The 83,032-nt window shown below is 36.4% G+C and carries 78 protein-coding genes (1 of these 78 running past the window's edge); 37 read left to right on the plus strand and 41 right to left on the minus strand.

Annotated features, from left to right (window positions below; all coding sequences use genetic code 11):
• The 22 genes from ACSHW7_RS11225 to ACSHW7_RS11330 all read right to left on the minus strand — a co-directional run.
• Positions 1-1,002, minus strand: the 5' portion of a protein-coding gene (locus tag ACSHW7_RS11225; protein ID WP_435679440.1) for a tetratricopeptide repeat-containing sensor histidine kinase. It extends 987 nt beyond the left edge of the window; only the first 1,002 of its 1,989 coding nucleotides appear in the window; its start codon is at positions 1,000-1,002; its stop codon lies beyond the left edge, outside the window.
• 51 nt (positions 1,003-1,053) lie between these two features.
• The gene (locus ACSHW7_RS11230; protein ID WP_435679441.1) at positions 1,054-1,968 is read right to left on the minus strand and encodes an LPXTG cell wall anchor domain-containing protein; all 915 of its coding nucleotides are present in this window, start codon (positions 1,966-1,968) and stop codon (positions 1,054-1,056) included.
• Positions 1,969-2,199: 231 nt separating this feature from the next.
• Positions 2,200-2,526 (minus strand): thermonuclease family protein, encoded by a 327-nt coding sequence (locus ACSHW7_RS11235; RefSeq protein ID WP_435679442.1) that lies wholly within the window; start codon positions 2,524-2,526, stop codon positions 2,200-2,202.
• Between the two features lie 44 nt (positions 2,527-2,570).
• Positions 2,571-4,640 carry an alpha-ketoacid dehydrogenase subunit alpha/beta gene (locus ACSHW7_RS11240; RefSeq protein ID WP_435679443.1) on the minus strand — a complete coding sequence of 690 codons (2,070 nt, stop codon included), beginning with the start codon at positions 4,638-4,640 and terminating at the stop codon, positions 2,571-2,573.
• 91 nt (positions 4,641-4,731) lie between these two features.
• Positions 4,732-6,030 (minus strand): dihydrolipoamide acetyltransferase family protein, encoded by a 1,299-nt coding sequence (locus tag ACSHW7_RS11245; protein WP_435679444.1) that lies wholly within the window; start codon positions 6,028-6,030, stop codon positions 4,732-4,734.
• Between the two features lie 6 nt (positions 6,031-6,036).
• Entirely contained in the window at positions 6,037-6,642 is a 606-nt protein-coding gene (locus tag ACSHW7_RS11250; protein WP_435679445.1) for a transferase hexapeptide repeat family protein, read from the minus strand.
• 49 nt (positions 6,643-6,691) lie between these two features.
• Positions 6,692-7,060 (minus strand): four helix bundle protein, encoded by a 369-nt coding sequence (locus ACSHW7_RS11255; RefSeq protein ID WP_435679446.1) that lies wholly within the window; start codon positions 7,058-7,060, stop codon positions 6,692-6,694.
• Positions 7,061-7,130: 70 nt separating this feature from the next.
• Positions 7,131-7,883 carry an enoyl-CoA hydratase/isomerase family protein gene (locus ACSHW7_RS11260; RefSeq protein ID WP_435679447.1) on the minus strand — a complete coding sequence of 251 codons (753 nt, stop codon included), beginning with the start codon at positions 7,881-7,883 and terminating at the stop codon, positions 7,131-7,133.
• Positions 7,884-7,958: 75 nt separating this feature from the next.
• A complete protein-coding gene (gene paaZ / locus ACSHW7_RS11265; RefSeq protein ID WP_435679448.1) occupies positions 7,959-10,499 on the minus strand; it encodes a phenylacetic acid degradation bifunctional protein PaaZ in 2,541 nt (846 codons plus the stop codon).
• Between the two features lie 3 nt (positions 10,500-10,502).
• Positions 10,503-10,835, minus strand: a complete 333-nt coding sequence (locus ACSHW7_RS11270; protein ID WP_435679449.1) for a type II toxin-antitoxin system PemK/MazF family toxin — start codon at positions 10,833-10,835, stop codon at positions 10,503-10,505.
• On the minus strand, positions 10,832-11,077 hold the full coding sequence (locus ACSHW7_RS11275) for a ribbon-helix-helix domain-containing protein (protein ID WP_435679450.1): 246 nt from the start codon (positions 11,075-11,077) through the stop codon (positions 10,832-10,834). Before ACSHW7_RS11275 ends, ACSHW7_RS11270 begins: the two co-directional genes overlap by 4 nt.
• A gap of 94 nt (positions 11,078-11,171) precedes the next feature.
• The gene (locus ACSHW7_RS11280) at positions 11,172-12,386 is read right to left on the minus strand and encodes an acetyl-CoA C-acyltransferase (RefSeq protein ID WP_435679451.1); all 1,215 of its coding nucleotides are present in this window, start codon (positions 12,384-12,386) and stop codon (positions 11,172-11,174) included.
• A gap of 13 nt (positions 12,387-12,399) precedes the next feature.
• A complete protein-coding gene (ypfJ, locus tag ACSHW7_RS11285) occupies positions 12,400-13,260 on the minus strand; it encodes a KPN_02809 family neutral zinc metallopeptidase (RefSeq protein ID WP_435679452.1) in 861 nt (286 codons plus the stop codon).
• Between the two features lie 28 nt (positions 13,261-13,288).
• Entirely contained in the window at positions 13,289-13,693 is a 405-nt protein-coding gene (locus ACSHW7_RS11290; protein ID WP_435679453.1) for a PaaI family thioesterase, read from the minus strand.
• Positions 13,693-14,868, minus strand: coding sequence for a 3-hydroxyacyl-CoA dehydrogenase NAD-binding domain-containing protein (locus ACSHW7_RS11295; RefSeq protein WP_435679454.1), 1,176 nt, complete (start codon positions 14,866-14,868; stop codon positions 13,693-13,695). The genes ACSHW7_RS11290 and ACSHW7_RS11295 overlap by 1 nt, the downstream gene beginning before the upstream one ends.
• Positions 14,869-14,923: 55 nt before the next feature.
• On the minus strand, positions 14,924-15,700 hold the full coding sequence (locus ACSHW7_RS11300) for an enoyl-CoA hydratase-related protein (RefSeq protein ID WP_435679455.1): 777 nt from the start codon (positions 15,698-15,700) through the stop codon (positions 14,924-14,926).
• 7 nt (positions 15,701-15,707) lie between these two features.
• The gene (paaD, locus tag ACSHW7_RS11305; protein WP_435679456.1) at positions 15,708-16,211 is read right to left on the minus strand and encodes a 1,2-phenylacetyl-CoA epoxidase subunit PaaD; all 504 of its coding nucleotides are present in this window, start codon (positions 16,209-16,211) and stop codon (positions 15,708-15,710) included.
• A gap of 89 nt (positions 16,212-16,300) precedes the next feature.
• Positions 16,301-17,056 (minus strand): 1,2-phenylacetyl-CoA epoxidase subunit PaaC, encoded by a 756-nt coding sequence (paaC, locus tag ACSHW7_RS11310; protein ID WP_435679457.1) that lies wholly within the window; start codon positions 17,054-17,056, stop codon positions 16,301-16,303.
• Positions 17,057-17,114: 58 nt separating this feature from the next.
• Complete coding sequence (paaB, locus tag ACSHW7_RS11315; protein ID WP_435679458.1) at positions 17,115-17,405, minus strand: 1,2-phenylacetyl-CoA epoxidase subunit PaaB; 291 nt, start codon at positions 17,403-17,405, stop codon at positions 17,115-17,117.
• Entirely contained in the window at positions 17,405-18,361 is a 957-nt protein-coding gene (gene paaA, locus ACSHW7_RS11320) for a 1,2-phenylacetyl-CoA epoxidase subunit PaaA (RefSeq protein ID WP_435679459.1), read from the minus strand. Before paaA ends, paaB begins: the two co-directional genes overlap by 1 nt.
• A gap of 87 nt (positions 18,362-18,448) precedes the next feature.
• Positions 18,449-19,522, minus strand: a complete 1,074-nt coding sequence (locus ACSHW7_RS11325) for a 2Fe-2S iron-sulfur cluster-binding protein (protein WP_435679460.1) — start codon at positions 19,520-19,522, stop codon at positions 18,449-18,451.
• Positions 19,523-19,590: 68 nt separating this feature from the next.
• On the minus strand, positions 19,591-20,154 hold the full coding sequence (locus tag ACSHW7_RS11330) for a TetR/AcrR family transcriptional regulator (RefSeq protein WP_435679461.1): 564 nt from the start codon (positions 20,152-20,154) through the stop codon (positions 19,591-19,593).
• Between the two features lie 75 nt (positions 20,155-20,229).
• Here ACSHW7_RS11330 and ACSHW7_RS11335 point away from each other — a divergent pair, with 75 nt between their 5' ends.
• Both ACSHW7_RS11335 and ACSHW7_RS11340 read left to right on the plus strand, forming a co-directional pair.
• Positions 20,230-21,984, plus strand: a complete 1,755-nt coding sequence (locus ACSHW7_RS11335; RefSeq protein WP_435679462.1) for an aromatic amino acid hydroxylase — start codon at positions 20,230-20,232, stop codon at positions 21,982-21,984.
• Between the two features lie 107 nt (positions 21,985-22,091).
• Positions 22,092-22,397, plus strand: a complete 306-nt coding sequence (locus ACSHW7_RS11340; RefSeq protein WP_435679463.1) for a rhodanese-like domain-containing protein — start codon at positions 22,092-22,094, stop codon at positions 22,395-22,397.
• 144 nt (positions 22,398-22,541) lie between these two features.
• Here ACSHW7_RS11340 and ACSHW7_RS11345 read toward each other — a convergent pair whose 3' ends face one another.
• From ACSHW7_RS11345 to ACSHW7_RS11365, 5 genes are all read right to left on the minus strand, one after another.
• Positions 22,542-27,398 carry an HYR domain-containing protein gene (locus tag ACSHW7_RS11345; RefSeq protein WP_435679464.1) on the minus strand — a complete coding sequence of 1,619 codons (4,857 nt, stop codon included), beginning with the start codon at positions 27,396-27,398 and terminating at the stop codon, positions 22,542-22,544.
• A gap of 457 nt (positions 27,399-27,855) precedes the next feature.
• Positions 27,856-28,476: a DUF4230 domain-containing protein gene (locus ACSHW7_RS11350; protein WP_435679465.1), complete on the minus strand. Its 621-nt coding sequence runs from the start codon at positions 28,474-28,476 to the stop codon at positions 27,856-27,858.
• A 183-nt stretch (positions 28,477-28,659) separates the two neighbouring features.
• Positions 28,660-31,413: a carboxypeptidase regulatory-like domain-containing protein gene (locus ACSHW7_RS11355; RefSeq protein ID WP_435679466.1), complete on the minus strand. Its 2,754-nt coding sequence runs from the start codon at positions 31,411-31,413 to the stop codon at positions 28,660-28,662.
• 85 nt (positions 31,414-31,498) lie between these two features.
• Positions 31,499-32,437 carry a GLPGLI family protein gene (locus tag ACSHW7_RS11360; protein WP_435679467.1) on the minus strand — a complete coding sequence of 313 codons (939 nt, stop codon included), beginning with the start codon at positions 32,435-32,437 and terminating at the stop codon, positions 31,499-31,501.
• A gap of 154 nt (positions 32,438-32,591) precedes the next feature.
• Positions 32,592-33,422 carry a GLPGLI family protein gene (locus tag ACSHW7_RS11365; RefSeq protein ID WP_435679468.1) on the minus strand — a complete coding sequence of 277 codons (831 nt, stop codon included), beginning with the start codon at positions 33,420-33,422 and terminating at the stop codon, positions 32,592-32,594.
• 118 nt (positions 33,423-33,540) lie between these two features.
• Here ACSHW7_RS11365 and ACSHW7_RS11370 point away from each other — a divergent pair, with 118 nt between their 5' ends.
• From ACSHW7_RS11370 to ppk1, 3 genes are all read left to right on the plus strand, one after another.
• Positions 33,541-34,317, plus strand: coding sequence for a hypothetical protein (locus tag ACSHW7_RS11370; protein ID WP_435679469.1), 777 nt, complete (start codon positions 33,541-33,543; stop codon positions 34,315-34,317).
• 4 nt (positions 34,318-34,321) lie between these two features.
• Positions 34,322-34,936 (plus strand): deoxynucleoside kinase, encoded by a 615-nt coding sequence (locus ACSHW7_RS11375; protein ID WP_435679470.1) that lies wholly within the window; start codon positions 34,322-34,324, stop codon positions 34,934-34,936.
• A gap of 187 nt (positions 34,937-35,123) precedes the next feature.
• Positions 35,124-37,163, plus strand: a complete 2,040-nt coding sequence (ppk1, locus tag ACSHW7_RS11380; protein ID WP_435679471.1) for a polyphosphate kinase 1 — start codon at positions 35,124-35,126, stop codon at positions 37,161-37,163.
• Between the two features lie 14 nt (positions 37,164-37,177).
• On the opposite strand, the gene ACSHW7_RS11385 is transcribed toward ppk1, so the two are convergent.
• The 5 genes from ACSHW7_RS11385 to ACSHW7_RS11405 all read right to left on the minus strand — a co-directional run bounded on the left by ACSHW7_RS11385 (position 37,178) and on the right by ACSHW7_RS11405 (position 45,307).
• Complete coding sequence (locus ACSHW7_RS11385; RefSeq protein ID WP_435679472.1) at positions 37,178-38,182, minus strand: App1 family protein; 1,005 nt, start codon at positions 38,180-38,182, stop codon at positions 37,178-37,180.
• A 95-nt stretch (positions 38,183-38,277) separates the two neighbouring features.
• A complete protein-coding gene (locus ACSHW7_RS11390) occupies positions 38,278-40,734 on the minus strand; it encodes a sodium-translocating pyrophosphatase (RefSeq protein WP_435679473.1) in 2,457 nt (818 codons plus the stop codon).
• Between the two features lie 113 nt (positions 40,735-40,847).
• Positions 40,848-41,375 carry an inorganic diphosphatase gene (locus tag ACSHW7_RS11395; protein ID WP_435679474.1) on the minus strand — a complete coding sequence of 176 codons (528 nt, stop codon included), beginning with the start codon at positions 41,373-41,375 and terminating at the stop codon, positions 40,848-40,850.
• A gap of 358 nt (positions 41,376-41,733) precedes the next feature.
• Positions 41,734-44,220: a DUF5686 family protein gene (locus tag ACSHW7_RS11400; RefSeq protein ID WP_435679475.1), complete on the minus strand. Its 2,487-nt coding sequence runs from the start codon at positions 44,218-44,220 to the stop codon at positions 41,734-41,736.
• Positions 44,221-44,326: 106 nt separating this feature from the next.
• The gene (locus ACSHW7_RS11405; RefSeq protein WP_435679476.1) at positions 44,327-45,307 is read right to left on the minus strand and encodes a pyruvate dehydrogenase complex E1 component subunit beta; all 981 of its coding nucleotides are present in this window, start codon (positions 45,305-45,307) and stop codon (positions 44,327-44,329) included.
• A gap of 348 nt (positions 45,308-45,655) precedes the next feature.
• On the opposite strand from ACSHW7_RS11405, the gene ACSHW7_RS11410 reads away from it, so the two are divergent.
• The 4 genes from ACSHW7_RS11410 to ACSHW7_RS11425 all read left to right on the plus strand — a co-directional run bounded on the left by ACSHW7_RS11410 (position 45,656) and on the right by ACSHW7_RS11425 (position 49,964).
• On the plus strand, positions 45,656-46,396 hold the full coding sequence (locus tag ACSHW7_RS11410; protein WP_435679477.1) for an electron transfer flavoprotein subunit beta/FixA family protein: 741 nt from the start codon (positions 45,656-45,658) through the stop codon (positions 46,394-46,396).
• A gap of 94 nt (positions 46,397-46,490) precedes the next feature.
• Positions 46,491-47,459 carry an electron transfer flavoprotein subunit alpha/FixB family protein gene (locus ACSHW7_RS11415; protein ID WP_435679478.1) on the plus strand — a complete coding sequence of 323 codons (969 nt, stop codon included), beginning with the start codon at positions 46,491-46,493 and terminating at the stop codon, positions 47,457-47,459.
• 117 nt (positions 47,460-47,576) lie between these two features.
• Entirely contained in the window at positions 47,577-48,200 is a 624-nt protein-coding gene (locus tag ACSHW7_RS11420; protein WP_435679479.1) for a bifunctional nuclease domain-containing protein, read from the plus strand.
• Positions 48,201-48,221: 21 nt separating this feature from the next.
• Positions 48,222-49,964 carry a NupC/NupG family nucleoside CNT transporter gene (locus tag ACSHW7_RS11425; RefSeq protein ID WP_435679480.1) on the plus strand — a complete coding sequence of 581 codons (1,743 nt, stop codon included), beginning with the start codon at positions 48,222-48,224 and terminating at the stop codon, positions 49,962-49,964.
• Between the two features lie 90 nt (positions 49,965-50,054).
• Here the strand turns inward: ACSHW7_RS11425 and ACSHW7_RS11430 are convergent, their stop codons facing one another.
• The gene (locus ACSHW7_RS11430) at positions 50,055-50,426 is read right to left on the minus strand and encodes a thymidylate synthase (protein ID WP_435679481.1); all 372 of its coding nucleotides are present in this window, start codon (positions 50,424-50,426) and stop codon (positions 50,055-50,057) included.
• 127 nt (positions 50,427-50,553) lie between these two features.
• Between ACSHW7_RS11430 and ACSHW7_RS11435 the strand changes: the two genes are divergently transcribed.
• The 9 genes from ACSHW7_RS11435 to ACSHW7_RS11475 all read left to right on the plus strand — a co-directional run bounded on the left by ACSHW7_RS11435 (position 50,554) and on the right by ACSHW7_RS11475 (position 56,761).
• Positions 50,554-51,378 (plus strand): thymidylate synthase, encoded by an 825-nt coding sequence (locus tag ACSHW7_RS11435; RefSeq protein WP_435679482.1) that lies wholly within the window; start codon positions 50,554-50,556, stop codon positions 51,376-51,378.
• A gap of 15 nt (positions 51,379-51,393) precedes the next feature.
• Entirely contained in the window at positions 51,394-51,828 is a 435-nt protein-coding gene (locus tag ACSHW7_RS11440; protein WP_435679483.1) for an energy transducer TonB, read from the plus strand.
• Between the two features lie 75 nt (positions 51,829-51,903).
• Positions 51,904-52,212, plus strand: coding sequence for a hypothetical protein (locus tag ACSHW7_RS11445; protein ID WP_435679484.1), 309 nt, complete (start codon positions 51,904-51,906; stop codon positions 52,210-52,212).
• On the plus strand, positions 52,194-52,418 hold the full coding sequence (locus tag ACSHW7_RS11450; protein ID WP_435679485.1) for a hypothetical protein: 225 nt from the start codon (positions 52,194-52,196) through the stop codon (positions 52,416-52,418). Before ACSHW7_RS11445 ends, ACSHW7_RS11450 begins: the two co-directional genes overlap by 19 nt.
• Before the next feature lie 83 nt (positions 52,419-52,501).
• The gene (gene egtB, locus ACSHW7_RS11455; protein ID WP_435679486.1) at positions 52,502-53,665 is read left to right on the plus strand and encodes an ergothioneine biosynthesis protein EgtB; all 1,164 of its coding nucleotides are present in this window, start codon (positions 52,502-52,504) and stop codon (positions 53,663-53,665) included.
• Between the two features lie 10 nt (positions 53,666-53,675).
• Positions 53,676-54,647: an L-histidine N(alpha)-methyltransferase gene (gene egtD, locus ACSHW7_RS11460; RefSeq protein WP_435679487.1), complete on the plus strand. Its 972-nt coding sequence runs from the start codon at positions 53,676-53,678 to the stop codon at positions 54,645-54,647.
• 65 nt (positions 54,648-54,712) lie between these two features.
• A complete protein-coding gene (locus ACSHW7_RS11465) occupies positions 54,713-54,994 on the plus strand; it encodes a DUF427 domain-containing protein (protein ID WP_435679488.1) in 282 nt (93 codons plus the stop codon).
• Positions 54,995-55,004: 10 nt separating this feature from the next.
• A complete protein-coding gene (gene mqo, locus ACSHW7_RS11470; protein WP_435679489.1) occupies positions 55,005-56,489 on the plus strand; it encodes a malate dehydrogenase (quinone) in 1,485 nt (494 codons plus the stop codon).
• Positions 56,490-56,578: 89 nt separating this feature from the next.
• Positions 56,579-56,761 carry a hypothetical protein gene (locus ACSHW7_RS11475; protein ID WP_435679490.1) on the plus strand — a complete coding sequence of 61 codons (183 nt, stop codon included), beginning with the start codon at positions 56,579-56,581 and terminating at the stop codon, positions 56,759-56,761.
• Between the two features lie 87 nt (positions 56,762-56,848).
• On the opposite strand, the gene ACSHW7_RS11480 is transcribed toward ACSHW7_RS11475, so the two are convergent.
• The 3 genes from ACSHW7_RS11480 to ACSHW7_RS11490 form a co-directional block, all read right to left on the minus strand.
• Positions 56,849-57,310 (minus strand): RNA methyltransferase, encoded by a 462-nt coding sequence (locus ACSHW7_RS11480; protein ID WP_435679491.1) that lies wholly within the window; start codon positions 57,308-57,310, stop codon positions 56,849-56,851.
• A gap of 30 nt (positions 57,311-57,340) precedes the next feature.
• Positions 57,341-57,571 carry a hypothetical protein gene (locus ACSHW7_RS11485; protein ID WP_435679492.1) on the minus strand — a complete coding sequence of 77 codons (231 nt, stop codon included), beginning with the start codon at positions 57,569-57,571 and terminating at the stop codon, positions 57,341-57,343.
• A gap of 109 nt (positions 57,572-57,680) precedes the next feature.
• On the minus strand, positions 57,681-58,337 hold the full coding sequence (locus ACSHW7_RS11490; RefSeq protein ID WP_435679493.1) for an HAD family hydrolase: 657 nt from the start codon (positions 58,335-58,337) through the stop codon (positions 57,681-57,683).
• A 132-nt stretch (positions 58,338-58,469) separates the two neighbouring features.
• On the opposite strand from ACSHW7_RS11490, the gene acs reads away from it, so the two are divergent.
• The 7 genes from acs to ACSHW7_RS11525 all read left to right on the plus strand — a co-directional run bounded on the left by acs (position 58,470) and on the right by ACSHW7_RS11525 (position 65,843).
• Positions 58,470-60,380, plus strand: coding sequence for an acetate--CoA ligase (gene acs, locus ACSHW7_RS11495; protein WP_435679494.1), 1,911 nt, complete (start codon positions 58,470-58,472; stop codon positions 60,378-60,380).
• Positions 60,381-60,541: 161 nt separating this feature from the next.
• Complete coding sequence (locus tag ACSHW7_RS11500; RefSeq protein WP_435679495.1) at positions 60,542-60,844, plus strand: hypothetical protein; 303 nt, start codon at positions 60,542-60,544, stop codon at positions 60,842-60,844.
• 157 nt (positions 60,845-61,001) lie between these two features.
• On the plus strand, positions 61,002-62,024 hold the full coding sequence (locus ACSHW7_RS11505) for a helix-turn-helix transcriptional regulator (RefSeq protein WP_435679496.1): 1,023 nt from the start codon (positions 61,002-61,004) through the stop codon (positions 62,022-62,024).
• A gap of 71 nt (positions 62,025-62,095) precedes the next feature.
• Complete coding sequence (gntA, locus tag ACSHW7_RS11510; protein WP_435679497.1) at positions 62,096-62,758, plus strand: guanitoxin biosynthesis heme-dependent pre-guanitoxin N-hydroxylase GntA; 663 nt, start codon at positions 62,096-62,098, stop codon at positions 62,756-62,758.
• Positions 62,755-63,345, plus strand: a complete 591-nt coding sequence (locus tag ACSHW7_RS11515) for a DUF1989 domain-containing protein (protein WP_435679498.1) — start codon at positions 62,755-62,757, stop codon at positions 63,343-63,345. Before gntA ends, ACSHW7_RS11515 begins: the two co-directional genes overlap by 4 nt.
• A gap of 90 nt (positions 63,346-63,435) precedes the next feature.
• Positions 63,436-65,580, plus strand: a complete 2,145-nt coding sequence (locus tag ACSHW7_RS11520; protein WP_435679499.1) for a catalase — start codon at positions 63,436-63,438, stop codon at positions 65,578-65,580.
• Between the two features lie 14 nt (positions 65,581-65,594).
• Positions 65,595-65,843, plus strand: coding sequence for a DUF3253 domain-containing protein (locus tag ACSHW7_RS11525; protein ID WP_435679500.1), 249 nt, complete (start codon positions 65,595-65,597; stop codon positions 65,841-65,843).
• Between the two features lie 20 nt (positions 65,844-65,863).
• Here ACSHW7_RS11525 and ACSHW7_RS11530 read toward each other — a convergent pair whose 3' ends face one another.
• From ACSHW7_RS11530 to ACSHW7_RS11540, 3 genes are all read right to left on the minus strand, one after another.
• Positions 65,864-66,403 carry a hypothetical protein gene (locus ACSHW7_RS11530; RefSeq protein ID WP_435679501.1) on the minus strand — a complete coding sequence of 180 codons (540 nt, stop codon included), beginning with the start codon at positions 66,401-66,403 and terminating at the stop codon, positions 65,864-65,866.
• 543 nt (positions 66,404-66,946) lie between these two features.
• Complete coding sequence (locus tag ACSHW7_RS11535) at positions 66,947-67,405, minus strand: ferritin-like domain-containing protein (RefSeq protein ID WP_435679502.1); 459 nt, start codon at positions 67,403-67,405, stop codon at positions 66,947-66,949.
• Between the two features lie 353 nt (positions 67,406-67,758).
• Positions 67,759-69,069, minus strand: a complete 1,311-nt coding sequence (locus ACSHW7_RS11540) for a GIY-YIG nuclease family protein (protein WP_435679503.1) — start codon at positions 69,067-69,069, stop codon at positions 67,759-67,761.
• Between the two features lie 80 nt (positions 69,070-69,149).
• Here ACSHW7_RS11540 and ACSHW7_RS11545 point away from each other — a divergent pair, with 80 nt between their 5' ends.
• The 8 genes from ACSHW7_RS11545 (at position 69,150) to ACSHW7_RS11580 (ending at position 77,732) form a co-directional block, all read left to right on the plus strand.
• The gene (locus tag ACSHW7_RS11545; RefSeq protein ID WP_435679504.1) at positions 69,150-71,186 is read left to right on the plus strand and encodes an ATP-dependent helicase; all 2,037 of its coding nucleotides are present in this window, start codon (positions 69,150-69,152) and stop codon (positions 71,184-71,186) included.
• Positions 71,187-72,234: 1,048 nt separating this feature from the next.
• Complete coding sequence (gene xerA / locus ACSHW7_RS11550) at positions 72,235-73,224, plus strand: site-specific tyrosine recombinase/integron integrase (protein ID WP_435679505.1); 990 nt, start codon at positions 72,235-72,237, stop codon at positions 73,222-73,224.
• Between the two features lie 62 nt (positions 73,225-73,286).
• Complete coding sequence (locus ACSHW7_RS11555; protein WP_435679506.1) at positions 73,287-73,763, plus strand: SRPBCC family protein; 477 nt, start codon at positions 73,287-73,289, stop codon at positions 73,761-73,763.
• A gap of 171 nt (positions 73,764-73,934) precedes the next feature.
• On the plus strand, positions 73,935-74,573 hold the full coding sequence (locus ACSHW7_RS11560) for a hypothetical protein (RefSeq protein ID WP_435679507.1): 639 nt from the start codon (positions 73,935-73,937) through the stop codon (positions 74,571-74,573).
• A gap of 890 nt (positions 74,574-75,463) precedes the next feature.
• The gene (locus ACSHW7_RS11565; protein ID WP_435679508.1) at positions 75,464-76,192 is read left to right on the plus strand and encodes an HNH endonuclease; all 729 of its coding nucleotides are present in this window, start codon (positions 75,464-75,466) and stop codon (positions 76,190-76,192) included.
• Positions 76,193-76,359: 167 nt separating this feature from the next.
• Positions 76,360-76,587, plus strand: coding sequence for a DUF7660 family protein (locus ACSHW7_RS11570; RefSeq protein ID WP_435679509.1), 228 nt, complete (start codon positions 76,360-76,362; stop codon positions 76,585-76,587).
• A gap of 6 nt (positions 76,588-76,593) precedes the next feature.
• A complete protein-coding gene (locus tag ACSHW7_RS11575) occupies positions 76,594-77,034 on the plus strand; it encodes a hypothetical protein (protein ID WP_435679510.1) in 441 nt (146 codons plus the stop codon).
• Between the two features lie 134 nt (positions 77,035-77,168).
• On the plus strand, positions 77,169-77,732 hold the full coding sequence (locus ACSHW7_RS11580) for a hypothetical protein (protein WP_435679511.1): 564 nt from the start codon (positions 77,169-77,171) through the stop codon (positions 77,730-77,732).
• Between the two features lie 86 nt (positions 77,733-77,818).
• On the opposite strand, the gene ACSHW7_RS11585 is transcribed toward ACSHW7_RS11580, so the two are convergent.
• Complete coding sequence (locus ACSHW7_RS11585) at positions 77,819-77,977, minus strand: hypothetical protein (RefSeq protein WP_435679512.1); 159 nt, start codon at positions 77,975-77,977, stop codon at positions 77,819-77,821.
• Between the two features lie 31 nt (positions 77,978-78,008).
• Here ACSHW7_RS11585 and ACSHW7_RS11590 point away from each other — a divergent pair, with 31 nt between their 5' ends.
• Genes ACSHW7_RS11590 through ACSHW7_RS11600 form a run of 3 tightly spaced genes read left to right on the plus strand, consistent with a single transcriptional unit; the run spans position 78,009 to position 80,662 of the window.
• A complete protein-coding gene (locus tag ACSHW7_RS11590; protein WP_435679513.1) occupies positions 78,009-78,347 on the plus strand; it encodes a helix-turn-helix domain-containing protein in 339 nt (112 codons plus the stop codon).
• Positions 78,340-79,584: a DNA cytosine methyltransferase gene (locus tag ACSHW7_RS11595; RefSeq protein WP_435679514.1), complete on the plus strand. Its 1,245-nt coding sequence runs from the start codon at positions 78,340-78,342 to the stop codon at positions 79,582-79,584. Before ACSHW7_RS11590 ends, ACSHW7_RS11595 begins: the two co-directional genes overlap by 8 nt.
• A gap of 19 nt (positions 79,585-79,603) precedes the next feature.
• Entirely contained in the window at positions 79,604-80,662 is a 1,059-nt protein-coding gene (locus ACSHW7_RS11600; protein ID WP_435679515.1) for a hypothetical protein, read from the plus strand.
• 272 nt (positions 80,663-80,934) lie between these two features.
• On the opposite strand, the gene ACSHW7_RS11605 is transcribed toward ACSHW7_RS11600, so the two are convergent.
• Positions 80,935-81,927, minus strand: a complete 993-nt coding sequence (locus ACSHW7_RS11605) for an IS110 family transposase (protein WP_435679516.1) — start codon at positions 81,925-81,927, stop codon at positions 80,935-80,937.
• Between the two features lie 301 nt (positions 81,928-82,228).
• On the opposite strand from ACSHW7_RS11605, the gene ACSHW7_RS11610 reads away from it, so the two are divergent.
• Positions 82,229-82,849: a hypothetical protein gene (locus tag ACSHW7_RS11610; protein ID WP_435679517.1), complete on the plus strand. Its 621-nt coding sequence runs from the start codon at positions 82,229-82,231 to the stop codon at positions 82,847-82,849.
• Positions 82,850-83,032: the final 183 nt, after the last annotated feature.

An 83,032-nucleotide genomic window follows, 5' to 3' on the forward strand; every position in this document is an offset into this window, starting at 1 on the left:
ATCAATGGACAAAATAGCTTTTTCTATAAAGCTTTTAGCTTCCTTCTGTTCGCCCAACATATAATATGTTTTGGCTAATTTGTAGTAGCACGATGTTACAATCCTAGATTCACCAATGGGCTTTTCTCCTGTGGTCGCTGCTAAAATTTCATCTTTATAAAGCTGCAGTGCTTCATTATAATTTCCTTCCTCAAATTTAAGGTCACCAATACTTCCTTTTATCACTTTTTCAAAATAGTAATTATAGCCATCTTCTTTAGGAAATAATAAATCCACCTTTGAAGGCTTACTAATCTCGTCGAGAGCAATATTGTAATATACAGAGGCACTGTCAAATTTTTTTAATTTGAAATATGAAAGACCCACATTATGAAACATGCTGGATTTCATGAGTTGATTACCTAAAGTATCATAAACGAATGCCTGCTTTTCAAAATTTTCGATCGCTCTTTCAAAATTTCCTAATTTATAATAAGCCATCCCCAAAGTCTGAAAGTCGGTATATCCTTTTTCCACATAGCCAGGATGATTTTTAAAAAATTCCTTTTTTAATTTTTCGATACGTAATGCATCATCGTACGCTTCAATTTTATTGTAGACTTCAATAAGGTGATCAATAATTTTCGCAACATTTTCAAGCGGAAGATTTTCACGTTCCAGTAAAAGTCTCTCTCCTAATTTGATTACCGAGAAATCATGCTTAAGAATATCCTCTATCTCCAAAAGCCTGAATTTGATTTCAAGTACTTGATCTCTTGTTCCATTTTCCTCCGCCCATTCTAACGCACTCTGCTCGTAGTTCAATAGAAACGAGAACTTATCCTGTATTCTCTTTTCTTCAAAATTGGAGATAATGTATGTGTGCAGTTTATTTAAATTCTGAAATTGGCGTTCCGTCTCTATAGGATACCCCACCAATTGACTAAGCTCGTTTAGCTTTTGGTCTTGGGCGTTTACTTTAATCAAGCAAAACAGAAAAAGTATATAAATATGTTTTTTCAATAAGGGAATTTAATGTCAAAAAAAGATAACGATTATGTATAAAAACGTAATTTATTTTTTTCTTTTATAAAATAGAAAAAGTAGCCCGCAGAGGATTAACAAAAAGATACCAGAAATAATGAGTATTGTATTTTGCTGAGAGTTACTTTTATATTTTGCTTCATTGAGTTGGTTCTCTAATTTTAATCTTTCTGCTTCAGCTTTATATTTTTGGGTGTCATATTTAGCCGTTGCATCATTAATCATTTTTAGCTTTTCCTTTTTATAAATTTCGGCTTTGATACTGTCATACTTTTTTAATGTGAGATAAGCATCGTTCGTACGTCCGGAGGCGTAAAGTGCTTCACTATATCTTTGATACGTTTCAGCAAAAACGTCATCTATATATTCCCCAGCTTCTGAAAACGCAATCGCTTTTTCAAAATTAACAATGGCTCCTTGAGGATTGTTTTTAGCCATTTTTAGCCTTCCTTCTAGTAAGTTAAATTCTGTGGTAAGCCCTATAAAATTGTCCATAGAATTGATTGTTGCGGCCGTGCTATCAAAATATTTTTGCGCTGCTGAAATGTTATCCATCAACAAACTCGTCTCAGATAAATTATAATATGAAATCGCAATTTGTAAAGTATCTTTCAAACCTTTTAATAAAGGGAGGGCCTTTTTAAGCATAGGGATTGCTTTTGAATATTCTTTTCTAGAAGTATATACACTTCCCTCAACATTGTACGCCCTTGCCATTTTAATAGTGTCCTTAGTTTTGATACCATAAGCTTTGTAATCATCTATAATCTCTAAACATTTATCGTAGTCCTCTAAATATAAATGAGTAGCAGCAAGCACATAACGCGAATAATAGGCCGCAGAGGTGTCTCCTATTTTTTCGGCAAATTCAATATTTTTAAGACTTAAATCTACGACCTCAGCATACTTTCCGGCAAATAGCCCAAAGTCCGCCGAATCTTGCATTTTCAATAAAGAATCCTGAAATATTTTTTGTGATTGAGAAACAGCTTTTTCTTGAGCGTGAAAAAAAAAGGTTCCTATCAAAAAAAAGACCCAAAAAAAACAGCGAGTTGTTTTGAAAGAAAAAAAAGGTACATCCATCTTACAAATATCTAAATTAGTAACAAATACAGAATACTCTTGGGATGTAAATCTATTAATTAGTGAAATAAGGAAGTATAGATTTTATATAAACTACAACAAATAAGGGACAGCGTGGCCATTATCCATAAGCCATTGATTGAGGTTAATATCACCAATCTTAATAGTTGCTAAGTATCGCCCAAATTTACCCTGTTTATCTTTATAACTATCTATTTCAACCTCTTTATCGAGTATCATTTCTCGAACGATATCTCCAACAACAAGACCTCGTTCACGTTCTTCACCTCTTAATTCGGGCGTATCAATTCCATAAAGACGCAACTTCATTATTTGAAAATGTAGAAATCCTAAATCCACTTGAGCCGTTACAGTATTGCCATCATAAACAGCAATAATTTTTGCTTTGTAGTTGTACATAATTGAATTTTAGCTAATTGAAAACTAAAAGTACAAACAAAAAATCAATAATTTAAAATAGCCTCAATCTTCGCTTTCACTTTTTCAGTGGAAGGAATCATCGTCTCTTCCAACACAGAATTTAACGGAATCGCAGGCATATTTTCACTACCAATTATCATCACCGGCGCATCCAAATGTTGAAAACACTCTTCTTGAATGCGACCCTGTAAAGCACGGGAAAAACTATTATCAGAAGGTTCTTCAGTAACAACTAAACATTTTCCACATTTTTTTACACTCTTAAAAACAGTATCGTAATCTAAAGGATGTAAGGTTCTTAAATCAATCACCTCAATTTGTTGTTGTAGTCCCATTTCCGCGGAAGCGTTCATCGCCCAATGTACACCCATTCCGTAGGTGATGATTGACAACGTTTCTTCGTCATCCTGTGGCCAAATTTCCTGCAATACCCAAGCCTTGCCAAAGGGCAACATATAATCTTCACTAGGCTCAATGCTTGTTGCTCCCTTTGTGCCCTTTACCTTACTCCAATACAGTCCTTTGTGCTCAAAAATAACTACAGGATTGGGGTCGTAATAGGCGGCTTTCATCAATCCTTTTAAATCAGCTCCATTGCTCGGATACGCAATCTTAAGTCCGCGAATGTTGCTCACCACACTTTCCATTGAGGACGAATGATAAGGCCCACCGCTACCGTACGCACCAATGGGAACGCGCAATATCATTGACACCGGCCATTTTCCGTTGGACAAATAACAGCTTCGGGAAACTTCTGTAAATAATTGATTGAGTCCCGGCCAAATATAATCTGCAAACTGAACCTCAACAATAGGTTTTAATCCCACAGCACTCATTCCAACCGTAGAACCTACGATAAATGCTTCTTGAATAGGCGTATTAAAAACGCGGTTATCGCCAAATTTTTGCGCCAACGTTGCCGCTTCCCTAAACACGCCACCCAATCGTCCTCCTACATCTTGACCATATAGTAAACATTCGGGATGCTTTGCCATTAATTCCTCAATCGCAAACAGCGCACAATCCACCATTACCACTTTCTCACCGCCCTTGGGAGAGCGCTCTCCCACTTCTTCGGTCACAGGAGTAGGCGCAAAATCGTGCGTAAATAAATCTTCAGGTTTTGGGTCTTCTGAGCTTAAAGCTTCCTTTAATGCCTTTCCAACTTCAGCTTCGATTTCAGTTTCGATTTCTTTGATTTCTTCTTCGGAAATATTAAAACTTGAAAGTAATCTAAGCATTTTGGGATGTGGGTCTCGCGATTTTGCTTCGTCCAAATCGTCGCGATAAAACTCCATCCGCACTCCAGAAGTATGGTGATTTAACAACGGTACTTTTGCGTGCACCAAGAACGGACGGCGCTCTGTTCGTATTTTTGAAATTACATCGTTAATCGTTTTAAAGCTCTCCTCAAAATTAGTTCCGTCTATTGAAATTGCTTCCAACCCGTGAAATCCAGCGGCATATTCAGCAGCATTTTGGGCACGTGTCTCGGCCTCATTTGCTGAAATATCCCAACCATTATCCTGTACCAGATACAGAATTGGCAGTTGTTTTAACGCCGCCATTTGAAAAGCTTCGGCAATCTCCCCTTCCGTTATGCTTGCGTCTCCTAAAGAACAAACAACAACGGGCTGTTCATTGCGCACTTGTTGCGCAATCGCTTCGTCCTTCCCTAAACTTTCTTTGTACGCAAAACCCAAAGCAACGCCGGTAGCCGGAATGGCCTGCATACCGGTAGCACTACTCTGGTGCGGAATTTTAGGTTTATCATCATCCTTTAAACTAGGATGCGAATAATACGTACGTCCAGCAGAAAAAGGATCGTCCTTTTTTGCCAATACCTGCAGCATTAATTCATAGGGAGTCATACCAATAGCCAGCAACATAGAGTCATCCCTGTAATACGGAAACATATAATCCTGTGGTTGCAATTGCATCCCTACAGCAGTTTGTATCACCTCGTGCCCTCGCGAAGTCGCGTGCACATATTTTGAAACCACTTTAAAATTTTCCTCATAAATCTCCGTCATCGCTTTTGCAGTGACAAGGTTTTTAAAGGCTTTTACTACTATATCTTTTGTAATTTTCATATTATGTCAATGCGGACTCATTCCGCATTCGGTTTAATGATTATTATGTAGACTATTTATAAAAGTCTCGACTGCGTTCGACCAGACATCTTCAGTATTTTCTATCCGTGTCAAAATTCTCCATATTGTCTGCTATGCGTTTTAAAAAACTCCCTGCCAAATAACCATCTACAATTCTATGGTCAAACGAAAGCGACAAATACATCATACTTCTAATTTCAATAGTGTCGCCATCCTCTTGCTCAATGACTTCAGCACGTTTTTTGATGATTCCCGTTGCAAGAATGGCTGCTTCGGGTTGGTTGATAATAGGCGTTCCCATTAAACTTCCAAACGTCCCCACATTACTAATGGTAAATGTGCTACCCTTCATATCATCGCCTTTCAAATTTCCGGAGCGAGATTTACCTACTAACTCGTTGGTGGATGCGGCTAGTTCTTTTAAGTTTTTCTTATCGGCATTTTTAACTACGGGAACGATTAAATTTCCCGAAGGCAAAGCGGTTGCCATCCCAATATTTATCTCTTCTTTTACAATGATATTCTTTCCATCCAAAGACGAATTTATCATCGGGAAATCCTTAATCGCATTCGCTACGGCTTCAATAAAAAGCGGTGTAAAGGTTAACTTTTCGCCGTGTTTTTCTTGAAATTTCAATTTGTTGGCATTGCGCCAATTCACCATATTTGTAAGGTCTGCTTCTACATATGCTGTCACGTGTGGCGACGTGTGCTTGCTATACACCATATGGTCTGCAATCATCTCCCGCATACGGTCCATTTCAACAATTTTTCCTGTGCCTTTGTCAAATTTCAAATCTGGAATCGAATAGGATGGATTCCCGCCTTCGCGGGAACTTTGCACAAATTGGAAAGGTCTTCCTTCCGCCAAGTATTCTGAAACATCGCTTTTTCGCAATCTTCCATCTTTTCCTGTTCCGGTAATGCGGGACAATTCTTCATACGAAATATGATTTTTTCGCGCCATTGCATCCACTAAAGGAGAAATGAAGAGGTTTTCATTCACCTTAAATGCTTTTAAATTCGAACTCGGAGATGAAGGTTTTGAAATCTTTTTCTTTGAAGAAGTCTCTTTCTGTTTTTCTGAAATTGTCTCTTCTTCGGAAATTTCAGAAACTGAAACACCTTCTTTTAATTCTAAAATAGCAATCACATCACCAACTGGCACAACATCTTTGGTTGAAGCTTTGTGCGAAACCATTTTACCATCACTGGGTGCGGGGACTTCATTATCCACCTTATCGGTAGCCACCTCAACAAGAATATCTCCCTCTTTAAAGGTATCTCCTTCTTGCACGAGCCAATTAAGTATTGTTCCTTCTGTGATACTCTCGCCCATTTTGGGCATTTTGAATTCTGTTTTTGACATTTCGTCTTATTCTTTATTTTTCAACTTCATCTCTTGAAGCGTTTTATAAAAATCTTCTTGCTTAGGTCTATCCTTCGGAATCTCTCTTAACGGTTTTACTTCACAAAGGGTATCGTGACAATCTGCAGGTAATTGCTGGTATAATTTTGTTCCCGCTGTTTTCCAAGCAATCATTTCTTCTGACACTTCTTTGATTGCTTTTGCTGGATTCCCGACTATTAATTGCCGTTTTTTAAACCTAGTTTCTGCCTTTACAAATGCCATCGCACCAACAATACATTCATCTCCGATTTCCGCATCGTCCATAATAACGCTGTTCATACCTATGAGGCAGTTACGGCCTAAATTGGCGCCGTGAATTACTGCTCCGTGACCCACGTGTGCCCCTTCTTTGAGTACAATACTCTTTCCAGGAAACATATGTACCGTGCAATTTTCCTGCACATTTACGCCATCTTCCAGAATAATCTCCCCCCAATCCCCGCGTATCGCTGCTCCGGGACCTATATAACAATTCCTGCCAATAATCACATTGCCCGTAACAGCCGCGAGCGGATGCACAAAACTGGATTCGTGAATTACGGGTATATGTCCTTTGAAGCTGTAAATCATATTAAAGAGATGAGTGTTGAGTACGCTTTGCTTTGAGAGGTGAAAATCATTATTTGTTTTTCAAATGTCTTCTTAATGATGAAATCATTCTTCCTATTTCAGTTAATCGCTTTCTATTTTCTTCATCAATTTCAAACGTTATATACCCTCTCAACCTTGCTTTTGTTGAAGCCGCAACGCATTCGTGAGAACTATCCCAAGCCATTTTTAAATACCTATCAAAGTTAACATCTGTACTTCCGGAACCTTCAGCTATATTGAAGGCAATAGAATCAGCCGCTCGAATAAATTGTGACGATAATTCATATATTTCGTGCTTTGGAAATTTTTCAGCTTGTTGATTTACAAATTCTCCAAAATCTATAGCTTTTTGATAGATCTGTAAATCCTCAAACTTAAAATGATAACTACTTTCCATAGATAATATATTAATTACAAAACTCACCACTCACAGAAAACTTGATTTTTATCCTCACCTCTCATCACTATTATTTAAATCGTTTCAGAGTCTCTTTCGTAAACTCACTCAACACCAATCTTCCCGAGATAACCGCTCTTTCTGCAAGTAGCTCATCCCAATTTTCGGTACCTGTCCACATAATTTTTTTCATTTCTTTCATTGCTTCGGGATTATAATTACAAAGGTTCTCTGCGAAGGCCTGTACTGCTTCATCGAGTGCCTCGGTACTTTCGTGCACGCTAGCAAATAAACCTTTTTGTCTTGCCCATTCGGCGTCGTAAAAACTGTTTGCGTCTATGGCTATTTGACTCATTCCGCTCAATCCTAATTTTCTTTCTACTGCAGGACCGACTACGAAAGGACCTATCCCAATATTTAATTCACTGAGTTTAATGCTGGCGAATTTGGTTGCCATACAATAATCTGTAGCACTGGCTACGCCTACTCCACCCCCAACAGTTTTTCCTTGAACTCTACCGATAATAAATTTTGGACATTTCCGCATTGCGTTAATCACGTTTGCGAATCCGCTAAAAAACACCTTTCCCGTTTCAGCATCGTTGATATTGATGAGTTCCTTGAAACTAGCACCGGCACAAAAAGTTCTATCGCCTCCACTTTTCAGGATAATAACTTTTACTTCGTCATTTTCTCCAGCCTCTTTTATTGTTTTTCTCAACTTTTCAAGAATATCTCCAGGCAGACTATTGTGTGCTGGATGGAAAAATTCTATGGTTGAAATTCCGTTTTTAATATCTTCTGTTACGTAAGGTGTAATCATATTTATTAGTCTATCGTTTAATTGAATTAGTAAAAAGTAGGTCTCGACTGCGCTCGACCAGACATATAGATTAAATTACAGCAAACCAAACTGCTCAAAATGATGATTCAAGTGCTTTCTTTCGAGTAAATATGATTCGTATTTATTTAATTCTCCAAACACCAAATTCTTTAAAACTGCGTCTGGATTTTCTTTAAAAAACTGCAAATATTTGAAACGCTGCTCCAAAAATTTTGCTTTTGCTGTCTCTAAATCAGGATGAATTAATGATGCTAATGTGTCTTTTTCCAATTGCGGAAATTGAGAGTTCTGCGGAAATTTCTCAAAATTATACAAACTGTCGTGAACTACATCTAAATACTTTTCGGGCGTAGCAATCTCAAAATCCTGAAGCTCTCCCGAAGCTATTTTATAGGTGTATTCTAAATGTTCCAACATATGTTGCGGTGTCATTATTCCCCACTTAGGCTTTGTGTCTTCGGAAAGTTTTGATAAACATTCTTCTATTTTTTCTGAAGTCATTTCAGCAAACACCTCTTGTTTCTTTTCAACCATTGTTAAAATAGTTGCAATACAAACCAACGGATCTTCTTTTTCAACATCTGCAGGTAATGTAGCATTAGCCGCATCTACATTAGAGTCAAAAATTTCTACATACCATTTTACAATACCGCTGGGGTGTTCTTGACCTCTGCTATCTCTATCTACTTTTTGTTTACAGGTTAATCGTACGTACAACGTATCATTGTGATAAATAGGACGTAAAAAACGGATTTCCTCCAACCCATAATTAGCAGCAACCGGGCCTTTATTCGGATATACAAACAATCCTGCTGCCATCGAAATAATGAAATATCCGTGGGCGGTTCGTTTTTCAAAAATGCTTCCGTCTAAACTCGTGATATCTGTATGTGCGTAAAAATGATCCCACGTTAAATTTCCGAAGTTTACAATATCTGTATCGGTAATCGTTCGGTTGTGGGTCTTAAGTGACATTCCCGGCTTGATATCATCCCAATGGTAGGCAAATGGGTGTTTGGGCGACTCTTTATAATCGGATTTAGCCTGATAAATCCCTGTAACCTCGGTCAATGTTGTTGGACTTCCCTGAATGGCGCAACGTTGCAAATAATGCTTAATACCGCGCATTCCACCCATTTCTTCTCCACCGCCGGCGCGTCCAGGGCCTCCATGAATTAATCCCGGTAATGGCGAACCGTGGCCCGTGCTTTGCTTGGCACTTTCTCTATTTAATATTAAAATTCGACCGTGATGACTTGCGGCATTAACGGCATATTCCTTTGCAATTGTATTGTCATTTGTCACAATGGAACTTACCAGAGACCCCTTCCCCATCTTTGCTAATTTGATAGCATCTTCCAACGTATCGTAAGGCATTAACGTACTCACGGGACCAAACGCTTCGGTAATATGAGCGGCTTCATTTTGTAACGGATGGTCTTCGCGCATTAAAATAGGTTTCATAAATGCTCCTTTTTTTGAATCTGCGCCAACCGCTTTAAAGTCGTCGTAATTTCCGTAGACTATTTCAGCAGTTTCGGCGATTTTTGCGACTTGTTCTTTTACTGAAATTCGCTGTGCATCACTTACCAAACTTCCCATTCTAACTTCTTTGAGTCGAGGGTCACCGATGGTTACTTTATCCAACTGATTTGCCAACGCAATTTGCACGTCTTCCAACAAGTTCTGCGGAACGATAATGCGACGGATTGCGGTACATTTTTGCCCACATTTTGTGGTCATTTCGTTTCGGACTTCCTTAACGAATAAATCAAATTCTGGTGTTCCCGGTAAGGCATCTTTTCCTAAAATAGCTGCATTTAAACTATCTGCCTCCATTGTAAATGGCACCGATTCTTCTATTAATTGTGGATGATTTTTAAGCTGGCGACCAATCTTTGCTGAACCCGTAAACGTAACCACATCCTGGGATTGCACAGTGTCTAGAATATTTTTAGCGGTCCCTGCAATGAGTTGTAAAGCGCCTTCCGGTAAAATTCCCGAAGCTATGATTTCTCTAACTACGGCCTCAGTTAAATAAGCTGTTTGAGGTGCGGGCAACACAACTGCTGGCATTCCTGCCATCCAATTGACCGCACATTTTTCAAGCATTCCCCAGACCGGGAAATTGAAGGCATTTATATGTACTGCAACACCTTCTCTTGGCACCATAATGTGATGCGCCATAAAACGTCCACCACGAGACAAATCAATCGGGTCGCCCTCAACGTGGTATGTTTGATTGGGGAATAATTTCCGAAGAGAAGCATTGGCAAATAGATTTCCGAAGCCTCCTTCAATGTCCACCCAACTGTCACGTTTTGTGGCTCCAGTTCGGTAGCTTATTTCGTAGAATTGTTGTTTTCTTTTTGTGAGATACAATGCAAGACTCTTCAACACATTTCCGCGTTGCTGAAACGTCATTTTTCGTAAGGTTTTGCCTTTATCCCTTCCATATTGCAAAATAGACGGCACGTCCAAACCTTCCACCGTGGTGCTTGTAAAATGTTCGCCAGTAATGGAATCAAATACAGGAATACCTTCTCCGTTTCCAGATTGCCATTGGCCTTGAATGTAGTGTTGTGTTTTTTGCATATTTTAATACTTCAAAATTCTATCTAAGCTTCCTTTGAGCGTAGCTATTTCAGAAACTGAAATGGCACCCAATTTCTTTTTCAATCTCTTTTTATCAATAGCCCTTATATGAATAGGAAGTGCTTCCGAAACTTTGGACAAACCATTTTCATTTGTTGGTTTCAAGATTAGATTTTCGTGATAATTTTTAAGGCTTGTTGTTAGCGGCACCACAATAACCGTGTGCATAAATAAATTAATTGCTGTTCCCGAAAGAATTATTGCTGGCCTTATCCCGCGCTGTTCGCTCCCTTGCGTTGGGTCAAAATAAACATCATAAATATCTCCTTGCTTCATTCCTTGTCAAGTTCATCAAGCGTTCTAAACCATTCTTCAATATCCTCTTCCGCAAGCAACGCCAATTCTGGGTCATCTGCTGTCATTTTATAACTTTTTAAAAAAGCTGCTTTGTCTAGTTTTTCCAGGTAGAATTCCAACGCCTTTTGAATCAATTTGTTCTTAGGCACTTTTAAGCTTTTTGCCTCTTTTGAAAGCTTTTCCAAAAGTTCATCCGGTAATGATGATGTAAATGTTGCCATAATATATTTATCAAACGTAAATATAAAATATAATTATAAAACTTTAAATAATTTCTTCGGAAATTTTAAGATATTGAAAATCAGTTTATTTTGATTATAAATTGACATTTTCAATAATCGCAGCATATCCTTGCCCAACGCCTATACACATTGTAATTAATGCGTATCGTTTTCCTTTTTCTTTTAATTCCAACGCTGCTGAATAGGCAATTCTTGTACCTGTTACACCAAGAGGATGACCAATAGCAATAGAGCCACCATTAGGGTTTATACGCGAGTCGTCATCTTTTAATCCCCATTCGCGGATGCAAGCTAAGGCTTGTGACGCAAAAGCTTCGTTAAGCTCAATCACATCCATATCTTCCATTTTTAACCCTGCTTTTTTGAGAGCTTTGTTGGAAGCTTCCACAGGGCCAATTCCCATAATTCTTGGCTCAACCCCAACTACTGCAGAAGAAACGATTCTTGCTAATGGTTTTAAATTATATTTTTTTACGGCATCTTCAGAGGCTATAATGGTTGCTGCGGCGCCATCATTTAATCCCGAAGCATTTCCCGCAGTTACACTTCCTCCTTCTTTTTTGAATGCCGGACGTAATTTCGCTAAAATCTCTTTTGTAGTATCAGGACGGATAAATTCGTCTTCTTTAAATATAATAGGTTCTTTTTTTCGCTGCGGAATTTCAACAGCAACAATTTCTTTTGCAAGCCTTCCGCTGTTTTGAGCTTTGGCTGCTTTCATTTGGCTGTGGTAAGAAAATGCATCCTGGTCTTCTCTTGAAATACTATGTTTCGCTACTAAATTTTCAGCGGTAACACCCATTCCGTCGGTGCCGTACATTTCAGCCATTTTCGGATTTACAAATCGCCAACCAAATGACGAATCGTACATTTTATTATCATTTCCGAAGGGAGAAGCACTTTTAGAGATTACCCAGGGACCACGCGTCATATTCTCCACACCCCCCGAAATAAACACATCGCCATCACCCGACTTAATCGCACGATTTGCGTGAATGATTGCAGATAACCCCGAACTACAAAGTCTGTTTACCGTTTCGCCAGGGACTGTGTATGGCAATCCCGCTAAGAGCAAACTCATTCTCGCAACGTTCCGGTTGTCTTCGCCTGCTTGATTTGCACAACCCATTATGACATCGTCATAAGCGTCTGTGGGGATGTTAGGATTTCTCTTTACGATTTCGGCAATTACTTTGGCTCCCAAATCATCTGTCCGCACAGCGCCGAGTGTACCTTTATAATTACCAATAGCAGTTCTTATTCCGTCTATGATATATGCTTCCTTCATTGTCTATATTGTTCTAATTTAATATTTCAGAAAAAGTATCACCTTGTCTTATGTCACCCGTTTTATAGCCTCTCATAAACCATTGCTTCCTTTGTTCTGAAGTTCCGTGGGTAAAACTATCTGGCCTTACCGTGCCTTGTGTTCTTTTTTGAATGGCATCATCGCCCACTGCATTTGCAGCGCTCAATGCCTCATCGATATCGCCTTCTTCTAAATATTCTCGGTTATAATGTGACCAAACGCCTGCATAGAAATCGGCTTGCAACTCTTGCGCAACAGACAGCCTATTGGCCTCAGTAGCGTTTGTCTGACTCTGTGCCTGCCTCACTTTTTGGCTTGTGCCCAGTAGCGTTTGAATATGATGACCAATCTCATGTGCCGTAACATAGGCCATCGCAAAATCACCACCTTTGGCGCCAAAGCGTGATTTTAATTCGTCAAAAAACGCCAAATCCATATATAGTTTTTGGTCTGCTGGGCAATAGAATGGGCCAGAGGCAGAAGTAGCATTACCGCAGGCTGTGCTTACGGCATCTGTAAACAATACCATATTGGGTTCTTTATATTGCCCTAGATTATTGTCTCTAAAGACTTTTGTCCAGACATTTTCGGTATCTGCCAAAACAGTCGCCATAAAATCACCTATTTGTTTTTCTTGTGCAGTAAGCTCTCTTTGTTCGGTTTGTTGAGTTGTTTGGGTGTTTCCTATTTGCTCCACTAATGGCGCAAGTTGCTGACCGGTTTCGCCTCCAAATATCTGTAATGCTATTACAATTAATGCCACTACACCACCACCTGCAGCCAGTTTACCTTTGGAACTCATCCCCCGACGGTCTTCCATATTATCGCTTTGTCTTCTACCTTGCCATTTCATAAGATTGTTTTGTTAAGTTGTTTTTTTGTTATTCCCAGTCTTTGTTTGTTCTATAAACTACACCTTTAAACAAAGCTACTAAATCATCGCCTCTTTTAACTTCAACGATATTAAAACCCACTTTTGTTTTCTGAAGATTTACTGTTGCTTCTGCCGTAATAAAATCTCCTTCTTCGAGAGCTTCAATGTGGTTAATGCTTGTTTCAATGGAAACTGCATATTTGCCGTGGGTGTTTGCTGTAAAACCGAAAGCCGTATCTGCCAATGAATAACTTATCCCGCCATGTGCTTTTTCCATACTGTTGAGCATTTCTTTACGAATGGTCATCCCCACTTTTACGTAGCCAATTTTAGACTCAACAATCTCAATTCCGAGCCACTTTGAAAAAGCATCTTGACTCAGCATTTTGTGGGGAATAGTAGCACCTTCCATTAAAAAAATGTTTTGTTTTCACGATTCATCTTCCTTAACAATGGACTACAGCGATATCTATCTTCTCTATATTCGTTATATAATTTGTCCATTTCTTCTACACACCAATTGATGCCTTTTTCATCTGCCCAAGCCAATAATCCTTTTGGGTAATTGACTCCCTTGGTCATCGCGTTGTCTATATCTTTTGCTGAAGCGATGTTCCAAAAAAGCGCATCGGCAGCTTCGTTTATGAGCATGACGAGTATTCTTTCAAAAATTTGTTGATGCAATTTTGTATCCTCAGACCTCTCGACTCCGCTCGAAGAGACATTGCCTTTTTCATCATATTTATAATAACCTCTTCCCGATTTTCCGCCTAAATAACCAGCTTCAGCAAAGCGTTTTTGGGTAAAGGCTGGTTTGTATCTTGGGTCGTAATAAAAGGCTTCAAAAACAGTTTCGGTTACGGTATAATTAACATCATTACCAATAAAATCCATTAATTCAAAAGGGCCCATTCTGAATCCGCCCTCCGATTTCATCGCATGGTCTATGGTGGCAAAGTCTGCAATTCCTTCTTCGTAAATTCTCAAAGCTTCACCATAAAAAGGTCTTGCTACCCTGTTGACGATAAAACCGGGTGTGTCTTTTGCAATAGCAACTACTTTGCCCCAATTTGCTATAGTTTCTTCGGAAATTTTAAGGGTTTCAGCACTTGTTTGAATAGCCGGAATTACCTCCACCAATTTCATCAAAGGAGCTGGGTTGAAAAAATGTATTCCTACGCAGCGTTCTGGTTTTTTGAGAGAAGACGCTATAGATGCAATTGAAAGTGATGAAGTGTTTGAAGCAATAATACATTCGTCTGAAACGTAACTTTCTAATTCCTGAAACACTTTCTTTTTAATATCCAGGTTTTCAACAATAGCTTCTATAGTCGTATCACTATCAGCCAATTCTTTTAAAGAATTTACATAGCTGATGTTGTCTTGAATTCGGTTTTTTTCTTCGGAAGTGATTCGTTCTTTTTCGACCAGTCGCGTCATTATTTTTTCAAGACTTGCTTTTGCTTTGTCAAGCGCATCTTGATTTAAATCAAATAATTTAACGGTGCAACCTGCTGTGGAAGCCACTTGCGCTATTCCAGAACCCATTGTTCCTGCTCCGATGATTCCTACTTTGCTTATTTTCATTTAAATTTCAACTTTTACACAAACCTCTCGACTACACTAGAGGGGATAACGTAAATTATTTACCTTTAAAATTAGGTTTTCTTTTTTCTACAAATGCGGCGACTCCTTCGGCATAATCTTCGGTCGAGGCTGATTCTATTTGCAATTTGCTTTCTAGTTTTAACTGCGAATCTAAATCGTTATTCATCGATTCATTTAACAATCGTTTTGTCAACCCGAGTGCTTTTGTGGGCATATTTGCGAGTGTTAAAGCAGTGGCATTCACTTCATCCATTAACATTTCCGAAGCAACAACACTGTAAATCATTCCCATTTGTTCTGCTTTTTCTGCGGAAATTTTATCTCCCAACATCATTATTGCCGAAGCTTTTCCGAAGCCAATTAATCGAGGCAAAAAGAATGTTCCCGCACTATCTGGAATCAAACCAATTTTACTAAATGCCTGTATAAAACTTGCTTTGTCGCTGGCAATTACCACATCGCACGCCAAAGCGATGTTTGCTCCTGCTCCCGCTGCTACACCATTTACACCACAGATAATGGGTTTTTCAATACTTCTAATTCTGTTAATTATTGGATTATAATGGTCATCTAATATTTTTTTGAAACCGGGATTTAAATCTGGATTTGTGATTTCTCCAATGTCCTGACCTGCACAAAAAGCTTTTCCATTTCCAGTTAAAATGATAGCTCTAACGGTTTTATCTTTTTCGCAGGCGTCGAGTTCATTTTGCAACAAAAAAGCCATTTCTTTATTAAAGCTGTTGAAAACTTCGGGGCGATTTAAGGTGAGGGTTGCTACTCCGTTTTCTATTTTTTTTATGATTGTCATTTAAATATTATTTAAGGCATTTAAAATAGTCAAAAGGCTCTTGGCAGTCGTCACATTTGAATAATGCCTTGCACGCCGTGGAACCAAACTGACTTACTAAATGTGTATTTGTGCTACCGCAATTGGTGCATTTTACTTTTTTCGCATTTCCGAGGAGAACATCTTTATCTGCTGTTTCAGACAATGGTCTTGCGATGCCATATTCCTCCATTTTTTGAAGACCTTCTTCGCTTATCCAATCGGTACTCCAGGCTGGACTCAACACTAATTCTACGATTACTTTTTTATCCAATTTTGCAAAGGCGATTTTCAAATCGTCACCAATGACATCCATCGCTGGACAACCGCTATACGTGGGCGTTAATTTTACTTTAATTATACCGCCAACTTCAATAGCTTCTCGAATCACGCCCAAGTCTAAAACCGTCAAAACTGGAATTTCGGGATCGCTTACCTGTTCCAGAATTGGAATTAAGTGAGGGTCGATATTTGCGGTTTGGGTTGTTATCATTCTATTTTTGATTGGAGATTAACGATTTTTGATTGTTGAAATTTTTACTTCTGAAATCAGCAATCCAAAATCTACAATCGTTACTCTTTTTACCATTCCATATTAGGATAGGTGCGTTGCATATATTGAAGGTCGCTTAAAATGTAGCCCATATATTCGCTATGCGTTCCATTTTTCCCTCCTTTAATGAAATTTTTACGTTCTGGGACTTGAAGGTTTGACTCTTTCAATAATTCTGAAACTTCTTCGTAATATTTTTCTTTAAATTTTGAAGTGTCTACACCAATTCCTTCAGAAATCATTGCTTTATCGGCTTCGGTTAAATCGAATAGCTCATCTGTAAAAGCCCAAAGCTCGTCAATTGCTTCTTGCATTTTCGTATTACTTTCATCCGTTCCGTCACCTAATCTCTTTACCCAATCTCCTGAAAAACGTTTGTGGTAGCTTACTTCTTTAATTCCTTTTTTCGCAATGGCTGCAAGCGTTTCGTCTTTGCTGTTTAACATTTCAGTCATAAGAAATAAGTGAAAAACATCAAACAAATATTGACGTCCCATTACATACCCAAAATGCTCATTGGGCTGTTCTACCAACAATACATTTTTATAGTCACGCTCTAAACGCAAAAAAGCAAGGTCATCTTCTGTCTTGCCTTCTCCTTGAATTTTAGCTGCGTATTGATAGTAATTTCGGCATTGCCCAATTAAATCGAGTGAAATATTGGTGCCTGCAATATCGGTTTCTAATGTTGGGCCGTGACCGCAGAGTTCGCCAAGGCGTTGGGCCAAGATTAAGGAGTTGTCTGCAATTGAAATTATATAATCGAAAAGATATTGTTTGTTCATTTAAAATTGTGCTGTGTATGTCTAAGACCTTTCGGCTGCGCTCAAGGAGACATACAATTTACATATGTTTCACTTCGTCTGGCAAATCATAAAAAGTTGGGTGACGGTAGACTTTGTCTTGTGCGGGTTCGAAAAGTTCTCCATTATGTTCAGGGTTGCTGGCTGTAATGTTTATACTTTCGACAACCCAAATGCTTACACCTTCGCTTCTACGCGTGTACACATCTCTTGCATTTTCCAAAGCCATTTCGGCATCTGCTGCGTGGAGACTACCAAAGTGCCTATGTTCTAATCCGTTTTTACTTCTAACGAAGATTTCCCAAAGGGGCCAATTTTTTTTATCAGACATTAAATTGCTTTTTTAAGTTTGTTCGCTTCTTTCTTTGCTGCGTGTGCCATAGCCGCATCACGAACCCAAGCTCCGTTTTCCCAAGCGTTTACACGGTCTTTCATTCTTTTTTTATTGGAAGGACCGTGACCTTTTACTACTTGCCAGAATTCATCCCAATTAATTTCACCAAAATCATAACTACCCGTTTCTTCATTGAATTTTAAATCTGGGTCTGGAATAGTTAATCCTAAAATATCTGCTTGTGGTACTGTTTGGTCAATAAACTGTTGGCGCAACTCATCATTTGATTTACGTTTTAGTTTCCATTTCATTGATTGTTCTGTGTGGATGCTTTCTGCATCTGTTGGCCCTAACATCATCAAACTTGGCCACCACCATCTATTTAAAGCATCTTGCGCCATTTCTTTTTGCTCGGGAGTCCCGTTGCAAAGTTTCAACATAATTTCAAAACCTTGTCGTTGGTGAAAACTTTCTTCTTTACACACACGAACCATTGCTCTCGCATATGGCCCAAAAGAAGTATTACACAATGGCACTTGATTGATAATCGCTGCACCATCTACTAACCAACCAATCGCTCCCATATCTGCCCACGTTACTGTTGGGTAGTTGAAAATAGAAGAATATTTTGCCTTGCCAGTGTGTAATTGCTCATACAATTCATCACGAGAAATCCCTAAAGTTTCGCAAGCCGAATATAAATATAACCCGTGGCCAGCTTCATCTTGAACCTTTGCCAACAAAGCTGCTTTTCTTCTTAGAGAAGGGGCTCTCGTTATCCAATTTCCCTCTGGCAACATTCCCACAATTTCAGAGTGGGCGTGCTGACTCATTTGCCTGATGTGTGTCTTGCGATACTTTTCTGGCATCCAGTCTTTGGGTTCAATTTTTTCGTCGCGCGCGATGCGGGCTTCAAAAATTTCTTCAAGGTTTTTTACTTGTTCGTTGCTCATTGCTATCTTCTTTAGGCTTTAAGCTAAATGCTCAAGGCTAGTTAAACAATATTTTGTTTTTAAATTTCTGAAATGTTAGCCAAAAACTTACACATCAAAATCTACTTTTACTTTATCTGTTGTTGGAACCGCCTGGCAGCTCAAAACTAAATTTTGAGATACCTCTTTATCGCTCAACGCATAATTTATTTTCATTTCAACAGCACCATCGAGCACTTCGCACTTGCAGGTGCTACAAACACCGCCTTTACAGGCGAAGGGCAAATCGGCTCCCGCTCCCAATGCCGCGTCGAGAATATTATCGTATTCTTTGGTCATTTTAAACGAAAATTCCTTTCCGCCATCTACAATGGTAACTTCTGTTCCTTCTACATTTTGCTTTGCGAGCCTTTCTTGTCTTGCAATGTCTTCATCCGAAAGTCCTGTAACGAAAAGTTCAAAATGAACATTCTCTTTTGGGAGTCCTGCGTTTATAAGATATTCTGAAACGTATTTCACCATTTTTTCCGGTCCGCACAAAAACACTTCGTTCGTGTCTGGAATATCTATAAATGTCTTTATCAACACCTCCATTTTTTCATCATCAAAACGACCATTGAAGAGTTCAATATCTCTGCGTTCTTTTGTTAGAAAATAGTTGATTTCAAAACGTCCAAAAAACTGATTTCTAAGCTGTTCTAACTCTTCTTTAAAGATAATGGATTTTGCCGTTTTATTCACATAAAACAATTTACAAGTGCTATTTGATTCTTTTACCAAATGCGCTTTTACCATTGATAATACAGGAGTAATACCACTACCTGCGGCAAAGAACAGATAATTTTTTGCTTCGGAAGGCTTACATTCTACACCAAAATTTCCACTTGGCGCCATTACCTCCAATGTATCGCCAGTTTGTAAGGTTTCATTTACGAATGTTGAAAATTTTCCTCCAGGGATTAATTTTACCGCTACTTTCCATTGATTATCAAAAGGACTGGAGCACAAACTATAGGAACGACGAACATCTTCGCCATTAATCATTGCTTTTAATGTAAGGTGTTGTCCTTGACGGAAATGAAATTCATCAGAAATTTCAGAAGGAACATTAAATGTTATCACAGAAGTATCATCTGTTTCCTTATAAAGGTCCTCAACTTTTAAATTATGGAAGTCTGCCAATTTTTTCGATGTATTTATAGAACAAAACTAACGATTGTTAGTTAGAATTGCAAATGGTTTAACAATAATTATACAATCCCTTTAATCAGCACCGCTACCATATCTTTCTTTAAGATATTTACATCCATTTTACCTCGTTTTTCGTTCCATAAATACAACGTTCGCAAAGTGGATAAAATTGAAAATAAAATTACCTCGGGATGTTGTGGTTTAATGGTTCTTTCTTTAATTCCTGCTTTTATGATGCTTCGGAAATTTTCTTCGTAATCTTCACGCATCTTAACAACACGTTTAAGTTCATCGCCTTCAAGATGCATCCAGTCATTATTTAATGACGCTATGTTTTCAGAATAATTTACAGTGATATCAATGTGGATTTCAATCACTTTTTCAATCTTTTGTAACGGAGGTACCATTTCTGAAGTAATCAAATTCATTTCGGTCGTGAACTTTTCGGCTACTTCTAAAATAAGTGTGGAAAGGATTTCCTGCTTGCCAGAAATATGATTGTATAAACTCGCCGCTTTCATATCCATCTCTTGTGCGATGTCCCTCATTGAGACAGCACTGTAGCCTTTTTCTTTAAAAAGTGAGGCCGCTTTATGTATGATTTCTTGTTTGCGAGTTTTCATGTTTGTGTTGTAAATATAAATTTTTGAAAACGAAATCGAAGCTGAAAACGAAATCGAATTTCTTACTTTTGAAATATGATTGAAGAACGCATTGAAAGCAACGAATTACTCGATAGATTGCCTCCACATTTAAAGCAATATATCAAGCCGCAAAATTATGAGCATTACACACCCATAAACCAAGCGACTTGGCGTTATGTGATGCGTAAAAATGTTTCTTATTTGAGTAAAGTAGCCCACGAAAGTTATATTGAAGGACTTCAAAAAACCGGGATTTCAATCGATAATATTCCGTCGATGTACGGGATGAATCGCATTCTCAAAGAAATAGGTTGGGCTGCAGTGGCTGTGGACGGATTTATTCCGCCTAACGCTTTTATGGAGTTCCAAGCCTATAAAGTACTTGTTATTGCTAGCGATATTCGCCAGCTTGAAAATATAGAATACACTCCAGCCCCCGATATTATCCACGAAGGTGCGGGGCACGCTCCCATTATTGCAAGTCCAGATTATGCCGAGTATTTAAGACGTTTTGGAGAAATTGGCGCAAAGGCAATTTCCAGCGCTCACGATATGGAAATGTATGAGGCGGTAAGGGAATTAAGTATTTTAAAGGAAGCCGAAGGCACTGCTAAAATTAAAATCGATGCCATTGAAAAGCGTGTGGAAGACTTACAAAATAAAAAGGTAATTCCTTCTGAAATTTCACTCATAAGAAATCTTCACTGGTGGACTGTAGAGTATGGAATGGTAGGGACCGTTGAAAACCCAAAAATCTACGGTGCTGGGCTGCTTTCTTCTATTGGAGAAAGTGAGTGGTGTATGAAAGACGAAGTTAAGAAAATCGCATATTCTATTGACGCAGCATACCAGGATTTTGATATTACAAAACCACAACCTCAATTGTATGTTACTCCAGATTTTGCTTATTTACAAGAAGTTCTTGAAGAATTTGCAAATACAATGGCTGTTAGAAAAGGGGGCTGGCGCGGTTTGAACAAATTGATTGAATCCAAACAATTAGGAACTATTGAAATAAGTACGGGTTTGCAAGTTTCAGGAAATTTTACGCGAATGATTCAAAACGAGGACAATGAAGTGGTCTGGTTTGAAACCGCTGGCGAAACTGCCCTCGCCTATCGCGAAACCGAAGTAATCGGTCACGGAATTTCAAGACACAGTAACGGATTTAGAAGTCCGTTGGGAAAATTAAAAGGAATAAATTTAGCTATTGAAAATATGGGTCCGCGAGATTTAGCTGCCTATAATTTTTATGACGGAAAGCCCATTAAATTTGAGTTTGAAAGTGGCATTAAAGTAAAAGGAATGAACGTTACCGGAATGCGGAATTTAAAGGGTGAGTTAATGCTCATTCAGTTTAATGATTGTACCGTAACGTATAAAGATGAAATTTTATTTAGTCCCGAAGATGGCGATTTTGATATGGCTGTTGGGAAAGATATTGTTTCGGCATTTGCTGGAGCGGCAGATTATTTGAGTTTTAATTTAGTAGAACATCAATTGAGTACGCTGGGTGATGTAGCAGAAATTTCCGAAGAGGAAAAGCAATTAAATTTGTTGTATGCAGAAGTGCGAGCGCTTCGAGAAAGACCCTCTCTGACTGCTGAATCTCCTGAGAATGGAGAAAAATTAATTTCCATATTTAATAGTGTGAAGGATATGTTTCCAAACGATTGGTTATTACCAATTGAGATTTATGAGTTGACAGGAAATAAGGAAGTTCTCGACTATTTGCAAATATTGAAAAGTCGACGGCCAAAAGTAGCTCATTTAATTGTTAGTGGGTTGGGGCTTATAAACAATGATTAAAACTAAACAAGTAACCAAATGCGGCACAAATTCGTATTAATATATTAATTAGATTAACTCCTTAACTTTAGGAGATTAAAAGTTACCCGACTTATCGGGCAGAAATTATGGGACTATTAGATTTTTTATTTGGAAATAAGACAAAAAAGATTCAGGACTTTATGGAACGTGATGCCGTTATTTTAGACGTTCGCTCTAAGGGAGAATATGAAAGTGGTGCGATTCCGGGGTCTAAACACATACCCTTACAACAAGTGGGAAATAAAATTGCTGAAATAAAAAAATGGAACAAACCCGTCATCACATGTTGTGCCAGCGGTATGCGTAGCGGGAGTGCCGCTGCCATTTTAAAAAGTAATGGTATTGAAGCTATGAATGGGGGCGGATGGTCTTCTTTATACGGAAAACTATAATTATATAGGTTTAGTAATTTTTTCTTGTATTATCTAGAAATTAAATTGCACTGATAACTTTTCACAATACTGAAATTTAAAATAAAAAACTCCCTTATCCAAATTGGACAAGGGAGTTTTCTCATTTAAACACTTATCAACTCACTATTCTTTGAGAATCTGCTTCGTGATTACGCCATATTCACTCTCTATTACGAACATATACATTGCACTCTGAAGGTCTGTGATATCCATTCTCTTCTCAATTCCCATATCCTGCAGTCCGATTGTTCTTACCAATCTTCCGTTTACATCATAGATCGAAACGTTTTCAAGATTGATCGCTTGCGGGTTGCTCAACACTACATAGTCCTTGGCAGGGTTGGGATACATTATCAGGGTCGCCAATGAAATTTCGTTGTTTGGAATTCCACCTAATATACTCTCAACAGTCAACGTAAATGTACATGAACCTACATTTCCGTATTCATCCTCAGCGGTAATCGTTACAGGATATACACCATCTGGCAGGAACGTTCCTGCCGCTGGGTCCTGTGTAAAGATTACGACTGGGTTTGTACAGTTGTCAACAGCCGTTGCATCACCGAGCGCTACATAATCTGGAACTTCATAGTTAACATTATTAGCTCCTGGATCTACAGTGATATCTGCCGGACACGTTACCTCAGGTGCCAACACATCCACTACCGTTACAATGGCATTACAGCTCGAGATGTTTCCATTCACATCTTGTGTAAATACCTCAACCATCACCGGAGTTCCTATATCGCTACAATCGAATGACGTAATATCAACGGCACTAGTGTCGATTCCGCAGGCATCTGTATTGCTCGCTATCACATTTGCAACATCGAGCAGTGCCGTCCCATCTGCGCCAAGTTCTATTGTAAAGTCCATACAGACAAGCTCTGGTGTGGTAACGTCTTCAACGGTTACCGTTGCGGTACAAGTTGAAGTGTTTCCATTACTATCTGTGGCGGTCAATACCACCGTGTTTGGTCCCACGTTGCTACAGTCGAAGGTATCTATGTCCACCGTAAAGTTTGAAATGGTACAGTTGTCTGTACTTCCGTTGTCCAAATCACTTGCCACGATCGTTATCGTTCCGGTTGCATCCAATTGAACCGTGATATCTTGGCACACGACCATAGGTGCTTCAATGTCTTCAACGGTTACAATAGCTACACATGTGCTTACATTTCCGTTTACATCAGTAATTGTTAATGTTACGCTGTTGGGTCCTACATCGCTACAATCAAAGGTATCTACGTCAATTGTTGTCGTTGCAATACCACAGTTATCAGAGCTTCCTCCGTCAACATCTGCTGGTGTTATTGTTACCATTCCTGTTGCGTCCAATTGTACGGTAATATCCTGACAGACTGCCATTGCTGGCTCCATGTCCATTACAGTAATCGTGAACATACAGGTCGATTCGTTTCCGTTCACATCGGTCGCTGTAAATTCTATCACGGTATCTCCCACTGGGAACATACTTCCGCTCGGGTCTCCCATTGTTTGTATTACCGATGCGATTCCGCAGGCATCTAAAGCAAGTGCGTCCGGGAACGAGACTTCGGCAAAGCAGTCGCCCGGTGTTGTATCGATACTGATATCGGCCGGACATGCGATTACCGGCGCTGTTACATCTTCAATGGTCACTACGGTAGTACACGTACTCACGTTTCCGTTGACATCTGTTACTGTTAACGTAACCGTGTTTGGCCCTACATCTGCACAGGTAAAGTCCATTACATCGATGGTAGTTGATGCGATGCCACAGGCATCTGTTGAGCCATTGTCGATATCTGCTACTGTGATGCTCGCCATTCCATTTGCGTCCAATTGAACTGTGAATGGAGCCGCGCAGTTTGCTAAGGGAGCAATCATATCTTCTACGGTCACTGTTGTTGTGCACGTGCTCATATTTCCGTTGACATCTGTTACGGTTAACGTAACGGTGTTTGGTCCTACATCTGCACAGGTGAAGTCCATTATATCAATAGTAGTTGATGCGATGCCGCAATTGTCTGTCGAGCCGTTATCAACATCTGCCGCTGTGATACTCGCCATTCCATTTACATCTAATTGAACCGTGAATGGAGCAATACAGTTAGCAACTGGTAGTTCGTTGTCAGTTACTACAACATCAAAACTACATGTGGCCATGTTTCCACAATCATCGGTTGCGACGAATGTATTTATGGTAGTTCCCACAGGGAAGTCGCTACCGCTTGGCAAACCTGCTGTTTGAACGACAGTCACGTTTCCGCAGCTATCGATTGCCGTAATTGGGTCGAAGGTCACATTTGCAGTACAGACACCTGGGTCATTATTAACTGCTATATTTCCAGGACATGTACTTCCAGATAATGGCGAGTTTGCTAAAACGTCCCCATACGGTGAAAGTCCATAGATTCCAGTTCCCACTGTTGTACCTGCAGTGTTACAAGCAACCGTGATTGACAATCCTGTTCCACTTGCCTGAGCACCAATTGTGCTTCCCGAACCATCTTCAGTATCACTTAAATATTGATAAATGACATCGCTATTGTCAAATAAAATTACCTGAAATTGTACTACGCCACCTCCAAAATGACTTCCAACATATTCAATAACACTCGCACCCATTGTTGTACCATTGGGGTGTGGATAAGGCGAGACACCGAAATATTGGTAATAAATATCTGCAACTACATCATCATGAAGTGGGTAAAGTCTGGCAACGTTATCTCCAGTAGAAGGATTTGCCGGCAAAGGACAATCATTACTCAAATCTGGCCCGTTGTCTGTCAATGAAACAGATAAATATCCATTTGTTGACACGCGTATATCTGAAACAACATTATCGTAAATCGAAATTGGAGCACCAAGCCCAACAGTAAATGCCGTATCGTCACCGCTACCAACAAAATTGCCGGGTGTATTGATAGGGATATAGTTTGCAGTTAATGTATTATCCAAAGTATAGTTAGCTCCCGCTGGAGGTACATTTGGAATTATGAACTCTGGTGGTGTTGTATCGTTTATGGTGATTATTTGGTCACATGTTACCACATTTCCATTGCCATCATCGGCTGTCCATGTTCTTGTGATTGTTTCGGTTAAGCCACAACCTGGAGCACTTGTATCTACAAACGATATGGTTAATCCAGCAGGACAATTATCTGTTGCCGTTGCCATTCCTGTATCTGCGGGTAATGTACTATCACCACATTCTAAAGTTACGTCTGCAGGGCAGGTGATTACTGGTGGAATTGTATCCATTACCACGACATCAAAACTACACATCGCGCTATTACCAGAAGCATCTTCCACATAAAATGTATTTGTCGTTGTTCCCTGTGGATATTGAGCGCCCGAAGGTAAACCTGCTATTTGGATAACGCCATCGGTAAATTCAATGAGATATCTACGAGATGATGTTGAAGGTAAATCATTCCAAGTCCCAGCATTGCCAATTTCGGTATAATCTTCATCTCCAACATTATTAGGTTCTCCCGGACCCCAATTTGTATAAATAGAAGGCTGTCCACTCTGCCAAACAAAAGCACCTTCTGAGGCAACGTCGTTATAGCCAATAAACAAACTTCCAGTTGCTTGATTGTTTATTTCAGATGTAATAAATTGATTTTCTGCTTCATTATTTATTGTTGCCAACCTATAATTATTGGCATCTGCAAAAGCAAAGGCATCTGGACCGGTCGCTGCAACATCCGATATAAAATATGTGCTATTCCCTTGAGTTCCAAAGAGTGTAAAACCAGGAACTGTTGTAGGTACAGCAGTACTACAATTATCAGTAAACGTAGGGTCTGCAAAAATCACATCATCACCACATTGACTAGTAATAGGCTCTGCTGGACACATAATAACCGGCGGTGTAACATCTACCACGGTTACAGTTGCTGTACATGTATCCATGTTACCATCGTTATCGGTTACTGTAAGTATTACTGTGTTTATACCTACATCTGAGCAGGTAAATGTATCAGTATCAATAGTAAGCGAATTTATTCCGCAATTGTCTGTACTTCCGTTGTCTATATCTATGGCATTAATGGTCACATTTCCGAAGTCATTTAACTGCACAGTAATATTTTGACATATTGCAACAGGATTTTCATTATCCTCTGTTGAAACGAAATCCATTTTGGTCTCAGTTCTCAAACACCCATCAAGATCTGTAATCGTTAAACTTACATTAAAAACTCCGCTTGTAGTATATGTATGAGATGGGTTCTGAAAACTTGAGGTATTTCCATCACCAAAATCCCAATCCCATGCTATAATAGGCGCACTCGCCTCAGAATCATCTACAAAATCTATAGTAAGGGGTTGACAACCTATGGTAGTACTTGTTGTTGAAAAATCGGGAGTTGGACCAATAACATTTACTAAGGCATTTTTTAATATCGTATCTGTATTTCCAAAATCATCTGTTATATTTAAGCTTACATTATATAGGCCACTATCTTCATAAATATGTGTGGGGTTTTGTAATGTGGAAGTAGTTCCATCGCCAAAATCCCAGTTCCAACTTACAATAGGTGCACCACTGCCTATTGAAGTATCTGCATAATTTACTGTTAATGGTCCGCAACCAATAGCTCCGGAATTGCTTCCATTAGTCGTAAAGCTTGCTGTAGGAATAGATATTTTTATAAAATCTGACATAATCTTTGTATTAACACATCCTGTAATAGTGTCGACAATAGTTAGTTTTACTTCAAATGCCCCAGTAGTTGCATAGGTGTGAATAGGATTTTGAGCGGTAGAAGTGCTACCATCACCAAAATTCCAAGACCAAGTATCTGGATTTGTACTATTGTCTGTAAAGAACACACTATGTGGAACAGAATTATTTGAAGTAGGATTTGCTGTAAAATCTGCAATACAAGATACACTTCTGTTCGGATTTATATTGAAATTTGAAGATATCTGAGCAAAAGCGATAGAAGCGGTGATTATTAGTAATAATGCGAGTAGTGATTTTTTCATGGGTGGTTTAATTAGTTGATCAAAAATATTGATTTAAAAAAAACTAATAATAAGTATTTATACCTAAATTTCAAATTATTCGATAAAGTTGAATGTATTAATGATGAGGCAACATTTGTATCTATTATGCTGCAAATTTGTGAAGAAATAAGGATTATTTAATTTATAACTATTGAATATCATTACATAAACCAAGAATTCTTGTTTGCAATTTGAAGGTAAAGCGTATTTATGAAATAATGAAAAATTCTGAAATGGAGATTACATAACTATTCAAGTAATGGATGTCTCGAAAATCAATATGAAAGCATTGCTCATTTCAGAAGCAACCTCGAATCCAATGAAATTGAAGTTCTAAAGAGGAACCCAACGCACTATTGCCCTATGGCAGCTCTTTGAAAATAGATTATATCCAATTGTAGAAGTTAGTAGTAGCTATACGATATAGAAAATAAGATTACAATTGCTTTTTGAAACTTTCAAAATCACCTTCGGTAGTAATGGGGTTTTCGTTGTATTGCAATGTCCAGCCCATGCTATTGGTCAAAATATAGATTTTTTGTAATTCTGAAATGAGCCTATTTTCAGCATTGCTCTTTAATCCTGAAGCTTCAATCTTTTTTCTTAAAGAGGCGTTGATTCTGTTTTTGATTTTATTATAATCTTCCCCGTCAAATGGATTTAAATAATCTGCCTGCACATCATAAAAATCTATATCTGGGTTGATTTTTAATTCTGGTTCGGGGATTTTTACAATCGTTACCGTTTTTGTTTCAGGGTCAACGGTAGTTTCAATCTTACTTAAATCGTACGAAATTGATGCCTCAGCATTGACAATGACCAATGCCTTTTTTTGAGTGTCCACCAACCCCATGAGTAAAGATTTTGAATCCTTGTAACTAAAAACTTGCGAGTAACTACCTTCAGTGACGACAAGTTTTCCCACATTCCTTAATTGTTTTTGAATGAGTGCCGTACTTTCGGTGAGTTGTTCTCTTGTGTCTTTTTGGTGTTCGCAATAGCGCAGTCCAAACACGATAAAAAGGCAGAGAACTATTCCGAAGAAAATATTACGCATATTTTTATTCAATTTATGGGCACTTAAAAGCACCACGTTTCAGTAAAGATAAAAAGAAAAAAGACGGCTGCGCTACAAGATGTATGACATAGGACTAAAAAAAACAAAAAGACCTTTAAATCAAGGATAATTTAGCACCAACAAATTAGTCTTACGTTTTGAGTCTTTTCAAAAAACAACTAATTATAAGTCGTATTTCACCACAAACATCACAATTCTAGGCAATACAAAATACTCACTTGTGGTATTGAATTGTTCTGTAAAACTATCATTATTTATAGACCCCGTGTCTAATAAATTTGTTCCTTTAATTGAAAACTCCCAAGGGCTTTCTCCTTTTTGATAGTACAGATCTGCATCAAAAAATGAATATCTATTTTCAACAGTATTCATATCATTCGAGTAGTCATAAAAATCCCAGGTTGCACTGAGTTGAAAATCCTTTAAAAAAGTAATATCCACATTTGCATACGGACGTTGGGTGGTAAATTTTTGCGTTCGGCCACCATTGTCATAATCATTCATTATCAAACGGTATCCCACTTCAAAATTTGGGTAATCTCTAAAATTGGTCTGTACGCTGGCACGATAATTTTGTGTGAAACTCTTACTTTCAGTAATAGATTGATTGATGTTATTGAAGGTGTTATTAACTAAAATATTTGCGTTTAAAGCAAACTGCAACTTTTTAATACGTTTGCTGAATCTTCCAAAAACCGAAATCGTTTCATCTGGAAAATTACTGTCAAAATTAACGGGAGTGCTCTCTTGACTAATTCCTGTAAGCTTCGTGTTTTGTTTAATGGCGTCTATACTTCTTGTGTAATTAATATTTCCGGAGACATTTGTATAGTTAAATAAATTAAAGCTGAAATACGTTAAATTATACGTATGCGCTAATGAATTTTCAAGGTCTCTATTTCCGCGGAAAAGACGGTTATAATTGTTAAATACATACCCTCTCGCATAATCATTTATGTCGCTATAATTAGCGCTTATGCTATAATTAAACCGAAGACTTTCACTCTTTTTGATATCCCAAATTACATTTAAATCTGGAAAAACGTTTACATCATTTTGAGAAACCTCGCTACCCAATTGTTCATTTTTCAAACTATAATTATGTAGCGTCACCCCAGGCGTCAATGTAAATTGTCCTGTTTTTAATTTATAATGCAAACCCAAAAACAAATCACTAAACGTATAAGCAACATCGTTATTAAAGTCTGAATCTTCAAAATCATTTCTAGTTTCATCATCCAGAATTTGGAAAATACTAGAATCAAATTGTTGCTTACTGTACGTCGTTCCCAACGTGACATTTACATTACTCACATTGTTCAACACATAATAGTAATCTACTTTTCCGTCAAACTTATTGCTCAGCACATTTTTTAGTTGATTGATACTAAATCTATCTGCATTCATCAACGGATCAAAGGTGTCTAACGAACTATTTATTGTGTCATTTATAGTTGTAAACACCCCTCTAAAAGGCACCATATCTTGCGTTGCATTATAAAAAGGGTCTTCATCTTGATACAAATATTGTCCTTGCGCTGCAAAGATATTCTTGTCATTTAGCGTATAATAGGCGTTAAAATTTTGATTGATTGAAAACGGTGTATTCTCCTTTTGTTGCGATATATCATTGGGAATTTGCATTACGGTTGAAATGGTATTCGCGTCTTCAGTCTGTTTTGAACCCTTCGCTAGAATATCATAATCCAATTGAAAATCTGCGTTGGGTTTGTACTTGGTGCTCAACTTAACCATCCCAAGCTGATTACGCGTATCGCTCACATCGTTTGTGTTCTCAATTGTCCCCAATTGTATGTATTCTCTTATAGAATTTGTAACCGTATTTGTTTTATTGTCAGACAGGATTGCGAAGCCGCTTAAATCTAATTTCGGGTTGAAAGCATAGCTGAAATTTGCCGCGATAAATTTTGCTTCAATCTCATTGGCCCTATCGTTTTGGGTGGTCGTAAAACCAAGGTCACTCTCCCTAATATTAAAATTAGTTCCACCGCCCCGATTAAAATTTCTGAAACCTCCTGTAAAACTAAAATAGTCCCGAAACGTAAATGGAACTTCGCCTATATTATTAAAATCGGTAATGATGTTGATACTGTATTTAGGACTGTAATAAAACAATTTTGGATGTACCAAATAGCGACCACCGTCATCATCAAAATCTGAACCCAAGCCAGCGCCTGCAGTTACCTCACCAAACCAAAATGCCTTTTTACCCTCTTTGAGTTTAATGTTGATGGCAATATTATCTTGATCATTTCCAAGACCTCTCATTTGGTCCACTTCATTATAATTACGAAGGACCTCCACTTTATCAACGGCATCTGCCGGAATATTTTTGGTTGCCAATTTAGAATCTCCATCAAAAAAGTCCTTTCCTTCCACCATTACTTTATTAACCGTCTTACCTTCAATTTGTATTTCGCCATCGTCGTTTACCTCAACTCCCGGGAGTTTTTTCATTACATCTCCAAGCTTCCTTTCTTCGCCATTGGTAAAGGAATCTGCATTATAAATAATGGTATCGCCTCTTACGGTTACGGGCATTTCATAAATCAACTCCACATCATCGAGTGCGGCAGATTGTTGTTTTAAAATAAAATCGAAGGTTTGATTATCAGAATTTTCAGGAATATCCAGCACTTTTTCAGCATTTTGATAACCTAGAAAACTCGCTCTTAATAAATAGGTATTTCCTTTTGGGAGGTCTAATTGATAGCGCCCTTCATAATTTGTAATGGCATAACTTTCAATCTCACCGCTTTCTTGTATCGTAGCAATTACATTTGCAAGCTCGAGTGGATTGCCTATGCTATCTTTTATGGTGCCGCGCAGTTTTATGCTTTGTGCTGAAGCAATTATTCCGCAGAACATTACAGCAATTAGGAATATTCTTTTCATATTTTTTGATTGGGTTTAAAATTAAAAATGCGCTACTATTAGACTTAAAAGTTAACTGTAGCGCAGTTTTTCTAAAAAGAGTAAACTATCCTCTTCCTCCACGGCCTCCTCTGCCGCGAAAATTCTCACGCATTTCATCTGTTTTTTCTTTAACGATTTTTCTGTATTCTTCTCTTGTTACCTCTTTTCCTTTTGTGGGTGCTTCAATTTTATCTGCCTCTTTTGGGTTCATTACTATTTTTGAACAAAGCAATGTGGTTCTATAGACATTCAATTCTAAGATTAATCCCGGTAAACCAGAATATTCTCCCGGCCCTTGCCCCACAGGAACTTGTGGCGTGTACCATGCTGTTACTAAAACTTCCTTAGGCACTTCAATATTATCCATTGGATCGTCACTTTCTTCTTTAGTTGCTACTTCATCTCCTGATTTCCCGGGCTCCCCAGATTTTCCATCAGTTCCCAAAATACCATTCTTACCTTTTTTACCATCCTCACCGTCTTTACCATTTTTTGCATCTCTTTTTGGGCGTGCCATGGAGTAATCATTTGGATCCACTTTTTTTATTGCAGTCGCTTTGAAGGCAACATATTGGCCAATTTGTTTTGACTCTTTTTCTAGTTTCCAGTCTAATGATGGAACGCTATCTGTCACCAAAAACTCTTTTCCGAAGAACTCATTTTCCTCGACCATCCTCTTCGTCTCAATATTTTTATATTGGGCGCCTGGCGTATAGCTGCTCATCATCATGGCAAATGGACCGCCACTTTGCCCTGCTTCTAGCTTTACTTCTTCTTTATAAATACTCTCTTTGTTATTGAACGTGAGGATGTAGGTTTTCTCGAGATAGCTTTTCATCATTTCCATGACGCGCTTTTTCATATCTTCATTCATCTCTCTTCCGCCACCAAAGGCATCTGGATCAACAGTTGTTTTTGACTCGTAGAATGCTTGTCCGCTAATATTTTGAGCAAAAGATACAGCCGTAAAAAGTAGGGCTGCCAATATTGAATACATTTTCATAATGTGAAATTTTGTTTATATGTAACAAAGTTACGGTTTTGTTACAAACCCCTTTGACAATTGTTATGCCGAAAGGTTTAAAATCCTCCAAAATCTATTTCATTAATACAGCGTGAACGCATATTAAATTTTATTTTCTGAAATTTCAATTACATCAACCTCCTATTTTTATTGAAAAACTATTTCCATCTTTTTTCTTGCTCGAAGTTTTAAACTGTTCCATCATTTCCTCATTCTTCTTTTTTTCAATTTCATCAAATTCGGCTTGATTTACTTTTTTACCTTTTGTGGGTGGTTGAATATTGATTTCTTCTTTCGGGTTCAATATTATTTTTGAACATAAAATAGTCTGATCGCCATCGTTGATTTCTAAAACGAGGCCTGGCAATCCCCAAAAATCGCTCGGCCCATGTTGCAAGGGAATACTTAGCGTGTACCATGCGGTGGTCACGCGGTCTTTTTTGATGGTCTCTGTTTCCATTGTTTCAGAAGAAAAAGATTGTTCCTCCACTTCTTCGGTTAGTGTGGCTTTAAAACAAAGATAATCGCCAATATTCTTGGTTTCTTTTTCAAGTTTCCAAGCAGGTTTTACGAGTGTATCTTCAATTAAAAATGGTTTATCCATAATTTCGGAAGCTCTTGTAAAGGTTTGTGTCTTTGTATTCTTATAGAGCACATCGCTACCTCCGCTAAGTCTTATAATTATTCCTCCCGCTTGCGGTGCTTGTGGTTTTTCTAGAGATTCAACTTCTTCGTACAAGGATTCGGTGTTGTTGAATTTAAGTGTAAACTCTTTCTGAAATTGTTTCCGTAATTGCGCTTGGATTGATTTTGTCATTTCGTCATCCATACCGCCATTATCATCTTCCATTTTTAAATCGACTTGGCGGTCTGTTTTGTACGTGGCGATTCCTTCAATGGATTGGGCAATCATGCTTGTAATTCCTAATGAAATTGTAATCAATAGCGTAATTATTGTTTTCATGATAGTTGGTTTTGAGAGTTAAATATAAGAATATCAAGCTAATGACGATTTAAATAATTTAATGTTACGTTGGGATTTGTACATCAACAACTGGCACACTTTTCGTATCTTGCCTCTCATGGCGAGATACGTATTTCTTTTCTTATTTCTGGTACATTTCAGCAATGCACAAACGCTCACTGAAGTTGAGAAAACTCCTTTAAAAGTTGATTCTTTTATAGGTTTTGACTCTTACAATGCGCTGTATTTCACTAAAGGAATGGTGCTCCATAAAAAAGCAGCGGCTCAAAATTTTCAGTTTACTGACTTCCAATTGGGAGCCATCACGAGTGTTGATATCATCAATCCTTTAAATGTTGTAGTTTTTTATAGCGGAACAAATACCGCCGTTTTGTTAGATAACAGACTCAACGAAATTGAGCGCATAGAGTTCAACAATCTCCCCCAATTTTTAAACATAAGCGCAGCGACAAATGCCGGCGGAAATCGTCTTTGGATTTTCAATATCGATAGCCAACAAGTAGAACTGTACAATTATAGGACAGGAAGAAGTCAGGTAATTTCGCAGCCTATTACGGCTAATGTTGTTTCGGTTACCAGCAATTTTAATTACTGTTACGTGTTGACCGAAAAGAAACTACGTGTGTATAATATTTTTGGTGGTATTGTTTCTGAAATTCCAATTTCAGAAGCATCAAAAATTGTTCAGCAAAATGAAAATTATATGGTGTTGAAAAATAACGAGCTCAACTTTTTTAAACAAAACAATGCTGAACCTTTGCAATTAAAAACCTCCAACATATCTATAAAAGACTTGCAGTTGAGCCAAGATTTCTTGTATATTTATGATCGCGAATTTTTGTACAAATTCGACTTCAAACAACCAAAGAGATAACCACATGCACGTTGCCATCGCAGGAAATATAGGTTCAGGAAAAACTACTTTAACTCGCTTACTAGCAAAACACTATAAATGGAAACCTCATTACGAAGATGTAGAGGACAATCCATATTTAGATGATTTTTATAACCAGATGGAACGATGGTCTTTTAATCTTCAAATCTATTTTTTGAATAGTAGATTTCGTCAAATTCTGGACATTCGCGAGAGTGGTGAAAAAATTATTCAAGATAGAACGATTTATGAAGATGCGTATATTTTTGCTCCTAACTTACATGCAATGGGGTTGATGACAAATCGTGATTTTAAAAACTATAAATCACTCTTTGATTTAATGGAAAGCGTAACGGAAGGTCCAGACCTTTTAATTTATTTGCGCAGTTCTATCCCTAATCTTGTAAAGCAAATCCACAAACGCGGGCGTGAATATGAAAACTCAATCAGTATTGATTATTTGAGTAGATTGAACGAACGCTACGAAGCTTGGATTCACGATTATGACAAGGGAAATCTTATTATTCTAGACGTTGACGATTTAGATTTTGTGGATAATCAAGAACATTTGGGACAGGTAATCAATAAGATTGATGCTGAAATTAATGGGCTCTTTTAAACAAAAAACTCAATAGCCAAACCGCCTAAAGGCGGTTTTTTTATGCAAAATAGTCATCAAATCTTAACATTTTAAAAACATAGTAACGCCTTAAGAAACACGATTTTTGCCAGTAAAGAACTAAATCTCTATTTTCTAAAAATAGAATTAATCAGTTTAATGAAATATCCGCCGCGCGGGCAATTACATGGCATCACTATACAATAACAAATATTATCATCGCGATCTTTCTTGGCTTAGGTTTAATCACCGAGTGCTACAAGAAGCAGCAGACACAAGAAATCCGCTATACGAAAGGATTAAATTTTTAGCGATTTTTTCTTCCAATCTCGATGAGTTTTTCCGTGTACGTGTGAGCGATATTCGACAAATTCGTAAGATTGAAAAGCCACTTAGAAAACGTTTAATTTCCAAGCCCAATAAAGTACTTAAAGAAATCAAAGTGCAAGTGGATATCCAACAGCAGGAATTTGGGCGCATATTTACTTCGGAAATTATACCAGCATTAAAAAAGGAGAATATCCATTTAATAAATGCCAGCCAATTTACAACGACACAGAAACTAGTTGCCCATAATTATTTTGAGGAAACTTTAAAGCCAAAACTCGAAATCAAGGAATATAACGCGCATAAAAAAGATATTGCCTTTGTAAAAAACGAAGCACTCTATCTTGCCGCCTTAACGGAAGAGGGGATGGTACAACTCGTTGAAATACCTGACGACGTACCTCGGTTTTTTACATTTCCGCAGCAAAACGGAAAACACTACATCACTTTTGTCGATGACATTTTAAAATACAGTTTGCGCCAAACACCCAAAGGCGAAAAGAATTTAGAATTTTTTGAAATCAAAAAATCCAGAGATGCTGAACTTTATATCGAAGATGAATTTTCAGGAAACCTAAAAGATAAAATAGAAAACTCCCTAGACCGAAGAGAAACCGGAGAAGCAACGAGGGTGCTTATCGACCAAAAAATGCCGCTGGAATTTCAAAAGATTTTGAACAACATTCTGGATGTTACAAATACCGATGTCGTTAAAGGAGGGCCGTATCATAACTTTAAGGATTTTTTCGGGTTTCCAAATCCTACTTCCAAAAAATTGAGCAACGAAGAGTTGCCCCCATTACCGCACTCGATGCTCGCTAATTACGATTCTATTTTCAAAGCCATTGATGCAAAGGACCAATTATTACATTACCCCTACCATTCGTTTGAGCCGGTAATTAGACTCATGGAAGAAGCTGCCGTGGATGAACACGTAGTTGATATTAGAATTACAATCTATCGCGCCGCAAAAAAATCGAGATTGAATGACGCAATCCGATTAGCCGCTGCAAACGGAAAGAGAGTAACCGTATTTATTGAAGTGAAAGCTCGATTTGACGAAAAGAACAATTTAAAATGGGGAAAAATATTTGAGGAAAATGGCGCGAATGTAATTTACAGTTATCCCGATATTAAAGTACACAGTAAAATAATGCTCATCACACGTGAAGTAGATGGAGAACGCATACGCTATGCCTACATTGCAACAGGTAATTTCAATGAAAAAACGGCTACCTTATATACAGATTTTGGATTGATGACATCCAATAAAAAAATAGCCAAAGAAATCAAAAAGGTATTTTTAGTTTTAGACAGAACTATCATTGTTCCCAAAACTAAACGCATTTTAGTTTCACCATTTACAACACGTGTACATTTCACTGAACTTGTAAACAATGAAATAGCGTATGCACGGGCAGGAAATGGCGGTTCAATCACATTAAAAATGAACAGCTTGCAAGACAAGGGAATGATTAAACTCTTATACAGAGCAAGTACTGCGGGCGTAAAGGTTAGATTGCTCATACGCGGAATGTGTTCACTAATTCCAGGTATCAAGGGACAAAGTGAAAATATTACAGTTACATCGGTTATTGATAGATTTTTGGAGCACGGTCGTGTTTATATTTTTGGAAATAGTGGCGACCATGAAATTTACATTGGCTCTGCAGACTGGATGACCCGCAATTTAAATCACCGTATTGAAGTTGTTACGCCCATCTATGACGCAGACCACAAAAAAACAATTAGAGATTTAGTTGAAATCCAATTGAATGACTCCATAAAAGCAAGAGTTATTGACCGGGCGCAAACTAATAAATATGTGGCAGAAGATGATAAGAAAATTCAATCGCAGTTAGCTACTTACGAATATGTGAAGGAGCATTTGAGTAATTAGAAGTTTGTTATATATCAAACAATAAACCCATTTTCTCTCGCATGAAACTCAGCGTGTTCGCTACTTTCAACCAATAGTACGGGTGTTGATTTATAGTTTTTAAACAATCCTTTAATGCGCAACATTTTTGCTTTGTGCTTTACGCTGCGCAGATAAATTGCTTTGATTCTATTAGGGTGATTTTGGGAAATTTCAATATAAATATCCGCGTCGTGCTCACCGCTATCACCAATTAAGATGAACTGTTGCTGTGGATACATTTTTAATAATTGAATGATTTCTTTTTGCTTCTGAGGTTTTTCATCAATAGCTTTCTTTCCGAAGAAATTACTCAACGTACGCAATAATATGGGTCCCTTCGGAAATGAGTTCTTCATTAAAAATACTTCTAAATACCGGTATAAATTCCATGGACTGTGGCTTACGTAATATACAGGATTCGCTTTTTTACCATCACTGCCTCGGTGTAGTTTGTAGTAAAATTCGGCAGCACCTTTTAACGGACTTCTGCGTTCGGCTCTTTTAAAAAGCGTGTTTACAATCAAACGCCATTTAAATTTAGAAACCACTCCCGTGTGCAAAATAGTATCATCAATATCACTTATAATTCCGAATTCCGAAGTTGTACTCGGCACCAACATTTCACCGGGAAATTTATTATCGTGATTTATTTTCCTTCCACGAATTTCATTTTCATATCTAATTTCATAATGCAACCAACCTTCGTCATTAATCAAAGAAGAAAGATCCTCAACATCCACCGAAATTTTGTAGTACCCATTTTTATCTGTGGTGGTATAAAAAATACGCCCGTCTGCGAGTGTAATTCTAAGTTTGGTATGTTTTATCTCATCGGTTTCAAAACGTTTATATGTGTTGATTAAAAGACTCCACAAGCTTTTCTTCGACAAGTCTATAGCTTCATCTTCTATGGCGCGACCAATTGCATAAAAATGGGTATTCGTTCCATAGGTTTGGAAAGCAATTATCTGAAGTGGGTCTTTTTTAAAGAGGCTCATGGTTGTTTCATATTTCCGCAGAAAAAGATACCAATATCCATAAAAAACCCCGCCGACTTGGCAGGGTTTTAACAAATATATTTTTGTGACTAAACTTAGTTCTCAACAGTTACGTCCACATTTTTTAAAGCTGCGATTTGTTCTCTCACTTCAGCTTCAGTACCCGTAAAAGTTTTCACTTCTTTAGTCGTTTTTCCGTTTTCAGTAGTTTCAATAATTACGTTTGCGGTAGTTATATCATTTTCAACGCTCATCTCTACCATCACATCTCTAGATGCTCTGGTTGGAGCAATACTTATTGATTCTTCTGCTGAAATTTCTGTTTGATTACCATCAGCGTCAATCATGATCATTTCGGTAGACATTAAACCTTCATCGCTAGCGTGACCACCTAAGATAGGTGCAATTACAAGACCGATAAGACACGTCAACTTAATCAAAATGTTCATCGATGGACCCGATGTATCTTTAAATGGATCACCCACAGTATCACCAGTTACAGACGCTTTGTGAGCTTCTGAACCTTTGTATGTCATTTCTCCATTAATCATTACACCCGCTTCAAACGATTTTTTAGCATTGTCCCAAGCACCACCAGCATTGTTTTGGAATATAGCCCAAAGCACACCACTTACAGTAACACCTGCCATATAACCACCTAACATTTCGGCGATAGCCAACCTGTCCATTCCAAATAATAATGGAACAAAAGCAATCACTAATGGGAAACCAATGGTTAAAAGACCCGGCAACATCATTTCTTTTAAAGATGCTTCAGTCGAAATTGCCACACATTTATCATATTGTGGTTTTCCAGTACCTTCCATAATTCCAGGAATTTCTCTAAACTGGCGACGTACTTCTTCTACCATTTCCATTGCTGCTTTTCCTACTGCGTTCATCGCAAGTGCAGAAAATACTACAGGTACCATTCCACCAACAAAAAGCATTGCCAACACTGGCGCTTTAAAGATGTTAATTCCGTCAATTCCTGTAAACGTTACATACGCAGCAAATAATGCTAAAGATGTTAATGCCGCAGAGGCAATTGCAAATCCTTTTCCAGTTGCAGCCGTTGTGTTACCAACAGAGTCTAAAATATCAGTTCTTTCACGTACGATAGGTTCTTGTTCGCTCATTTCAGCAATACCACCAGCGTTATCACTAATAGGTCCAAAAGCGTCAATTGCTAATTGCATAGCCGTAGTTGCCATCATTGCTGATGCTGCTAAAGCTACTCCGTAGAATCCTGCAAATGCATACGATGCCCAAATAGCACCTGCAAATAAAAGTACAGAAGGGAATGTAGAAATCATACCTGTTGCTAAACCTGCAATAATGTTTGTTCCGGCTCCTGTTGAAGATTGTTGTACAATTTTAAGGATTGGTTTTTTACCTAATCCAGTATAATATTCTGTTACTGCTGAAATTACTCCACCTACAATAAGTCCAACTAAAGTAGCATAGAATACACGCATTGAAGATATTTCTTGTAATCCTTCACCAAAGAATTCCATATTCATGGTTTCTGGTAACATCCACTTACAAAGACCAAAACATGCCGCAGCAACTAAAATGATTGAAGTGATATTTCCTTTGTTCAAAGCAGCCATTACTTGACTTTCCTTTGCATCATTGCTGTTAATTTTTACGAGCATCGTTCCAATTATTGAAATGATAATCCCAACACCAGCAATTGCCATTGGCAATAAGATAGGTCCAATTCCTCCAAAGGCATCAGTAATACTTCCACCCATATCTTTAATTACATAGTTACCAAGCACCATGGCAGCCAAAACTGTTGCTACGTAAGAACCAAATAAATCGGCACCCATACCGGCAACATCTCCTACATTATCTCCCACGTTATCTGCAATTGTAGCAGGGTTACGAGGATCATCTTCTGGAATTCCTGCCTCTACTTTACCTACAAGGTCAGCACCTACATCGGCTGCTTTTGTGTAGATACCACCACCTACTCTCGCAAACAATGCGATAGATTCAGCTCCAAGAGAGAATCCAGCAAGTGTTTCAAGAACAATGGTCATATCTAATGTATTTGTCCAAACACCGCCCATAAAGAAGTGAAAGAAAAAGATAAAGAAAGCTGTCAATCCAAGTACCGCAAGACCTGCAACACCAAGACCCATTACAGTACCACCACCAAAAGATATTTTCAATGCTTTTGGTAAGCTCGTACGTGCCGCTTGCGTTGTTCTTACATTTGTTTTAGTCGCGATTTTCATTCCTATGTTTCCAGCAAAAGCTGAAAATACAGCACCAAAAATAAATGCAATAACGATTAGATAGCTTGTCGTTGGAACGAAGTACGCTACCACTGCAAGTAAAACACTTACTACTACAACAAATATAGCTAGCAAGCGATATTCAGCATTTAAGAATGCAAGCGCACCTTCATAAATGTGATCACTAATTTCTTTCATTTTACCATCGCCGGCATCTTGTTTCAATACCCACGATTGCTTGATAAACATGTAGATCAAGCCTAAAATTGCCAATACGATTGGCACGTAAATCATCATTGATTCCATAGTACTATTTTGGTTTATTATTCAGCCTGCAAAAGTATCAAAATAAACGACATTGCAAAAGCCCCGCTAATAACTAATTAACAGGGCTTTATCTTATTTTTATTCTGAAATTTCTAAATCACAAAATTTCCTTTTGCTTTATGTTCGCTGTTTTCATAACGTTTCACACATTTATAAAAAATTTCGTACGCTTCATTCGCATCTCCCCAACCACCAACATCTACTTTCTTTTTTTCAAGGTCTTTATATACTTGAAAAAAATGAGTGATTTCTTTTATTCTATGCGGATTCAAATCTGCTAGGTCATTGTAGCTATTCCAAATAGGGTCTGTCACTGGAACACATATTATTTTCTCATCGGGTCCTTTTTCATCGGCCATGTGAAAAACACCTATGGGCTTTACTTCCATAACACAGTTTGGAAACGTAGGTTCTGTACCCATTACCAATACATCTAATGGATCGCCATCAAGCGCTAAAGTTTCTGGTATAAAACCATAATCCCCTGGATACATCATTGACGAAAAGAGCATGCGGTCAAAACGTATTTTCTTTAAATCAAAATCGTATTCATATTTGTTTCGGCTACCTTTTGGTATCTCTATTAAAACATCAAAAGTTATCTTTTTTGAAGGTGTCATATATTTTTTATTTCTGAAATATTAAATCTTTTATCACATTTCCGTAGAAAATGACCTTTTTTTCGGGGTGCAAAAATACTGAAATTTGAAGCGTTGACGACTGAAGATTTATTTTTTATTTTACTTAGAGTTCCCCTACTTTCAAAGGAGGGGTATTTCAGCTTTGCTGAAGCGGGGTGGTTCGGCAAATTTTGACAATGCGCATCAATGATATGACTCATTCACAAATTCGAAAATAAAATATTTAAGAGATTATTTTACACACAGAGAATTTCGCTAACCCTTCCGAACAGCAAGGCTGCCCACCTTCCCTTTGGAAGGGAAGGAGCTTTTACAATCTTCTTCGAAACTATTTATTTTAAAAATCAAATCCAAATACGCCGGTCACACCATATTTACGTGCTCCTGGATTTTCAACCTCGTTGAGATAGTTTCCACGAACGTTGAAATCGATGCGGAATATTTTAAAAATATTACCAATACCTATACTGTATTCATAATACGGCTGCGTGGGTGCTTGGTAAATAATATTTGAACGATTGATGTCAATATTTGATTGGCTAATGTTACCAATCACCGTTCTAAACCCGATGACCTCTCTCAAATTTAAATCCCGAATCCACGGGATACGCTGGAATATTCGACCCCCAAAATTGTGCTGCAAGTGTAGAGATGCATATTCATCACTTACAAATTCGTAAAAATCAAGTTGCGAGAATGTATTATAAATACTGAATAACGTCTGGTTTCCAGGGATTGGATTCAGTAAACTAAGGTTGACATCTCCAAAGGTTTTACCTAGTTCAATTGTGGAAGTCAATCTACCCAAACCACCAATATTCCAAGGCTGCGTGTACAACCCTTGTAATCGCTTGTATTCAAAATCACCACCTAAAACATCTTTAAGTCCATAAGTGTACCCTAAATAAATATTGGCAAAATCGCCACTGTTTATCACCGTGCGCTCCACGCCATAGCCTGAAGTTTTACGTTTGGGGGTATAAAATAATCCAAGTTCAATTTCGGGCTGACTTACATCTGATGCTATCGTTCCATCTTCAGATAAATAGTCGATTGAAAAAGTATCAGTCGCAGAACTTAATGTTCTATACGAACCTGTGAGTCTTAGATTTACATTTTTAGCTGGCTCTACTGAAAATCCTACGGTCGCTAATTTAATTCGCGTCAACCTGTCGTTTGCACCAACGGTTATAAGAGATGAAGAGGCTAAATTTCGGCCCAAAACATCGGTTGTTGTGGTTAAACTTGCGCCTGTTTGCTCAACGTCTTTTCTAAAACCACCATAAGCAGTCAGTCTCGTTTTTCTGTCTAAAAGTACTTTTCCAGAAAGCCCGTATTTAAAACGCTGATCTCTGAAACCATACGCCCCAAAACCTTCAAACCTCCATAAATCATTTTGTGAAAAATAAGTCCGTCCGCCCAATCGAAGTCTAAAACCTTCGGCTTCGTTAAAGCCCACAATGCTAAAAACGGGGCCAATATCAAAATTATCAACCTCATAATATCCCGAAGCCAATACCGAACCTATACTATATAGTGCTTTAAATCGAGGAACTGTTTTCAACGTATCGAGCATTTTATAGACGCTCTTTTCGTCTTTGTTCAACTCTTCCATCCGTCTTTCTTCCCAAAATTCATCGGGTCGATTATAGACTTCATATTGATAAGGATCAATTTGATTTTTGTAAAACTTTTTATCCTTTGGAATGTCAAAAGTATAATCATCGTAAAGGGTTGTTCTTCTTCCGTAGATACCTTTTGCATCTTCTTTATCCCTTAAACTGAAATCACTCATAAAATAATCACGAGTAATCAAAAAGATAGAATCGTTTAATACATCAAATTCCTGCTCTATGTAAACCTCTCTAATCCAGTTTACATTGGCACTTTTTGAAGCTTGAAGATTGATTTCTTTAATCGCCCAAGTAGAATCGTTTACCCAAAAATCTCCTTTAAACGTGAGTTCGTTTTTACGTCGCGGATAGTAGACAATATTGTAACACCACTTATCTCCACGATAGGCACTATCAAGTAAAACATAATTATATACGTCAATTCCTGTACGAGATAATGGACTTGTAAATGCTTTGTCAAAAAACTTTAAATAGTTGTCGTACACATCATAGTCGCTATACAAATCTTTCAAAAAGGCGATGAGCGTATTATTATTTTCAAATCCAGAGGCTTTGTTTCCTTCAAGGATTTCTTTCTCCTCATTTATGAGGTTATCGCCATATACTTTGGAAAATGCTTCATTAATAAAGATGGGGAGGTACGTATTTCCTGTAATATTTGAAGTATCCACCTCTTCGAAGATAAATTCCATCCCTTTGAAAATCCGATTTTTAATCAAAGTACTATCGATTGTGTTTAAATCAAATTCAAGCTTTTCGTACTTGTCATAAGCGTATTGGTTGAATTTTTTAACTCCGTTTTCTCTTCGGTTTTCCCAGATTTTACGGAGGATATCGATGGCAGGATTGTTCTTTTTGGATTGTTTTCCGCTAAAGAGAACTACTTCGTCAAGCGCCGCAGCTTCTTGATCTAGTACGACTTCCATTTTATAATTGGAACGAGCTTCAAGGGTTACTTCTTTAGTTACAAAACCAACAAAGGAAAATACAACCGTCGTATATTTCTCATCACTCTCAAGATAAAAGCGCCCATCTTCGTTTGAGATAGTGCCTTCATAAGAGTCTTTAAAAACAACATTGGCGAAAGGAACCGGAGCTCCATCAGTATCTTTAATGACACCACTTACCTTTGTCTGCGAGTAAATCACAGCCGAAATAAATAAAAATAAAATTGTAATTAATTGCTTCATAAAATAGGTATGGCGAACTCAGCAGTTCGCCATTGCAAATAAATGGTATTGTTTTCGGTTTTATCGTAAAGAAATCTTAAAACTTACGTTACAAACCATAACTCTTTTAATCCTTGTACATTACTTTTTTCACTGCTTTTACCACATCGTCACTATTGGGAATCCATTCTTTCAACAAGGCTGGAGAATAGGGCGCTGGAGTATCTGCTGTATTAATTTTTACGATGGGCGCATCAAGATAATCAAAGGCCTGGCTTTGTACTTGGTATGTAATTTCGGTAGCTACGTTTCCAAAAGGCCAGGCTTCTTCAAGAATGACTAATCTGTTTGTCTTTTTAACCGATTCTAATATCGCATCGTGGTCCATGGGGCGAACGGTACGAAGATCAATAATTTCGCACTCGATGCCTTCTTTTTCTAATTCTTCGGCAGCTTTGTATGCTTCTTTGATAATCTTCCCAAATGAAACAATGGTTACGTCTTTTCCTTTTCGTTTGATTTCGGCTACGCCTAAAGGAATTAAGTATTCTCCCTCTGGCACTTCGCCTTTATCGCCGTACATCTGCTCGCTCTCCATAAAAATCACTGGGTCGTTATCTCTAATGGCGCTTTTCAACAATCCTTTTGCATCAGCAGGATTTGAAGGTACAACCACTTTTAGACCGGGAGTATTTGCAAACCAGTTTTCAAAAGCCTGTGAGTGCGTTGCCGCTAGCTGTCCAGCACTTGCCGTTGGACCTCTAAAAACGATAGGGCAGTTAAATTGGCCACCGCTCATTTGTCTAATTTTCGCCGCGTTATTGATAATCTGGTCAATACCAACCAAAGAGAAGTTGAACGTCATATATTCAACGATGGGACGATTTCCGTTCATCGCACTACCTATGGCAATCCCAGCAAAACCAAGCTCTGCAATTGGTGTATCAATAACACGCTTAGCACCAAACTCATCCAGCATTCCTTTACTCGCCTTGTACGCTCCGTTATATTCAGCAACTTCTTCGCCCATTAAATAAATAGACTCGTCCTTGCGCATTTCTTCGCTCATTGCTTCACAAATGGCCTCTCTAAATTGTAGTGTTTTCATCTTCAGTGCCCGCTTATAAGGGGATTTTAATTAATCTTAATAGTTGCATTTCAGCAAAACCGAAATTTCAACAATACTTTAATCACTTCGGAAATTTTAAGGGTGTGAAAAATTTCCGAAGAACAAAAATAGTATTATTTAACCGTACTCGATACCTCTTAATCAAAATTTTAAATTAGATCAAAAACCAAACATTCATCAAAAAAATACTATGCATGCATAGTAAATCAAAGTTTTATTCATTATCTTTGTTATCCAATTTTTCGGGATATACTATTTCCGAAGAAAATTCAAAGTAAATCAAAGGAAGTTTAATTAAAATTTATCCTGCTCACGCAGGACATTTATATGAAAATATTAGTTTGTATCAGTCATGTACCTGACACTACTTCAAAGATAAATTTCACAGATGGTGATACAAAATTTGACACTGCCGGTGTTAATTTTGTTATCAACCCAAACGATGAGTTTGGCTTAACTCGTGCCATGTGGTTCAAAGAAAAACAAGGTGCAAGTGTGCACGTTGTAAATGTGGGAGGACCAGAAACCGAACCTACGTTACGCAAAGCTTTAGCTATTGGTGCTGATGAAGCCATTAGAGTGAACACTCCGGCTACCGACGGCTATAGTGTAGCAAAGCAACTTGCAAATGTTGTAAAAGAAGGGGGTTACGATTTAGTGATTGGCGGTCGTGAGTCTATTGATTACAATGGAGGGATGGTTCCAGGAATGCTTGCTAAAATGGTTGATGCTAATTTTGTAAACACATGTATTAGTTTAGAAGTTGAAGGAACAAATGCAACTGCTATTAGAGAAATTGACGGCGGAAAAGAAACAATAAGTACCACGCTTCCATTAGTAGTGGGTGGTCAAAAAGGTCTTGTTGAGGAAAGCGACCTTCGCATCCCTAACATGCGTGGAATCATGCAGGCACGTAGCAAGCCTTTACATGTTAAAGAAGCGGTAGATGCTAACGCTGAAACAAATACAGTTGTATTTGAAAAGCCAGCGCCAAAAGGTGCTGTAAAGTTAGTGGACAATGTAGATGACCTTATCAATTTACTACACAACGAAGCAAAAGTAATCTAGGAATAAATTATAGTGGGTAGAATTATTTTTCTCCCTCTGGGAGAAATGTCGAAGACAATGAGGGCTGCCCAGTCACATAATAAAATATAATATAATGAGCGTATTAGTATATACAGAATCTGAAAACGGTTCATTCAAAAAAACAGCGTTAGAGGTTGTCTCTTACGCAAAAGCAATTGCTGAAAGTATGGGAACTTCTGTTACAGCTGTTTCTGTTAATGGAGGCGATGCGTCACAATTAGGAACGTATGGTGCTGACAAAGTGTTAGAAGTTTCAAACGATAAATTGAACAATTTTAACGCAGAAGCGTATGCCGATGTTATTGCACAAGCAGCAAAGGCAGAAGGCTCGCAAGTGGTTGTTCTTTCACAGAGTGCTAATGCAAAATTTATGGCACCTTTAGTAGCTGTAAATCTAGAAGCTGGCTACGTGCCAAATGTAGTGAGCGCTCCAGAAAGCACATCTCCATTTAAGGTTAAGCACAGCGTATTTACAAATAAAGCTTTTTCGGTAACCGAAATTTCCACAGCCATTAAAGTTGTTGGACTTGGTAAAAATGCTTTCGGATTAAAAGAAAATAGTAGCGCAGCAGCTGCCGAAGCTTTTAGCCCATCATTATCTGACGACGACTTTTCAACAAAAGTAGTTTCAGTAGATAAAGCAACAGACAAGGTAACAATCGCTGATGCCGAAATAGTTGTGTCGGCAGGTCGTGGATTAAAAGGTCCTGAAAACTGGGGGATGATTGAGGAGCTAGCTGATATTCTAGGAGCAGCAACTGCTTGTTCAAAGCCGGTGAGCGACATGGGTTGGAGACCCCACGGAGAGCACGTAGGGCAAACAGGAAAACCTGTAGCATCAAATTTATACATCGCTATTGGGATAAGTGGAGCCATCCAGCACCTTGCTGGAATCAACGCTTCAAAAACAAAAGTGGTCATCAATACAGATCCAGAAGCTCCTTTCTTTAAAGCAGCAGATTACGGTATCGTTGGAGATGCTTTTGAGATTATCCCACAGCTCAACGAAAAATTGAAAGTTTTTAAAGCACAAAACGCATAATTTTTATTAATTTGTGCCTTTCAAAAAAGGCTGTTTAAATACGGACAACCTCCTGTTTAAACAGCCTTTTTTCAGTTCGCACTACTGCGCTCTGCCACTGAATATTTCACACTAAAAATGAGTTTAGTTCGATTAAACATTAAAGGAATCTCTTACAGCCAAACACAAAATGGCGCTTACGCGCTCATTTTGAGCGAAGTGGACGGAGACCGAAAACTCCCAATCGTAATTGGTGCGTTTGAAGCCCAATCCATCGCCATTGCACTCGAAAAAGAAATCATGCCACCACGCCCTTTGACACATGATTTGTTTAAAAACTTTGCAGACCGCTATGAAATTGTTGTAAAACAGGTCATCATTCACAAACTCGTTGACGGGGTTTTTTACTCCAGCATCATTTGCGAAAGGGATGGCATAGAGGAAATTATTGACGCAAGAACAAGTGATGCCATCGCATTGGCACTTCGGTTTAAGGCGCCCATTTTTACATATAAGGGTATTCTTGATACCGCAGGGATTTATCTTAAAACGGGTAAGAAAAAGAAAGACAAAGAGGATGTTGACAAAGATGCCGTGATTGAAGAATTGCTGTTTGACGACGACAAAGAATCATTGAGCACTGCGACAAATGATTACAAAAACACGACGCTAAAAGATTTAAAATCGCTTTTGGCAGAAGCGGTTGCCAACGAAGACTACGAAAGTGCCGCAAGAATAAGAGATGAGATCTCAAAGCGGTAATAAACACCCAATCAATTTTTTATGAAGTATTTATTGAGTTTTGTAATCCTCCTTTTTTTCTTCGGAAATGTGACCGGGCAAACGATTGAAAAGAAATGGAATTTTGAAAGTGTGACTTCGGAAAATGGGACTTCGGTTTTTGAAATCACTCCAAATCAAGATTTTTTGAATCTAGACAACGGAACTTTCAACTATAAAATTTCAGCAAACAATTTAAAAGCTTCGGGAGATTATATCTATCAAAATAATTTATTGGTTTTCTTTTTTAACCAACCCAACGACACTACACGCAGATTTAGAGTAACCCAGCTTAATGACACTGCTCTTTCATTAACTGAAAACAACAACACATATAAATTTACGACACCCATTGCCACGACAGCAAACGAGTTGACTTCACTTGAAGTTTCCGAAGAAAATGGAAGCGCTAATGGGGAAGCTGATACTTTTATTCCCTCACAAGGATTTTCGTTTAATAGTTTTTGGAGAGGTGCTTTAGGGATGATTTCTCTTATCTTTATTGCATTCCTTTTTAGCGCAAATAAAAAAGCAATAAGCTGGCGTACTGTAATTCTTGGGCTCGCATTTCAATTGGTTATCGCAATCGGGGTGTTAAAAGTACCATTCATTCAAAGCATTTTTGAAGCTATTGGAAAGGTTTTCATCAATATTTTAGATTTCACCAGAGCCGGGAGTAAGTTTTTATTTGAAGGGCTCGTTGTTGATATGGATACCTTTGGATTTATTTTTGCATTTCAAGTACTGCCCACGATTATTTTCTTTTCGGCATTAACATCGGTTTTATTCTATTTAGGGATTATCCAAAAAGTAGTAAAAGCCTTTGGGTGGTTATTGTCAAAAGTACTGCGAATTTCAGGAGCTGAAAGTTTAAGTGTTGCTGGAAATATATTCCTCGGTCAAACCGAAGCACCTCTTTTAATAAAAGCGTATTTAGAAAAAATGACCAAAAGCGAAATGCTTTTAGTAATGATTGGCGGTATGGCAACCGTAGCAGGAGCGGTACTTGCGGCTTATATTGGTTTTCTTGGTGGCGACGACCCAGCATTGCGATTGGTCTTTGCAAAACACTTATTGGCAGCATCTGTAATGGCAGCACCGGGCGCGATAGTAATTTCAAAAATACTCTATCCACAAACTGAGGAAGTCAACACAGATGTTACGGTATCTTCAGATAAAATAGGTTCAAACATCCTCGATGCCATTGCAAATGGAACTACCGAAGGACTAAGACTTGCAGTAAATGTGGGTGCAATGCTTTTGGTATTTGTGGCTTTTATTGCCATGTTCAATGGCATTATTGGCTATTTGGGCGATATTACGAGTGTCAATGAATGGATGGTAGCAAACACTCAATACCCAACCCTTTCTCTCGAAGCCATTTTAGGCACCATTTTCGCTCCTCTGATGTGGCTCATTGGTGTGGCTAGCGAAGATAAAATGATGATGGGACAACTCCTTGGAATCAAACTTGCCGCCAGCGAATTTGTAGGCTATATTCAGCTTGCTGAATTGAAAAACCTTAACAATGAAATGCACTTAAATTATGAAAAATCTGTAATCATGGCAACGTACATGTTATGTGGATTTGCAAACTTTGCCTCTATTGGAATTCAAATTGGTGGCATTGGTTCACTAGCACCAGGACAAAGAAAAGTCCTTTCAAAATTTGGAATGAGAGCATTGCTTGGAGGCTCTATCGCTTCGCTAATTTCAGCAGCGATTGCAGGGATGATAATTGGTTAATTGGAGAGCTTTTATTTTCGTCCACTCATTGTGAAATAAAACAAAATCATCTCAATGGATGTAATATTTCCGAAGAGAAAAGAATAAAATTTAAGACTTCACTACAGTTTTAGCCCAATCAATGGCATCTTCCACGGTTTTAAAAAAACTAAAAGAACCTTCAAATAATTGTTGTTCGCGCATCGTCTCTTTTCTAACCTCTTGATCTTCACTCACTATAGCAATCCCAACTAAAACTTTAGTATTAATTTCTTTATAAACATTGGGGTCAACATTTGAAGAAAAGGCCCTATTCGAGATAAAAACATAAGGTCTTTTTTTATAGTGGTTATCTGCAAATCCAAGAATTTCCTTTGCTAAATCTGTTGTAATCTCTTTAGACTTAAGAGTAAAAACCAAATAAGAATCATAACATTCTATTGTAAAATTGTTGGTTTTTAATGAATTTGAATTTTGTTTCATAAAACGAATTTAAAATAAAACACCCAAATATTAAATTAATAGTTAATAACTTATTTAAAACCGCTTCCTCGAAAATTTTATCCCTCCAAGCCCGTTAATTAAATTTACCATTCAAAATAGATTTAAGATGAAGCAATATCACGACCTTATAAAACACGTAGTTGAACACGGAGCCCAAAAACATGACCGCACTGGTACAGGAACAAAAAGTGTGTTTGGTTACCAAATGCGTTTTGATTTGAGTGAAGGTTTTCCAATGGTCACAACAAAAAAACTACATTTAAAATCTATTATTTACGAGCTTTTATGGTTTTTAAATGGAGACACAAATATTAAATATTTGCAAGAAAACGGCGTGCGTATCTGGAACGAATGGGCAGACGAAAAAGGAGATTTAGGACCTGTTTATGGCCATCAATGGCGCAATTGGAATAGCGAAGAAATTGACCAGATTTCTGAAATCATCAAAACTCTAAAAACAAATCCAGACAGTCGCAGGATGTTAGTTAGTGCCTGGAACCCGAGTGTAATGCCAAATACTTCGGTTTCATTTTCAGAGAATGTTGCTAATGGTAAAGCAGCACTCCCACCCTGCCATGCATTTTTCCAATTTTATGTGGCTAACGGAAAGCTTTCCTGTCAATTATATCAACGAAGTGCAGATATCTTTTTGGGTGTTCCTTTTAACATAGCATCGTATGCTCTTTTTACAATGATGATGGCGCAAGTTTGTGGCTATGAGGCTGGAGATTTTATCCACACCTTTGGGGATGCCCATATTTACAACAATCACATGGAACAAATTGAACTTCAATTGTCCCGGGAACCAAGACCTTTACCGAAAATGTTGCTTAATCCAAAAGTAAAAGATATTTTTGGCTTTAAATTTGATGATTTTACGTTAATTGATTATAATCCGCATCCGCACATTAAAGGTGCTGTTGCCATTTAAACCCAAATATTGCTTATGAAAAATTTATTCCTACTTGCTTTTGTGCTCATTTCTGCAACAACGTTTGCGCAAGACGACCCAGAATGGGGTACCATGAAAAACAACACACTTACCATGAAAGAAATTGCGCCAGTTTGGCCTGGATGTTCTGGAAGTGAGTCTGAAAAAGATAAGTGTTTTAATCAAAAACTAACACAACACATTGTGAAGAATTTTAAATACCCAATGGATGAGTATAAGAAAAACATTCAAGGGCGTGTAGTGGTTGATTTTGTAATCAATGAACAAGGTAACGTTGAAGTTAAAAATGTAACCGGCGGTAACAAAGGACTTCAAGATGCTGCTCGAGCAAATATTGAAAAGATACCTACCCTTCAACCAGGAATGATGGGTGGAAAACCAAGAGCCATTAAAATGAGCGTTCCTTTTAATTTCAAGACAAACAAATAGATTACACAACATAAAAAACTTATAAGGTATGTAGATGATTATCACATTTACATACCTTTTTTAATTGATATCATTATGGAAAAAACGGCACTTATTATTCTATTGGCATTCATTTCAATTGCAACATATGCACAGGAAGAAAACGAAAAAATTGACAATAGCGATGTTGCTTTTGCTGTAATTGAAAATGTACCTGTCTATCCTGGTTGTGAAAATGAAATTGGAAACGAGGCGTTGAAAAAATGTATTTCAGCTAAAATTACAGAACATGTTGTTCAAAATTTCAATACGTCAATTGCTAGTAATTTAGGACTAATTGGTTTGCAAAAAATATATGCTCAATTTAGAATCAATAAAAGGGAAGATTGGACAAAATTAGAGTAAGAGGACCTCGAAAAAAATTAGAGGAAGAAACTAAGAGAGTTCTTGAACTAATCCCTAGAATGATTCCTGGCAAGCAAAAAGGAGAACCTGTTGGCGTACTCTATTCACTGCCCATTTCGTTTAAAATAGAAGGTAACATTACTGAAACCCCTAAAGAAAAGCGTAAAAGATTGAAGGCTGAAAAGAAGGCAAAAAAGAAGAATTAACAACTGTTTAACGTTGACTCATTTTCCTTAAACCTTATAGATTATGTATCTTTAAAGTGTCTACATAATTGGACACTTTTTTTATGACTATTACTGAAAATATAATTTCACTTTTTACTGAAACGCGTAAAAGAACAGAAACACTTTGCAAGCCCTTAGAACTTGAGGACTACACCATACAGCCCACGCTGGATGTGTCGCCCCCTAAATGGCATTTGGGCCACACAACATGGTTTTTTGAAGAGTTTATCTTAAAACACCACAAACCGGGATATAGACTTTTTCACAAAGACTTTGCTTTTGCATTTAACAGCTATTATGAGGGAGTGGGCACTCGCATTGTTCGTAGTGCTCGTGGTAATATGTCTCGTCCCTCTGTCGCGAAAGTGTACGATTATAGACACTATGTTACCAATGAATTAAAGGAATTATTACAGAAAGACATTTCAGAAGAAGTTGAAAAGCTCCTGCTCATGGGCATCCACCACGAAAAACAACACCAAGAATTATTGATGACAGACATTAAATATATTCTTGGCAATAATCCATTTCAGCCCAAATACAATGATTCTTTTGACGAATGCACCATCGAAAATCATACACGAGAATGGATTACGATGGAAGAAGGTATTTATGAAATTGGGCACAAAAACCCAACAGAGTTCCATTATGACAATGAAGTAAATCGCCACAAAGTGTATCTCCACGATTACTTAATTTCAAATAAATTGGTGACCAACAGAGAATACCTTGATTTTATTGAGGCTGGAGGGTACAAAGATTTTAATTTTTGGCATATGGAAGGTTGGGAATGGGTCAAAGAAACACAACCAAATCATCCTATGTATTGGCACAATGTTGATGGCACATGGCACCATTACACCTTAAAAGGATTAATGCCCTTAGACATGGATGGACCTGTAAAACATATTTCTTATTACGAAGCTTTCGCCTACGCACAATGGAGTGGTCATAGGTTGCCCACCGAATTTGAATGGGAAGCTGCTAACAGTCATTTTGAATGGGGACAACGCTGGGAGTGGACAGAAAGCTCCTATCTCCCCTACCCCGGCTACAAAAAAGAAGCAGGTGCCATAGGCGAGTACAATGGTAAATTTATGGTTAATCAAAAAGTACTAAGAGGTGGATCTGTCGCAACATCACCAAAACATACGCGCGCGACCTATCGCAATTTTTTCCACCCACAACTTCGCTGGCAATACACAGGAATTAGACTCGCTAAATAAAAAGCTGCTCTTGAATACTAAAAACCCATCAAAATTTGATACACCGTTTAAAAAAGAAGTTTTTAAAGGGCTTACCGCATACCCAAAATACCTCTCCTCAAAATATATCTACGATAGCAAAGGCGACAAATTATTTCAAGATATAATGGCAATGCCAGAATATTATTTGACAGATTGTGAGCACGAAATATTATCAAAACACACAAAAGATATTGCTGATTACTTCGGAAATGTGAAGGGCGGCTATGATTTAATCGAATTAGGTGCCGGAGATGGAAAAAAAACAAAAATTTTACTGAAATTAATCTCGGAAACCGAAACAAATTTCACTTACAAACCCATTGACATTAGTAAAAACGCAGTAGAAAGTCTCACCGAAAAATTATCAAAGGAACTCCCAAAGGTTAACTTAGATGCTGAAATAGGCGAATATTTTGAAGTTCTTGAACGATTAAAAACTTTTAAAAGTCGCAAAAAAGTGATTCTCTTTTTGGGTTCAAACATTGGCAACTTATTACATCCACGTGCCATAGATTTTTTAACAAAATTGAAAGACACAATGAATGAAGATGATATGCTCTTCATAGGCTTTGACCAAAAGAAAAATCCGCAAACAATTCTAGACGCTTACAACGATGCTGCTGGGATCACAGAAGCATTCAATAAAAATCTTTTAGCTAGAATCAATTCTAAAATGGATGCCAATTTCAATCTCGATAAATTTAAGCATTGGGAAGTATATGACCCAGAAACAGGTACTGCTAAAAGTTATTTATTAGCAACCGAGCATCAAAAAGTGAGAATTGAAGCAATAGATCTAGACGTTAACTTTGAAGAATGGGAAACCATACACACAGAGATTTCACAAAAATACGACGATAAAACCGTAGCTTGGTTAGCCGATGAAGCAGGACTTGAAATAATAACTGATTTTACAGATTCAAAAGAGTACTATAAAAATTATCTTCTAAAAAGAAAGTAAAGAATAAAATTGATACCAGTTCAATATTTCAGTAGCGGAAAAAGCAAATAAATAAAACAGTAATTATGAAAGCAACATGGAATAATCTAATCATCGCTGAGAGCAACGACACCGTTGTCATTGAAAACAACCACTACTTTCCAGCAAATGCTATCAAAAAGGAATACTTTAAAGAAAGTAACACCTCATCACACTGCCCTTGGAAAGGAGAAGCATCTTATTATTCCATTGAAGTTGATGGTAAAACAAATAAAGATGCAGCGTGGTACTACTCTAAAACGTCGCATGCCGCAAAACCTATTGAAGGACATATCGCTTTTTGGAAAGGGGTAGAAATTTCAGAATAACAAAATCGACATGGCTACCGATAGAAAACTAAAAAAGCACTACGATTTAATTTGTGTGGGCGGAGGAATCATGAGTGCAAATCTTGCCTTGATTTCCAAAATCCTAAAGCCAGACTTGAACATATTAATCCTTGAAAGATTAGACAAAGTGGCCCAAGAAAGCAGTGCTGCTTGGAATAACGCCGGTACGGGACACTCGGCCCTATGCGAGTTAAATTACTGCCCAGAAGATGAAAACGGCATTGATATTAGCAAAGCCGTTTCCATTTGCAAACAATTTGAAATCTCAAAACAATTTTGGAGCTATTTGGTTGAAAACGATTTAATCAAAAACCCTAAAACATTTATAAATCCTGTAAAACACCACAGCTGGGTATATGGAAAAGACAATGCAGATTATCTAGAAAGAAGATATAATGCGATGAAAGAACATTTTATGTTCGACAGTATTGACTTTACGCGTGACCACGAAAAAATGGCGACTTGGTTTCCATTGATAATGAATAATAGAGAAACAACCGAAGCACTCGCAGCATCAAAAATGGGGCGCGGGGCAGAAATGAATTTTGGCTCTTTAACAGAACAACTCTTCCACATTCTAGAAACTGAATACAGCACACCCGTTCACTGCAATATGGAAGTGAAAGATATTGACCCAGATATAGATCTTGACTGGACGGTAGAAGTAAAAGACACACTTACAAACAAAACTCACCAACTTGAAGCTGATCACGTTTTTATTGGAGCAGGCGGTTATAGTTTGTTACTATTGCAAAAAGTTGAAATAGACGAAAAAGATGGCTACGGAGGTTTTCCCGTGAGCGGTCAATGGCTTGTTTGCAAAAACCAAGAAATCATCAATAAACACAATGCTAAAGTGTATAGCAAAGCTGGACCCAACGATCCTCCTATGTCAACACCACATTTAGATACGCGCTACATAGATGGCAAACGTGAATTATTATTTGGTCCTTTTGCAGGTTTTAGTCCGAAATTTCTAAAAGAAGGTTCAAATTTAGATCTTTTTAAATCCATAAAATTCGATAATATATCACCCATGCTCGGAGCGTTTTGGAAAAATTTACCGCTCACCAAATATTTAGTCGAACAATTGGCTATGTCTTTTGAAGATAGAATGGATGAACTGCGGAAATTTGTAAAAGATGCAAAAAGTGAAGATTGGAAAATCATCCACGCCGGTCAAAGGGTTCAAATAATAAAGGAAAATGAATATAAAGAAGGCGAACTACAATTTGGCACCGAAGTTATCAGCAGCAAAAATGGTGCAATTACTTGTTTGTTAGGAGCATCTCCCGGCGCTTCTACTGCAACCTATATTATGCTTCAAGTTTTAGAAAAAGCCTTTCCCGAAATAACCTCGAGTGACGAAGGAAAAAAGAAACTGGAAGCGATGATTCCATTTTGGAACAAAGAAGTGACAAAAGAACTCTTCGAAGCGCAACTTGCGAAATCTAAAAAAGCGCTACAATTATAGCGGTAGTCTTCAAAACAAGAGATTAAAAAATTCAAAAACTGTAACATTCCAAGAATTAACCGACTCATAATTGAAACAAAACTTCAAAAATGAATAAGGAAAAGAAAATAGTTTTAGGCGCAGCTTTTGGAGTAGCTTTTGGAACTGCAATAGGTGTAATTACAGACAATCTAGCGCTTTGCATGAGTTTAGGAATCTCTTTTGGAGTTTTAGTGGGTATTATTTTTACTAAAAAACAAGCAAGTAAGAATACTGATAAAATTGATAAATAATATGAAATGTTTGGGTTTATAAATCTCAAGATATACTGTTATAAATCAAGTATTTACTCAAAGACCGTTTCCGAAGCAGTAATTAAATCACTGAAAAGGTTTATTCCTACTCCTATCGTATAAAACAATACTTCCAGCAACAGCGACATTTAAACTAAATTGAGAATTGAACTGTACTAAAAAATGCGACTTTTCTAGGGCTTCATTGCTCAAGCCATTATCCTCTGCACCCAGCAAGTAAACACATCGTTTAGGATGATTGAAATCCTCTAAATTTTCAGCAGTATCTGTTTTTTCAACACCAACTATACGCACTCCTTTTGGTAGGTGTTCAAAAAAATCATCAAAATTTTTATAGTGATAATAAGGCATGGATTTCACAGCATTATGAGTGTCACTCGCCTGATTTGCGTAGCGTTTGCCAATGGTGAAAATAAAACTTGCTCCAAGATTTTGAGCAGTTCGCCAAAGCACACCAAGGTTTTCGGGAGTTTTACCGTGCTGGATGCCAATTCCAAAAAAAGAAGTTGTAAAATTGTCTGGCTGCATGTCTCAAAATTACGAAACTACACCCAAAATTTAATCCCGTGCCTCAGGTGGAAGTCCCATTAAACGCTTCTCTATTTTTTTCTTTTTCTCAGTCACTCTTTTCATGGCTGCCATGATTTCTGGATCTTTAGTTTCTTTGAAGACAGCATTTAACGCTAGGACCAGTCGTTTGCCCTCCCTTGATGCTTTTACGCGATCACTGGTGGTCATGTGACTCATTTTCATGTTTTCGAAATCTTCAGCTTCTTTTAATAATTCCATTGAGCAATAGTTTTTTTAAACTAAAATAAAACTAATTAAACATAATGAAATATTATCTCAAAGTTCAATCATTTTTGGCAATATTAACATTTTCAAAAACTATCTGCAATCAAAAATGTTTAGAAATTTCAGAAAAACGAATTTCCTCAAAATTTTGAATTACCAAATCTGCTTTAGAGTAATCTTGATTTTTCGAGTGGTGGCTGTTGTAACCCACACAAAAAATGCCGGCTCCTTTTGCAGCTTTTATTCCGTTTGTGGAGTCTTCAATCACGAAACATTCGGCTCGTTTATGTCCAGAGGCTTCAGCGGCTTTTTCAAAGATTTCCGGGTGTGGTTTTGATTCTTTTAAGTCGGCACCGCTCAATTTTGCAACAAAATATTGATTGAGATCAAAGCGCTCAAAAATCCTATTTATATTGGGCATCGATGCAGAAGAAGCCAGAACCAACTGTAATCCATTCTCAAAATATTCTTTTATCAAATCCTCTACACCATCTAGCAAAGCTAGACTTTCATCGTTTTCAAAAAGGTATTTAAAATGTTTTCGTTTAATCGCTACTAGTGTTTCTGGAGCTTCGGAAATTTTAAAATCATCTACCAGTCGTTTGCAAATATTTAATGTAGACTGGCCTGTAAAACTTTCGTAAATTGTTTGCGAAACATCAATCCCTACCTCATCAAACATTTTGTAATATGCTTTTTTATGCAGAGGTTCTGTATCTACAATTACGCCATCCATATCAAATAAAACTGCTTTTAACATCTCAATAAATTTTTTATGCGAAGATAGAATAACTTTAAAAAAGCGTTATAAAAAAAGGAAAATTTGAAGCCATTATAGCAGACCATTTTTAAACAATACCCGTATATTTAAAAATATTAAAATTTCCGAAGCATGAGCGACTATCACATTCAAGGTTTAGAGCACTATTTTCAAGTTTATAGAAAATCCATTGAAGACCCAGAAACCTTTTGGGCCTCCATTGCCGAGGATAATTTTGAATGGCACAAAAAGTGGGATTCGGTTCTGGAATGGGATTTTAAAGAGGCCAAAGTCAAGTGGTTTAAAGGGGCGCAATTAAATATAACTGTTAATTGTATTGACCGTCATCTCGACTTACGAGGCGATAAAACCGCCATCATTTTTGAACCCAATAGTCCAGATAAACCAGCAACACACATTACATACAAAAAGCTCTATAATCAGGTTTGCAAAATGGCAAATGTGCTTAGAAAAAAGGGCGTTAAAAAAGGTGACCGTGTTTGTTTGTATTTACCAATGGTGCCAGAATTGGCTATTGCAGTTTTAGCTTGTGCCCGCATTGGCGCTGTACATTCGGTAGTTTTTGCAGGTTTTTCGGCAACGGCACTCGCCACCCGAATTAATGACAGTGAATGCAAAATGCTTATCACGGCTGATGGTTCTTTCCGCGGAAATAAAACAATCAATTTAAAATCCATCGTTGATGAAGCAGTATCGCAATGCCCTTGTGTTGAAAATGTACTTGTAAAGAATATAACAGATAGTGGCATTTCATTAAATGAACCACTTGAAAGTTGGCTCGAACCATTAATGGATGCAGCCGAAAACCACTGTGACCCAGAAATTATGGAAGCGGAAGATCCTTTATTTATTTTATATACATCTGGGTCAACCGGTAAACCAAAAGGGATGGTGCATACAACTGCGGGCTATATGGTATACACGGCATATACCTTTAAAAATGTATTTCAATACGAGGAAGAAGATGTGTATTGGTGTACGGCAGACATAGGTTGGATTACAGGTCATAGCTATATTGTCTATGGGCCACTTGCCAACGGGGCAACCACCGTTATGTTTGAAGGAGTACCTTCATATCCAGATTTTGGACGTTTTTGGGAAATCGTTGACAAGCATAACGTAAACCAATTTTATACGGCACCAACAGCAATTAGAGCATTAGCAAAAGAAGATTTAGACTTTGTAGAGCGCTATGATTTATCATCCTTAAAAGTATTAGGGACAGTAGGAGAACCAATTAATGAAGAGGCATGGCACTGGTATAATAATCACGTTGGAAAGAAGAAAAAACCCATTGTTGACACATGGTGGCAAACCGAGACCGGTGGAATTTTAATTACGCCTATCCCCTTTGCAACACCTACAAAACCTACCTACGCAACACTCCCTTTTATAGGAATTCAGCCAGCGCTAATGGATGAAAAGGGGCAAGAAATTAATGGGAATCAAGTAGATGGAAGATTGTGTATTAAATTTCCGTGGCCAAGTATAGCTCGTACCATTTGGGGAAACCACCAACGCTATAAAGACACGTATTTTTCAGCATTTGATAATATGTATTTTACGGGAGATGGTGCGCTTAGGGATGAAGTGGGTTATTATAGAATTACCGGAAGAGTGGATGATGTAATAATCGTTTCTGGTCACAACTTAGGAACAGCCCCCATTGAAGATGCTATTAATGAGCATCCTGCGGTTGCAGAGTCTGCTATTGTTGGATTTCCGCACGACGTTAAAGGAAATGCATTGTACGGTTATGTCACACTAAAAGAAACGGGTACGTCTAGAAAACACGATAATTTGAGAAAAGAAATTAATCAACTTATTACAGACCGAATTGGCCCAATTGCAAAGCTAGATGTCATACAATTTACAAATGGGCTTCCCAAAACGCGGTCGGGAAAAATCATGCGACGCATTCTTCGGAAAATCGCCAATAATGAAAGCGATAATCTTGGCGATATTAGCACGTTATTAAACCCGGAAGTGGTTTCAGAAATTATCGAGAATAAGAATAGTTGATTTTGATTGAAATCAGCTAGCGTTTCCTTTTTTGAAATTTCAGAAAAGAAAGAAAATTGACTAATTCAAGCCAACCAAAAAAACCCAGTATAAATACTCATTAAATATTGATTATCAATTACTTATATTTGTAGTAGTTATTAATCATTAAATTTTAATGTATGCCAGTAGAAGCAACCGTAGGAAAAAAAACATACCCCAGCAACAATAACAACCACGCAGAAGAAGTAATGTTTAATACCGGTAAATACGAAACAGGTGATTTTACAGTAGAACTAGATGCTTGGCCTTGTGTGGATGAAGGATTTCATAACTGCCATCAAAAGTTTATAGATAAATCACACGGCAGAACGATTACCGTTATCGTTAATGATGACCACGGAGGTTATGCAAAAAATCATGGATTTGATTTTGGTGCGATGGGAACTATCACCTATGACCGTGGCAATGTGACTTACTCATAAACCGTTAGAGCGTCAGTGATTATTAAAAAACTGAAATTATGTTATGAAAATAATTCTAACTTGACCTAGAATTATTGAGCATAAAAAAGCCTTCACATTATGTTAAGCTAATGTAGTATAAAGTAATTTTCGAAATCATTTCTAGTATCTTTACGGTATGCAACATATATTCAAAGTAAATTCATTACCCCTTAAGGAAGTCATTGAGAGTTTGGCAACCTCATTTGGAGTGGGTTATCAAGTAAAATGTAATGAATACTCAGTTAAAGTTCCTGATACGTTTGGCTCGGGTGAAATAAGGGGAATTAATTTTGAAAATGGTTTTGGAATATTGGTATATCATTGTTGTTTTAAGGACGATATTCGTATTGACTTTACGTTAAATGAAGTTCATCCAGTTAAATATATATACTCAGTGGAAGGTCCAATTGTTCATTCGTTTGCGAATGAGAAAAATCAACATAAGATAAATCAGTATCAATGTGCAATCGTTGCAAGTGAAAGTGATAATGGGCATATCTTAAAATTTGAAGAAGGAAAAGATATACACGTGGTAAGTCTCGAAATTGATCGCGAAAAATTCAACAAACAAAAAAGTTGTGAGATAAATTCGCTTGCGCCTGAATTAAAAAAATTATTTCAAGACACCAAGGCATCAAAGACATTTTATCATGAAGGCTTTTTTGGGTTGGATTTCCAAAATTTACTAAATGATATTTCATTATACGAACAACAAGATTTAATCCGAAATTTTAATCTTGAATCGAATGCGCTTCAAATTTTTATAAAACAACTTATCCAGTTTGAGGATGATCTAAAGGAAGAAAGTTCTCGAACAATATTGAGAGTTAATGAATTATCTCGTATAGAAGATGTCTCAAAAAAGATAACAAAAAGTTTAGAAGTTAAGCATACGATTAAATCACTATCCGTTAGTACTGGTTTAAATCCTAATAAATTACAAACTGGCTTTAAATATCTATTCGATATGACCGTAAATGAATATATTAATAGTGTAAGATTAGAAGCCGCTAAAATCCATTTGAGCGATCAAGAATTAAGTATTTCTACCATTGCGAATAAAATTGGTTTCGAAAGCAATAGTTATTTTTCAAAAATCTTCAAAAGACATTTCGAGATGACCCCAAAAGAATATAGAGCACTTATTTCTAGAAATTAAGTTCGTTTCTTATATAATGTATTTTTATTGTGTTATCAAAACCATACTACGACACATAATTTTGTGTCATTATGAAAAACGATTTAAGTGAAAGTATTGAACATTCAATAAGAGCGTTTATTTTAGATGATCATCCATGCATTATGGCTCAAAGTTTAGTTGCAGATGAAAATCTAACCATTAAGGATTATGCCATAATGGATCAAGAAACAACTTGTACTAAATTACTAGAGGATATTCATGTATACTTGAAAGATGTCAATGTTGATGGAAATAAATTCCAGACGTTTATTGCGACATTTCACGCGGATTCTTTTACCGATGAAATATCATATGAAGCTGCACTTTGGAATCTACTCAAGAAATTAAATATACTTGACCCAATACCTTGGGATGCATCTACAAGTTCAGATACGACATCTAACAAATTTAGTTTTAGTCTCTTAGGGGAGGCATTCTATATCGTTGGTATGCATCCAGAATCATCTAGGAAAGCACGGAGTGCGCCATTTCCAATGATTGTTTTTAATTTACATAGTCAATTTGAACTATTGCGCAGCGTAGGACGCTATAAACGTATGCGTAATATTATTAGAAGAAGAGATAAGGAGTTGCAAGGTTCCATAAATCCTATGTTAGAAGATTTTGGAAAGAATAGTGAGGCAAGACAATATAGTGGCCGAGCAGTAGAAGATAATTGGAAATGCCCACATAAATTTAACGAAGCAACATGAACATCGTAAAACCTAAATCTGGTATCTCTTTCGAACTAAAAAAAGGGGACTTGCTAAAAGTAACCGATATTGAAGGATCACAAGTTTCTGACATGCTGCTGTTCAATTTGAATAATTTAAATGAAAAAATCTCCTCTGGAAAGACTTTCGATTATGAAGAGACCATCTTATTGACAGAAGGCAACTACTTATGGAGTAACCAAAGCAATAAAATGGTTAGAATACTAAAGGATACCAACGGAAGAAATGATTTCCTCCTAGCTCCCTGTGATCAGAAAACGATGAAGCATTTTTATGATATTTCAGAAGTCCATCCAAGCTGTTTTAATAACCTTTATATAAACCTAAAAGAGTATGGCATTACATCTGACTCGATACCGACGGCATTTAATATTTTTATGAATGTTGTTTTTGATGAATTTGGTGATTTGAAGGTATTGCCACCAACGAGTACTGCAGGAGATATTATTTTATTTGAGGCTCAAATGGATTTAGTTGTCGCTCTTACAGCTTGTTCTGCCTTAGATAGTAATGGTGGATCGTTTAAACCAATAGGATATGAAATCATCAATAAACGTTCGGAATAATAATTATTTCTGAAATGTTAAACTTGTTTACGAATTAGAAAAATATGTTGAACTTTATTGAGATGAAATTCACTTTTAAAAAATAGAATTATGTGCGCAAAAAAAAAGGAAGTATCTACAAAAAATTTGAAACTTGATCAACTTAAGAGTTCTTATAAAAATTCTGAAGATATGCCTATGGCTACTAGGCAAGGTCTAAAAATAAACGATACACATAATTCATTAAAGGTAGGGGAACGTGGACCCACATTATTGGAGGATTTTTTATTACGTGAAAAAATACACAACTTCGACCATGAACGTATTCCTGAAAGAATTGTTCATGCGCGTGGAAGTGCAGCACACGGTTATTTTGAGCTTTATGAAAGTATCGAAGCATATTCTAAAGCAGGAATATTTAATGATACATCTATAAAAACCCCTGTGTTCGTTAGATTTTCTACTGTTGCGGGTTCTAAGGGTTCTACAGATTTAGCAAGAGATGTGAGAGGTTTTGCAGTCAAATTTTATACAGAGGAAGGTACTTGGGATTTAGTGGGAAATAATATGCCCGTATTTTTTATTCAGGATGCCATGAAATTTCCAGATTTAATTCATTCGGTAAAACCTGAACCAAACAAAGAAATTCCACAAGCGGCTTCTGCTCACGATACTTTTTATGATTTCGTTAGTTTGACTACCGAAACTTTACACAATCATATTTGGGTAATGAGTGATAGAGGTATCCCCAGAAGTTTGAGGATGATGGAGGGATTTGGTATTCATACATTTAGACTCATCAATGAAAATGGTGAAGCACATTTCGTGAAATTTCACTGGAAACCAAAATTGGGTGTTCATTCGGTTACGTGGGAAGAAGCAGTAAAAATAAGTGGGGCAGATTGTGATTTCCATCGAAGAGATTTATGGGATGCGATTGACGCAGGAATGTTCCCTGAATGGGAATTAGGATTGCAGATTATACCTGAAAAAGATGAACATAAATTTGACTTTGATTTATTAGACCCAACCAAGTTGATTCCAGAAGAAATGGTACCTGTAAAGATTATAGGGAAAATGGTTTTAAATAGAAATCCGGAGAATTTCTTTGCAGAGACTGAGCAAGTAGCATTTCTTCCCGGTAGTATTGTTCCGGGTATTGACTTTACGAATGACCCGTTATTACAGGGTAGATTATTTTCTTACAGAGACACACAACTCTCTAGATTAGGAAGCCACAATTTTCATCAATTACCTATAAATAAATCCATTGTCGATACTCATAACAATCAAAGAGATGGACAAATGCAAATGGATATTCCCCAAGGCAGAACAGCATATTCACCGAATACACTCGGAGGAGGATGTCCATATTTGAGTAAGGAAGCTGATGGTGGTTTTGTGCATTATGAGGAAAAGATCGAAGCTCATAAAATTAGAAATCGTAGTGAAAGTTTTAGTGACCATTTTTCACAACCCGCTCTATTCTATCGTAGTTTAAAAGGTTGGGAAAAGAAACATGTGATTGATGCCTATTCATTTGAACTTGGTAAATGTGAGGTTGATGAAATTGTTGAGCGAATGTTATGGCTTATTTCACAAATTGATAAAGACTTAGCTAAAAAGGTGGGAAAGAATTTAGGTAAAGAAGTGCTAAAGACTATCGATAAACCAGTTAATCAAGCTATAGGAGCAGACCAAAATGTAAAAAAACATCAACCCAGTAAAAAGAAAAATTATCTCGACGAATCTCCAGCTCTAAGCCAAGCAAATACCGTTTTTAAGACTATAGAATCACGAAAAATTGCATTCCTTGCTTCAGATGGTTTCAATATGAAAGATGTTAAGAAAATGAGGACCGCTCTTGAAAAGGAGCATGCTGTTGTTCATATTATCGCACCGCACGGCGGAATAATAACTTGCAGTGAAGGCATGAAACATAAAGTTGATGCTTCGATAGCGACTACCGAAAGTGTGCTATTTGATGCAGTATATATTCCTGGTGGAGAAAAATCAATTAAAGCATTGTTGAAAAACAAAAAGTATGTAAAGTTTTTAAATGAAATGTTGAAATACTGTAAAGCAATCTCAGCCGACAATGATGGTGAAACTCTTATGGATGCAACTGAAATTAAAAATTTCAAAGAAAATGACGATGCCATTTTTGTAAACGGAAATGCAAAAGACTTTATTAAAGCCATTGCGAATCATAGAAATTGGGAAAGAAATGAAGAAGCTCTAAACATTCCTGTTTAACGTTACAAATCAATATGATTGATGAAATAAAAAATTGTCATATTAAATTTGCTTCGGAAAGAGGGGCAGATAAAACCTACTGTCCCTCAGAAGTAGCTCGTGAACTATATCCAAATAATTGGAGAGAAAAAATGGATTTGGTTAGGAAAGCAGCTGATGATTTAGTTGAGAATGGACAAGTGGAAGTTTTACAAAAGAAGAGTTTACAACTCATAAAACCAAGCATGCTAAGTGGTCCTATACGCTTAAGGAAAAAAAATTAATGTCAAAAATGTGCTAAGTTTTATTCTTCAGTATCCAGATCCTCATCTTTCGTTAATAATTTATGATCCTTCTTAAGACCTATGATTGCAATCATATTTGTGATTGTATTATATAGCATTAGGATAACCGTCACCATCATTCCACATATAATTGAAGAAAATAATAAGGTAGCCCAATAAATTATTTTAAACCATGATGTGGGAACACTATCTGATTCAATAATAGGTATGTTAAAAAGCTGGAATAAAATAAGTGCTGCTACAAATAAGATGACATCAAACTTTGCAATACTTAAAACTTGTATATAGTGTTTTTCCTTGAGATTCGAATTTGAACCACTACTAATACCCAAGAGCGTGAGAAGCAATGCAAGAATAGTTGCAGAAGCTAACACAATCGTGTTACAAAGCATATTCAAACCATTTAGCGATACCTCTAGTAAGTTCTTCGCTTCATAACCTGATATATTTCCGAGTAAAAAAACTCCCAATGCAGTAAACGACGTAGCTAAGATTCCACCTAATAACGCCCTTTTGTTTTTCTCAATATATTTATTCATGGTTTACAAAATTTAAATAACTGCGTTAAAATCATCGAATTAATTTAAATATTTTTTATAATACTAAATGGAAATATCACCCAGAGATTTCGAATTAACGGTCATCACTTCTGCAACTTGATCAATGTAGGTTTCTCTAAACCTAGTCATTAAATCACAAAATCATATTCACTCAAATCCCAAATCTTTAAAAATCTATTGTATTAGTATTTGCGGTCTAATAATTAAAATGTATAAAAACCATTTGCTTTCCTTGTTAAAACTTTAGAAATTTTCTGAAGACCTATAATCAAAACCAACCCCACTGCTATTGTTGACGCAATCTCAAAACTAGATATCTCGGAACATGTTTTTAAACCAAATATTCTAGTGACAATAATAATTTTTGAAAAATGCCGAATATTGAACCAATTATGAACAAAATAATCTTAATTTTCATTCAGGATGTATTTTATTATTTTCAAGTTTAAATAAATAAAAGCCTTTCAATCAATGAAAGGCTTTTATTTGTTTACTCTGTAGGTGAGAAACGATTATTATAAATTAATCAATTAAATCTTCCATTCTTTTAACCGTTGCTAACGAATCTTCAACTTTCGATTTTTGTTCAGACAACATATTTCTTACAGATTGATTAAGATACGTTTTTTCCAATTGATATTGATATTCGTCAACGCTCGCTTTCTCACCACGAATGCACTCTTCTAAAATCGACTCATCCTTATCAAATGATAGCGCAGTCTTAATATCAATCCACATTCTATGAACTGAACCAGACACAGAACCATCACTATCAGGCGTCTCGTTAATCTTTCGAAGCTCACTATCAATTTGACTTGCAAACTGAGACCGTTGCGCGGCTTGGTTTTGAAGCCATATTTTTAATTGTGGATTTTCAGCTTTTTTCATTACTTGCTTAAAACCCTTTTCTGCATCATAATTTTTTTCAAGTAATTCCTGTAATGCGTTCTTTAGTTTCTTGTGTTGTTCAGTTGCTTCCATAATTTATGTTTTTATTTATTTATTAATAATTTGAGTTCAAAACGTTTAAATATTCTATGCCCTTTGACGCGTTTTCTTTTTAGATTTGTTTTCCTTGTATATCTGAAAACCTTGATATATAACTTGAATAACTGTGAATACTCTGAAAAATTTTTTCATGTGAAATTTTTTAACTTTAATTCAATCCTAGAAAATCAATTCTTCCAGAGAGATAAAAGTAGCGCAATTATCAATTGATAAGTAGCTATTTAAGAAAGCTTTAAGGTAAAATTATTAAGTAAAGTTAAAAACTTATTTGTGCTAAAAATAATGTTGATTATGCAAGGATTTAATTTCTCAATAATTAAATAATCTTAGAGTAATATATTCTGCCGGCATATTTTTTCTAAAGTATTGACTATCCTAGCTGTCTCATAATTGTTTTGTTGATTGTTTTGTTGAGAAATATGATTTGCAAGAATATCATTTCGATTTAGGGTACTTGAAGACTTATCTATATAACCATAACTTTCATAAATTCCATTTCTAACGTATATGAATGAATCTTCAGAATTATCTCTTCCTTTAAGCTTATAAATTTTTTCAGATTTTTTACTTCGGAAATCTAAAAATGCTGATTTGAATCTTTCATTATATGTGGCTATATTTTCAGCATTAGAACAAACACAATGCAAACCATTTTCAGTAACATTTTTGCATGGCCCTTTTACTTTTTCAAGTCCGCAATGTTTTCGACATAAAACATAGGTATTACAGAAAAAATTTAAAGTTTTTAAAACAGATTTCCTATTAAAGTATTTCTCGGGTAAACTATCATTGACACTTTTGCGAACTATCTTTAATTTCATAACTCCACTTGCAGTAATTGCTGAAGAAATCAAGAAAGGAGCAGCATTATTGATTTGTTGAGAATTATATTTAGGTTGATGTTTTTTAATATTTTCGGTTTCCACTAATTGTGCAATCGTATCGTTCCCAGTGTAAATCACATCAATGTCTGCAATTTCAGTATAATCAATACCGCTTTTTTTAATTGTATTTGAAAAATGACTTTGTAAACGCTTCCTTACATTCTTTGCCTTTCCGACGTATATTATATTGTTCATTTTATTCAGAAAAAAGTAAACACCTGCACTCATTTTAAAAGAAGTCAAATCAAAAGAATGAGATTTGATAACGTCCTTTTTTATTTCATCTATTATATTCAACCCCCGTTTAAAAGTAGACTTCATTATTCTAATAAATGTGCTGCCTTTGTTTGAACTATTTGCCTTGCAATTTTCATTGATTAGTCTTTTAATACTAGCAACTTTATCTTTCGACTTTATATCATCTCTCCATATATAAGTAGGATTTATATTAAAATTATATCCAATACTTTTAAATTGAGATTTTAGTAATCTAAAGTTTTCAGCAGTACTAAAAATTAATTTTTGGAATTGTAATATTTCTATCAATTCGTCAGCAATATCACAAAATGGTGGACTGCTTAAAGCTTCTAAACGATCAACATTATTATATTCATAGATTTTTTTGGGAATAGAAACTACAGGTCTACAATTAAATATGATTTCTTCATCAGTGTCATGTGGACCGAGGAAGATGCGGAATGGTATTTCCTTCTCATTTCTTAATTGGATAGTTTGAATATAAATACATATCATCTCGGTAAAAATAGGAAATATTCCGTATATTGGAAATATTCCTAATTAACTTTTAATTTATATCTTTACAAAAAAAGAAATTGGAAAATCACGTTTTAAATGAAAAACAAAAAAAGGCAGTCGAATTTCAAGGAGAACATCTTTTAGTTCTTGCTGGAGCGGGTACTGGAAAAACACGTTGTATAGTTGGTAGAGCAGCTTACTTAATTGATACAGGTGTTCAACCAGAGAAAATTCAAATACTGACCTTCACAAAAAGGGCCGCTAACGAAATTGTAGAGCGTGTCAAAGCGTCCATGACAGATAATCAGGCACTGAGTCTTAATGGTTCAACATTTCACTCATGGTGTAACCAACTAATTGTACGATATCCTAATCTTTTTGGAGCTTCAAATTACACAGTTATTGATTCTGATGATCAACTTAGTGTTATGAAAATGGTGTGTGGTGACCAAGTGATAGACTATAAGGGCATACGTATCAAGCCTCAGCAATTGATTGATATTTTTTCATATGGAAGAAACACAAGGCAAAACCTTTCATCTTCCATCAGAGAAAAAATTTTTAAAGGAAAAGATGATGTCGAGACTAACGATGAAATTGATACCATCAGACCAAAAGTAGAAGTTTTACTGAAAGCGTATCAACTCAAGAAAGGGGAAGGCAGATATATAGATTATGATGATTTATTGCTTATAGTTGCTAATAGACTTAGAAATGATGAAGTAGCACGTAAGATTTTATCGCATCAATTAAAACATTTACTGATAGACGAATTTCAAGACACCAATCCTTTGCAATGGTTTCTTCTCGAACCGTTTCTACAAATTGCAAATTTTTATTGCGTAGGAGACGATGCGCAATCCATTTATTCCTTTAGAGGAGCGGATTATATAAACGTTCATCTTTTTAAAGAACGTATTCCAAACTCCGAAATATTGATTTTAGATAAAAATTACAGATCTACGCAGGAGATCTTGTATATCTCAAATTGGTTAATGGAGGAATCTCCACTTGATTATAAGAAAAAATTAGTTTCCAATAGAGGTCAGGGAAGGAAACCTAACCTTGTAAATATTGCCCGCCAATGGGAAGAAGCAAATTTCATAGCAGAAAATATTTTAGAAAATTTTACGGAGAATAATAAAAATTTTATCGACCACTTAATTTTATCAAAATCTACGTACTATACAAAACCTCTGCAAGCTGTCTTCATTCAAAAAAAGATACCTCATATAACGTACGGAGGCAGAAAATTTATGGAAGCTGCACACATTAAAGATGTTGTTTCCGCCCTCAGAGTGGTCAATAATGTTTATGATGAAATTGGTTGGATGCGTTTTTTGACTTTTTGGGATGGTATTGGTGAAATAAAAGCGGGAAAGCATATCTCTAAAATTTTAGAATTTAAAGACCCTCTCGATTGCGCTCAAAATTTAGAAGATACAATTGGAGGAATTGAGGGTGAGAAAATCGCGGAAATTTACAATACTATTTTTATTAATTCGGGAAATGTAAAAAAGGCGATTCAAGAAACCTATTCCCGTATGGAATTATCATTGGCATTCAAATACAGGAAAGATTGGGAAGAAAAAAGAAAATCCGACTTTCCAGTTTTAGAAATGTTAGGAGATAACTACGCCTCCCTTGGTCAATTGATTTCCGAAGGCATACTCGAAAATGCAAAACAGCTCAACGGTAGTCCCGTTTTAGAAGGTTCTCAGTTAAATGATAGTGAAATAAAAGACCATGTTATTATATCAACAGTGCATTCTGCAAAAGGCTTAGAAGCTGACGTATGTTATATACTCAATGTTTCTCCTAAGGTATATCCTAGTGCTTGGAATTTGGACGATGAAGAAAAGCTTGAAGAGGATAGGCGCGTTTTGTATGTTGCTCTTACTAGGGCTAAGAATGAACTTTATATCACACGTGATACGAACTCAATCAATACCGTGAATAATACGGACAGCGCTGATCAAACTTCAAAATATTTTCTCGAAAAATTACCATCCAATTTAATAACCCAATATATAAATCCATACACAATCATTAAACCTAGAGATATAATAACTCCTAATAAAATTGACTTATCCTCTGGAATGGATTTTTCATAATAAGATGTTTTGATGATTTCTAGGTTTACATTTGATGTATTTCTTAAACTTCAGAAGGTTGAAACAATTTCCATGGCAAATAAATTCCATTATCTAAAGAGATTGTTCGGGAAGAAATAATAATGATTTAAACTAACCTGTAGCAGTTAACATCAATCAAAAGTGATGTAGGAAAATGTATACCTCTGTAGCTATTATCTACCCAAAGCATAAAAAAAGCGGTTTAGCTTTCGCTCAACCGCTCTGGTGCTGGATCTCTCCTTAGTAGCGGGAACTGGACTCGAACCAGTGACCTTCGGGTTATGAGCTGTTAAAACCGATTGATTTTGAGGTTTCGTTGGGCTCGTAACGCCACTATTTAAGCTTAGTGTTCAAAAACGTGTTCAGTTTGTGTTCACTTTGTTTATAATAATTTCTAGTGCAATTTAATGAAATAATAAGTTCTACCGGACAGATCTTTCCATATAATCCTGCCACTGTATCAGGATGAATTTTTGATGGTTGTTCTCGCTGGTCCTCAAAAATCCAAATTCATACACAAAGAGATAGACCTGACCTTTGCTGTTTTTCCAGAAGTGGGTGAAAAAATTGGGGTCGAATCCATGACCGATGAGCGTTTTTGACCTTATGGTCGCCTTGCCCGCTCTATTATATTTCTTCAAGAGACTTCTGTTGAGTTTGAGTTGCCTATCCACTCTATGGTAAAAATTGGTTGTATCGAGCTTGTTCCTATTATAGTGATAGGCACTTTTACAATGTGAATCACAAAATTTTTTATCAGATCTTCCTTCAATTATTTTCTCACAGGCCAAACAATTCTTCATAGGGTATTGATTAAGCGTAAAACAAACGTTTAATATACGTATAATACACATTTAATGGTCATAGATCCTTTAAATTGTATTCCATGCACCACAAAAGGTTTATAACATTGCGGCATGTCAGCAGGGAAAAAATTCCTTTTGTTGGGCTCCAGTTCAAGACGGACAAGGTCATTGATGTGCTCATAAATGAACTTCCAAATGTGACTTGGTGTGAAGCACATAATATGTATCTCATACCAAATGCAAAAAGACAACTCGACGAACTGTTCTCGCTCTTTAAAGGTATCGCCTGGATCGACGGTCGTTTCTTTTATGAAAAGAACAGGTCTAAAGACCTTGTTGAGGATAGGGATCCGCAACGGATAAAACAACGCGAACTTCCCAGTGAATATAGAGTTTGCCCGGATACCTATATAGACAAATTGATCATCAAGAAATATTCGAACAACACTATAAAAAGCTATGTTAGTGCCTTTGAAAAATTTATAAATCACTTTCCAGATAAGGAAATAGATGAACTAACACAAGTAGAGATACGGGATTACCTTCATCACCTGATCAAAAAAGATTTCTCTAATTCGAGCATCAACCTAACGATCAGCAGCATCAAGTTCTATTTTGAAATCGTACTGGGGATGCCACATAGTTATTACGATATAGAGAGACCGAGAAAACAGATACAACTCCCTACGGTACTCTCGAAAGGAGAGGTCAAGAAAATGCTAGGATGTACGGACAACATTAAACACAGGTGCATAATCGGCCTACTCTATTCGTCTGGGCTCCGCAGAAACGAATTGATACATCTCAAGATCAAGGATATCGATGGTGCGAGAATGAGTATCAAGGTCGTGGATGCCAAAGGGAACAAAGACAGATATAGCATATTGTCTACAACGTTATTGATAGAAATGCGCAATTATTATAGACAATACAGACCAAAGATATATCTGTTTGAAGGGAATACCAACGGAAAATATAGCGGCACGAGTGTTGGAAAAATCGTGGTAAAGGCGGCGCTCAGAGCGGGAATCAGAAAAAAAGTGACCCCCCATACGCTCCGCCACAGTTTCGCTACACATTTATTGGAATCCGGGACCGATATCCGGTACATTCAGATACTTTTGGGTCATAGCTCAACTAAAACTACCGAAATATACACCCATGTAGCTCAAAATAGTTTTAGAAACATAATTAATCCATTAGATTTGTGATACTATAATGGATATAAACGCCATATGGCGTTTATCCAATTGTTACCATACATACGCCAAAAATGCCCAAAATTGAACTTCAAACTGAAATAAAAGCTGATAGAAAAGTCGTATTTGACCTTTCAAGAAGTATCGATTTACATAAAATTTCAACTGAACAAACTAATGAGGAAGCAATCGCTGGGAAAACGAGCGGATTAATTGGAATCGATGAAAGCGTAACCTGGAGGGCTAAACATTTCGGAATTTATCAAAAACTGACTTCCAAAATAACGGAATTTGACAGACCGAATTTCTTTGTGGACGAAATGGTTAAAGGAGCATTTAAAGAATTTAAACACGAACATCACTTTGCGGAATTGAATAACGGAACTTTGATGACTGATATTTTTGATTATAATTCACCTTTTGGTATTTTAGGAAAGATTGCAGACAAACTGTTCCTAAAAAAATATATGACTGAATTACTGACCGAACGAAATCGAGTTGTAAAAGAGTTTGCGGAATCAGAAAAATGGAAAGAATTAATAACCGAATAAAGTACGTATGGTAACATCGTGTAAAATTAATTGCTAGTTCTAGCCTACTTACGAATATTCCTGCGGAATATTCTATTTGGTTTTTATTTGCTAAATTAGTTACTTAAACACGCAACTAATCTTACACAAAACCGTTAGGCACAATGCGGAAAAACATCAAACCGATAAAATTTGAGAGAAGAAAATTTAACAGATAGCATTGAAAAGGAAATTTTCAATACGACTTCGGAATTAACTCAAGAATACACTGAACTTGCATTAGACACATTAACGTATGAAAGTCTTTTAAGCGAAATTCCTATTGTCAGATCTTTAGTTTCCTTTTATAAAATTACATCTTCAATTGTTGACAGACATAACGTTAAAAAAATATTGATTTTTTTAGAAGAATTTCACTCAAAAAGTATAGATGAAAACAAACTGAAAAAATTTAAAGAGAAATTTAGCGATAACACAAAGCATAGAAATCACGTTTTAGAAACAATCTTATTGCTAAACGAAAAGTTTATAGATACAGAAAAATCAAAAATATTGGCGAATTTATTTTCAGCACATATTGAGGATAATTTGACTTGGGAAGAATTCTTTAAATTGTCATTTATGTTGAGTAATCTGAATCCTGCTGGATATAGATTTCTGGAAAGGTTTGTAGAAAAAAATACGAACATTAAAATGAAAATGTCTGAATTGATTGAGGGAGAAGCTTTACTTATGGCTTGCGGAATTGGAACTAAATTCGAAGAACAGTTTAAACCGACAAAAACAGGAATTAAACTTTATGAATATGGAATTAAACCTCTGAAAAAATAAGCACAGTGCCTAACAATGTGTATAATTAATTGCTTGTTTTGTGTGTACTCGGAAAATCCTAGCGGATTTTCCTCTGGTTCGTTTTTGTTTACTAACTTAGTCCTAACCAACGCAACTAACCATACACGAACGAGTTGTAAATCATTAGTTCCATTAAAAACCAAAGTTAACCTCACTCCTGCCCTGTTAGTTTCTAAATCGAGAATTCAGTGCTCAAAAAACGGACGGTTTAAAGTCGGTTCTCCTTCAAATCTTGGTTACCCTTCCCGCTTTGAAAGTAAGTCTACTTAAGCCTGTCAACGGATTGACTCACGCCATCGTTCCTGTTGGTTTTTAGAGGTCTGGGTCTGCCCGATGTAAAAAAAGCTATCTGCGTTTGAATTTCGCGCGCAAGTAACGCGTATGAAAATCGCTTTTTTTCTTCTTGGCGTATTTGCAAATTCCGGCTCGCGTGTGATAAAAACGATTTACAACAAGACCTATAAATCATTGCTGGGTCTGGTCTCATTCTCGAAAATCCTTCGGATTTTATTGCGCTGTTTTGTGCTTGCGAAGTTTTGCCTAAATTTCGGCAACGATTCATAGCCGAACCGTTGTGTACAATGCGCCACTCAGCTCAAAAAAATAAAAACGGATTACTCACTCAACCGATTTCTGACAATTGCAGCGCGCAAAGATTGCGTCGGACTGATTCTCGTGACGGCCAATCTGTTTCTCAAAAAAACACTGTACACAACACCGTGTAAAAAACATTGCTTATTTTAGTTCAATCGTTTGGGCATTGCGTGTTTGACAGCTTCCGAATTTCCTGCGGAAATTCCTCGCAAGCAAACAAGCAACGTCCCTTACACATTAACGTTGCCATTAATACCCAAAAACACTCGAACTGAATGGTAAAAATTACGAATGAACAAATCCATAAAGCATTTGAAGTCGGAAAAAAGATTTATCTAAATCAAATGTCATTAAACGAAGGAACCCAATCCCTAACAAATATGGGAATGAAGAAAAGTTCTGGACTTGATTATATTTATGCCTATTCAAATCTAATCCAAGGAAAATTATTCACACGAACTATCAATTCTTATGGAACTGAATATTATCTCGAGCGGATTTATAACGAAAATGGTGTTAGTGGATTAAAAACGGCTTTACTTTCCCTTTATCAGCATATAGAATATTATGAAGAAACTTCTGGTGCTTCTGTAAAAACAGGAAGAAAAATTTATCAGAAGTTTTATGATTTAGTAAAAGATGATTTTGGAGAAACTGTTTTCCCGAATGAAGTTGATGCTGACCAAAAATATTCAGAAGGAAAAACAAGACAAGTTACTGTAAATAGTTACGAAAGAAATCAATTAGCACGTCAAGAATGTATAGAACATTTCGGATTGAATTGTCAAGTTTGTGATTTTAATTTTGAACAGAAATTCGGAGAATTAGGAAAGAATTTTATTCACGTTCATCACATCATTGACATTTCTACAATCGGAAAAGAATATTCTGTAAACCCTAAAACGGACTTAATTCCTGTGTGTCCGAATTGTCACGCTATGTTACATAAACAAAAGCCTGCTTATTCGGTTTCGGAATTGAAAAGAATAATGGAAAATGAATAAAAGTACTAATGGCAACAACGTGTATAATTAATGGCTAGTTCTCGCCTACTTACGAAAATCCTCGCGGATTTTCTATTAGGTTTATATTTAATAAATTAGGTGCTTAAACACGCCACTAATCATACACAAGACCGTTGTGCGTCATTTAAGAAAAACATTGTGCTAATATGACAAGAATAGAATTTATAAAATTTCTTGAAGAATTTAAAAAGGATTTTGACACAAATAAATCTGAATGGGAAAATGTCAACCTTTCTGATTTTTTGGAAAGTATGATTGCATATACAGAAGATATTCAAGGTTTTTATGATAATATGGAAATGAATATTAACGCTGACAAACCGACTTGGGAAAACTTTATGCACATTTTAAAAGGTGCATCAATTTATGAATGACAATTGATGGAAACAAACTTTGAAATTGAAGAAAATTATGCGGTTCTATTTAATGGAATTCATATTGATTTACATAACAATTTTGAATTCAAAAAAATATCGGAATTTGAAAATAATGTGCGAATTGAATTTGTCAAATCAACTGGAGATTGGGTTCACGAAAATGAATTTGAAAAACTGACTTTTTTACACCAAAATGTTACTTTTAAAAACTCAAATGATGGAGACAATTCGGAATTCCCAGAAGACGAAAACACATTAAGCGGAATTACATTCTTTCCCAAATCAACACTTGAAATAAATGAGGGATTTATGGGACACAAAAAACCGAATAAAAATGATGATATAATTTATCTTTTCGAAAACGGAAAAATGTTTCGTCTGAATTGCGAGCGAATTGAATTAATTGCGGAAAATAAAAAAACGAACGCACAACACCGTGTATAATTCATTGCTAGTTTTAGCCTACTAACGAAAGTCCTCGCGGACTTTCTATCTGTGATTTATTTGCTAACTTTAGTGCTTAAACACGCAACGAAATCATACACCAAACCGTTGTAGGTTATTAAAAATCAGAACTAATGGAAAAATATATTAATAATTTTGAATTTACTATTTCAAATAATTCTGAAACAAAAGAAAAGTTAAAATCTTATTTTAAATCTTATGATTTTGAACAAGTAAAAGACGAAAATGAGAATCTTCTTTTTGTAAAGAAATGGTCTATATTAAATGGTTGGAAATTTAATCCTTTGAATTGGGAAACAAAAATTGACATAAAACTCACTGAAAACAATAAAGTTATTATCAATCATATTGTGCATAGTAATGGATTTTTGACACCAATTGCGTTTAAATCTCTATTTGAAAAATTCTTATTGAATATTGAACAGTTTGTGGAATTTGATATAAAACATAAGCCTAATAATATTCCAGAAATAAAATTAGCAAAAGAAAAAGTATTTAAATATCACGGAATATTGATTCTCGGAATTGTAGTTGGAATGTTTTTAGGAATTATAATGAGTAATGTAACTGGAATTAAATTATTAGGAACTGTAGGAATTATAGTTGGAGCTATTGCAACTGAAAAAATAATGAATAAATATTTGGAAAATAATAACAACCTACAACACCGTGTATAAAAAATAGCAGTTAAGAACTAAATTAAAAGTTTAGTTCTTTTCTGCTATCTTTGTTTTTAAACCGAAAATTGGCACATATAAATCTGCTACTTTTCATACACAAGACCGTTGTGTTTCATACTGCCAGCCGCATATTTTAGCACTTTCGGTTTTTGCCAACGCTCAAGTTCCAACGCTCGAAAAACCAAAAGAGCTAAAATTTCCCAACGCTCATTCCAACCTAATTTGAATAAATTTTCATACATTTGACAAAATTGTCAAGGCAAAATTTTCAAGATGATGAAAGAAACATTTGGAGAGTATATTCATAAATTGAGAACGGAAGCGTCTCTTACTCTAACAAAACTTGCAGCAGCTCTCGATATAGACCAATCAACCTTGTCTAAAATGGAAAATGGGAAGAGGAGTGTTACAGAAGAAATACTTCCCAAATTAGCTTACACTTTCAATTTAGATATAGACCAGTTAGAAAAAGAATATTTCAGCGAAAAAATTGCCGAAATGATTTATCCAAAAGAAAACTCAAGTGAGTTTTTAAAGCTCGCTGAACAAAAAGCAGAGTACAAAAAGCTCACAAATATGAAACAAGGAAAAATAGATTTTAAAAATGCTTAAATATTCAAAAATCCGTAAAAATTTAGATATTGAGAATATGAATGGAAATGCCGAAGATTTAGCGTTTTTTACTCATTATCTTCACAATCATACAAATGGTGTTTCTAAATCATTTAAAAAGAGAGCAGTTGAGTATTACAATCTTCAAGAAAGTAATTTAAATCTTGCTTCTGAACCAGAATTACAAACAATGCTTCCGATTAAATGGGACATACCATTTCCAAGCCCAGAAAATCCTGAATTTACTTTTATTGACCTATTTGCTGGAATTGGTGGTTTCAGAATACCTATGCAAGAAGTTGGAGGTAAATGTGTGTTTTCTTCTGAATTTAATTACCACGCTCAACGAGCCTACGAATTAAATTTTGGAGAAGTACCATTTGGAGACATTACTAAACTTGACTTAAATGTTGTGCCAAAACACAATGTATTATGTGCTGGATTTCCTTGTCAACCCTTTAGTATTTCAGGGAAAATGAAGGGATTTGAAGATACAAGAGGTACTCTAATTTATCACGTATTCAAAATTATAGAAAAAAGGGAGCCAGAAGTGGTTTTATTGGAAAACGTAAAACACCTTTTGTATCACGATAAGAAGAGAACATTAGCAACAATTATTCAGCATTTAGAAGAATTAGGTTATAAAGTATCTAAGAAAGTTCTAAATGCATCTGATTTTGGAGTTCCTCAAAACAGAGAGCGAATAATCATTATAGGACATAAAAAGAAAAAATTTGATTTTTCTAAATTAAAAACAAAACCAAAACCAGTTTTAAAAAATTTTTTAGATAAAAAAAACGATTTTGAATTTCTAAACGAACCGCACACTATTCTTGAAGAAATGAAAAGGCAGGATTCCGGTCTTATTTTCGCAGGCTATAGAAATAAAACTATACGAAAAGCAGGTGTTCGACCAAACACAGAACATTTATCTCGAGTTCATAAACAACCAAATCGTATTTATTCTACAGATGGTGTTCATCCTGCATTACCATCACAAGAATCATCAGGTAGATTTTGGATATATCACGAAAATAAAGTTAGAAAACTTACAATTCAAGAATGTTATAAAATAATGGGATTTCCAAAAAAATTCAAACTCATTAACAACCGTTCTGAATTGTATAGACAAGTTGGTAATTCGGTCGCTGTACCTATGATTAAGGAGGTCGCAAGTCAAATAAAAAAACAATTAATTACACCAATCAAAATAAAAGATGCCGAATACATTTCTTAAAAAAACATTTGACGAATCAATGAAATTAGTTGGTTCTGACGACAAAATCAAATCTGATTTACCAAAAACAATAACAAAACATTTAGACGTAATACTTAGCAAATCAGAATCTGCTAAAGGAGTACTAACAGTAATTCTAACAAGCCTAGTTTACAAAACTTTAAATCCTTCACAAGATATAAGAAATCATCAGACGAGTATTGATAATGGATATTCAGGTAGGACATTTGACACAAAATATATTACACCATTTCTTAAAAGTGTAAAATTCCCTGCGATGGCAGAAAGTGGTTGGCTAACTCGTTCTCTTGAACAAAAAGTGCCTTATGATAAGAATTACTCAGGAGCTATAAGACCTGATTTACTTAAAAGTTCTTTTTTAGAAACAATTGATTTTATTCAAAAAGGACAAGATTTAGATAAGTGTTTAAGCTATCTATTACAAGCATTAATAATCAAAAGAAATAGTCAAGAAATTAACTTGGCAAAACCTCTCAATCTTCCAATTTCAACAATAATAGAATTGCTTACAAAGCATTTTAACGCAAAATATACAGCAGATGGAGCTTCTAGACTTCCAGTTTTAGCTTTATTTGCGGCATATGAATGCCTTATTAAAGAAGCTAAAAGATTTGAAGGAAAAACACTTCTTGAAATCGTGAGCCATACTTCTGCCGACACTAGAAGCGGAAGGATTGGAGATATTGATATAGTAGATGATAAAGGAAAAGAGTTTGAAGCTGTAGAAGTTAAACACGGAATACAAATTAATGCACAACTTGTAAAAGATGCTTTTGAAAAATTTAAGACAACCCAAGTAAACAGATATTATCTTTTGTCAACTGCCGATATTGACTCAAATGAAGCAGAAAAAATTGAGAAAGAAATAGAACGTATAAAAAATATACACGGTTGTCACGTTATTGCTAATGGACTTATAAATTCTTTAAAATATTATTTACGTCTTCTCTCAGAGACATCTGAATTTATTTCGAACTATGTTGACTTAATAGAATCTGACAAGGCTTTGAAATATGAACATAAGAAACAATGGAATTTAATAATATCTGCAATGTAATGCCAACGCTTAAAGCCATACACATTTGCAATTCGCTACAGCCGACACACAAGCCAAAAATTGCAAAAGAGTATGTCTTTGCCAACGCTAGCTAGTTTGCGGAAAAAGTACGAAAACACAACAAAGCATATAAAAAATAGCGGTTTTGGTGCTTAAACGAAAGATAGATTATAAAATATAGGTCAGTTATAAACCGAAAAGTTAGTGCTTGAAAATCCGCTACTTTTCATATACGTATTCCAAGGTCAAATCCTAATTAAATCTACACTTTTTTATGCTGCATATTGCTTTAATGGAACGTAAGGTGTTCCTCTCTTGACAACGGCAAATGCTCTTGCTAATAATTTATTTCTCACATTATTGAGTGCTACCATCTTTGGCTTTCCTTCTTCTAATTTTTTCTTATAATATAGTTTCAGCTCTGTATCGCATTGTATAGCGCTATTGCTGGCCAGTGTTAGGAGTGTCTTCATTTTTCTGTCGCCTATATAGTGGATCCTGTTTCTCCTTTTTATACTGGTTCCCGAACTGTGCGCAAAAGGTGCTGTTCCGCAATAACTGGAAAACTGTCTCCAACTAGCAAAACGATCAAAGTTGTTTGTGTGGTAAATAAGTTGACAAGAAAGAATTAGCCCTACACCTTTTAAACTGTTCAATAGCTTATGGTTTTTTCTTAGCGACTGATCTTCCTGTAGCAACTCTTTTATTCGGCCCTCAACCGCTTCGATTTGTTTTGTAAGATAATGTATGGTCTTTACTATTATCTTACAGCAACTATCAGTTGAGGGGCTACTCAATAATGATCGTGCTTCCTTTAAACTACTCATTTTTCCGGTCCGGTCCCTAACGATCTGATCTCTAAAAGCCAGCAATCTTCCTAGTTCCTGAATGTCCCGCTCCTTTGGACTGCTCAAAACAAGTTCATCCTTGTATAACCAAGCATATCTAGCTATCATCGCTGCATCAAGGCGGTCTGTTTTACCTCTAACTATTCCTGAAGATCTTTTTATGGCCAAAGGACTTTCCTCCAGATAATCAATATCGTGCTGGGACAGATAAATACTAAGGTTCGTAGAGTAATGACCTGTATTTTCAAAACAAAGAAAATAACTCTGGTCTTTTAAATGCTTTTCTATCCATAAGACCAATGCCCTGTAACCTTTCGAAGTGTTTGAAAACACACGATGCTTGGATCTGTTATGGATGTGCCCATCAATGGTCAATTTAGATACATCTATACCGACAACATCTGCATAATTTTTCATATTTTTAAATATTGTTCCCTTAAAAAGGAATGATTAATAAATGTTGCAATGACTATCACCTTTAATAGGAATTGATTCCTGGTATTCCAAATGGTCCTAAAGCAACCTAAGAAAGACAAGAGGACTGATACGTATAATGGAACTGCAATTCCGAAGACCGATTTAGTTCTCCTCTTGTTTCTTAGTAAAATTAAACAACTATAAATAAGTAGTTGTAAATTAAAGAAGACCGTTGTAAAACATTTAAGACAGAATTTTGCAACATTAGAAAATGAATATCGTCTTTAAAAAAATAGAATTTATGAGAAAATTAATTTTGACTTTGACATTAGCATTGTTCACATCAATGACTTTTGCGACTGAAATTGTAGCTACTGTTGTTTTTGAAAACTTAACAGAAAAGGAATTAAAATCAGGAGAATTCACAATTATAGACCTGAACAAAAGAATTGAGGTTTCCAAAGCAGAAAATTTTAAAATTACTTTGCCAGAAAAAGGGAAATATCAATTCAGTTTTGTGTCTGACGACTTTACAGCCTATACTTTTTATCCAACAAGAATCAATAAAAGGAAAAACACAATCACAGTTCGGTTGATGGAAAAAACCGAATTTAAGAACGGTGGAATTTATTCTTTCCCGATGAATTTAGAAACTGACTTGACAGATGAACAAATCGAGCAACGAATTGAAGATGGAAGTTTGAATTTCATAATTCACGGAATTGATAGTTCAATACCAAAAGAATATGTTGAGTTCAAAGAAAAATATGGAATCGGACTCAGAAAAGAGAATTGTGTAATAGACCCTTTGTCTTTCAAAAAAACAACTGAAAATAATCAAATGATTTTTGCCTTTTTAAATAAAAAATATGGAACTGAATGGCAAGTGGAATTGAAAACAAAACCATTAGGAATAAAATAAAAAACGTTTTACAACAATGGCTATAAGTAATTGCTTGTTCTTGTCTACTTCTGAAAATCCTCGCGGATTTTCAGTTTGGTGTGTACTTGCAAAGTTAAGTGCTAAACCACGCAACTACTCATAGGTACTGTGTTACAAAACAAGTTTTTTCTTTAAAATTTTAGGAAGCAAATTGATCTATCA

It is taken from the genome of Patiriisocius sp. (assembly GCF_051252435.1).
Classification (GTDB): domain Bacteria; phylum Bacteroidota; class Bacteroidia; order Flavobacteriales; family Flavobacteriaceae; genus Patiriisocius.

Bases quoted from the DNA above. Each gene is read 5' to 3' on its own strand.
- ACSHW7_RS11260 (WP_435679447.1), bottom strand. From the start codon at position 7,883: ATGATTACACCTTACGTAACAGAAGATATTAAAAACGGAATTTCAACC.
- ypfJ (WP_435679452.1), bottom strand. From the start codon at position 13,260: ATGAAATGGCAAGGTAGAAGACAAAGCGATAATATGGAAGACCGTCGG.
- ACSHW7_RS11610 (WP_435679517.1), top strand. From the start codon at position 82,229: ATGAGAAAATTAATTTTGACTTTGACATTAGCATTGTTCACATCAATG.
- ACSHW7_RS11420 (WP_435679479.1), top strand. From the start codon at position 47,577: ATGAGTTTAGTTCGATTAAACATTAAAGGAATCTCTTACAGCCAAACA.
- ACSHW7_RS11425 (WP_435679480.1), top strand. From the start codon at position 48,222: ATGAAGTATTTATTGAGTTTTGTAATCCTCCTTTTTTTCTTCGGAAAT.
- ACSHW7_RS11530 (WP_435679501.1), bottom strand. From the start codon at position 66,403: ATGAATAAATATATTGAGAAAAACAAAAGGGCGTTATTAGGTGGAATC.
- ACSHW7_RS11600 (WP_435679515.1), top strand. From the start codon at position 79,604: ATGAAATTAGTTGGTTCTGACGACAAAATCAAATCTGATTTACCAAAA.
- ACSHW7_RS11465 (WP_435679488.1), top strand. From the start codon at position 54,713: ATGAAAGCAACATGGAATAATCTAATCATCGCTGAGAGCAACGACACC.
- ACSHW7_RS11490 (WP_435679493.1), bottom strand. From the start codon at position 58,337: ATGTTAAAAGCAGTTTTATTTGATATGGATGGCGTAATTGTAGATACA.
- ACSHW7_RS11445 (WP_435679484.1), top strand. From the start codon at position 51,904: ATGGAAAAAACGGCACTTATTATTCTATTGGCATTCATTTCAATTGCA.
- ACSHW7_RS11595 (WP_435679514.1), top strand. From the start codon at position 78,340: ATGCTTAAATATTCAAAAATCCGTAAAAATTTAGATATTGAGAATATG.
- ACSHW7_RS11365 (WP_435679468.1), bottom strand. From the start codon at position 33,422: ATGAAAACAATAATTACGCTATTGATTACAATTTCATTAGGAATTACA.
- ACSHW7_RS11280 (WP_435679451.1), bottom strand. From the start codon at position 12,386: ATGAAGGAAGCATATATCATAGACGGAATAAGAACTGCTATTGGTAAT.
- ACSHW7_RS11370 (WP_435679469.1), top strand. From the start codon at position 33,541: ATGGCGAGATACGTATTTCTTTTCTTATTTCTGGTACATTTCAGCAAT.
- ACSHW7_RS11400 (WP_435679475.1), bottom strand. From the start codon at position 44,220: ATGAAGCAATTAATTACAATTTTATTTTTATTTATTTCGGCTGTGATT.
- ACSHW7_RS11385 (WP_435679472.1), bottom strand. From the start codon at position 38,182: ATGAGCCTCTTTAAAAAAGACCCACTTCAGATAATTGCTTTCCAAACC.
- ACSHW7_RS11375 (WP_435679470.1), top strand. From the start codon at position 34,322: ATGCACGTTGCCATCGCAGGAAATATAGGTTCAGGAAAAACTACTTTA.
- ACSHW7_RS11605 (WP_435679516.1), bottom strand. From the start codon at position 81,927: ATGAAAAATTATGCAGATGTTGTCGGTATAGATGTATCTAAATTGACC.
- ACSHW7_RS11415 (WP_435679478.1), top strand. From the start codon at position 46,491: ATGAGCGTATTAGTATATACAGAATCTGAAAACGGTTCATTCAAAAAA.
- ACSHW7_RS11290 (WP_435679453.1), bottom strand. From the start codon at position 13,693: ATGGAAGGTGCTACTATTCCCCACAAAATGCTGAGTCAAGATGCTTTT.
- acs (WP_435679494.1), top strand. From the start codon at position 58,470: ATGAGCGACTATCACATTCAAGGTTTAGAGCACTATTTTCAAGTTTAT.
- ACSHW7_RS11475 (WP_435679490.1), top strand. From the start codon at position 56,579: ATGAATAAGGAAAAGAAAATAGTTTTAGGCGCAGCTTTTGGAGTAGCT.
- ACSHW7_RS11555 (WP_435679506.1), top strand. From the start codon at position 73,287: ATGCCCAAAATTGAACTTCAAACTGAAATAAAAGCTGATAGAAAAGTC.
- ACSHW7_RS11340 (WP_435679463.1), top strand. From the start codon at position 22,092: ATGGGACTATTAGATTTTTTATTTGGAAATAAGACAAAAAAGATTCAG.
- ACSHW7_RS11580 (WP_435679511.1), top strand. From the start codon at position 77,169: ATGGAAAAATATATTAATAATTTTGAATTTACTATTTCAAATAATTCT.
- ACSHW7_RS11345 (WP_435679464.1), bottom strand. From the start codon at position 27,398: ATGAAAAAATCACTACTCGCATTATTACTAATAATCACCGCTTCTATC.
- ACSHW7_RS11350 (WP_435679465.1), bottom strand. From the start codon at position 28,476: ATGCGTAATATTTTCTTCGGAATAGTTCTCTGCCTTTTTATCGTGTTT.
- ACSHW7_RS11505 (WP_435679496.1), top strand. From the start codon at position 61,002: ATGCAACATATATTCAAAGTAAATTCATTACCCCTTAAGGAAGTCATT.
- ACSHW7_RS11525 (WP_435679500.1), top strand. From the start codon at position 65,595: ATGATTGATGAAATAAAAAATTGTCATATTAAATTTGCTTCGGAAAGA.
- xerA (WP_435679505.1), top strand. From the start codon at position 72,235: ATGTATCTCATACCAAATGCAAAAAGACAACTCGACGAACTGTTCTCG.
- gntA (WP_435679497.1), top strand. From the start codon at position 62,096: ATGAAAAACGATTTAAGTGAAAGTATTGAACATTCAATAAGAGCGTTT.
- ACSHW7_RS11240 (WP_435679443.1), bottom strand. From the start codon at position 4,640: ATGAAAATTACAAAAGATATAGTAGTAAAAGCCTTTAAAAACCTTGTC.
- ACSHW7_RS11245 (WP_435679444.1), bottom strand. From the start codon at position 6,030: ATGTCAAAAACAGAATTCAAAATGCCCAAAATGGGCGAGAGTATCACA.
- ACSHW7_RS11250 (WP_435679445.1), bottom strand. From the start codon at position 6,642: ATGATTTACAGCTTCAAAGGACATATACCCGTAATTCACGAATCCAGT.
- ACSHW7_RS11570 (WP_435679509.1), top strand. From the start codon at position 76,360: ATGACAAGAATAGAATTTATAAAATTTCTTGAAGAATTTAAAAAGGAT.
- paaC (WP_435679457.1), bottom strand. From the start codon at position 17,056: ATGAACAAACAATATCTTTTCGATTATATAATTTCAATTGCAGACAAC.
- ACSHW7_RS11275 (WP_435679450.1), bottom strand. From the start codon at position 11,077: ATGGCAACATTTACATCATCATTACCGGATGAACTTTTGGAAAAGCTT.
- ACSHW7_RS11405 (WP_435679476.1), bottom strand. From the start codon at position 45,307: ATGAAAACACTACAATTTAGAGAGGCCATTTGTGAAGCAATGAGCGAA.
- ACSHW7_RS11535 (WP_435679502.1), bottom strand. From the start codon at position 67,405: ATGGAAGCAACTGAACAACACAAGAAACTAAAGAACGCATTACAGGAA.
- ACSHW7_RS11500 (WP_435679495.1), top strand. From the start codon at position 60,542: ATGCCAGTAGAAGCAACCGTAGGAAAAAAAACATACCCCAGCAACAAT.
- ACSHW7_RS11575 (WP_435679510.1), top strand. From the start codon at position 76,594: ATGGAAACAAACTTTGAAATTGAAGAAAATTATGCGGTTCTATTTAAT.
- ACSHW7_RS11270 (WP_435679449.1), bottom strand. From the start codon at position 10,835: ATGAAGCAAGGAGATATTTATGATGTTTATTTTGACCCAACGCAAGGG.
- ACSHW7_RS11585 (WP_435679512.1), bottom strand. From the start codon at position 77,977: ATGTATGAAAATTTATTCAAATTAGGTTGGAATGAGCGTTGGGAAATT.
- ACSHW7_RS11360 (WP_435679467.1), bottom strand. From the start codon at position 32,437: ATGAAAATGTATTCAATATTGGCAGCCCTACTTTTTACGGCTGTATCT.
- ACSHW7_RS11430 (WP_435679481.1), bottom strand. From the start codon at position 50,426: ATGAAACAAAATTCAAATTCATTAAAAACCAACAATTTTACAATAGAA.
- paaA (WP_435679459.1), bottom strand. From the start codon at position 18,361: ATGAGCAACGAACAAGTAAAAAACCTTGAAGAAATTTTTGAAGCCCGC.
- ACSHW7_RS11515 (WP_435679498.1), top strand. From the start codon at position 62,755: ATGAACATCGTAAAACCTAAATCTGGTATCTCTTTCGAACTAAAAAAA.
- ACSHW7_RS11565 (WP_435679508.1), top strand. From the start codon at position 75,464: ATGGTAAAAATTACGAATGAACAAATCCATAAAGCATTTGAAGTCGGA.
- ACSHW7_RS11390 (WP_435679473.1), bottom strand. From the start codon at position 40,734: ATGGAATCAATGATGATTTACGTGCCAATCGTATTGGCAATTTTAGGC.
- ACSHW7_RS11235 (WP_435679442.1), bottom strand. From the start codon at position 2,526: ATGTACAACTACAAAGCAAAAATTATTGCTGTTTATGATGGCAATACT.
- ACSHW7_RS11520 (WP_435679499.1), top strand. From the start codon at position 63,436: ATGTGCGCAAAAAAAAAGGAAGTATCTACAAAAAATTTGAAACTTGAT.
- ACSHW7_RS11330 (WP_435679461.1), bottom strand. From the start codon at position 20,154: ATGAAAACTCGCAAACAAGAAATCATACATAAAGCGGCCTCACTTTTT.
- paaD (WP_435679456.1), bottom strand. From the start codon at position 16,211: ATGATAACAACCCAAACCGCAAATATCGACCCTCACTTAATTCCAATT.
- ACSHW7_RS11395 (WP_435679474.1), bottom strand. From the start codon at position 41,375: ATGACACCTTCAAAAAAGATAACTTTTGATGTTTTAATAGAGATACCA.
- ACSHW7_RS11540 (WP_435679503.1), bottom strand. From the start codon at position 69,069: ATGATATGTATTTATATTCAAACTATCCAATTAAGAAATGAGAAGGAA.
- paaZ (WP_435679448.1), bottom strand. From the start codon at position 10,499: ATGCAAAAAACACAACACTACATTCAAGGCCAATGGCAATCTGGAAAC.
- ACSHW7_RS11435 (WP_435679482.1), top strand. From the start codon at position 50,554: ATGAAGCAATATCACGACCTTATAAAACACGTAGTTGAACACGGAGCC.
- ACSHW7_RS11300 (WP_435679455.1), bottom strand. From the start codon at position 15,700: ATGACAATCATAAAAAAAATAGAAAACGGAGTAGCAACCCTCACCTTA.
- mqo (WP_435679489.1), top strand. From the start codon at position 55,005: ATGGCTACCGATAGAAAACTAAAAAAGCACTACGATTTAATTTGTGTG.
- ppk1 (WP_435679471.1), top strand. From the start codon at position 35,124: ATGGCATCACTATACAATAACAAATATTATCATCGCGATCTTTCTTGG.
- ACSHW7_RS11440 (WP_435679483.1), top strand. From the start codon at position 51,394: ATGAAAAATTTATTCCTACTTGCTTTTGTGCTCATTTCTGCAACAACG.
- ACSHW7_RS11230 (WP_435679441.1), bottom strand. From the start codon at position 1,968: ATGCAAGATTCGGCGGACTTTGGGCTATTTGCCGGAAAGTATGCTGAG.
- ACSHW7_RS11355 (WP_435679466.1), bottom strand. From the start codon at position 31,413: ATGAAAAGAATATTCCTAATTGCTGTAATGTTCTGCGGAATAATTGCT.
- ACSHW7_RS11295 (WP_435679454.1), bottom strand. From the start codon at position 14,868: ATGAAAATAAGCAAAGTAGGAATCATCGGAGCAGGAACAATGGGTTCT.
- egtB (WP_435679486.1), top strand. From the start codon at position 52,502: ATGACTATTACTGAAAATATAATTTCACTTTTTACTGAAACGCGTAAA.
- ACSHW7_RS11255 (WP_435679446.1), bottom strand. From the start codon at position 7,060: ATGGAAAGTAGTTATCATTTTAAGTTTGAGGATTTACAGATCTATCAA.
- paaB (WP_435679458.1), bottom strand. From the start codon at position 17,405: ATGTCTGATAAAAAAAATTGGCCCCTTTGGGAAATCTTCGTTAGAAGT.
- ACSHW7_RS11590 (WP_435679513.1), top strand. From the start codon at position 78,009: ATGATGAAAGAAACATTTGGAGAGTATATTCATAAATTGAGAACGGAA.
- ACSHW7_RS11480 (WP_435679491.1), bottom strand. From the start codon at position 57,310: ATGCAGCCAGACAATTTTACAACTTCTTTTTTTGGAATTGGCATCCAG.
- ACSHW7_RS11335 (WP_435679462.1), top strand. From the start codon at position 20,230: ATGATTGAAGAACGCATTGAAAGCAACGAATTACTCGATAGATTGCCT.
- ACSHW7_RS11485 (WP_435679492.1), bottom strand. From the start codon at position 57,571: ATGGAATTATTAAAAGAAGCTGAAGATTTCGAAAACATGAAAATGAGT.
- ACSHW7_RS11410 (WP_435679477.1), top strand. From the start codon at position 45,656: ATGAAAATATTAGTTTGTATCAGTCATGTACCTGACACTACTTCAAAG.